Genomic DNA, 115,343 nt, shown 5'->3' on the forward strand with positions numbered 1-115,343 from the left:
CCAAAACCGGCTTTAGGAGTCGTTACGAGGCAGCGTTAGTTTTTAGCTAACGGCCATGATTCGGCGAGACTAACCGGGGATAAAGTCATACGAATTCGCGGTGCGATATGGCTGCACCCCTCGCTCGGCACCTTGGACTGATTTGAATACCGAGTTAGGGTCGGCGCGAAACGATAGCGGTGACCTATGGCAGCAAAGACGACTCTCAACGCGAAAAACCTGGAAGCTCTCGGTGCACAACGTCTCGCCGAACTGCTGATCGAAATCAGCACCGGCAGCGCCGCCCATAAACGGCGGCTTCGCATGGAACTGGCCGGCAATCAGGGCAGCACCGAGGTCGCGCGTGAGATCCGCAAGCGCCTCGGCAGCATCGCACGAGCGCAGAGCGTCATCGAATGGCACAAAGTAAAAGCCGTCAACGCGGACCTCGAAACGCAGCGATCCGCGATCGTCACCGTCGTGGCCGCCAATGATCCGAAGGAAGCGTTCGATCTCATCTGGCAATTCCTTGCCGTTGCCGATTCGATTTTCCACCGATCCAACAGCAGCGACATCGCCTTCACGGAGACGTTCCATCAGGCATGCGCCGATGCCGGCATCATCGCCAGGTCCGCGGGAATCGGTATCGATGTCCTTGCCGATAAGGTCTTCACGGCATTGCAGGATAACGACCACGGCCAATATGACCCGCTGATCGCCGAGATGGTTCCGGCGCTGGGCAAGGATGGCCTTGAACGTTTGAAGGGCCTCCTGGTGCAATGGTTGCACGAAGCGGAGGAGGAGCCTGCCGGTGCCGACCGGAAAATTCTCGGCTGGGGCGGCAGCGAAGCGAGCTACCTGAACGAGATCTACGCCAAGCATCGGCAACAGGCGGCGCGCATCGCTCTGCAGGACATTGCCGATGCCCAGGATGATGTCGATGCCTTCATCGCTCAGCAGCCGGAAGAGACCTTAAGGATGCCGATGGTCGCGATCGCAATTTCCGACCGCTTGCTCTTGGCTGGACGCGCCGAGGAAGCATTGAGGATTTTGGACGGCGTCGACCACCGGTTCGAAATGCCTTTTGAATGGCAGGAAGCCCGCGCGGAGACGCTCGAAGCGCTCGAACCGGGGGAGGAAGCGCAGGCTTATCGATGGCAATGCTTCGAGCAGTCGCTGAACGGGGAGCACCTTCGCGCTTTCCTGCGAAAGCTCGCCGACTTCGACGATATCGAGGCCGAGGAGAAGGCATTCGCCTTCGCGCACGGCTTTACGGATGTTCATCGAGCCCTTGCCTTTTTCCTCGCCTGGCCCGCACACGCCGAGGCCGCGAAACTCGTCTCCAGGCGTCAGTCGGAACTGGACGGCGACCTCTACGAGCTGATGACATCGGGCGCCGAAATGCTGCGGGAGAAACATCCACTCGCGGCAACCATGCTGCTACGGTCGATGATCGGCTTCGCCCTCGATAACGGCCGATCCAGCCGTTACAAGCATGCCGCGCGTCATCTGGCGGAATGCGCCTCGCTCGCGCCTCACATCGACGATTTCGGCAGCGCCCGGCCTCACGACGCCTATGTCGCCGAGCTGAAGCGTCAACACGGAAACAAGCATGGCTTCTGGAGCCTGCTGCGTTAGGCCGAATAGCCAACCTGCTCAACGAAAAGGACATCGCAATGACCGGAACCGCGTGGCGTGCCGATCCGCTGACCTGGGGCAATGGCCCGCGCATCTTCGAGATCTTTCTCGAGCCGACCTGCCCTTACTCCGTCAGGGCGTTCGGCAAACTTGATGCGTTGCTCAGCCAAGCCGGCGAAGATAAGGTCACTGTAAAAATCCGTCTGCAATCGCAGCCCTGGCACATGTATTCCGGCGTGATCGTCCGCTGCATCATCGCGGCCTCGACGCTGGAAGGCGGCAAGGAGACGGCAAAGAAGGTCATGGCCGCCATCGCCGCACATCGAGAGGAATTCGAATTCGAGCGTCATGCCGGCGGCCCGAATATGGATGTGACGCCGAACCAGATCATCGAGCGCCTGGAAGCCTACAGCGGCATCAAGCTGAAAGAAGCCTTCGCCATCCCGGATCTCGACCGGGAGATCAAATGGCACTGCAAATATGCCCGCCAGAACGGCATCCACGTCTCGCCGACCTTCATGATCGACGGGCTGGTGCAAGCCGACATGAGTAGCGGCGATGAGGTCGGCGTCTGGGTGAAGAAGGTGCTGGGCTGACGCTGGCTGCGCGAGGAGTTAGCGTATTCGCAAAACCCTGCTCCGTTCACGGCCTTGTGTCAGCAGGGTTCATTCGGTAGGATCGAGGCTGGAAATCTACAGCGGCGCGTTCGAGTATTTAGGTTATTGGGAGCTCGATCCCGGTGGCGCACTGAAATCCGCTCGTAGTGCCTGCGGACAAGTTGATCATGACTGGCGTCGACGATCGGCTTCTCGAAAGCAAGATGATCCAGATCGAGCAGGCTCGATCCTGGAGCCCACGCGTGATCTCTAAGTTCGAAGCGCTGATCAGGGACGGCAACGACCTCTCCCTTTATCGTGTCAATCCGCTGGCGTTTGCACGTGACCGCGCGATAACTGACACGGAATCCATTGACCTGTTCCTCCATGCCGCCCGATGCGGCTTGTTCGAAATGACCTGGGATGTGCTTTGCCCCCAATCTGGAATGGTGCTCGACAGCTTTGGCGCCTTGCGCACGCTCAAGACCCATTATGTCTGTGGCTTGTGCGACGTATCGGGCGAGACCGACCTCGATGACTTCATCGAAGTTACATTCTCCGTATCACCACATCTTCGGCGGCTGCCGTTTCATGATCCCGACTCGCTCTCGGTCGAAGACTTCCACTGGAAGCTTCGCTTCGCCAATGACGGGAGGCTGCCCGGCCAGCAAGCTCGGTTTCTCGACTACCTGCGCGGATTGGTCCGCGGCCTCACCTACCTGCCGCCGAGCTCGAGCGTCACGCTCCGGGCGGAGCTCGGTCCTGGTGTTCTCTCCGGCGTGAATGTCCAAACGCAAGCCGCCTTCATGACGCCGATATCAGGTGAGCCGGCCACGGCGCCCACGCTGCTACGGGTCAGGTATGATGGGCAACGCTTTTCCCCGGCCTTGGCCGTTTTACCGCCGGGGCCGTGTATTATCGAGGTGGAAAATACCGGACCCGTTCGTGGCTCGCTGCTTTTGATAAATTGGCCGCCCGAGGTGGCAGCCCTGACAATCAAGCCGCAGCTCGAATTCGAGCCGTATATCTCCGGCGGGATGTTGCTGGCAAGGCAGACCTTCAGGCGCCTGTTCCGATCCGAGCGCGTCGACGAGCGGGAAGGGCTCGGCATTCGCCAGGTGACTTTCCTCTTCACAGACCTAAAAGGTTCGACGGCTCTGTATGAGCGCCTGGGCGACCTGAACGCCTACGCGTTGGTGAGGGAGCATTTTGCTCTTCTCGAATTGACGGCACAGCAACATTCCGGCGCCATCGTCAAGACGATCGGCGACGCGGTAATGGCCGTCTTCTCTCGTCCAACCGACGCGGTTTCGGCGGCATTGCAGATATTGAAGGAAATCGAGCGCTTCAATCTCGAACATGGTGAGCCGGGCATCATCCTCAAAATCGGAGCACACTGCGGGCCATCGATTGCTGTCACACTAAACGATAATCTCGATTATTTTGGTCAGACCGTAAATGTTGCCGCACGCGTGCAATCTCTGGCGGATGCGGGCGAGATTTGTATCTCGGAAGCGCTCTATACGGCGCCAGGTGTCATTCATCTCCTGGCCGACCACCATGTTGTGGAGTTTGGCTCCTCGCTCCACGGAGTTGAGGGCAATGCTTCTGTGTATCGGATCGTCAACGGACCGTAACCACCTGCGTCGACCTCAAGGGGACAGGTTGCTTCAGCCGCGCCGCAGATGTGGTCGTGCAATCAAATGTGACGCACGTTAAAACCGCACGTGCACCATCATATGACAATTATGTTTGATGGCGGAGAGGGTGGGATTTGAACCCACGATACCCTTGCAGGTATGCCGCATTTCGAGTGCGGTGCATTCGACCACTCTGCCACCTCTCCGCGGTCTGGTCGGCGCTTGTTCGGCGCGGGCGTTCTCATAACGGGCAAATGACAGGCTGGCAAGCCGAAAAGTCGAAGCATTCCATCCTTTTGCCTTGACAGCTTTTTGTCCCTCGGCTATCTCGGCTGCGCAATAGGTTTGGAGAAATCCGCGCCTAGCTGGTCCTGCGCTTGCGCGGGGCTTCACCGGCAGGACGAGTTCGAGGATTAGACCTCTGAAATCCCTGCTTAACTTCGACTGATAAAAAGACGGCCACCTTGCTCAGTCAGCGAGGAGAGCTGGAACGAACATGAAAGGATAAAAAATGTTCGCAGTCATCAAGACCGGCGGTAAGCAGTACCGTGTGGCAGCCAACGACGTGCTGACCATCGAAAAACTGGAAGCTACCGCTGGCGACTCCATTGAATTCACCGAAGTGCTCGTGATCGGCGAAGGCGCCGACGCTGCGATCGGTGCGCCCTTCGTAACCGGCGCCTCTGTCAAGGCAGAAGTCGTCGAACAGAACCGCGGCAAGAAGGTCATCGCCTTCAAGAAGCGCCGCCGTCAGAATTCGAAGCGTTCGCGCGGCCATCGTCAGCATCACACGGTCGTCCGTATCACGGACATCGTGGCTGCCAAGTAAGATCAACGGGACAAGGTTTTAAAGGAGAACTCCAATGGCACACAAAAAAGCTGGCGGTTCATCGCGCAACGGTCGCGATTCTCAGTCCAAGCGCCTTGGCGTGAAGAAGTTCGGCGGCGAAGCCGTCATCGCAGGCAACATCATCGTGCGTCAGCGCGGTACTGAGTGGCATCCGGGTTCCAACGTCGGCCTCGGCAAGGATCACACGATTTTTGCGCTTACCGCCGGCAATGTGAACTACCGAACGAAGGCCAACGGTCGCGTCTACGTGTCTGTCATGCCGAAAGCGGAAGCAGCGGAATAAGCCGGTAGCGCTCAAAAACAGCCGGCGTCTCATCGACCCGGCTGGCCGTATCAGGTTCAGTCTAGAAAACAGGGGAGATGGGGCGCCATCTCCCCTTTTTCTTTACCCCTCAAGGAGGACTGAACCATGCAAGGCGAATTGTTAAGGGCAGACCAATCACGGTCTCCCCGGGAAGACCAGCGGTCTTCCGAAGAACGGCTGAGGCCGGAACGGTTAAGGACCGATTGCCCTGTCTTGTTATCGGAAAGGCTCGTCATGCGCGCGCCCCACGAAGAAGACATCGACGCCCTTGCCCATCTCGCCAACAACGCCAAAGTCGCCACCATGGTATCGCGTATGCCGCACCCTTATACCGCCGATGATGCTGCTGACTTCGTGCGTCGCACGAAAAATGGCGATATTGGCAAGTGCGTCTATGCGATCACCAAGGCCGAAAACGGCGCCTTTATCGGCTGCTGCGGCGTCGAGCCGCATGCGGACGGCAGAACCGTCGAGATCGGCTACTGGCTGGGCGAGCCCTATTGGAACAAGGGTTATACCACCGAGGCCTGCCATGCCCTGGTCGATATGGTGTTCAGGACCCGTCAGGACGTCGATCAGATCGACGCTCGTTGCCGGGTCATGAACGTCGCCTCGCGCCGCGTCATCCAGAAGTGCGGCTTCCAGTTCCAGGGTTCGGGGCTCGCCGCCTCGCTGGCGCTCGGCAGCAACGTGCCGGTCGAATGGTACAGGCTCGACCGCAAGACCTGGATGTCCCTCCGAAGCTGGGGGAACATCGCATGAGCACGACTGCGCTGCAAAGGCCGGAGGCCAAGCCGATGATGCCCGGCCCCGCGCCTGTTATCTCGACCGCCCGGCTGACGCTCCGCCCCCACAGGCTGAGCGATGCGCCTGCGATCGCGGAATCGCTCTCCGATTTCGCGGTCACGCGCATGCTGTCCCGTGTACCCGCGCCGTTCGACCGGCAGGATGCGCTGGACTGGCTGATCCCGGTCACCTCGGGCACCCTGCCCGACTGGCCGTTGGCGATCACCGATAAGGACGATGTCCATATCGGCAACGTCTCGATCGAGCTGCGCCACGGTCGCTGGCACCTCGGCTACTGGCTGAACCGCTACTACTGGCGGCGCGGCTATATGAGCGAGGCGGTGGCGGCCATCATCGAGCGTTTCTCGCGCCGCATGCCGGAGACGCCGGTTCATTCCGGCGTTTTCGCCGACAACCCGGCTTCGCTGCGACTGCAGGAGAAGCTCGGTTTCCGCATGACGGGTTGCGGCGAAATCTATTGTTTCGCCCGCAACACCATGGTGTCGCACATCGAAACCGTGCTGCAGTCAGGTATGTTGCAGCCGCCGCGAAAGATGGCGTGATTAAACCCGAGACGTCGCCGCACCGGCGGCGTCTCCATCAATTCCATCAATCGCCGATCTCGACCCATACGGGGAAATGATCGGAACCGACGGACAGCGTATCGATCCGGGCGGATTTCAACCGGCTCTGCAGGCCGCAACTGACGAAGCAGTAATCGAGATGCATGCGTTTGCCGTGATCTTCGGGATCCATCCAGCTGTAGCTCCCCGGAGAGTAAGCCTCCAGCGCCGCAAAGGCGTCGACCGGCGTGCCGATCCTCGCCACACGGCCATAATATCCGCCGCCAGCACCGGCGAGCGCGCAATATTCCGGCGATTCCGGCTCCATGTTGAAATCGCCCATGATCAGGTAATCCTCCGGCAGCGGCGGCTCCGGCAGATCGAATTCGCCGCCCCCCCGTCAGCGACCCACCCTCCTGGACGAAGGCATTGAGATGCGTGTTCAAGAATTCCAATTGGCGGATGCGCTCGTCGGCGGAGACATGGTCGAGATGCACGCAGTAGACGCGGATCGCACCGCCGGGTGCTGCGATCACCGCCTCGGTCGCGCCGCGCTGCGGGTTGATCTTGCCGATCGTCCGGCTGCGCGGCAGAAGCAGCGTTCGGGTCGAGACGATCGGCCAACGCGACAGCACCATGTTGCCGAACTGAAAACGGGTGCCGGGCACCGGCTGCAGCCCGCCTTCGACCGGCTCGATATGCATGTCGCAGGCCGGCCCATACACCCAGAAATGGTCGGGAAAGAAGCCTGCAATATCGGCCGCCATGTCGGCAAAACCGTTGCGGGAGAAGCCGCGGGTCACCTCCTGCAGCGCGATGACATCGGCTCCCTCGAGGCTCCGGGCAATGCGCGCCAGATCGTACCTGCCGTCGAGACCGAAGCCGTACTGTATGTTATAGCTCGCGAAATTCACGATAATCTTTGACCTCCGTCGGAACCGCCTATATCGAATGGGCCAAGACGGGCCGTCCAACTGCCACTGAGTATTGGAAGTAAAATGAAATTTCTCGACGAAGCAAAGGTCTATATCAAGTCCGGGGACGGCGGCGGCGGCAGCGTTTCCTTCCGGCGCGAGAAATTCATTGAGTTCGGCGGCCCGGATGGCGGTGATGGCGGACGCGGCGGCGACGTCTGGGTCGAGGCCGTCAACGGCCTGAACACGCTGATCGATTTCCGCTATCAGCAGCATTTCAAGGCGACGATCGGCACCCATGGCATGGGCAGGAACCGCACCGGCGCCAACGGCAGCGACGTGACGCTCAAGGTTCCCGTGGGCACCCAGATCTTCGAGGAAGATCAGGAAACGCTGATCTGCGACCTGACTGTCGAAGGCCAGCGTTACTGTCTCGCCCATGGCGGCAATGGCGGCTTCGGCAACGCCCATTTCAAAACCTCGACCAATCAGGCGCCGGATTGGGCCAATCCCGGTTTGCCCGGCGAGGAAAAGACTATCTGGCTGCACCTGAAGCTGATTGCCGATGCCGGCCTCGTCGGCCTGCCCAATGCCGGCAAATCGACCTTCCTGGCTGCCGTCACCCGTGCCCGGCCGAAAATCGCCAACTATCCCTTCACCACGCTGCATCCCAATCTCGGCGTCGCCACCATCGATGAGCGCGAATTCATCCTGGCCGACATTCCGGGCCTGGTCGAAGGCGCCCATGAAGGCGTCGGCATTGGCGATCGTTTCCTCGGCCATGTCGAGCGCACCCGCGTGCTGCTCCACCTCATCTCCGCCCAGGAAGAAAAGGTCGGCAAGGCCTATAAGACGGTCAAACACGAACTCGAAGCCTACGGAAACGAGCTGACGGACAAGGCCGAGATCGTGGCGCTGTCGCAGATCGACGTGCTCGACGACGCCGAACTGAAGAAGAAGACCAAGGAATTGGCCAAGGCCTGCGGCAAGACGCCGTTCCAGATTTCGGCCGTCACCGGCAAAGGCATGACCGAGGTGCTGCGTGCGCTGCGCGACATCATCGTCGAAGCCAATACCGAAGAGAGGCCGGCCAAGGTGCCGAAGCTGCGCCATCGCGACATGGTCGTCACCGATGAGGGCCGGGACAAGGACGAGGACGATGACCAGCCGTAAGCCGCTTGGCCGCTACCGCCGCATCGTCATCAAGATCGGATCCGCGCTTCTGGTCGATCGCAAGGCCGGGCTGAAGAAGGCCTGGCTCGACGCCATGTGTGCCGATATCTCTAGCCTGAAGGCCAAGGGCATCGATGTGCTCGTCGTCTCCTCGGGCGCAATCGCGCTCGGCCGCTCGGTGCTCGACCTGCCCTCGGGCGCGCTGAAGCTGGAGGAAAGCCAGGCGGCGGCGGCCGTCGGCCAGATCGCGCTGGCGCGCGCCTGGTCGGAAAGCCTGTCGCGCGATGAGATCGTCGCCGGCCAGATCCTGCTGACGCTCGGTGACACCGAGGAGCGCCGCCGCTATCTCAATGCCCGCGCCACCATCAATCAGCTCCTGAAGATCGGCGCCGTGCCGATCATCAATGAAAACGACACGGTCGCCACCAGCGAGATCCGCTATGGCGACAACGACCGCCTGGCCGCCCGCGTCGCGACGATGACCGGCGCCGATCTGCTCATTCTTCTCTCCGATATCGACGGCCTCTACACCGCGCCGCCGCATCTCGATCCGAATGCGACGTTCCTGGAGACGATTGCTGAAATTACCCCCGAGATCGAGGCGATGGCCGGCGGAGCCGCTTCGGAGCTTTCGCGCGGCGGCATGCGCACCAAGATCGATGCCGGCAAGATTGCAACGGCATCCGGCTGCGCGATGATCATCGCCTCCGGCAAGACCGACAATCCTCTGTCGGCGATCGAAAACGGCGCGCGTTCCTCCTGGTTCGCGCCATCGGGCACACCCGTGACCGCCCGCAAGACCTGGATTGCCGGGCAGTTGCAGCCGGCCGGCGAACTGCATGTCGATGACGGCGCCGTCGTAGCCCTCGGCGCCGGCAAGAGCCTGCTTCCCGCCGGCCTGCGCAGCGTTTCCGGCCTCTTCAGCCGCGGCGATACGGTGGCGATCATCGGCCCGGCCGGCCGCGAGATCGCCCGCGGCCTGGTAAGCTACGATGCCGACGACGCCCGTCGGATTGCCGGCCGCAAGTCGGCGGAGATCGAGGCCATCCTCGGTTATGCCGGGCGCGCCGCCATGGTCCATCGCGACGACATGGTGATGACCGGGCAGATCGGCTCGAAATCGGAAAGGCAGAAGAAGGACGCGAGCTATGCTTGATACCGTTGCGCCGGGCCCTGACATTGACGTGCTGATGAACGACATCGGCCGCAAGGCAAAGGCTGCCGCACGACCGCTGGGCTTTGCGTCCACCGAGGCGAAGAACAGCGCGCTGGATGCCATGGCCGATGCGATCCTGGCGAACAAGGCACATATTCTTGCCGAGAACGCCAAGGACCTGAAGGACATCGAAGGCACCGAGATGCTCGCTTCCTTCGTCGACCGGCTGACGCTGAACGACAAGCGCATCGCCGAGATGGCCGAGGGAATCCGCGCCATCGCCGCCCTTGCCGATCCGGTCGGTGAAGTCATTGCTGCCTGGGACCGGCCGAACGGCCTGAAGATCGAGCGCGTCCGCACGCCGCTCGGCGTCATCGGCGTGATCTTCGAAAGCCGGCCGAACGTCACGGCGGATGCCGGCGCCCTCTGCGTCAAGGCGGGCAATGCCGTCATCCTGCGTTGCGGCTCGGATTCGCGCCGTTCATCGCAGGCTATCCATGCCTGCCTGGTCGAGGGCCTGAAGGCGGCAGGGCTTCCAGAGCATGCTATCCAGCTCGTTCCGGTCACCGACCGCGCCGCCGTCGGCGCCATGCTGCGCGGCCTCGACGGGGCGATCGACGTCATCGTGCCGCGCGGCGGCAAGAGCCTGGTTGCCCGCGTGCAGAGCGAGGCGCGTGTGCCGGTCTTTGCCCATCTCGAAGGCCTTTGCCACATCTATGTCGATGCCTCGGCCGATATCGAGATGGCCAAGAGGATCATCGTCAACGCCAAGATGCGCCGCACCGGCATCTGCGGCGCAGCCGAAACCCTGCTCGTCGACGGCGCCGCGATCGGCACGCATCTGACACCGCTGCTCGATGCTCTCGCGGAGGCCGGCTGCGAGATCCGCGCTTCGCCAACAGTGCTGAAGGTCGCCCCCGGCATGAAGCCCGCGACCGAAGAGGACTGGTCGACCGAATATCTCGACGCGATTATTTCGGTTGCCGTCGTCGACGGCATTTCGGGCGCCATCGCCCATATCCAGACCTATTCCTCGAACCACACCGAGTCTGTTATCGCCGAGGATCCTGACGTCGTCGCGCGTTTCTTCACCGAGGTCGATTCGGCGATCCTGCTGCACAATGCCTCGACGCAGTTTGCCGATGGCGGCGAGTTCGGCATGGGTGCGGAAATCGGCATCGCCACCGGCAAGATGCACGCCCGTGGCCCCGTCGGCGTCGAACAGCTCACTTCTTTCAAATATCGGGTGCACGGCGCCGGACAAACGCGGCCCTGACGTGACGATCGACAATGTGGACCGGCACTATCTCCGCATGCCGCACAGCGAGCGCGGCATGGTCGTCGGTCTGTTCGGCGGTTCATTCAATCCGCCGCATCAAGGCCACGCGCTCGTCGCCGAGATCGCCCTCAAGCGGCTCGGCCTCGACCAGCTCTGGTGGATGGTCACACCCGGCAATCCGCTGAAAAGCCGCAACCAGCTCGCACCACTCGCCGAGCGCATTGCCGAAAGCGAGCGTGTTGCACCCGATCCACGCATCAAGGTCACCGCCTTCGAACAGACGCTCGGCACCAGCTACACCGCCAACACGCTTGCCCGCGTCAAGGCGCGCAATCCGCATGTTCATTTCATCTGGATCATGGGCGCAGACAGCCTGCAGACCTTTCACAAATGGCAGAAGTGGCAGGAGATTGCCCGCACCTTCCCGATCGCGGTGATCGATCGGCCGGGTGCAACGCTTTCCTTCCTGTCCTCGAAAATGGCCAGGACCTTCGATTTCGCCCGTGTCGATGAGGATGATGCCCGTATTCTCTGGAAGAAACGTGCCCCGGCCTGGACCTTTATCCACGGGCCGCGCTCCGGCCTGAGTTCGACGGCAATCCGCAACGGCTCGTCGCACGGCGACGCCGAATAGAGCGCCGAGCGCCCGGCAAGACGCATGCGCCAGCCTGATTTCAGAAGATCCAGAAAACGAGAAAGCCCGACGGGGGAGGAGATCCGTCGGGCTTATAAACTCGATCGACAACTGGGAGGAGGAGTGTTGTCGACCCTATCGAACGGCTATGGGAGGAGGAGAAGCCGTGTCGATAAGTATGTTTTATCATATTCGACAAAAAGGTGAATACCGATTGGTGCATTGCAGCAATGCATCTGATGCAAATCTCGAGGTGAATTTTGCTTCCCCATTGCTGTTTTTATTAGCAAACATTAACGAACCAGTCCCGGTCGCCGGGAGTCCTTGCGCCTTGTAAAGCCGACTCCCAGGAATTTTCGCCCTGCTGATCTCACTTTCGGCGGAAGCCATGCACCTGACGAATGCGTGAACATTGCGCCGCTGCGAACGCGAGCCTCGATACGGTTATATTTTCCTGGATATATCCCTAGCCAAAAAGCCTCGACCGTTATATTCCTCGCAATATTTCGAACTTCGGGGAATGAATTATGCAGAACCGCCGCCGATGGATGAAACTGGCAATCGCCGCGATCGCAGCCCTCTGGCTTGGCGCGACAGTGCTTTCGGCGCCGGCAGCCGCAGCCGAAAAGCTCACCGTCTTTGCTGCGGCGAGCCTCAAGGATGCGCTCGACGCCGCCAATGCCGCCTGGACGAAGGAAAGCGGCAAGGAAGCCGTCGCCTCCTATGCGGCGAGCGGGGCGCTGGCCAAGCAGATCGAAAACGCGGCCCCTGCCGATGTCTTCATCTCGGCCGATCTCGACTGGATGGATTATCTCGCCAAAAAGAGCCTGATCAAGGCCGACACCCGCTCCAACCTGCTCGGCAACAAGATCGTGCTCGTTGCGGAAAAGGACAAGGCAAAACCGGTTGAGATCAAGCAAGGCTTCGATCTCGCCGGGCTTCTGGGCGACGGCAAGCTTGCCATGGGTGAGCCGAAATCGGTTCCGGCCGGCAAATACGGCATGGCCGCGCTCGAAAAGCTCGGCGTCTGGAAATCGGTCGAAACCAAGGTCGCCGGCGCCGAAAGCGTGCGCGCCGCCCTTGCCCTCGTCTCGCGCGGCGAAGCGCCCTTTGGCATCGTCTACCAGACGGATGCCGCAGCCGATAAGGGTGTCGCCATCGTCGGCACATTCCCCGCCGATTCCCACCCGCCGATCATCTATCCGATCGCAATCCTTGCCGAGAGCAAGAACCCGGATGCGACAGCCTATCTCGACTTCCTGAAATCCGACAAGGCCGCCGCCTTCTTCGCGGCGCAGGGTTTTACCGTTCTCAAGTGATTGAGGGGCGAAATGATTGCGGAATCAACAGTGACGGCCTAGCGTGAAGCTGCCCCTCACCCTAACCCTCTCCCCGTAAACGGGGCGAGGGGACGTGCCCTGCGAAAGGTTTGAGAGGAACCGAGAGGGTGCGGCTATTCCCCTTCGCCCCGCAAGCGGGGGTCCGAAGGACGGGTCGAGACCCGTGGCTCGACCCCGGTTGGTGCCGGCAGGCGGATGAGGGGCAGGCACTGGGTGACACCGAATTTCCAGGGAGACAACTGCATTTGGACACCTTCGGCTTGAGCGATGAGGAATGGACGGCGATCCTGCTCAGCCTGCGCGTCTCGATCGTCGCCATGCTGGCGAGCCTGCCCTTCGGCATCCTCGTCGCCTTGTTGCTTGCCCGTGGCCGCTTCTGGGGTAAGTCGATACTGAACGGTGTCGTTCATCTGCCGCTGATCCTGCCTCCGGTCGTCACCGGTTTTCTTCTCCTCATCCTGTTCGGCCGCCGCGGTCCGATCGGCAGCCTGCTCGACCAGTATTTCGGCATCGTCTTGTCTTTCCGCTGGACGGGTGCTGCGCTGGCCTGCGCCGTCATGGCCTTTCCGCTGATGGTGCGCAGCATCCGCCTGTCGATCGAGGCGGTCGACCGCAAGCTGGAAGAGGCGGCCGGAACGCTCGGCGCCGGCCCCGTCTGGATCTTCCTGACGATCACCCTGCCGCTGACCCTGCCCGGCATCATCGTCGGCATGATCCTCTCTTTTGCCAAGGCGATGGGCGAATTCGGCGCGACGATCACCTTCGTTTCCAACATTCCCGGCGAAACCCAGACGCTGTCGTCGGCGATCTACACCTTCACCCAGGTGCCGGGCGGCGATGCCGGCGCGCTCCGCCTGACGCTCGTCGCCGTCGTCATATCAATGGCCGCCCTGCTCGCCTCCGAATTCCTCGCTCGTCTCGCCGGCCGGAGGATCGACCCGGAATGACGCTGATCGTCGAGGCAAAACAGAGGCTCGGCGCCTTTTCGCTCAATGCCGCCTTCACCTCCGAGCGTGGCGTCACCGCGCTGTTCGGCCGCTCCGGCTCCGGCAAGACCTCGATGATCCGCATCATCGCCGGTCTCGCCCGCCCGGACGAAGGCCGCGTCATCCTCGACGGCGAAGTCTTGACCGAAACCGCAACCGGCATCTTCGTGCAGAGACATCGTCGCCGCTTCGGTTATGTCTTCCAGGAGGCCCGACTTTTCCCGCATCTCAGCATTCGCGCCAATCTCACCTATGGCCGCTGGTTCGCGCCGAGACCGGCACAGGGCGAGAGCTTCGATCACATCGTCGACCTGCTCGGCATCGAGACGCTGCTGGAGCGCAGCCCATCAAAACTTTCCGGCGGCGAGAAGCAGCGCGTTGCCATCGGCCGCGCACTTCTCTCCTCGCCCCGCCTGCTGTTGATGGACGAGCCGCTCGCCGCCCTCGATGATGCGCGCAAGGCCGAGATTCTGCCTTATCTGGAACGATTGCGCGACGAGACCGACATACCGATCGTCTATGTCAGCCATTCGATCGCTGAGGTGGCGCGGCTGGCAAACCAGGTCATCGTCATGCGTGACGGCAAGGTGGAAGCGACAGGCCCTGCCATCGACATATTGAGCCGCCCCTCCACCGCCTCCGACCGGCGGGAAGCGGGCGCACTGCTGGAAGGCACGGTCGAAAGCTTCGATGCGCGGCACCGTCTATCGACGGTCGCGCTGAAATCCTGTCAACTCCATATTCCGGGAGCCGCCCTTGCGCCCGGCAAATCGGTTCGCATCCGCATCCCCTCCCGCGATGTCATGCTGGCGACCGCAAGGCCAGAGGGGCTCAGCGCGCTGAATATCCTGGAAGCAAGGATAGACGGGATGTCGTCGACCGAGGACGGAACGGTGGAAATCCGGCTCGATTGCGGCGGCGATATCATTCTTTCCCGGATCACGACATTGTCCTGCGAGCGTCTGGATCTTCGACAGGGAAGGGCGGTCTTCGCCGTCATCAAGACAGTTGCCCTGGAGGCCTGATCAGCCGCGTTCGCCTTGCTGCAGGTTGCGCTTGCCCTCAAGCCAGGCGAGATCGTCGGCAAGGCTGGTGCGCATCGTCCTTTCCATCCGGCGGAAACGCTCGAGCAATTCCTCACCGAACGGCGTCAGCGCCGCGCCGCCGCCCTTCTGCCCGCCGCGCTGCGATTCCACCACCTGTTCGTTAAACATCCGGTTCATCTCGCTGACCAGCAGCCATGCCCGCCGATAGGACATGTCCATCGCCCGCCCGGCCGCCGAGATCGATCCGGTCTGGCGGATATGTTCCAGCAGTTCCATCTTGCCATGGCCGAGACGATCCTCATCCGGGAAGCTGATTCGCAGGACGGGCACGAGTGTTTTTGCGGCTGAGTCGGTCATTGAATCGGAAGATCGTGGAATTTGCCGCACTTTACGCTGCGGCATGGAAACTGTACACCGCCCGCACGAGGCCGCCCCGAGCAGCCAAATGCTTCAATTCGAACGGCAGATCGGGTTTTCGGCCGTTCCGTACCTTAGCATGTCTTGAAACATTAATGGTTTGATGCCTATCTTAACCATATCCGGTCGCGATCGGATCTGTGTTGTGCATGGTTTGTCATTCCAGGAAAGGGAAAGCACTGACAACAGTACACGCCAAGGGAAAAACGTTTGCCGTTATCCCGAAGAGTGCGGAACGTGGCGCCGATGCCGCCGCCCGCGCCCTAGAAACCGTCCTCGCCAGCCTCGAGGGCTCCAAAGCTGAAGATATCGTTACCATCGACATTGCCGGAAAATCGGCCCTGGGAGACTACATGATCGTCGTCTCCGGCCGCTCGAACAGGCATGTCATGGCGATCTCGGATCACCTGCTCACCGACCTTAAGGACGACGGCCTCGGTACGGCCCGCGTCGAAGGTCAGGAAGGCGGCGATTGGGTCCTGATCGACACCGGTGACATTATCGTGCATGTGTTCCGTCCCGAAATCCGCGAGTTCTACAACATCGAAAAGATGTGGGCGGCTCCGGATATGGATGAAGAAACACGGCACTGACGGGCGAGCCGGCATTCTGTCCGGCGCCTGAGACGTGGCATTGGCTGGCCGGCAAACATCACAAGCCGGCCGCTGGTGCAGTGTGCGCCCGAAGTGTCGCATGAGCGGGAGCCGATGAATGCGAATAGGTCTTTTTGCGGTGGGACGGCTGAAGCCCGGCCCGGAAAAGGATCTTGCCGCCCGTTATTTCGATCGTTTCGCCAAGGCCGGCCCTGCCGTCGGCCTCGAACTGACCCGTGTTGCCGAAGTCGCCGAAAGCCGTGCCTCCAATGCGGAGACCCGCAAGCGCGAAGAGGCGGCGATGCTTCTGAAATCGCTTGCAGATGGCAGTATCCTCATTCTTCTCGATGAACGCGGTAAGGCGCTCGACAGCGAAGCCTTCGCAAACCTGCTCGGCTCCTATCGCGACCAGGGCAAACGCGAACTGACCATCGCGATCGGCGGCGCCGACGGACTCGATCCCTCCCTGTACGATCGTGCCGACGCCACGCTGTGCCTTGGCAAGATGACCTGGCCGCACCAACTCGTGCGCACGCTGATCGCCGAACAGCTCTATCGCGCCGTTACCATCCTGTCCGGCCACCCCTATCACCGCGTCTGATGCCGTGTCGGCCTGATTCGTCGGCCCGATACCCCGGCAATGCGTCGCAATGTCACGCAGCCGTGTTTGCCTGGCCACCCGTTCTCCTTCGAACTTTCTGGCAAAGTGCACCAAATCAGCTTAGTCTCCGCGCGATTTGAGAAAGTGCCCCAACACGCATGACGAGAGCATCCATCAGGCGACACCGCATGATCCTACCGGCTATCGCGGCCGGCGCCGCTGTGGCGGTGATCGTCGTGTCTGCAGATCCGTTCATCGTCCGGGCGCAAGATGCCGCGCCCGAGGCGACACAATCTGCACCGCAGCCGGCAGCCGGGCTGGCGCCACCCGATCCAGCCGCCGAACTTGCCGCCAAACGTGATCAGACTCGTGCCGAACTCGAAACCCTGTCGAAGACGATCAGCCTTTCCACCGACAAGGTGAGCGCGCTTCAGCAGAGCATCGCCGATCTCGAAAAGAGCACGGAAAGCATCCGCCAGGCACTGATCGATTCCGCCGCCCGCCGCAAGGCACTCGAAAAGCAGCTCCTCGAAAGCGAGAACAAGCTTGCCGATCTCGGTGTCAAGGAAGATGGCATCCGCCGTTCTCTGCACGAGCGGCGCGGCCTGCTGGCCGAGGTGCTGGCAGCGCTCCAGCGCATGGGCCGCAACCCGCCGCCCGCTTTGCTCGTTACCCCCGACGATGCGCTTGCCTCCGTGCGCAGCGCCATTCTGCTCGGCGCCGTCGTGCCCGGCATCCGCAAGGAGACCGACAAGCTTGCTGCAGACCTCGCAAGCCTCGCCGCATTGCAGACCGCAAGCGCCGCCGAGAAGACATCGCTGACGGCGACGATGACCAACGGCATCGAGGAAGAGCGGCGCATGGATCTGCTGCTTGCCGAAAACGACAAGCTCAGCCGCAGCAACGCTGCCGAGCTCGGGGCCGAAAGGAAGCATTCCGAGGAACTGGCAGGCAAGGCGACCAGCCTCGAAGGCCTCGTCGCCTCGATGGAATCCGAGATCGCTTCGGTGCGGGATGCCGCCGCTGCCGCCCGCCAGGCGGAGGAGAACCGCAAGCTGCTGACGGACGAGCAGCGCGCCCAGGCCAAGGCACTCGCCGACAGCGGCGTGCCCGATAAAAACCGCATTGCGCCCGCATATCCCTTCGGAGAATTGAAGGCGAAATTGGAGGTGCCCGTTACGGGCGATATCCTGCGCCAGTTCGGCGATGCCGATGGCACCGGGCATGAAGCCATGGGAATGACGGTCGCCACCAATCCAGAGACGGTGGTGACGGCGCCTGCGGATGGTCTGGTGGTTTTCGCCGGCGCATTCCGCAGTTACGGCCAGATGATCATCCTCGACGCGGGCGATGGATACCATCTGGTTCTCTCGGGAATGGATACGATCAATACCCGCCAGGGAAAATTCGTTTTCTCCGGCGAGCCACTTGCCGTGATGGGCGCGAAAAGAGTGGCAAGCGCAACTGCATTGGCGCTGGAAACGAACCGGCCAACGCTTTACATTGAATTTCGAAAGGACGGTAAACCGGTCGATTCCCGGCCGTGGTGGACCGCCAAAGACACTGGAAAGGCACGCAATGATTCGTAGGGCTTCTCTTGTTCTGGTCGGCGCATTGATGGGTGCGACCGCAATGAGCGTCATTTACTCGGCGGGTGTGCCGGCAGAAGCGGCCGGATCCTCGACTTACAAGGAACTTTCGGTTTTCGGAGATGTCTTCGAACGTGTGCGTGCGCAATATGTGACGCCGCCTGCGGAAGACAAGCTGATCGAGAACGCCATCAACGGCATGCTCTCCTCGCTCGATCCGCATTCGAGTTACATGAATTCGAAGGACGCCGAGGACATGCGCACCCAGACCAAGGGTGAGTTCGGCGGCCTCGGCATCGAAGTCACGATGGAAGACGAACTCGTCAAGGTCATCACCCCGATCGACGACACGCCCGCCGCCAAGGCCGGCGTTCTTGCCGGCGACTATATCTCCGAAATCGACGGCCAGTCCGTGCGCGGCCTGAAGCTGGAAGACGCCGTCGAGAAGATGCGTGGCGCCGTCAACACGCCGATCAAGCTGACGCTGATCCGCAAGGGTGCCGACAAGCCGATCGAGCTGACGATCGTCCGTGACGTCGTTGCCGTCCAGGCAGTCAAGTCGCGTGTCGAGGACGATGTCGGTTATCTCCGCATCATCTCCTTCACCGAGAAGACCTATCCTGACATGGAAAAGGCGATCAAGAAGATCAAGGAAACCGTTCCGGCCGACAAGCTGAAGGGTTATGTTCTCGACCTGCGCCTCAATCCGGGCGGTTTGCTCGACCAGGCGATCAACGTCTCCGATGCCCTGCTGCAGCGCGGCGAAGTTGTTTCGACCCGTGGCCGCAACCCGGATGAAACACGCCGCTTCAATGCCGGCCCGGGCGACCTGACGGATGGCAAGCCGGTGATCGTGCTGATCAACGGCGGTTCGGCTTCCGCATCGGAAATCGTCGCCGGCGCTCTTCAGGATCTGCGCCGTGCCACCGTTCTCGGCACGCGCTCCTTCGGCAAGGGTTCCGTCCAGACGATCATCCCGCTCGGCGAAAACGGCGCGCTGCGCCTGACCACGGCGCTCTATTACACGCCGTCGGGCCGCTCGATCCAGGGTACCGGCATCACTCCCGACATCAAGGTCGAGGAGCCGCTGCCGCAGGAACTGCAGGGCAAGATGGTGACCGAAGGTGAATCCAGCCTGCGCGGCCACATCAAGGGCCAGAGCGAAACCGACGAAGGTTCGGGCTCCATTGCCTACGTACCGCCGGATCCGAAGGACGACGTTCAGCTGAACTACGCGCTCGACCTTCTGCGCGGTAAGAAGACCGATCCGGCCTTCCCGCCGAACCCAGACAAGGCCGTCGTCGCCAAGTAATCGATCGCTCAAGGCCGGGCACCTCGCCCGGCCTTGAGCCTTTCTGCTGTTTCCCGGTTTTGGAGCGGGCGAAAAATTGGGAACGGACCTGCATACGCCTCTGGGCCGCAACCGCAAAACCGGCCGCAAGCGTCCGGGTGTTCTGCGCCTGGGCCGCATCGCCGCCAGTCTTTGCCTTTTCGCCATAGGCGGCTTTTCCCTCTATACGGCGTTTCGCGGCAATGAGCTCGAACGCATCAAGCCACCGGCGGCCGAACAAGCCGCAACGGCCCCTTCCAATAGCCCTCAGCCGCCGATGGCCACCGCGGACAAAGCGGGCGACGGTATGCCCCGCGCCGACCCGCGCTCGGGCGCCAATGTCGAGCAGATGGTCACGGGCGACGGCTCGGTTGTCACCAAATTCAGCCCCCGCCCGCGCGACGGCGGCGGGCCGGTGCTGGTCGACGCCATGCAGATCGGCCAGGATCCGCGCATCGCGACCCAGCCCAATGAAGCGCTGCTCGAAGAGACGCCTTTTGGCAGGCTGCCGATCGTCGGCCCCGATGGCCGGCGGCCGATGGATCAATATGCGCGTCCCTCGTCCGGCGCGCGCGGCGTCCGTATCGCCATCGTCGTCAGTGGCCTCGGGCTCAGCCAGACCGGAACGCAGCGCGCCATCGCGCAGCTGCCGGAGGAGATCACCTTCGCTTTTGCCGCAAGCGGCAACAGCCTGCAGCGCTGGATGCAGGAAGCCCGCCGCGGCGGTCACGAGATCCTTCTGCAGGTGCCGCTCGAACCCTTTGATTATCCGGCAAACGATCCGGGCCCCGAAACGCTGTTGACTACGAAATCGGCCGCCCGCAACATCGAAAACCTGCACAAGGCGATGGGTGAGATCACCAATTATACCGGCGTCATGAATTATCTCGGCGGCCGTTTCCTGTCTGATCCCGCCGCCATGGAACCTGTCATGCGAGACATCGGCAAGCGCGGGTTGCTGTTTCTCGACGACGGCACCTCGGCACAGTCGAAGACGGCGGCGATCGCCAAGGGAACCGAACTGCCCTATGCCTTCGCCGACCTGCAGCTCGACGGCCAGCTTGATATCAACGCCGTCCTGAAGAAGCTTGACGAGCTCGAGCGCATCGCCCGCAAGAATGGCCAGGCGATCGGCATCGCCTCGGCTTTCGATGAGAGCGTTGACGCCATCGCCAAATGGAGCGAGGAGGCGGCGATGCGCGGCGTCGAGATCGTCGGCGTTGCCGCCCTTTCCAACGACCCCCGGAAACCTTGAGAGCTTCCCTGAGAAGAATCCCAAAACGGAGAAGAAGATGAACAAGGCGAGCGTGAAAGCCGAGGATCTGCCCTACCGCCCCTGCGTCGGGGTGATGATCCTGAACCGCGATGGCCTCGTCTGGGCCGGGCGGCGCATCCCCGATGGCAATTCCGAATATGACGGCTCGCCGCAGCTCTGGCAGATGCCGCAGGGGGGCATCGACAAGGGCGAGGATCCATTGGACGCCGCCTACCGCGAACTCTACGAAGAGACCGGCATGAGGACGGTGACCCTGCTTGCCGAAGCGAGAGACTGGATCAATTATGATCTGCCACCGGCACTGATCGGCATCGGGCTCAGGGGGAAATTTCGCGGCCAGACGCAGCGCTGGTTCGCCTTCCGCTTCGACGGCGACGACAGCGAGATCGCCATCAACCCGCCGCCTGGCGGCCATGAACCGGAATTCGATGCTTGGGAATGGAAGCCGATGCAGCAACTGCCGGCGCTGATCGTGCCCTTCAAGCGCGCCGTCTACGACCAGGTGGTGGCCGAGTTCCAGCATTTGGAAACACTTCAATCGGAAGACTGATCACGGCGGGGTGACTGCCGCCGTATGCGCGCGGCGGCGGGAATAGGATCTCCGGCCGCCATGAGCGGCCGGCATCCCGTTCGAACCTTATTCGGCTTCGTTGGCGGAATCGGCGTTGAGCTGGCCGTATTTGCTCTCGCCGATTTTCTCGAGCAGGTCGATCTGTGTTTCGAGGAAGTCGATATGACCTTCCTCGTCCGCCAGCAGCTCCTCGAAAAGTTTCATGGAAACGTAGTCGCCGGCGTCATGACAGATATCGCGCGACTTCTTGTAGGCCGTGCGGGCGTCGTACTCGCCGGCAAGATCGGCTTCCAGAACTTCCTTGACGTTTTGGCCGATGCGTAGAGGTGCAAGGGTCTGCAGATTGGGATGGCCTTCAAGGAAAATGATGCGGGCGACAAGCCTATCGGCGTGATGCATCTCTTCGATGGATTCGGCGCGCTCCTTCTTGGCGAGCTTGGTGTAACCCCAGTCCTCAAGAAGACGATAGTGAACCCAATATTGGTTGACTGCCCCGAGCTCGAGGAACAACGCCTCGTTAAGCCGCTCGATGACCTTTTTGTCGCCTTTCAATGTCCGCTCTCCTGTTTTCCTCATGGAATTGTTTCAAGCGGGACATGAAATCAAATATTTCGGTCTCCGTCGAGTGACGACGGGCGTGATATTCCTCGGTCGTCTGGATAATGATGTCGACGACGTTGGGAAAACAGCCGCAGCAGCGGCCGCGTTTTTCCATGGCGTGGTAGACCTTCGCAGGCACAATAAGCTGCCAACAATCTTCATCGAGAAGGTTGGTGATAACCTCCCGGATTTCCTTATCGGTTATATAATTGCAGCTGCAGACAAGCACGTCTTCATTCCAAACATGACACTGACTATCGTGTTTTCTGCTAAAGAAGATGGTGGCTGTCAAGAAAAAATTTGAGTCGCGTGTCATTCAGTCGGGCGGCCGAAGGGCACTCCGGAGGCGGATAGCTTTTGAAGAATTGGCCTGAAATCCGAATTTCTATCTAGATCAAAGGCATACAGCACAACGTCGTCCGAAAGCGCGTGGCGTTTTTTAGCATCACTCTTTAATGGAAATTCCGTCCCCGCGGCATGACTTGGGCTGTTTCCGCCACAACCGCATGGCCGCTTGCGGCAGCCATCCGCTTTTCCAACTCCGCCCTCTCTCGTACCTGCGCGAGCTTTCTCTGCCGCTGATCGATACCCGGCTTCAGTACCTCGTCCGATCGCTCGCAGACGCCGAAACGCCGGGCCTCGCGTTGCAGGATACCGAGCGCCGGCGTCATATCCTCGATATGCTCGACGACGGTATGGATCACCCCGCTCTGGCTTTGCACCCTGCCGCGGATTTTCACCAGCCGGGCACCCATGACGATCGCCCGGTATTTATCGAATACTTTGCTCCAGACGATGGCATTGGCGACCCCGGTTTCGTCCTCCAGCGTCATGAAGATCACCCCTTTGGCCGAACCTGGACGCTGCCGCACCAGCACCAATCCAGCAACTGTCACCCTCTTTCCGTTCGGTACTGTCAGAAGATCGACATTGCGCGTGATGCCCATTTTCTGAAGTTCCTCCCGCAGGAAGGAAACCGGATGCGCCTTGAGCGACAGGGAGAGATAACGGTAATCCTCGATCACCTGTTCGCCCGGCAGCATGTCCGGCAGCTTCGTCGCAGGCTCGGCCTGGAGATCGACATGACGGACCTGCTCGAAAAGCGGCAGCTCCTCGGTCGCGCTTTTCACATCCAGCGCCCGCACCGCCCAGAGTGCGTCGCGTCGTGACAGTTTGAGGGACTGGAACGCATCGGCATCCGCCAGTCGCTCGATGACGGATTTTTGCAGGCCGGACCGCAGCCAGAGATCGCGCACCGAACTGTAGCCTTTGCCTCGATTGTCGACGAGCCGTTCCATATCGTCTGTCGAGAGACCCTTGATCTGCCGGAAGCCCAGCCGCACCGCATGCCGGGTCTTGATGATCTCGCGCATCTTGTCATGCCGGAAATCGATGGCATTCCGATCGAAGGCAGCCTCTTCCAGACCGCACTCCCAGTTCGATGCATTGATGTCGACCGGCAGGATCTTTACCCCGTGCTCGCGTGCATCCCGCACCAGCTGCGCCGGCGCATAAAAGCCCATCGGTTGGGAATTCAGCATCGCCGCGCAGAAGACGTCGGGATAATAGGCCTTGAGCCATGAGGAGGCATAGACGAGCAGCGCAAAGGAGGCGGCATGGCTTTCCGGAAAACCGTATTCACCGAAGCCTTTGATCTGGTTGAAACACTGTTGCGCGAACTCCGGATCATAGTCCTTTGCGACCATTCCCTCGATGAACCGCTTTTCGAAGTTACCGATCGTACCTGTTCTTTTGAATGTTGCCATCGCTCTGCGAAGCTTATCGGCTTCCGCCGGTTTGAAGCCTGCGGCGGTAATGGCGATCTGCATGGCCTGTTCCTGGAACAAGGGCACGCCGAGGGTTCTTTCCAGAACCGTTTCCAGCTCTTTGCTCGGATATTTGATCGGAATGTTCTTGGCCCGCTGCTCCCGGCGTTTCAGATAGGGATGCACCATGTCGCCCTGGATCGGACCTGGCCGCACGATCGCCACCTCGATGACGAGATCGTAGAACACCTTCGGCTTAAGACGCGGCAGCATGCTCATCTGCGCCCGGCTTTCGATCTGGAAGACGCCGAGCGTGTCGGCTCGCCCCATCATCTCGTAGACCGGCTCACCTTCGTCCCCGTGCTCCTTGTGGCCAAGGTCTGCGAGCGTCTTCTTCACATCGTAATGCAGCTCCAGCAGCGAAAAGGCCTTCCGCAGGCAGGTCAACATGCCGAGCGCCAGCACATCCACCTTGAGGATCTTGACGTTGTCGAGATCGTCCTTGTCCCATTCGATCATGTAGCGATCCGGCATCGCCGTCTTCATGATCGGCACCACCTCGTCGAGCCGGTCCCGCGTAATGACGAAGCCGCCGACATGCTGGGTGAGGTGGCGCGGGAAGCCGAGAAGCTCGGAGGCATATTTCAGCACGTTCTGGGTCACCGGATCCTTGACGTCGAGACCCGCCGCCTTGGCGTCGCGTTCAGAGAGATTGTCCTCCGACCACCCCCAGACGAGGCTGCTGATCGCCGACTGGACATCCTCCGACAGCCCGAAGGCCTTGGCGACCTCGCGGCCGGCCGAACGGGTGCGGTAGGTGGTCACCCCCGCCGTCAGTCCGGCATGTTCTCTTTTGTATTTTTTGTAGATGAACTGAATGACCTCTTCGCGTCGGTCATGCTCGAAATCGACATCGATATCCGGCGGTTCGTCGCGATCCATCGAAATGAAGCGATCGAACAGCAGCGTGCTCTTTTCGGGATCGACCTCCGTTATCTCAAGACAATAGCAGATGACCGAATTTGCCGCCGATCCGCGCCCTTGGCACAAGACCTTGAGTTCATAGCGGGCGTGCTGGATGATCCTGTGCACCGTCAGGAAATAAGAGGCGTAATTCTTATCACTGATAAGCTTCAGTTCGTAATCGATCTGCTTTGCAACTTTCTCAGGAATGCCATCAGGATAACGTTTTGTCGCTCCTGCTCTCGTCAGCCTTTCGAGAGTTTCCTGCGGTGTTTCGCCGGGATCGTTTTCAGGCGGATAATTGTGCTCCAGTTCCTTCAGCGAAAAGGTCAGCCTGTCGAAAAATACCTGCGCATTTTCGATCGCATCGGGATAGTCCCGGAAGATCCGGACCATTTCACGTGAATCCTTGAGGTAGCGTTCGGCATTCGGCGCCAGCAGGAATCCGGCTTGCGCTATCTGCACATGCTCCCGGATCGCGATCACGACATCCGAAAGCGGCCGGCGTTCGGGATGGTGGTAAAGTGGTTGGTTGGTCGCAATCAGCGGCACGCGATTTCCGGCAGCAAGCATGGCAATCACCGCAAAGACCTGCCTGTCGCGACCGTCATAGGCTGGCGCCAGCGCCATAAAAAAAGCCTTGCGGAAGCGTCTGCGAAACCGTTCCAGATAATCTTCCAGCGTCGACTGACCCGCCTGATGACCGACAAGGGTGCGATCGGGAACGAGGGCAAGCATCATCTCGTCCCCCCATTTCATGAGCTCCGCTTCCGTCAGAATGCAGCTTCCCTTGATCGCCTCCTCCTTCAGATTGCCGGCGCTGAGAAGGCGGCAAAGGTTCGCCCAGCCTCGCCGGCTGCGGGGATAGGCGAGGATATCAGGCGTTCCGTCGGAAAAGACGAGACGGGCGCCCGGTTGAACCCGGATAGGATCGAGGATGACCTCCATTTTTCCTTCCTTCTCAGCCTGGACCAGAATCTCATCCCTGTTCTTGTATCTCTCCTCAAGCTGCTCCGCCTGGGCATGCGCCCGCACGACGCCTGCAACCGAATTCCGGTCCGCAATCCCGAGGCCGCCGAGTTTCAGGTAAGCGGCCTGCACGACCATCTCTTCCGGGCTGGAGGCGCCTTCAAGAAACGAGAAATTTGTCCTTGTGCCGATCTCAAAGAATGCGCGCGTGGTTGTCATGCGAACACACCATGCATGAACCAGCGAGGATCAAGCTCCTGACCATAGAAGCCGCGCCGATAGATCCAGAAGCGATGTCCGGTCTCATCCTCGATGCGGAAATAGTCACGCGCCTCGGCGTCATTTCCATCGATCCACCATTCCATGGCAATCCGTTCCGGCCCTTCGCTTCTTGCCACCTGATGCTGCATACGCCGCCAGCGAAAGATCTGCGGCGGACCGTCGGGCACTTCGGCAAGTATGGTCTCGACGGGCTCCGGCGTTGCAAACAGCCGCAGCGGACGCTCTTCGCGGAAAGGAAGCTGGATGTCCTGCTCCGCCTTCCGCCTGGGAAGGCTCTCCATCACAGGAATCGTGATGACGGCGCGTTCCGGAACATGGCTCTCGCGAAGCTGGAAGCTTTGCAGGCAATCCGCACCCAGCCGGGCCGAGACCCGGTCGACGAAGGCCGAAAGCGAGATCTCTCCCTGCCGGTCGCCTTCGAAATCACCCTGCGCCTCGCTGAAGGGATCATGCCGCAACACATTCAACCGCAGGATCTCGAAGCCATAGCCGGCATCGAGATCATCATAGACCGCCTGCAATCGCTCGGAAAAAAGCCCGGCGATGAACTTTGGTTCGCGAAGCGGCTGCGAAGCGCCGACGGAGATGCGAAAGACCCTGCCGTCGACGCGGAACAGGACCAGTTCGAACACCCGCCCGCCAGCCCCCCGCGCCTCCAGCGACGGCTGCAGCAATAGGGCGACCTGCCTGGTGACGGCAAGGATCTGCTCTTCCGTCCCGATGGGCTCGATCAGGCGGCTTTCGGCCGAGAGGCTGGCAACAGGACGCCGGGGCGAGACCGGCTCCTCTTCACGTCCCAGCGCCTGGTCGAGACGCAGAAGCAGCTCCGGGCCGAACCGGCGGGTCAGCGGCGCGCGCGGTGCATCGATGACGTCGCCGATATATTTCAGACCGATCTTGTTCAGGGCAGCGACGGTTTGTCCTTCCAGCCGCAAGGCTGCGACCGGCAAGGACATCAGCACATGTTCCGCCTCCTCGTCCCCGATCACGCCGCCTTGCCCGAAGCGGGACGCGGCCCAGGAAAGGCCTGATGACGATGAAACCGCGCCGCGGGCATCGAATCCCATATGGAAAAGCCGCGACAGCACATCCTTGAGAAGCGCCTTTTCACCGCCGAAGAGATGGGCGCAGCCGCTAATGTCGAGAAACAGACCGTCCTTGCCGTCGAACGCCACCAGCGGCGTATAGCGGTCGCACCAGTCGGCAATGGCCTCCAGCAACCGGCGGTCGGCCGCCAGATCCTCTTCCGCCACCTCGAGCATGGGGTACATGGCGCGCGCTTCGGCAACGCCCAGCTCCTTCCTCAGCCCCAACCTTTCGGCCAACTCGTCCAGTGCCGTCAGCCGCATGGCATTGTTGAGCTTGCCGGAACAGACGATAGGCGGCGTTTCAGGACGCCCTTTCGAACGCCAGGAGAGCCCCCATCGCTTGCGGGCGATCCGGTCCGTTGGCAGATGCGGGAAGCTGAGCGCCAGAATGCGCTGACTGTTCGCCTGGAGGACGAACGAGGTTTGGTTCGGCGACAGGGAGAAATTGGCGGTCATGGGGATTCCACTCCAGAAGAAAGGAGAGCGGGGCCGGATTGCGGCTCTTCTCCAGCGTAAGACGGAAAATCGGATTGCCGATGCTGCCGGAAAGTTTCGATCCATCCGGCAACGGCCGCAGACCGGACGGGGCTGGTTCAACATGCAGACGGATGGCCGCACTGCTTGCCTCCTCTGCTCCGGCCTGGCGGACAAGGAATAGCGGACGGCGGGCAGCATGCGCCCTGAGACTGAGCCTGCGGCTTTCGGTCAGGCCAAAATGGGCGGGATTGCCTCGCACTTCGAAGATGACGGCCGAGAAGGCAGCGCTTTCCACCGCCACCTCCGCCAGCCAGAGCGCCTCATCCAGCTTGCGCGGCGCGGCATGGAGAAACCGCTCCGGGCTCAACCCGAAATCCCGAAGCCCTGGTGCATAGGGACGACCGGCCTCCAGCGTGCCGACGGCATCGCCGATCCAGAGCAACGGCATAAGCCTGCCGGCATCCGCTTCCTGTTTCTGCAGCCGCGCGGCAACAGCCATCGCCAGCCCGCTTGCCGCACCGGCATCGCGAGACAGAGCCGAGCGGAATTCGGTGATCGCATCGAGCGGCAACCCGCCTTCCAGCGCGCTGTCGAGAAATTCAACCCCAAACGCCAAGGGCGGCAGAATGCGTCTCCTGGGTGTCTGACCTCCTGCCGCCAAGGCTTCCTGCTCCGCCGCGGCAAGCGCCGGCGCGAGCCTTCCCTCCAGTCTGGCGATGGTTTCGCGGAGCGCAAAAAGCCGCTCGCGCGCCAGGGCGTGCTGCGCCATGGCGTTCTCCAATTCGTCTTGTTCCTGTTATGTTCTTATAGATTCCAGAGAGCTAATGAAGAGTCAACGGCCATTTTCTATGAATTTATTCCTGCCTTTGATTCCGCACTCGAAAATCGGCGATAAAGGTTCTATATGGGCCCGCAAAGGAAGGAATATTCATGGCCCGCATAGACCAGAGCGATGATTGGCGGGACCGCCATGCGCCGACGATCAGCACCTTCGAGTCGCTGGCGATGGAGGCCTATAGCCATTTGCCGGATGAATTTCGCCAGCTGACGACCAACCTCACGATCGAGATTGAAGATTTCCCCGATGACGACGTTTTCGAGGACATGGCGCTGGAAACCCCTTTCGATCTGCTCGGCCTTTTCGAGGGCAGGGGCATTTCCGAACGTTTCACGCTGGAAACCGGCGAGATGCCGAACCGCATCCGCCTCTACCGCCGCCCCATCCTCGACTACTGGGCTGAGAACGACGAGACGCTCGGCGATATCATCACCCACGTCCTGATCCACGAGATCGGTCACCATTTCGGCCTAAGCGACGATGACATGGAGCGCATCGAGGCAAGCGCCGAGGAAGCCGCCGAACGATAGAGCGCCGCGCGTCCAAGGACGTGCTAAGGGCGCTCTATCACTTTCAATCACGCATAATCCTGTCCAAAAATCGATTACGATTTTCGGGGTTATGCGCTAAAACCTCACTGCTCTGAGAGCTTCATCTCAGGATCGTAATCCTTGCCTTCGACATGCTTGACGACGGCCTGGCCGCATTGCATCGCGCCGGTCGCGGCATTGAAAGCATAGGTCGGCGAGCCCTCCAGCGACCAGCCCTTGTTGAGGACGGCGGTGACCTTGTGGCAAAAGGAAGCATCGTCGGGACCGGTCAGGAAGCGGTAAAGTTTCATTACATCATCTTTCGTGCTGCAATCTGGCGGGCTGCGATCAGGCGGGCTTTATGGACCAGACTTTCCGCTTGGGCAAGATGCAGCCGCTCGATCATCCGCCCGCCTGCATTGATGACGTTCAGCCCATCGGAAGCGGGGTCGGCAAAGGCTGATATGATCGCCTCCGCTTCTGCAATCGCCGCCGGATCGGGGCCGAAATGGCGGTTGGCGGGCTCGATCTGCGCCGGATGGATCAGCATCTTGCCGGCAAAACCCATGGCCCGGCCCTGCAGGCATTCGGCATCGAAACCCTGTTCGTCCCTGAAATCGTTGAAGACGCTGTCGATCGCATCGAGCCCATAGGCGCTGACCGCAAGGACGACCTGCATCAGCCACGGCACGAGATAGCTCCTCCCCGGTTGTGGAAGCACACCGGTTTCCTTGCGTAGGTCGTTGAGCCCGACAACGAGACAATCGAGCCGCGAGCCCGGCGTGCGTCCGGCTTCGGCGATAACAGCCGCATTCAGGATGCCACGCGGTGTCTCGATCATCGCCCAGATGCGCAGATCTTCCGGTGCTTCGGCCTCGGAGAGAAGGTCACTGAGCGCCATGACATCCTGCGGTTGGTCGACCTTCGGCAGCAGCACGGCGTCGGGATTGAGCGCGATTGCCAGTTCCATGTCCGCCAGACCGAAATTGGTCGACAGGTCATTGATGCGGATGATCCGTTCCTTGCCTTCCAGCGGCCGAGCCGAAAAGAAATTCCTCAGATTTTCCCGCGCTTCCGCCTTTCTTTCCGGCGCCACGGAATCCTCGAGATCGAAGATCACGGCATCGCAATCGACCGCATGAGTTTTTTCGAGGGCGCGGGGATTGATGGCAGGCACACTCAACACCGAACGGCGCAGGCGGGCGGAGCGGGTCGTGGGGTTTCGGCTCATGGCGAATTAGTGCCAAGCTTTGAAAGCCGAAGCAAGCAGCCCACCCCAGAACATCGAGCAGAACAACAAAAAGCCATGCTTGCCTTGCAGAGAGGAAAAAGAAGGACCACATTCCTTTCCGAAGAAAGGTCTCTAACCATGCAGAACATTCGCTCCATCTTCCTCATGCTTGCCGGCGCCACTGTGTTTGTGGCCATGCTGCTTCTCACCTTTTCGGTGACGCTCGCCGTCGGCGGCATCCTGACCGTGCTCATGGTCGGACGTGCGCTTTCGATGAAGATGAAGCCCGCTCCGGTTCGTGCCAAGGCAAATAACGGCCATCGCGAAATGCGGGTGTGGAACGACGGCCGCGGCACGATCATCGATCTCTGATCATCTTTTCGCTGAAAATTTGGCCGACACTGTCGCATCGCGCGTCCATGTTACGTCTTTGAAGCAGCCAGGCATTCAGCCGGCGCTTTAGAAACGAATGGAGGACAAGCATGGATACGACGACAGAGAGCAACCCGACCAAGATGCCACCGGTCAAGAATGGCCTGCTGCCCTATCTGACGATCGACGGCGCAGTGAAAGCTGCGGAATTCTACAAGAAGGCCTTCGGCGCCGAAGAGGCCTATCTCGTGCCGGTCGACGAAAGCGGCCGAACGATGCATGTGCATCTTTACATCAACGGCAGCTCCCTTATGCTGTCGGATGCCTATCCCGAACACGGTCATCCCTTCAAAGGCCATGAAGGCTTCGCCATTCAGCTGGTGGTCGACGATATCGATTTCTGGTGGAACCGTGCCGTGGCTGCCGGCGCCGAAATCGTCATGCCGGTCGAACTGATGTTCTGGGGCGACCGCTACGGCCAGCTTCGTGATCCGTTCGGCGTCCTCTGGGGCCTGAATGCGCCGTCCAAATAAGGGACAGGCTCAATCGGCGGATCGCGCGAAACGTCGCGTGGCCGCCGTCTGTGAAAAGATTCTCCTTCATTTCGGCGAAAAACTGGACTAGATGCAAATTCAGAAAGTAGATTTGCTGAAATGGAGCATGGATCATGGATAAATTCGTGAAGCTCACGGGCGTTGCAGCGCCGCTGCCGGTCGTCAACGTCGACACCGACATGATCATTCCGAAGGATTATCTGAAGACGATCAAGCGCACCGGCCTCGGCACCGGCCTCTTCGCGGAAGCCCGCTACAATGAGGACGGCTCAGAAAACCCGGATTTCGTGCTGAACAAGCCGGCCTACCGCGATGCCAAGATCCTCGTTGCCGGCGACAATTTCGGCTGCGGCTCCTCGCGCGAGCACGCCCCCTGGGCGCTGCTCGATTTCGGCATCCGCTGCGTCATCTCGACCAGCTTCGCCGACATCTTCTACAACAACTGTTTCAAGAACGGCATTCTGCCGATCAAGGTCAGCCAGGAAGATCTCGACAAGCTGATGGACGACGCCTCGCGCGGCTCCAACGCCATCCTCACCGTCGACCTCGAAAACCTCGAGATCACCGGTCCCGATGGTGGCTTGATCAAGTTCGATCTCGACGAATTCAAGCGCCACTGCCTGCTGAACGGTCTCGACGATATCGGCCTGACGCTGGAAAAAGGCAAGGCGATCGACAACTTCGAAAAGAAGAATGCCGCTTCGCACCCCTGGGCAGCCTGAGCCCAATCCAATCGATTACCGATCAAGCCGGGCATTTGCCCGGCTTTTTCTTTGGTGTGGGTCAAAGAAATTTTTCTTTCCAGCCCCTGAGTTTTTCGAGCGACACACCGATGCCGCCGCAGACTTCGATAAGCGGATGGTCGAAGCGCTGAAGCAGTCCGGCATGCACATCGGCAACGGCAAGGGCCGCGCCGCAAGCCGGCTCGACCAGAATGCGCTGCGCATCGGCAAATTTCAGGCAGGCGGCAACGGCATCGGCGTCGCTGACGACAACACTTTCAATCGGATGCTGCTTCGGCAGGTCGAAGACATGCTGCGCCACTTGCCGCGCGCCGAGCGAATTGGCAATCGAAGTAATGGCGGGAAGGGTGATGCGCTCATTCGCCCTGAGACTGGCGTTCAGCGAAGCCGCCCCTTCCGTTTCGACGGCGATAACAGGCACATCGAAAAGCCCGTTTCGCTTCAAGCCCTCGACAATGCCGGCAAGCAGCCCGCCACCGCCGACGCTGGTGACGACGCAATCGAATTTTGCCCCCTTCGCCACCACCTCGTCGATTAGCGTGGCATGGCCATCCCACAGAAGCGGATGGTCGAAGGGGTGCACATAGGTTGCCTTGCGGCTTCGGGCGAGTTCGACTGCATGGGCATTGGCCTCGTCGAAAACCGAACCATGAACGAGGACATTGGCGCCCGTTGCGGCAATCGTCTGGCGTACATCGGCCGCCGTCGTCTCCGGCACGACGATCGTGACCGGCACATCGAGCGCCCGGCCGGCATAAGCCGCCGCAATGCCGGCATTACCGCCAGAAGCACAGAAGATCTCGCGCGCGCCATTTTCCACCTCGTACTGGCAAAGCCGGCCGACACCGCGCAGCTTGAAGCTGCCGGAAGGCTGCAGCGCATCAAGCTTCAGCCAGAGCGGTTTGCCGCTGGCGCTATGGCCAGGTGCTGTCTGAACCAAGGGCGTGTCGAGATGGAGAGGTACGAAAGGCATGGGGAACCATCCAGGGAAATAAAGGTGGAGCCGCCTTTCTAATCCGTTTGCGGGCGCAGGAGCAATCATCGCTGCTCAGAGCGATGCGTACCGATTCACCGCTTCTGTCGCTTGAAATGCCCATTTCCGGGGTCTAAGAAACCGCAACTTGTTTTTCCCAGGAGGGTTTCATGACAGCGCGCAATCTTTTCCTGCTGCCGGGTGACGGCATCGGTCCCGAGGCCATGGGCGAGGTTCGCAAGATCATCGCCTATATGAACGAGGCGATGAATGCCGGTTTCGTCACCGACGAAGGCCTTGTCGGCGGCTGCGCCTATGATGCGCATGGTGCGGCGATCTCGGAAGCCGACATGCGGAAGGCGCTTGCCGCCGATGCCGTTCTCTTCGGCGCCGTCGGTGGCCCGAAATGGGATAGCGTGCCTTACGAAGTGCGCCCGGAAGCTGGCCTGCTGCGCCTGCGCAAGGATCTGCAGCTCTTCGCAAACCTGCGCCCCGCCATCTGCTATCCGGCCCTTGCTGCGGCCTCGTCGCTGAAGCCGGAGCTGGTCGAAGGTCTTGACATTCTGATCATCCGCGAGCTGACCGGCGGCGTCTATTTCGGCGAGCCGAAGGAGATCATCGACCTCGGCAACGGCCAGAAGCGCGGCATCGACACGCAGGTTTACGATACCTACGAGATCGAGCGCATCGCCGGCGTCGCCTTCGAAATGGCCCGCACGCGGCAGAATCGCGTCTGCTCCATGGAAAAGCGCAACGTCATGAAGTCGGGCGTGCTCTGGAACCAGGTGGTGACCGAGACGCACAAGGCAAAATATTCCGACGTCCAGCTCGAACACATGCTGGCCGATGCCGGCGGCATGCAGCTGGTGCGCCAGCCGAAGCAGTTCGACGTCATCGTCACCGACAACCTCTTCGGTGACATGCTCTCCGACGTCGCCGCCATGCTGACCGGCTCGCTCGGCATGCTGCCGTCGGCCTCGCTCGGCGCGCCTGACGGCAAGACCGGCAAGCGCAAGGCGCTCTACGAGCCGGTGCATGGCTCGGCCCCCGACATTGCCGGCAAGGGCATCGCCAATCCGATCGCCATGATCGCCTCATTCGCCATGTGCCTGCGTTACTCCTTCAATCTGGTGAAGGAAGCCGACGATCTGGAAAAGGCGATCGCCAACGTGCTCGACAAGGGCATCCGCACCGGCGACATCATGGCCGACGGCGCAAGACAGGTCGGCACCGTCGAGATGGGCGATACGATCCTCGCCGAATTCAAGACGCTTTCTGCCTGATATTTCACGTGAAACAGTTCCGGCCCTTCGCAGCATTCTTGCGGAGGGCTTTTTTCTCAAGGCCGCGAACCGCATCGGCTTGGTCGAATTATCCCAAACCGACTATCCTCGGCCACAATCTCGTGTATTTTTGCGCCGGATTTTAACGGGCGCATAACCTCGGCATTGGAAGCGATCTTCCAATGGATTATGCGCCAATTCAAAATAATAGAGCGTCCTTAGCGCGTCGTGGCACTTTAGGGCAAATTCGAACGGACGACGGAATGCGGGCATTTTGGGCTTCCCTGAACAGGCGCTGGCGCCGGAGCAGTGCCGGCATGCCGCCTTTGCGCTGGCAGGCCTGCCTCTTCCTCACGCTCAATGCCGTGATCCTTTCCATGCTGCTCTTCGACGCGCCGATCGGCGCCAGCGAGGCTCCTGCACCGGTGAAGCACCTCGGCGAGATGCTGACCGGCTTCGGTGATTCCGCCTGGCTGATCTACATCAGCATCCTGCTGTTCTTTCAGGGTCGGGCAGGCTACAAGCTTGTCAAGACGGCGCGCTCCAAGGCGCAGGCGCTGTATGTCAGCTGGATCGGCGCCTATCTCTTCACCACGGTCGTCTTCTCAGGCCTGCTCGCCAATCTGCTGAAGCGGGCGATCGGCAGGGCGCGTCCCGACCATTTCCACGACTACGGCATCTTTTCCTTCACGCCCTTCTCAGGCCATGCCGCTTTCGAAAGTTTCCCGTCCGGCCATTCCACCACGGTCGGCGCCTTCTTCGCCGCCTTCGCACTGCTGTTTCCACGCTATCGCGTTGCCTTCATCGTCTGCGCGATCTGGCTCGGCATGACACGTGTCATGGTCGGCGCCCATTATCCGAGCGACGTCATCGCCGGCCTTGCCTTCGGCGCCTGGTTCTCGCTGCTGACGGCGATCGTCTTTGCGCGCTGTGGCCTGCTCTTCAAGCTGGCGCCGGATGGCTGGCCGCTCGCCAAGCGCCTTTTCCCGACGCGAAAAAACCCGGCGCCTTGTGAGCGCCGGGCTTCTTTTCTTGAGCGCTGAGCGCCTCTCAATCCATTGCGTGGATATCCCTGTTCTTCGTTTCCGGCAGGAAGATCAGGCCGATCACCAGCGTGATCGTCGCAAAAACAATCGGGTACCAGAGACCGTAGTAGATATCGCCTGCGGCAGCGCTCATCGCGAAGGCCGTCGCCGGCAGCAGGCCGCCGAACCAGCCATTGCCGATGTGATAGGGCAGCGACATGCCGGTATAGCGGATGCGGGTCGGGAAGAGCTCGACCAGCAGAGCGGCGATCGGGCCGTAGACCATCGTCACATAGAGGACGAGGACGAACAGCACGGCAATCGTGCCGACCCAGTTGACGCGGTTGGGATCGGCGACCATGGCGAAGCTACCGCCGTTGGCGATGTTATAGACCGCCATGTCGGTGACGCCATTGGCCTCATCCGCGGTCAGCAGCTTGGTCTCGACCAGCTTGGCCGCCGGCACGGTTTCCTTCTCGCCGGCGCGCACGGCATCGGCATTGAGCGACAGTTCCGGATTGGCTGCGATAAAGGCATCGAGCTTGGCATCCGGCACTTTGACGGCGCCGCGGTTCAGCGGGTAGCCGGCATCGTGGAGCGCGATGTTGACACCCTTTTCGAAGGCGGCGGTCATGCTCTTGGCCTTGTCGCCGGCAGCGACGACGTCGAAGCTTGGGATCGTCGCGTTGCCGACCTTCACCGTTGCCGGCTGCCCGGCGGTACCGGGCACGACATCGTAAGGCACCGAATTTTTCGTCAGGAACGCCGTTGCCACGTCGCAGGAGCTGGTGAACTTGGCCGTACCGGTCGGGTTGAACTGGAACCGGCAATCGGCCGGATCAGCCGTCACCGTTGCCCGAATCGAAGCCTGCGCTTCGGCAAGCGCCGGGTTCGCCGTCCAGGTCATCGCCTTGAACAGCGGATTATAGGTCACCGCCGCGATGAGAAGACCTGCCATGATGATCGGCTTGCGGCCGATCTTGTCGGAGAGGCCGCCGAAGATGACGAAGAACGGCGTGCCGAGGAGAAGTGCGATGGCGACCATGACATTGGCCGAGAACAGATCCACCTTCAGCACGTTCTGCAGGAAGAACAACGCATAGAACTGGCCGCCGTACCAGACGACTGCCTGGCCCATGGTGGCGCCGAGCAGCGCGATGATCGCGATCTTGGCATTTTTCCACGTCCCGAAGGCCTCGGTCAGCGGCGCCTTGGAGCCTTTGCCTTCCGCCTTCATCCGCTGGAACGCCGGCGATTCGTTCATCTTCAAGCGGATCCAGACCGAAACGCCGAGCAGGACGACCGAGACCAGGAACGGAATGCGCCAGCCCCAGGCGGCAAACTGAGCCGCACCCATCAGATATTGCACAAAGACGATGACGATCAGCGACAGGAACAGGCCAAGCGTCGCCGTTGTCTGGATCCACGAGGTGAAGTAGCCGCGGCGCCCGTTCGGCGCATGTTCGGCGACATAGGTCGCCGCACCGCCATATTCACCACCCAGCGCCAGACCCTGGAGCAGGCGCAGCCCAATCAGGATGATCGGGGCGGCGATGCCGATCGTGGCGGCGCCCGGCAGGACGCCGACGAGGAAGGTCGACAGACCCATGATCATGATCGTCACCAGGAAGGTGTATTTGCGCCCGACGAGATCGCCGAGACGGCCAAACACCAGCGCGCCGAAGGGGCGTACCAGGAAGCCGGCGGCAAAGGCAAGCAGCGTGAAGATGTTGCGCGTTGCCTCAGGATATTGGGTGAAATAGGTCGCGCCGATATAGGTGGCGAGCGAACCATAGAGATAGAAATCGTACCATTCGAAAACGGTGCCGAGCGAAGATGCGAAGATGACCTTCTTCTCCTCGCCGGTCATCGGACCGGCCTTCGCGCCGTCGACGCTTGCGACATTTGCCATTGTCTGTCCTCCACAGAGTGATGAGCACGCGCGCGGCCTACTTTCCTCAAAGCATACCCCTGGCCACGACACGCCTGACGAGAGTGTGCCAGAAACCACAGATCAAAAAGAGAGATGCTTTGGGATTATGACTTTAGTCTAATGGCGCCACGCTTTGTCATGCGCATCAAGCTCGCCACCGCCGTGACGCCGCGGATTGTGATGTGGACCGTTACGCTCTCAACGCCTGCGCCGGCGATTGCCGGTAGGCGAGCACTGCCGGCAGCGCGGCAAGAATTGTGGCAAAGGCAAGCAGCACTGCCGCAAGCCAGGCGTCTTCCCGCGCGAAGCCGACCGGCATGGCGACCCCACTCGTTTGTGAGAGCATGCCGGACAAGATGAGGGCCGCGGCATAACCGAGCGCGAATCCGAGTGCGATGCCAATTGCCACCAGGAAGAAGAATTCCAGCCAGACGATGCCGAAAATCGCGCCGCGCGGGGCGCCGAAGGCCCTCAGCGCGCCAATCTGACGGCGGCGCTGGCCGATATGGATGACCGTGACCAGCACCAGCGAGGCTGCGACGAGAGCTTGCGCGCCGGAGGCGACCGCGACGAGGATCTGTTTGGCGTCGCCGAGCGTGGCATAGAGATTGGTCAGCACCTCGCCGGGAAAGACGGCGACGGTATTGCCGCTGCGATAGTCCTGCCGCAGCTTGTAGGCATCGGCGATCGTCTTCGGCTTGACGAGAATGGCGGGAAGGCCGGGAGCTTCCGCAGTCCAGCTCTCATCAAGCGCGGCATCGGGATCGGCTTTCCCGTGATGCCCATGCCCATGATCGGCGCTGGCTTCCTCATGCTCATGATCATGTAGATCCTCGGCGCCATTCTCCGCATGCTCCTTCGCCTCCATGCCATGGATGTGCCAGACGGCCTGGATCGGAACGAGAATCGCTCGGTCCCAGGTGGTGCCGGTCGGCCGCAAACGGCCGGCGATATGATAGACGAGCTCGGTATGGGTCTCGCCGCCCTCTTCCAGCGATCCGTGCATCGGCTTGATCTCGCCGCCGAGCGGCAGCTTGACGGCCGAGCCGATCACCGCCTCGCCCTCGCGCGCAAAAATCTTGCCTTCTGCTAAACCGCCGGACAGGTTCTGCGCCAGCATGGTCGTTGTGCCGACGATCGGATAGCCGGAGAAGGAATCGCCAAAGCCGATCGGGGCTGCCCAATCGACCCGTGGATCCGCGGCAAGCTTGCCCAGGACCTCGCCCGGCATCAGCGGCAGCGGCGAGGGCTGCAGGAAGACGGAGGACAGTACGAGCTGCGTCTCGCTGCCGCCGGCGCCGATCACAAGATCGAACTTGTCGGCAGCGCGGGCGCTGCCGAGGCGAAGCGCCCGCTCTTGCAGGACGACGGAAACGCCAAGCGCGGTCGCAAGCGCCACGAGCAGCACGACCACCAGCGACCCCGCCCAGAGGCGACGAAGATCGGAAAGGATGAAGCGGATCATGCAGCCTCTCCCGCCGTCGTCGCGGAATCTTCGCTGATCCGACCGGAACCGAAGGTGATGCGCCGGTCGAGGCGGTTGGCCAAGCGATGGTCGTGTGAAACGACAATCAGCGTGCTGCCCTCGGCAATGGCCAGATCGAGGATGAGATCGCCGACCGCCTCGCCGCTTTCGGCATCGAGGCTTGCGGTCGGCTCGTCGGCGATGATGACGCCAGGCTTGCGCAGCAGTGCTCGGCCGATCGCCACGCGCTGCATCTCGCCGCGTGACATGGTTTCGATTTTCTGGCCGGGGCGGGAAAGACCGACCGTCCTCAAAAGTGCATGCGCCCGCTCGATGACATCACCTGTCGCAGCGTCGGCGAGCCGCGCCGGCAGCAGCACGTTTTCCACCGCCGACAGGCCGGGAAAGAGATGGAACTCCTGCATGACCAGGCCGATATTTGCAGCACGGAACCGGTCGCGCCGGCTTTCTGAAAAAGCCGCGATATCCTCGCCGTTCCAGCGGATGCGGCCTTGCCGTGTCCGCTCCAGCCCGGCAACGATATTGACGAAGGTGCTCTTGCCGGAGCCTGACGCGCCTGTAATGGCGACCCTGCTGCCTGCATCGATCGACAGCCGGCCGATCGCCAGTGCCGGCGAGGACAGGCCCGGGAAGGTGACGGTCAGGTTTTCGATATCGAGAGCGAGCATATTGGTTCAGACGGCGAAATATTCGGCCTGGCGGATTCGCAGCAGGCTGACAAAGCCGGTGTCCGGATCCGTCCACGAACCATATTCCAGCGTGCCGCGCACTTCGATCGTCTGGCGCGACTGCACGAAGGTCTGTTTCTCCAAGAGATAGACGACCACGATATTATCAGGCCAGTCCGCATCCGAGGAACAAAAGGGGCAGAGCGACATCGGCACTTCGGTCAGCACGAAGAACTGGGCCTCGGCCTTCAATGGCGGCGCCATGAAGCCCTTCATACTGATGTCCTGACCGGCAAGGCGCTTCACCTTGTCTGAGAATTCAAGGCCGAGCACGCCGAACTTGCCGTAGAGCTCACCGAACGCAAGCGAAGAATCGGCAGCGCGAACGAGGGAAGCGGTGAGGGGAAGCATAATGGCGGCGCCGATCAGCCGGCGGCGGCTGAGATGCAACGAAGAAACTGTTTCCATGGCGACCTCCAAGAAGCAAATCCCGGCCGCTGAACGGCCGGGACCATGATCGATGAAAGAGGCAAGGCCGGCAAGCGGCCTTGCCAGATCAGTTGGTCTGCTTGGCGCCGAGAGCGAAGGCGTCGGCGAGCACGCGATAGACGTCGCTCTGTTCCAGGTAGCCGTGGAAGCCTTCAGCGCCCGGACCAGCCGACTGCAGAACGACGTCGTCGACCGCATGGACGCCGCTCTCGCTGCTTTTGGGAAGATTGCCCTGAACGAAGACTGCGCCGGGAACATCCTTATACTGTTCGTTGGCGACATATTCCTTCTTTTCGTTCTGGACAGCCGGAACGAAGGGACCATCAAGCTTCGGACGGAAGGTCTCGTAGTGGTCAGGGCCGTTGTTGGCGCTGAGAAACAGTCGGCGGCTGACGTCGATCTTATCGGGATAGCCGTCGCCGTTTTCGTCCTTGTAGTTCGGGAAGCCGGCTTCGGCATAGGTCCCGACCTTTTCGCGCATTTCCGTGCCGGGCTTTTCATCATCGACGGTGCCGATGATGGATACGCCATGCGTGTGGTCGCCGGTGACGACGATCAGCGTGTCCGGATGCGCCTTCTGGAAGTCGCGGGCAACGCCGATCGCCTGGTCGAATTCGATGGTTTCGATAACGGCGCGATCCCAATCGAGCGGATGGGACATTTTGTCGATCGAGGAGCCTTCGACCATCAGGTAGAAGCCATCAGGATTCTTGGAAAGGCGGTCGAGCGCAACCTTGGTCATGGCGACGAGACCCGGCTGGTTCGGGAACTTGTCGACGGTGCCCTTCTTCAGGAACTCGCGATCAAGCGTGACGTCCATATTGCCGGTGTGGAACAGGCCAAGGAGATTGCCTTCAGCCGATGCATTGGCTGCGAGCTCGTTCTTGTCGGTCGCTAGCTTGTAGCCAGCATCCTGGAAAAGCTTGATGTAATCTTGATTGTCCTTGCGCTTGGAACCGGGAACTTCTTTGCCGAGGAAATAGGCCGAGCCGCCGCCAAGCAGGACTTCCGGCTTGACGTCCAGCAGCATGCCGACGATGTCGGCCTTGTCGCCGCGGTTGCGGGTGTGGGATACGACCGCAGCCGGCGTGGCGTCTTCGACCTCCGCCGTTGCAACGATGCCGATCGCCTTCTTGGTCAGGCGGCGAACGGCTTCCGCGAAGGTTTCAACGCGCGGGTCATCGAGAGAGGCCGGCGTACGGTCCGCATAGACGCCGATCGCGTTGACGGCCGTCTTGTGGCCCGTCATGTAGGCGGACATGGTGTTGGCCGAGTCCGTGGCAACGGCGTTCGTCGCCGACGTGCCGATAAAAGCCATGCGATCGAGATCGTCCATATTCAGGCGGCCATTCGCCTTACCTTCGGTCATGCCCTTGGACATGATGCGGGCAGCGGTGCGATGTGCAACGGAAAGCCCGTCGCCGAGCAGGAAGATGATGTTCTTGGCCTTCGGCTGGGCTGCCGTTTCGTAAACGTTCCAGGTGACGGACTTCGTTTCGTCTCCGGCCGCGACTTCGATCTTGTAGTCGCCCGGCGCGGAAATCTTCAGGCCACGCAGCAGGATAGCGGAGCCGAGAGCCTTGTCGTCCTTGCCTTTTTCCAGTTCGACGAACTGCGCCTCGCCCCCGAGAACGGTCTTGTAGTCCTGGCCATTGACGGTGATCTTCACGTCTTCGGGCTTGACCTGCTTGTTGAGCTCAACCTTGAAATCGAACGGCGAACCGGCAAGGATCGTCGCGCGATCAAGCGGATAGACCGTCGTCGCCTGAGCGGCGCCCGCAAGGATGGTGGTGGCCGCAAAGGCGGCGAGAAGCGTACGCATGGAAAACCCCCGTTTTCGTTGCAGACATTAACAACCCGGCCGGGATACCTCCCGAGGATGACATCGGCATGACAAAATGTCGCAGGATTGCGGCCGCCGCTTTCACCTGCAGGCTCTGAGCGCAAAAACCTTGACTCCTGTGGAAAACCTTCTAAGAGCAACACCGGAAAAGGAATCTCCATGGTTCGCGACGAACACGCCATTGCCGAATGCAATGACCGGGCACGGGTTGCCGGGGTGGATATTGCCGTTCCGGTTTCTGCCAAAACCAAGGCCAAAACGACGACGAAAACCGTCTGACGTCTCTGGCCTGCCGCTCTCTCCCCGGCTCGGCTGGGGACAGGAAGACGCGATTGATCGCGCCTTTCCCCTCACCGGACAAGAGGAGAGAAGAGAAAGAGAGCTTGAGAAATGGGTTTCAAAGTAGCAGTTGCGGGAGCGACCGGAAATGTTGGCCGGGAGATGCTCAACATCCTCTCGGAGCGTGGCTTCCCCGCCGATGAGGTCGTGGCACTCGCATCCTCGCGTTCGCAGGGCACCGAGGTTTCCTTCGGTGACCGGACGCTGAAGGTCTCCAATCTGGAGAATTACGATTTCTCCGATACCGACATCTGCCTGATGTCGGCCGGCGGCGAGATTTCCAAGAAGTTCTCCCCGAAGATTGGCCAGCAGGGCTGCATTGTCATCGACAATTCCTCGGCTTGGCGCTACGACGCCGACGTGCCGCTGATCGTGCCGGAAGTGAACCCGGATGCCATCAGCCAGTTCACCAAGCGCAACATCATCGCCAATCCGAACTGCTCGACCGCCCAGCTGGTGGTGGCGCTGAAGCCGCTGCATGACTTCGCCAAGATCAAGCGCGTAGTCATCTCGACCTACCAGTCGGTCTCCGGCGCCGGCAAAGACGGCATGGACGAGCTCTTCAATCAGACGCGCGCCGTCTTCGTCGCCGATCCGATCGAGAACAAGAAGTTCACGAAGCGTATCGCCTTCAATGTCATCCCGCACATCGACGTCTTCATGGAGGACGGCTACACCAAGGAAGAATGGAAGGTGCTGGCCGAGACGAAGAAGATGCTCGACCCGAAGATCAAGGTGACCTGCACGGCGGTGCGCGTGCCGGTTTTCATCGGTCATTCGGAATCGGTCAACATCGAATTCGAAAACGAGATCACTGCCGATCAGGCCCGCGACATCCTGCGCGATGCACCGGGCTGCCTCGTCATCGACAAGCGCGAGGATGGCGGCTACATCACGCCATATGAATCCGCCGGCGAGGATGCGACCTACATCTCTCGCATCCGCGAGGACGCAACGGTCGAAAACGGCCTCAACATCTGGGTGGTCTCCGACAATCTGCGTAAGGGTGCTGCGTTGAACGCCATCCAGATCGCCGAGCTGCTCGTCAATCGTGGTCTCGTCAAGCCGCGAAAGCAGGCCGCCTGATACCATTTGTAAACCATAATGTGCTAAAGCCCTGCTGATGATGAAGGCAGGGCTTTTTGCCGATTTGTGGACGCTTCTGTCCATAAGCGCTTGCTGAAAAAGGCGGTCGTGACAACATCGCCTTCGGCTGGCATTCTGCCCGGCATCAAGCCAAAGCATGCCGTCCAAAACCGTGCAGCGGTTCGGGACAGCGACATGAACAGAACGAAGACTTTGAGCGCGTCGCATGGCCCCGATCGGCCGCGGCGCGCTTCAGTAGATCGGAAGCGGGGTTTCTCATGCGCATGACAACATTCTTTCTGGCGGCGTTTACGGCGGCGGGCGTCCTGCACGCGCTGCCGGCGGCGGCCCAGGGCGCTCAATGCGGCAATAATAGCAGCGGTTTCGGTGCATGGGTCGCCGACTTCAAGCAGGAAGCGGCGGCAAACGGCGTCAGCCGCTCGGTCCTCGACCGCGCCTTCGCCAACGTCAATTACAACAGGCCGACAATTGCCGCCGACCGAGGCCAGAAGAGCTTCAAGCTCTCCTTCGACGCTTTCATGCAGAAGCGCGGCGGGGCCGCCGTCATCTCCCGCGGCCGCAGCATGAAGGCCGCCAACCAGGCACTTTTTGCCTCGATCGAGCGCCGTTTCGGCGTTCCGGCCGGCCCGCTGATCGCGATCTGGGGCATGGAGACCGGTTTCGGCAGCTATATGGGCAACCAGCATACGCTGTCGGCTGTTTCGACCCTTGCCTATGACTGCCGTCGTTCGGACTATTTCACCGACCAGCTCTATGCAGCACTCCAGCTCGTCTCCGAGGGCTATCTGAGCCCGCAGGCCAAGGGTGCCGCCCATGGTGAAATCGGCCAGACGCAGTTTCTGCCGCGCAATGTCGTGCGCTTCGGCGCCGATGGCGACGGCGACGGCCGCGTCGACATGGTCGGTTCCCGCGCCGATGCCCTGGCCTCGACCGCGAATTTCCTCAAGGGCCACGGCTGGCGCGCCGGCGCCGGCTATCAGCCCGGAGAGCCGAATTTCGTCGCCATCCAAGGCTGGAACGCCGCCAGCGTCTACCAGCAGGCGATCGCCTATATCGGTCAGCAGATCGACGGCAGATAGGCTCTCATCGATAAGAATACTCGAAACGCCGCTGCGATATGCGGCGTTTTTCATACGCGGGAATCAAAGCCGCCGCCGGACAATCGCCACGCTGATCAAAACGTCGGTCGTGCGCGACCAATTGACGGCGAGCTTAGCAACAATCCTTAAAAAACCGATAAACCGGCATGTCCCTAGATTTCGGGACGAATGAAGTCGCGTGTCTCGGCGTCCATGACCCAGAGTTCACCGGTCGAAATGTCGAACCAGGCGCCGTGGAGATGAAGGCTTCCCGCTTCCTCGAGAGCCTTGATGTCGGGGAAGCTTCTGAGATTGTTGATCGAATTGCGGATGGAGACACGCTCAAGCGCCGTCTGCCGCTCGGCCGCCGTCATCACGTCGTTGCTCTGGATCTGCTCGGCGGCCGGTCTGACCAGCGACATCCAACGGCCGATGAAATCGCCAGGCGACAGCGGTTCGGCATTCGGGTCGAGCGCTGCGCGGATGCCGCCGCAGCGTCCATGGCCCATCACGACGATATCCGAGACCTTCAGCGCCTGTACCGCAAATTCGAGCGCGGCCGAGGTCGAGTGGAAATGGCCGTCCGGCTCGTAGGGCGGCACCATGTTGGCGACGTTGCGAATGACGAAGAGCTCGCCCGGGCCGGCATCGAAGATCAGCTCCGGTGCCGCGCGGGAATCCGAACAGGCAATGACAAGCGTATGGGGGTCCTGACCGTTTTCGGCAAGCTGCCGATACCTGTCGCGGGCGTCGGCATAACGCCCGTTCATGAAGTTGCGATAGCCGTCCAGAAGAGGTGTTGGAAAACGCTGCATGCTTTCTGGATTAGCGCGCGCGGAAGACAAGATCAACTGCTGCACTGCAAAATGAACATATCGGCAAATGCGTCATTTTTTCCGCCGCTGCGCCGGGTGCATGAGCCGGCGCATCTGCACCATGGCCATCGGCGTCGAAAGGCTGGAAGCATCGCTTGCCAGCATCAACTCGTTGCTGCCGCGCTTGACGGCACGCGCAAGAACCTCGAAGACGCTGGCGGTGGCAAGCTGCAGCGCCTTTTCGTCCTCGAGCCCGGAAAGCAGGCGCGACAGGAAGACGGCGGCCAGCAGGTCGCCGAGACCATTCGGCGGGTTTTCGACGACGCGGTGCTCGGCAAGAAGCGCGTGGCGACCGGAAAGATAAAGATTGCCGGTACCGCCCGCCATCATCGGCACGGCTGAAGTGACGAGCATGCGCGATGGTCCGAGCGCGAGCGCCGCCTCCATGATCGTGCCGTTGTCTTCGAGGGCCGCCCCCGAAAGCCATGCGAGCTCGTAGCGGTTCGGCGTCGCCAGCGAGGCGAGCGGAATGAGATGATCGCGAATGGCCTCTGCGGTCGCTTCCGGCACATAAAGTCCGCCGAGATCGCCCATGACAGGATCGCAGACATAAAGCAGCTCAGGATTGTTTTGCCTGAGCGCACCGATCAGCCGGGCGACGGAGCGCGCCTGGGCGGCATTGCCGAAATAGCCTGAAAGCACTGCCTTGACTTCGCCGATCCAGGGCGCGCGGATCAGATCGTCGATCGCCGCGTCGAAATCCGCTTCGGCGAAAGTCAGCCGTGTCGAGCGGCCGTGGCCGGGATGCCAAGGCAGCACGATGGTCGGCAGCGCCCAGACCGGATGACCGAGCGTCTCCAATGCAAACACCGCCGCCCGATTGCCAACCGAGCCCCGGACCACATGGCTCGAAATGACGATGACTGCGCCCGCTGCATTTTCCGACATGATACCCAAGATCCGAATGATGACCGCGTTTGATGATCTTTTTGACGCCACGCTGTCAACCATTCTTCACGCGAGCATGGAAATGTCCGGCGGAACGAAAAACCGGAAGACGCGACTTTCGCTTTCGTTTGGCAAAGAAATCGGAAAATTTCTTACAAACTCTCGTTTCCAGCGCCAATAAAGCGTCAAAACATTCCTTCGGACCTCTCTTTTAGAGATTTTTTCGAAGAATCTTCTGCTAGCTTGCAAAAAATCAGACATTGAGGGAGGCGATCCATGGCTGCCAGAAACAATCCGAAACGGGAAAAGCAGATCGAAAGCGCGCGCAAGATCGCCAAGGCGACAGGCGAGGCGCATCTCGATCCGGCAATTCTCTTCGGCCGGGCAAGCAATGACGATCTCGAACTCTATACGCCGGAAATGCTGGCACTCTCCGCCGTGCATTCGGCAAAGGAACTCGCCGCCTGGAACGGCAAGGCGCCCCGCGTCAGCATCGACACGATTGCCGATGTGACGCCTGGTGGCATCGCGGTCTCGGTGCTGTCAGTCACCGACCAGAATATGCCTTTTCTGTTTGAATCGGTCATGGGCGAAGTGACGAGCACCTATCGCGACCTGTTCATGGCCGTGCATCCCATCCTGGTCATGGAGAAGGGCAAGGCGCCGGCGCTTTATTCTGCCGATCACCCGAGCGATCCGGCCAACCGCGTCAGCCATATCCAGCTTCATGTTGCGCCGCTCAATTCCGCCCAGGCGGCCGATCTCGTCAAACGCATCGAAAAAGTGCTCGAACAGGTCCGCCTGTCGGTGTCCGACTGGAAGCCGATGCTTGCCAAGCTCGACGGGGTGATCGCCGAGCTTTCGGCGAATGCCGCCGGCCGTAGGAAGGCCGAACATGCCGAGGCGGTGGCCTTCCTGACCTGGCTGCGCGACGAGAATTTTACGTTTCTCGGCATGCGCGAATATGTCTATTCGGGCAAAGGCGCTGACGCCAAGGTTGAGCGCGACAAGGGTGCTGGCCTCGGCATCCTCTCCAATCCCGATGTTCTGGTGCTGCGCACGGGCAAGGACGCTGTGACCACCACGCCTGAGATCCTCGCCTTCCTCGACGGCCCCGACTTTTTGATCGTCACCAAGGCCAATGTGAAATCGATCGTCCATCGCCGCGCCTATATGGATTATGTCGGCGTCAAACGTTTCGACGCCGAGGGCAACGTCACCGGCGAACTGCGCGTCGTCGGCCTTTTCACCTCGACGGCCTATACGTCGCTTGCCTCCGAAATCCCGCTGCTGCGGTCCAAGATCGAGAAGGTGAAGGAACATTTCGGCTTCGATCCGATGAGCCATTCGGGCCGCATGCTCGACAACACGCTGGAATCCTATCCGCGCGACGACCTTTTCCAGATCGACACGACGCTGCTCGCAAGTTTTGCCGAGCAGATCAACGACCTGGCCGATCGGCCGCGCGTGCGCGTCCTGCCGCGCATCGACCATTTCGACCGCTTCGTCTCGGTGATCGTCTACGTGCCGCGCGAGGAATATGACTCGATCGTCCGCGAACGGATCGGCACCTATCTGAAGACTGTCTATGACGGCCGTGTCTCTGCCTATTACCCGGCTTTCCCGGAAGGGGGCGTGGCGCGCGTGCATTTCATCATCGGCCGCTCCGGCGGTAAGACGCCACGCATTCCGCAGGCAAAGCTCGAGCAGGTGATCCGCGAGATCACCGCCCGCTGGGACGACCGTTTCGAGGCGCTGGCCGGGGCCAAGGCGCCGAAGATATCGGTCGACCAAGCCTTCCAGGATTCCTTCACTCCGGAGGAAACCGTGGCAGACCTCGCCGATATCGGCGCCTGCGCCGCCGGCGAGCCGCTGCGCATCCAGTTCTACCATCGTCAGGAAGAACAGGGCCGCGTCCTTTCGCTGAAGATCTTTCACGCCGGCGGCCAGCTGGCGCTGTCGCGCCGCGTGCCGCTTCTCGAGAATCTCGGCTTCAATGTCGTCAGCGAACGCACCTTCGACATCGGGGTACCGGCCGCCGATGGAGAAAAGAAACTCGTCGTGCTGCACGATATGGAACTCGAGGCCCGCAATGGCGGAGAGATCGATCTGCAGCGTTACGGCGCCGCCCTCGAGGAAGGCTTCGTCGCCGCCTTCGCCGGGACGATCGACAATGACAGCTTCAACCGGCTGATCCTTTCAGCCGGTCTCTCCGCGCGCGAGACGAACGTTCTGCGCGCCTATGCGCGTTATCTCCGCCAGGCCGGCATCGCCTATTCGCAGGATTATATCGCAACGACCCTCGACAAATATCCTGGTGTCGCCGCTGCTATCTTTCGTCTCTTCCATGACACGCTCGACACCACGCTTTCGGAAAAGGCTCGCGTCAAGAAGCTTGCCGAACTGCACCAGGCGATCGAAGCCGAGCTTGCCGACGTGCCGAGCCTCGACGACGATCGTATCCTGCGCCGTTACGTCAATATCGTCGATGCGACGCTGCGCACCAATTATTTCCAGAAGAACCCGGATGGCTCGCCGAAGCCGATGCTGGCCTTCAAGCTCGATCCGCATCTGGTGGACGGGCTGCCGCAGCCGAAACCCTTCCGCGAGATTTTCGTCTACGGCGTCGAAGTAGAAGGCGTGCACCTGCGCTTCGGCAAGGTGGCGCGCGGCGGCCTGCGCTGGTCGGATCGCGCAGAGGATTACCGCACCGAAGTGCTCGGCCTCGTCAAGGCCCAGCAGGTCAAGAACGCGGTCATCGTGCCGGTCGGCGCCAAGGGCGGTTTCTATCCGAAAAAGCTTCCCGTCGGCGGCAGCCGCGACGAGATCTTCAATGCCGGCCGCGAGGCTTACAAGACCTATATCCGTACGCTGCTTTCGATCACCGACAATATATCGGGCGCCGATATCGTGCCGCCGAAGGATACGGTCAGGCTCGATGGCGACGATCCCTATTTCGTCGTCGCCGCCGACAAGGGCACCGCGACCTTCTCCGACACCGCCAATGCACTGGCACAGGAAGCCGGCTTCTGGCTGGACGATGCCTTTGCCTCCGGCGGCTCGGCCGGTTACGATCATAAGAAGATGGGCATCACTGCCCGCGGCGCCTGGGAAACCGTGAAACGCCATTTCCGGGAAATGGACATCGATATCCAGGCGACGCCCTTCACCGTCGCCGGCGTCGGCGACATGTCGGGCGACGTCTTTGGCAACGGCATGCTGCTCTCTCCCAAGATCCGGCTCATTGCCGCCTTCGATCACCGCGACATCATCATCGATCCGGACCCCGATATGGAAAAGACGCTGGCCGAACGCCAACGGCTCTTCGACCTGCCGCGTTCAAGCTGGCAGGATTTCGACAGAAACGTGCTGTCGAGGGGTGCGATGATCATCTCCCGCGCGGCGAAATCGGTCACGCTGACGCCGGAAGCGGTTGCCGCGATCGGCATCGACAAGGCCGTGGCGACGCCCTTCGAGATCATGATGGCGATCCTGAAGAGCCCGGTCGACCTGCTCTGGTTCGGCGGCATCGGCACCTATGTGAAAGCGCCGTCCGAAACCGACACCGATGTCGGCGACCGCGCCAACGACCCGATCCGCATCACCGCGGTGGAGGTGCGCGCCAAGGTGATCGGCGAGGGCGCAAACCTCGGCGTTACCCAGAAAGGCCGCATCGCCTACGGACTGAAGGGCGGGCGCTGCAATTCCGACGCCATCGACAACTCGGCCGGCGTCAACACATCGGACGTCGAGGTCAATATCAAGATCGCGCTGGCAGCCGCCATGCATGACGGACGCCTGACGCGCGCAAAACGCGACCAGCTTCTTTCCTCGATGACGGGCGAGGTAGCGACCCTGGTGCTGCGCAACAACTACCTGCAGTCGCTGGCAATCTCCCTGACGGAACGCAAGGGCACGGCAAACGGTCTGCAGCTTGGCCGCTTTATGAGCGTGCTCGAGGGCGCTGGCCAGCTGAACCGCAAGGTCGAGACGTTGCCGGACGACCAAACGCTGGCCGAACGTTATACGGCCGGCAAGCCGCTGACCCGGCCGGAAATCGGCGTGCTGGTGTCTTATGCCAAGATCGTGCTCTTCGATGCGCTGGCCGCAAGCGACCTACCTGACGATCCCTATTTCATCGCAACGCTTATGAATTATTTCCCCGTGAAGATGCAGAAGTCGAACGCCGGTGATATCGCCAGCCACCGCCTGAAGCGCGAGATCGTCGCGACCGTACTTGCCAACGAAGCGATCAACCGCGGCGGGCCGAGCTTCATCGTCGCCATGATGGACGCGACGGCGGCTTCGGCTCCAGAAGTGGTGCGCGCCGCGATCGTTGCCCGCGACGGTTTCGACCTGACCCGGCTCTGGGCCGAAACGGATGCTCTCGACGGCAAGGTTTCCGGTGATATGCAGAACCGTATCTATGAGGAGATCAGCCATAGCTTTACCGTATTGACGCGCCTGCTCCTGAAGACCGGGATGACCAAGGCGGATATGGCAGAAGTGATTAGCCGGCTGCAGGTTGCCTTGAAGAAGCTGAAGCCTGCCTTCGCCGAACAGGCGGGCGGCGATGTTGCAGCCCGCCAGGCGGAATACAGTCAGGCCGGCGTGCCCGAAAAACTTGGCGCCGAGATCGCCGGCCTCCAGGGCTTCGCGCTGGTGCCTGAGATCATGCAGATCGCCGAGCGTACAGGCGAGCCCCTGGTGCGCGCCGCCGAAAACTACTTCGCGGTGTCGCAGACCTTCCGTATCGGCAGATTGCTGGCGGCGGGCGGGCGGATCCTCACCTCCGACCATTATGAGAATCTGGCGCTTGCCCGCAGCATCGATCAGATCGCCAGCGCAAGACGCGACATCGTCATCTCGGCTCTTTCCGATCACGGCAAGGAAAAGCTTCCCGTACAAGCCTGGCATGCCCAGGATCGCATCCGCATCAACCGTATCCTCGAGGAGCTTTCAAGCCTCAGCGACGGCGGCGATCCCAATCTCGCGCGCATTACCGTTGCTGCAGGTATCCTCACCGATCTTGCGCGCGACCGGGCGAGGTGAGACAGTCCGCGTCAAAACAAGGAGCGGATGTTGAATCGCATTGACTGGACAGGAACGCAGCCGCCGAAGGCCACCGAGAAGGGCATCTGGGGGTGGATGTTCTTCGACTGGGCAGCACAGCCCTTCTTTACCGTGGTCACAACCTTCATCTTCGGACCCTATTTCGTTTCCCGCCTGACCGATGACCCGGTTTCCGCCCAGACGACGTGGAGCAACATGGCGACGATCTCCTCGGTGATCATCGCCCTGCTCTCACCCGTCCTCGGCTCGATCGCCGACCAGTCCGGCGCGCGCAAACCCTGGATCGGCTTCTTCGCGATCATCAAGATCGCCAGCCTCTTCTGCCTCTGGTTCGCAGCCCCCGGTTCGCCTGTTGTCTATCCCGTCATTTTCATGATCCTCGCCTCGATCTCGGCCGAGTTTTCGATCGTCTTCAACGATTCGATGATGCCGCACCTGGTCGGCAAGCACGAGGTCGGCAAGCTCTCCAACACCGCCTGGGGGCTCGGTTATCTCGGCGGCATCATCGTGCTCATTGCCGTCGTGACGCTTTTGGCGGCGAGCCCTGAGACCGGCAAGACCATCCTCGGCCTCGATCCGCTATTCGGCCTCGATCCTCAGACCGGTCAGGATGCACGCATCACCGGGCCGATCTCGGCCGTCTGGTATCTGATCTTCATCCTGCCGATGTTCTTCTTCACGCCGGATGTCGGCAGGGGTCTTCCCTTCGGCACCGCCGTCCGCTCCGGCTTGCGGGAACTCAGAAACACGCTCAGCGAACTCCGGGAGCGCCGCGGCATCCTGACATTCCTCATCGCCCGCATGATCTATCAGGACGGCGTCAACGGCCTGCTGATCCTTGGCGGTATCTTCGCAGCCGGCATGTTTGGCTGGGCAACGATCGAGATCGGTATCTACGGCATCATCCTGAATATTGTCGCGATCTTCGGCTGCCTGATCGCCGGCCGCGTCGACAAGGGCGTCGGTTCGAAGGTAACCGTCGTCATCAGCCTCACCATGCTGCTTCTCGCCACCATCGGCATCATCTCGACAGGACCGGGTTACACCCTGTTCGGACTGATGCCGCTGCCGACGGCCGATTCCGGCGGCCTTTTCGGCACTTCGGCGGAAAAGGCCTATATCCTCTATGGTCTGCTGATCGGGCTCGCCTTCGGGCCGGTGCAGGCCTCGTCGCGCTCTTATCTTGCCCGCAGCGTCAGTCCGGAGGAAGCCGGCCGCTACTTCGGCATCTACGCGCTTTCGGGCCGTGCCACGAGTTTCATGGCGACGCTGCTCTTCTCGCTGGTGACCTATATGAGCGGATCACCGCGGCTCGGGATGGCAACGCTGATCCTGTTTCTTGCCGGCGGACTGGTGCTCTTGTTCCGTACACCCTATCCGGCCGACCGGGCATAGCAATCAGCTCTGCCCTGGCCGACGGCGGCGTACAATCACTCAGTGCCGGAAATGGCGCATGCCGGTAAAGACCATTGCGACGCCGTGTTCGTTAGCGGCATCAATGACCTCCTGGTCGCGCATCGATCCGCCCGGCTGGATAACCGCCGTCGCCCCTGCCGCGATCATCGACAAAAGACCGTCGGCAAAAGGCAGGAAGGCTTCGGAGGCAACCGCCGACCCGTGCGTCATCGGCACTGCAAGGCCAAGCGCCTTGGCGGCCTCTTCGGCCTTCAGCGCGGCGATGCGGGCGGAATCGACCCGGCTCATTTGGCCTGCGCCGATACCGGCGGTCTGGCCGTCCTTGGCATAGACCACGGCATTCGATTTCACATGTTTGCCAACCTTGAAGGCGAACTTCATGTCATCAAGTTCCCGTGCCGTCGGCGCGCGCTTGGTGACGACCTTGAGTTCCAGATCCTCGACCATGCCGTTGTCGCGGCTTTGGACCAGCAGGCCGCCGGAAACGGTCTTTGCCGTCAGGCCCGCGGCACGCGGATCAGGCAGCCCGCCGGCGGACAGCAGCCGCAGGTTCGGCTTACGGGCGACGATCGCCTTTGCCTCCTCCGTGACATCGGGCGCGATGATCACTTCGGTGAAGAGCTTGACGATCTCCTCAGCCGTTTCGGCATCCAGCGTCCGGTTGAGGGCGATGATGCCGCCGAAGGCGGAAACGGAATCGCAGGCGAGCGCCCGCCGATAGGCCTCGACCAGGCTGGATCCGGTGGCGACGCCGCAGGGATTGGCATGTTTGATGATCGCGCAGGCCGGCGCCTTCTCAGGCAGGAACTCGGCGACCAGTTCGTAGGCGGCATCCGTATCGTTGATGTTGTTGTAGGAGAGCTGCTTGCCCTGGAGAAGAGCGGCCGTCGAAACACCCGGGCGCTTCTCGCCGGTGACATAGAAGGCGGCCTTCTGATGCGGGTTTTCGCCGTAGCGCATCTCTTCCTTCAGCGCGCCGCCGATGACCCGGTGGCGCGGCGTGTCGATCGACAGCGCCTCGGCGAACCAGTTGGAGATCATTGCATCATAGGCGGCGGTGCGGGCATAGGCCTTGGCGGCCATCCGCTGGCGGAAGGCATAGGCGGTCTTGCCGTCATCTGCGGAAAGCTGCTCCAGCAGTTCGGCATAATCGGCCGGATCTGTCAGGGTCGTCACATAGGCATGGTTCTTGGCCGAGGCGCGGATCATCGCCGGACCGCCGATATCGATATTCTCGACGGTCGTCGGATAGTCGCCGCCGGCCGCACGCACCTCCTCGAAGGGATAGAGGTTGATGACGGCGAGGTCGATGCCCTCGATGCCGTGCTTTTTCATCGCCTCCTGGTGTTCACCGTCGTCACGGACCGCCAGCAGGCCGCCATGCACCATCGGATGCAGCGTCTTGACCCGTCCGTCCATGATCTCGGGAAAACCAGTGATTTCGGAGACATCGGTGACGGCAAGACCGGCAGCAGTAATCGCTTTATAGGTGCCGCCGGTCGAAAGCAGCCGCACACCTCTGGCAGACAAGGCGTGGGCGAGGTCGACGATGCCGGTCTTGTCGAAGACGGAGATGAGCGCGGTCTTGATTTCGACCTTGTCGGGGGCGGGGATCTTTTTGGAAATGACGGCCATGAAACCTTCTCCGTTCGGGCTTCGGGAGGACATCCGCAAGGGACGTTCGCATGCTGGCGCCGCGTTAGCACAGGTTTGCCGCCACGCAAACAGGCGTCAGAGCAGATGTCGAAAAGCACGAGCTATTTTTGGATAGCATCATACCTTACTTTTTTGGTGTGGGTGCGATCCCAATCTTCGGCCACTCGGCTGAAATCATCCGCCTCTAGCTTTTACGAGATAGGAACCAGCGGATTTCTGTCTTCTCGGCAAGATCGAAGTCGATTTCGATCTGGTCCGAACCGCAGATGCCGGAGCTGTCGGCGAAGAAAATATCCTCGGCGATCAGCACTTCATTGCCGGGCGCCGAAAACAGCCAGCTTTCGCCGTCCGGCGCCGTCAGCAGCACGGACTCTCCGTCACTCTGATGCAGGACGATCGAGGGATGGATATGAAAACGGGCGACGGCCTTCAGAGGCTCGTCATGCTCATGTCCTTCGCGGACGACGAGCCGGTCGCGGCCTGTCACGATCGAGCCTGCGGCATTGAGCGTCAGCTCACGCTCGTGCAGCACCCCGAACACCCTGAGATAACCGTCATGGCTGAGCTTGATGCCGTCGCGTCCGTCCTCGGTTTCGGCACGTTCGACAGTGATTGTTCTCACCGGTTCGGTAATCGCGTGACTGAGGAAGGGTGAGGGCGAAAAACGGCTGGATGAGGTGTCGTTGAGGATGACGGTCGAATGTGCCGCCGTCGTGCGCGCCATCTGGACATAGCGGTGCCCGGCAAATTTCGGCGAACCGGAATTGACGATGAAGCGATGGCGGCCGGACGACATCTCGAAGGAGAGGCTGCCCGCGTGCGCGGTCCGAAGCGCGCCTCCCGAAGGCGGCGTGCCGGTATCGGCAATGATCACCGTCTTGCCCCCCGAAAGCCGCTGATAACGCGAATGCGGCAAAGCCTTGAACGGCTGGCCGGCTGTCTCGTCATATCGCAGCACGGACATCAGCTCGTTTGCGAGCGTCGACGTCGCCCCGTTGAAGAGCGCCAGATCCCCGTCCTGATGGCGAAAAAACCGCAGTGCCGGATAGATGCGGTCTATGCCGGAGATCAGCTTCTGCGGCAGGTCATGGCCGAGATTGACATAGGTCTGCCGGAGCGGCAGCAGATCGAGCAGCAATTCCAGCCCAACGCGCGGATTGCGCGACACATGGCCGCCATCCGGTAGAATCTGGCTGTCGAATTCGCGGTCGAGCGCCTGCGCCGCCCTTCTCAGTGTAGAGGCGCGCGCCGGCATGGCGACGGAGGCCATGGCGAGCGCGATACGCAGCCGAAACAGCTCCAAGCCACCGAGAGTAAACGGCGCCATCCGGTGCAGGAACCTTACCTGGAACGCCAGCGATTTCATGAAGCGACGATAGAAGCCGCGGTCGGCGTTCTGCAGCACCACCGGCGAATGCGACAGCCAGGCGATAACGCGTTGGGCGGTGACGTCGGTCTCCCAGGCAATCCCCTCCATACGTCCGGCATGGATGGAAAGCCAGCTGTCGACGATCGCGCGGGCGGCAGCCGAACTGCGCTCCGTCTTGTTCGCCCGCATATGCCGCAGCCAGCCGAAGCTATGAAGACGGATCGCGAAGGGGCGCGAGGGCAGGGTGAAGGTGAAGGGCGACTTCTCGCTGGTTTCCAGCATGCGCCCGGCCAGGAGAAAACGTCCGTTGAGAATCTCGTCGGCCACATGCGGATCGATGCTGCGCAGATCGGTCGGCGCGACGATCAGGCGCTCGGGCACCTTGATCGAATGACGAAAGAGCTTCAGGCGCAGCAACGCGACGCGGCGCAAGGCGCGCCGCCAAGCCTCCCGAACATACATGCTCGCAAAACGTCGACCGGACTGCATATTCTATTGTCTATTGACCCTCGTGGTTAAGAATAGGTGAAAAGTGGCCGATTTCATCGTCCGCAATGAATTAATTCGTGACAAGGTTCGAATATACGCACATTAACGCGTTTCACCTGAAATCATGCGGGGGTTTTGGAGAGCGGCATGCGTGAAACGAGGCGATGAAACGCCTCGTATAGCCCAGGCTCACCGCCAGCGCTCAAGCCTTGCGATCAGGCCACGCGCCGCAGCACGGCCGCATAGAAGCCGTCGAGGCCGGAGGCAATGCCGTCAGGCATTTTCGCCATCGTGGGAAGCGTGCGGAATTCGCCGAGCGGCGTGATCGCTGCCTCAAGGTCGGGCCAGTCCCCGGCGCCGATCGGAACGCGCTCAATCGCATCCGTGTCGGAAAGTACGCGGGCGACGACGTCCTCACCCTCGACAGGATCGAGCGAACAATTCGAAAAAACCAGCGTGCCGCCCGGCTTCAGCAATGTCAGCGCATGCCGCAGCAGCCGTTCCTGCAGTGCCGCCAGCCTGGCGATATCCTCAGGCCCCTTGGTCCACAACACGTCAGGGTGCCGGCGTGTCGTGCCGGTAGAAGAGCAGGGAGCATCGAGCAGAATCGCGTCGAAACGCTCCGCCGGCTCGAATGTCGTCAAATCTGCCTGGATCGTCTCCGCCTCAAGGCCGAGCCGGTCGAGATTCGACCGCAGCCGTCTCAGCCGATTTTCCGACTGGTCGAGTGCGGTGACTGCGCCGCCGGCAAGGATGAGCTGCGCCGTCTTGCCGCCAGGCGCGGCACAGAGATCGGCGGTGCGTTTGCCCGAGAGATCACCGAAAAGCTTCGCCGGGATACTTGCCGCCGCATCCTGAACCCACCAGGCGCCGTCGTCGAAGCCTTCGAGCGAAGGGATGCCGCCGTCGAAAGCCGCGAGCCGCACGCCGCCGGTGGGCAGGACGACGCCGTTCAACCGCTTCGCCCAGCCTTCGGGGTCGGACTTGACGGTCAGATCGATTGCAGCCGGTTCGAGCTGGGATTCCGAAATCGCCAGCGCCGCATCCCGGCCATAGGCCTTTTCCAGCCTGGCGATGAACCAGGCCGGCATCGGCGCGACCTTGCCGATCTCATCAAGCACCTGCTCCTTCTCGCGGCCAAGCCGGCGGAGGATGGCATTGACCAGCTTGGCGAAACGGCGATTGCGCGGATCCTGATTGGCCTGCTCGACGGCAAGATCGACGGCCGAATGATCCGGCACGTCGAGATAGAGGATCTGCGCCGCCCCGATTGCAAGCACGTGATGCAGCGCCCTTGCGCCCTCCGGCAGCGGCGAATCCAGCAGCCCGGCAATCGCGGCATCGATACGCGGCAAATGGCGCAGCGTCGTGTTCAGGATGGCGCGGACGAGCGCCCGGTCGCTTTCGCCGAGCGCCCTATAGGCCGGATTGCCGTGTTCATGATCGAGAGCGCCGTCGAGCGGCAGCTTGCGATCAACGACGGCAGCAAGAATTTTTGCCGCCGCAGCCCGGGCCTGCAGGCCAGGCTTATCAGGCGCAGAGCGCTCGGTGGAGGGCTTATGCTTGCGGAATGGCTTCTTCGTGCCGTCTGAATTCAAGACCACGGACCTTTTGGCGGTTGCGAACCACCGCGACCAAGACCCGTATCCGGAACAGAGCGCGATTTGCGCGACGGATTAGCAGCACGAGCCGGCTGCGTCGAGACATTCATGCCGCCTTGCGCCATGTCCTGCAACGCGGCGATACGGTTTTCCGTGTTCGGATGCGTGGAAAACAGATTGTCCATGCGCTCGCCGGAGAGCGGATTGATGATGAACATATGCGCCGTCGCCGGGTTGCGCTCGGCATCCGCGTTCGGCACGTGGGCAGCACCACGCGCGATCTTGCCAAGCGCCGAAGCGAGCCAGAGAGGATTGCCGCAGATTTCGGCGCCGCGGCGGTCGGCCGAATATTCGCGCGTGCGGCTGATCGCCATCTGCACCAGCATGGCGGCGAGCGGTGCGACGATCATCGCGACGAGGACGCCGACGATACCGAGCGGATTATTGTTGTTGTCGCGATTGCCGCCGAAGAAGAAGGCGAAGTTGCCGAGCATCGAGATCGCGCCGGCAAGCGTTGCCGTGATCGTCATGGTCAGCGTGTCGCGGTTCTGGATATGGGCGAGCTCATGCGCCATAACGCCTGCGACCTCCTCGGGAGACAAGGCAGCGAGCAGGCCGGTCGAGGCGGCGACGGCGGCATTGTCGGGATTGCGGCCGGTGGCAAAGGCATTCGGCTGCGGGCTGTCATAGAGATAGACCTTCGGCATCGGCAGACCGGCATTGCGGGCGAGATCGCGCACGATCCGGAAGAATTCCGGCGCATTGCGCTCATCGATCTCCTGAGCGCGATAGGCCGCAAGCACCATGCGGTCGGAATTCCAGTAGGAGAAGAAATTCATGCCGGCGGCAATGACGAACGCGATCATCATGCCGGCCCGACCACCGATCAGGAAGCCGACAAACATGAAAAGCGCCGTCATGAAGGCAAGCAACATGGCAGTGCGAACGAGGTTCATTGCGGATCTCCATCTCCGATTTCGGCGTCACAAGCTTTCAATCCCGGCACCGGCGCATTATGATTTGGTTATTCACCAGCCATTTTCAATATTTTCCGGCAGGAGACGGCCATGCAGGACGCCGATAACGACAATAGCGAAACGCCGACGGCCGAAGGAACGGAGCCGCCGCGCAATATACTGTCCCCGGCTGCCAGACGCGCCCTTGCCGAAGCCGAAGAGCGGCGAGAGAAACAGAAACCGCTGGAGTTGCCGCCTGAGATCGGCGGCCGCGGCGGAGCCGAGCCAGCACGCTTCGGCGATTACGAAATCAATGGCCGAGCGATCGATTTCTAAGTCAATATTCCTATTGGCTCCCTCGTCATGGCCGAGAATCCGGCTAACGAAATTTAGGTGACGGGTATTTGACCGCATTCTGGCGGGTGTCACCTCGCCGGCAATCTTCTCTCCGGGGGCTTCGTATATGCCGGAGGCCGCAAACCACGCAGGAACAATGCGCAAGCAAAGTGAGCCGCCCCGGAAAGCCCGAACGGGCTGGAGCGGCTCGATCCGATCAGGCGGTCGCCTTGTTCTGCCGGTTGGCGATCAGATCGTCGACGACTGCCGGATCGGCAAGCGTCGATGTGTCGCCGAGAGCACCGAAATCGTCTTCGGCAATCTTGCGCAGGATGCGGCGCATGATCTTGCCGGAACGCGTCTTCGGCAGGCCCGGCGCAAACTGGATCTTGTCGGGCGAAGCGATCGGGCCGATTTCGGCCCGCACATGCTTTACCAGTTCCTGGCGAAGCGTATCCGATCCCTCGTGACCGGCCATCAGCGTCACGTAGCAATAGATGCCCTGGCCCTTGATCGGATGCGGATAACCGACGACCGCGGCTTCCGAAACCTGATTGTGCGAGACGAGCGCGGATTCCACCTCCGCCGTGCCGAGCCGGTGGCCGGAGACGTTCAGCACGTCGTCGACGCGGCCGGTGATCCAGTAATAACCGTCCGCATCGCGCCGGCAGCCGTCGCCGGTGAAATACTTGCCCTTGTAGGTGGCGAAATAGGTCTGGATGAAGCGCTCGTGGTCACCATAGACGGTACGCATCTGGCCCGGCCAGCTGTCGGTGATGCAGAGATTGCCGTCGGCAGGGCCTTCCAACACCTTGCCCTCATTGTCGACCAGCTCAGGCTTGACGCCGAAGAACGGCGTCGCCGCCGAACCGGGCTTCAGATCGGTGGCGCCGGGCAGCGGCGTGATCATATGGCCGCCGGTTTCCGTCTGCCACCACGTATCGATGACAGGGCAGCGCTTGTCGCCGACGACATTGTAATACCACTCCCAAGCCTCCGGATTGATCGGTTCGCCGACCGTGCCGAGCAGCCGCAGCGAAGAGCGCGAGGAGCGCGTGACGAAGTCGTCGCCGGCACCCATCAGCGAGCGGATTGCCGTCGGCGCCGTATAGAAGATGTTGACCTTGTGCTTGTCGATGACTTCCCAGAAACGGCCCTGGTCCGGGAAATTCGGCACGCCCTCGAACATCAGCGTCGTCGCGCAATTCGCAAGCGGCCCATAGACGATATAGGAGTGGCCGGTGACCCAGCCGACATCGGCCGTACACCAGTAGACGTCGCCGTGGTGATAATCGAAGACATATTCATGCGTCATCGCGGCATAGACGAGGTAACCGCCGGTCGTATGCAGCACGCCCTTCGGCTTGCCGGTCGAGCCTGACGTATAAAGTATGAAGAGCGGATCCTCCGCCTTCATCTTCACCGGCGGGCATTCCGCCTTCACCGTGGCAATCTCCTGGTGATACCAGAGATCGCGGCCGGGCGCCCAACCGGTCTTGCCGCCGGTGCGGCGAACGACCAGCACCTTGCTGACATTGACATGCTGGCGGGCGGCGATATGGATCGCGGTATCGGTATTGTCCTTCAGCGGCACCGGCTTGCCGCCACGCAGGCCTTCGTCGCAGGTAATGACGAAGGTGGATTCGCAGTCGACGATGCGCCCGGCCAGCGCCTCGGGCGAGAAACCGCCGAAGACGACCGAATGCACCGCGCCGATGCGGGCGCAGGCGAGCATCGCATAGGCCGCTTCCGGGATCATCGGCATATAGATGGTGACGCGATCACCCTTCTTGACGCCGTGCTTCTTCAACACGTTCGCCATCCGGCAGACGTGCTCGTAGAGCTCGTTGTAGGTGACCTTCTTGTCGATATAGGGGTTGTCGCCCTCCCAGATGATCGCCACCTGGTCGCCATTCGTTTTCAGATGACGGTCGATGCAGTTGTAGGAGACGTTTGTCTGACCGTCCTCGAACCACTTGATCGACACCTTGCCGGTAAAGGAAGTGTTCTTGACCTTGGTATAGGGCTTGAACCAGTCGATCCGCTTGCCGTGCTTGCCCCAGAACTTGTCCGGGTTCTCGACGCTTTCCTCGTACCATTTCAGGTACTTTTCCTTATCGATCAGGGCGCGCGCCTTCACCGGCTTCGTGACCGGATAGATCTTCTCCGACATGCAACTCCTCCTCATGAGACATGCGACGGGCCGCGTGAGCTAGCAGGGCCCGGACTTGAAATCACGGCAATTCATAGCAGTTCGCACCGCCACGGCAATTAGACGAAGGTCATTTCATTTCGGAAGAATTGCAATTCTGCGACAGTGCGGTTATATAGCGGCATATTTCCCGGACATTGTGGTGACAATCCACGGACCGCGACCGGCGCGGACGATAGAAGGACTATATCCATGGCTCAAACACTGCTCATGCCGAAGGCGACCGCCATCTGGCTCGTTGACAATACGGCACTGTCTTTCGATCAGATTGCGCAGTTCTGCAAACTGCATCCGCTCGAAGTCAAGGCGATCGCCGATGGCGAAGCGGCGCAGGGCATCAAGGGCCTCGACCCGATCTCGACTGGACAGCTTTCCCGCGACGAGATTGCCCGCGCCGAGGCCAATCCGAACCACAAGCTGAAGCTTTCCGAACCGAAGGTGCGGGTGCCGGAATCCAAGCGCCGCGGTCCGCGTTATACGCCGGTTTCCAAGCGTCAGGACCGCCCGAACGCCATTCTCTGGCTCGTTCGCAACCATCCGGAACTGAAGGACGCGCAGATTTCCCGCCTCGTCGGCACGACGAAGTCGACCATCGAGCAGATCCGCGAGCGCACCCACTGGAACTCCGCCAACTTGGCGCCGATGGATCCGGTCACGCTCGGCCTCTGCAGCCAGATCGATCTCGACATGGAAGTGGAAAAGGCCTCCAAGGGCCGTCCGCTGCCGACCGCTGCCGAGCTGGGCGCAACGCTGCAATCGGCACAGGAAACCGAGCGCCTGACCCCGAGCTACGAGCGCGAGGAGGAAAAGGAAAAGGAAATCGACGCCGACGCCGTCTTCCGCAAGCTGAGCTCGCTGCGCTCGGCCCCGAAGGACGAGGACGACGATCAGTACTGATTATCAGTAATTTCATGAAAACCCCGCCGGTATGAGCTGACCGGCGGGGTTTTTTGTTGCGGATGGCCTATTTCGAATTAGCTGCGGAACAGGGTGAGAATGTTCTGCGCCGAACTGTTGGCGATCGAGAGCGACTGGGTAGCAGGCCGGTAATGGCGACCGCATCATGCGTAACCTGCCGTCACATCGGCAGGGAGCCTAAACCACGCCCGCGCAGCGCCTCGGCAATTTCCTCCAAAATCGTTGGATCATCGATGGTTGCAGGCATTTTCCAGGGTATGCCGTCGGCGATCTTCTGCATCGTGCCGCGCAGGATTTTGCCGGAGCGCGTCTTCGGCAAGCGGTTAACGGTGATGGCCGTCTTGAAGGCGGCGACAGGTCCGATCGAATCACGAATCATCGCCACGACCTCCGATTCGATCGCCGTCGCGTCACGGGAAACATGTCGTTTCAGCACCAGGAAACCGCAGGGCGCCTGGCCCTTCAACGCATCGATGACGCCGATAACAGCGCATTCGGCGACATCGGGATGACGCGCACAGACCTCCTCCATCGCCCCTGTCGAGAGCCGATGACCGGCGCAATTGATGATGTCGTCGGTGCGCGACATGATGAAGAGATAGCCGTCTTCGTCGACATAACCGGCGTCGGCCGTCTTGTAGTAGCCGGGAAACTCATCGAGATAGGCCGAGCGGAAACGCTCGTCCGCGTTCCAGAGAGTCGGTAGACAGCCGGGCGGCAAGGGCAGCTTCACGACGATATTGCCGAGCGTTCCCGCCTCGATCGGATGACCGGCATCGTCGAGCACCGCAATATCATAGCCGGGCATCGGCAGCGCCGGCGAACCGTGCTTGATGGGAAGGACGCCGAGGCCGAGCGGATTTGCCGCGATCGGCCAGCCGGTCTCCGTCTGCCACCAATGATCGATGACGGGTATGCCAAGCATGCGCTCGGCCCATTTCAACGTCTCCGGATCCGCCCTCTCGCCGGCAAGAAACAGTGCCCGTAGATCCGGCATGGGATACTGGCGCATCAGTTCACCGTCACCGTCCTCCCGCCGGATGGCGCGGAATGCCGTCGGCGCCGTGAACAGCACCCGCACTCGATACTCTGAAACAATGCGCCAGAATGTGCCCGCATCCGGAGTGCCGACTGGCTTCCCTTCAAAGATCAGAGTGGTTACGCCTGATAGCAGCGGGGCATAGACGATATAGGAATGTCCGACGACCCAGCCGATATCCGAAGCCGTCCAGAAGACCTCGCCCGGCTTCAAGCCGTAGATATTCCGCATCGACCAGTTGAGCGCGACCATATGGCCGCCATTGTCGCGCACAACGCCCTTCGGCTGGCCCGTCGTGCCCGAGGTATAGAGGATGTAGAGCGGATCGGTCGCCTTGACGGGGACACAGGCGATCTCGGCGCCACGATGCTGCGCCACCGCCACCTCGAAATCCTGATCGCGGCCGCTGGCGAGATCTGCCCGAAGCTCCGGCCGCTGCAGCACCAGGCAGTACTCCGGCTTCGAACGCGCGATCTCGATTGCCTGATCGACCAGGGGCTTGTAGGCGACGATGCGACCAGGCTCGAGCCCGCAGCTCGCGGTGATCACCAGCTTCGCACCGCAATCGTCGATGCGTGCCGCAAGTTCGCTGGCGGCAAACCCGCCGAAAACGACGGAGTGAACCGCACCGATGCGGGCGCAGGCGAGCATGGAAAAGACCGCCTGCGGCACCATCGGCATATATAGGATGACGCGATCGCCTTTGCCGATGCCGCGCTCGACCAACGCTGCTGCGATGGCCATCACCTCGCAAAGCACCTCATCATAGGTGAAACGGCGCTTCTCGCCGTTCATTGCGCTGTCGAAGATGACCGCAGTCTCGCCGCCGCGGCCGGCAGCCACATGCCGGTCCACGCAATTGTGGCATGTATTGGTTTCCGCTCCAGAGAACCAGCGGCCATAGACGCCCTCACTGGGCGAAAAAATCCGCTCCGGCGGCTTGAACCAGTCGATGCCGACGGCTGCTTCGCGCCAGAAGGCTTCGGGATCGCGTTTCCAGGCCGCATAGGCCTGATGATAGCCGTTCTGCATTTGCTCCTCCCCAGGACATGCAACCTCGATCTTAAATCTAGACGGGGTGAAGCGAGACAGGAAGCCCGACCAAAGCCGCGTATCAGCGCGCGCCGAAAATCGCCGATCCGACGCGGACGCTTGTGGCGCCGAAGGCGACCGCCGTCTCGTAGTCACCCGACATGCCCATGGACAGCTTTTCGACGCCGCATTTGAGCGCGAGCTTTGCCAGCAAAGCGAAATGCGGCCCGGGATTTTCCTCGGCCGGCGGAATGCACATCAATCCTTCGATGGAAAGGCCAAGCTCGTCGCGGCAGAAGGCGACGAAGGCCGACGTCTCTTCCGGAGCGATGCCGGCCTTCTGCGGTTCGAGCCCGGTATTGACCTGGACGTAAAGCCGCAGCACCTTGCCTTGCCGCTTCATCTCCTCGGCAAGCGCGCGGGCGATCTTTTCCCGGTCCACCGTCTCGATGACGTCGAAAAGCGCTACGGCATCCGCCGCCTTGTTCGATTGCAGCGGTCCGATCAGATGCAGCTCGATATCGGGCCGCTCAGCTTTCAGCGTCGGCCACTTTCCCTGGCTTTCCTGCACCCGGTTTTCGCCGAAGACACGCTGCCCGGCTTCGATGGCCGGTCGGATCGCCTCCGCCTCGAAGGTCTTCGAGACAGCGACGAGCTGAACGGAACCCGCCGGACGACCTGCTTCGCGTTCCGCGGCGGCAATCCGCGACCGCACGTCGTTCAATCGCTCTCGAAGTTCCATCGTTCTGCCTCAACATATCTGGATGAAATGATTGGAATGAACTAGCCAGCCATTCTATGCTTGCCAAGTCCCGTCTCGGCGAAATCGCCTGGTCACGATCAAGATCGGACGCTTGCAGCACCTGCAAAACTTGACGCTGTAGTGGTTTCATGGTGAAGGTCTCGACCAACTCCCCTGATTTTCCGGAAATACGAATACCATGGCCACCGAACGTTATAATCCGCGCGACGCCGAGCCCCGCTGGCAGCAGAAATGGAATGAAGACAAGGTCTTCGAGACCGACAATGCCGATCCGCGCGAAAAATATTACGTCCTCGAAATGTTCCCCTATCCGTCGGGGCGCATCCATATGGGCCATGTCCGCAATTACGCCATGGGCGATGTCGTCGCCCGTTACAAGCGCGCCCGCGGCTACAACGTGCTGCATCCAATGGGCTGGGACGCCTTCGGCATGCCGGCGGAGAATGCCGCCATGGAGCGTGGCGTTCACCCCGCCTCCTGGACCTACCAGAATATCGCCTCGATGAAGGCGCAGCTGAAGGCCATGGGGCTTTCGCTGGACTGGAGCCGCGAATTCGCCACCTGCGACGTCGAATATTACCAGCACCAGCAGCATCTCTTCGTGGATTTCCTGGAGAAGGGCCTGGTCTATCGCAAGCAGTCCAAGGTCAACTGGGATCCTGTCGATAATACCGTGCTCGCCAACGAACAGGTAATCGACGGACGCGGCTGGCGTTCCGGTGCGCTCGTCGAACAGCGCGAATTGACGCAATGGTTCTTCAAGATCACCGACTTCAGCCAGGATCTGCTGGACGCGCTGGATACGCTCGACCAGTGGCCGGAAAAAGTCCGCCTGATGCAGAAGAACTGGATCGGCCGTTCGGAGGGCCTGACGATCCGCTGGGAGATCGTGCCGGAAACGGCACCTGCCGGCGAGAGCGAAGTCACGGTCTATACGACCCGGCCGGACACGCTCTTCGGCGCCTCTTTCCTGGCGATCGCCGCCGATCATCCGCTGGCGAAGGATGCCGCCGCGAAGAACCCTGATATCGACGCCTTCTGCGAGGAGTGCCGTCGCGCCGGCACGTCGCTCGCAGCGCTCGAGACCGCCGAAAAGAAGGGCATGGATACCGGTATCCGCGTCCGGCATCCGCTGGATCCCTCTTGGGAGCTGCCCGTCTATATCGCCAACTTCGTCCTGATGGATTATGGCACGGGCGCGATCTTCGGCTGCCCGTCGGGCGACCAGCGTGACCTTGATTTTGCCCGCAAATATGGCCTGCCGGTCGTGGCCGTCGTCATGCCGAGGGATGGCGACGCAACAAGCTTTTCCGTCGGCGACACCGCTTATGACGGCGATGGCGTGATGATCAATTCACGCTTCCTCGACGGCAAGACCACGGAAGAAGCCTTCAATATCGTCGCCGATCGACTGTCTGCCGCTTCGCTCGGCAATGCGCCGCAGGGCGAGCGCAAGGTCAATTTCCGTCTGCGCGACTGGGGTATTTCCCGCCAGCGTTATTGGGGCTGCCCGATCCCGGTCATCCATTGCGATGATTGCGGTGTCGTGGCGGTGCCGAAGGTGGACCTGCCGGTCAAGCTGCCTGACGACGTCGCTTTCGACCAGCCCGGCAATCCGCTCGACCGTCATCCGACCTGGCGTCATGTCTCTTGCCCGAACTGCGGCAAGGATGCACGCCGCGAGACGGATACAATGGATACCTTCGTCGATTCGAGCTGGTATTTCACCCGCTTCACCGCGCCCTGGGAAGGCAAGCCGACCGATCCGGAAGCGGCAAACCGCTGGCTGCCGGTCGACCAGTATATCGGCGGCATCGAGCACGCGATCCTGCACCTGCTCTATTCTCGCTTCTTCACCCGCGCCATGCGCGAGACCGGTCACGTCGCCGCCACCGAACCTTTCAAGGGTCTCTTCACCCAAGGCATGGTGGTCCACGAAACCTATAGCCGCGGCGCCGGCGCCGGCCGCGAATGGGTGGCACCCGCCGATATCCGCATCGACGAACTCGACGGCAAACGCCGGGCTTTCCTGCTGACGAACAACGAGGAAGTCGCGATCGGCTCGATCGAGAAAATGTCGAAATCGAAGAAGAACGTCGTCGATCCTGACGATATCATTGCCTCCTACGGCGCCGATACCGCCCGTTTCTTCGTTCTGTCCGACTCCCCGCCGGAGCGCGATGTCATCTGGTCCGAGGCGGGCGTCGAAGGTGCTCATCGCTTTACCCAGCGTCTGTGGCGCCTGATTTCCGAAGCTGCGGACGCGCTCTCTACCGTCGCACCTGCGCCGGCAACCGATGGGGAAGCGCTGTCAATCTCGCAGGCTGCCCACAAGACGCTGAAGGCCGTGCAGAACGACTACGACAAGCTCTGGTTCAACAAGGCCGTTGCCCGAATTTATGAACTCGTCAACGCGCTGGCCGCACCGATGACGAAGGTTGCGGCAGGCGAGGGTGATGCCACCTATCGCGCAGCGGTACGCGATGCCGCAGAGATCCTGATTCAGCTCGTCTCTCCGATGACGCCGCACCTGGCTGAGGAATGCTGGGCCGCACTCGGCAACGAAGGGCTGCTTGCCCGGGCAAGCTGGCCGCAGTACGACGAAACACTCGTTATCGAAAATGATGTCGTCCTGCCGGTACAGATCAATGGCAAGAAACGCGCTGAATTGACAATTTCTCGCGATGCAGATCAGAATGCCGTAACCGACGCCGTGCTGGATCTGGATGCGGTGAAAAACGCCTTGAACGGACAGGCACCGAAAAAGATCATCGTGGTTCCCCAAAGGATTGTAAACATTGTCGTCTGATATCGCTTGCAAGCTGGCCCGCAATGCCGGCATCGCCATGATCCTTGCCTCCGCGGCATTTCTCTCCGCCTGCCAGGTTCGTCCGCTCTACTCCGAGAGTTCCGGTGTTACTGAAAAGCTTTCCTCGGTCGGCTTTTCCCCAGCAGGTAGCCGCGTCGAACAACAGGTTCGTAACCACTTGATTTTCCTATCGTCACGTGGAGCCGGCGAGCCGGAAAAACCGGAATATCTCGTCGAAATGCACGCCTCCTCGACCGTTGCCGACACGTTGCTGAGGGAATCCGGCGACACGTCGCGAGCCGGTCGTGTGACCGTCAGCGTCACCTACACGCTACGCGCGGCGACCGACAATCATGTCATCAAGGCCGGCAGCCGCGCGACCACGGCGCTGGTGGATTTCCCTGACCAGGAATTCGCCAAGCAGCGCGCAATCCGTGATGCCCAAAATCGTGCGGCAGATCAGGTAGCGGAATTCGTCGGGGCCGATATAGCCGCTGCCCTCAGCCGCTGAGGGCGGAGATGTGGCCGAGATAAAATCCCACGAATTCGAGACCTTCCTGCAGAAATCGGCACGGAACTATCGTATTTTCGTCATCTACGGGCCGGATCGCGGCCTTGTTTCCGAACGAGCAGGCTTGCTCGCCGGCAAGAGCGGTGTCGCGCTCGATGATCCCTTCTCGCTGACGAAACTCGATGTCGGCGACCTGCAGAAGGATCCCGGGCGATTGGTCGACGAGGTCCAGTCGATCGGCTTGTTCGGCGGTGAGAAACTGATCTGGATCCGCGGCGCCGCCAACGAGAAATACCTGGTCGAGTCCCTGGCACTGCTGGCCGAAAAACCACTCGAAGCCGCCTATCTGATCGTCGAGGCCGGCGACCTGAAGAAGGGCTCGCCGCTGCGCAAGACCGCGGAAGCCGCGCGATCTGTCATGACGATCCCCTCCTACGCCGACGACAGCCGCGCCTTGAATGCCTTGATCGATACGGAGCTCGGCGCAGAGAAGCTCGGCATTACGCCGGCCGCGCGCCAGGCGCTGATCGCGTTGATCGGTGGCGATCGGATCGCTTCGCGAAACGAGGTACGCAAGCTCGCGCTTTACTGCCGCGGCTTCGATACGGTCGAAGAACATCACGTTACCGAAATAATCGGCGACGCCAGCGCCATTTCGGTCGACGATGCCGTCGACGCCATTCTCGGCGGTGATCTCAGTGCATTTCTACATGCTATGCAAAAGATCAGCAGCTCGAAAACCGCGATCTTTCTGGTTCTGCAGGCATGCCTGAAACAATTCCAGCTTCTGGATTCGATGCGCGCCGAAATGGATGAAAGACGGCTGCAGCCGCCTCAAATCATGCAGACGATGGGGCGGCATTTGCATTTCCGCCGCAAGCCGATCATCGAACAGGCGCTGCGACAATGGACCGCCGAAAGCATCGCTCGAGAATCCAACCGGCTGCAGGCAGCTATTTTGCAAAGCAGGCGGCGACAAGTGCTGGAGGACAGCGTTGCAATGCAAACGCTCCTATCCACCACCCTTCAATCCGGCCGGAAATCCGCCTGACTAGCAAAGAGTGAGAGCGTCCTTTGTGTACCTATAGGGACGCACGACGCTTTAACGCCTCTCGAGCAAGCGGCAGACTTCCTCGAGCTGCTCCAGTGACTTATAGGAAATTTTGATCTGACCGCCGCTTGATTTGTGATTGATCGCAACATCAAGGCCGAGTGCATCGGAAAGTGTCCGTTCCAGCGCCAGCGTGTCGGAATCCTTCTGATCTCGCCGCAAGGCCGGCTGCTGTGGTTCCGATTGGGCCTTGATATTGTTTTGTGCGAGCTTTTCCGCATCACGCACCGACATGCCCTTGGCAACAATCGTACGGGCAAGACCTGCTGGGTCAGATGTCGAAACCAATGCGCGCGCGTGCCCGGCCGATAGGCTGCCGGCGGCAAGCAGATCGCGAACCGGATCCGGCAGCTTCAGCAAGCGCAAGGAATTGGCAACGTGGCTGCGGCTTTTACCAATGATTTCCCCAAGGTCGTTCTGAGTGTAACCATATTCCGCAATAAGCTGCTCATAACCCAACGCCTCTTCGAGGGCATTGAGATCCGCGCGCTGCACGTTTTCGACAATGGCGATTTCCAGCGCCGTCTTGTCATCCACATCACGGACAATGACAGGAATCTCGATCAGCCCGGCAAGCTGAGCTGCGCGCCAACGTCGCTCGCCGGCGATGATTTCATATCGATCCCGCGACATCGTCCGCACAACAATCGGCTGAACGATACCATGTTGACGAATCGAACTTGCGAGATCGTGGAGCTCTGTGTCATCGAAGAAACGACGAGGGTTACGAGGGTTACGGCTGACGAACTCGATCGGGATCATTCTGTCGGCACTGATAGTCCGCTCGGCTTCCACCGGGACAGGCTGATCCATCTCACCAATCAGCGCCGCAAGGCCGCGGCCCAATCGCCTCTTCGATACATCGTCATTCATGATCTACACTCACCTACACCCCTAAAATGATATTACGCGGCCAGTCTTTGCCGCTCCCGTTGGATGACCTCGGAGGCCAGCTGCAGGTAGGCTTGGCTGCCCGCGCACTTCAAATCATAGAGAATAGCCGGCTTGCCGTAGGACGGCGCCTCGGAAACCCGGACGTTGCGCGGAATCAACGTGTGGTAAACCTTTTCTCCGAGATGCGTGCGCACGTCATTGACCACCTGCTGGGCAAGATTGTTGCGCGCATCGAACATCGTCAAGACGATCCCTTGAATATCCAGACGCGGATTAACCGTTCGCCGGACCTGGCTGACGGTCTCAAGCAGCTGGCTCAATCCCTCCAGCGCAAAGAATTCACATTGCAATGGCACCAAAACCGAATGCGCCGCCGCCATGGCATTCATCGTCAGCAGATTGAACGACGGTGGGCAGTCCAGAAGAATATAGGAAAATGCCATGGCTTCGGGCGAAGACAAGGCTTTCCGCAATTTGAAGACCCGATCGCTTTGCTGCGAGATCTCCATCTCGATGCCAAGCAAATCCATCGTCGACGGGACGATAAAGAGATTCGGAACCGCCGTCTCGAGAGTCACTTCGGGGATGCCCCGATCTCCAACCATCAGATCGTAGGAGGAGAGTTTGCGATCACGACGATCGATACCAAGGCCGGTGCTGGCATTACCCTGCGGGTCGAGATCGACGATCAAGACGCGCTCGCCAATGGCAGCAAGCGCTGTTGCCAGATTGATTGCTGTGGTCGTCTTGCCAACGCCACCCTTCTGATTTGCGATGGTGATAATCCGATGTCGTTCGCCAGCCATTGCCGCAATATCCGATCTGTTAAACCAAGCGCCGGAGATTTGATACTTCTAAAATAACAGATTCCTGCCCGACGGCGCTCTTATGTTCTACCAGATCGAATTCCCACCGACCACGTGCTTTGACGATTTCCTTCCGGTAATCCCGGCCTTTATGAAAAAAGCCACGACAATATTCCTTGCCAAGCATCCAAGGGGCCGAATATCCGATGAGCCCATCAAGATCGGTAAGCGCACGCGCTGAAATCGCACCGCATTCGCCAACCACCGGATAAGCATCTTCGATTCGAATGCTATGCACGCTGCCGCGCGCATTTGTCTCCCGCAGCGCCGTGCGCAGAAACGCTGCCTTCTTATGGCTGCTTTCGACCAGATGGACCCATCCACCTTGCAGCTCGGCCAGAAGAATTGCGGTAATAACGCCGGGAAAGCCACCTCCGCTACCGAGGTCAACCCAGGTAACAGGCTGCGGATGAATCTGAAAGATTTGGCTGCTATCGGCGATGTGCCGGTGCCAAAGGTCATCGAGTGTCGACGGCGCCACCAGATTAATTGCTTTCGCCCACTTCTGAAACAGCGCGGCAAAGTGTTGCAGCCGTTCCTGTGTTTCACGTGAAACACGCAAACCGTTTAATTCCATTCCGAAAGACTCTCAAATCTTGTAATCAGGCGCTATGGCGGGGGCGGGTAGGCGACGCAAGTGCACAAGCAGCAATGCGATTGCTGCGGGCGTCATCCCTTCAACAATTGCGGCCTGGGCGATGCTGAAAGGTCGAGCAGCGCTGAGTTTTGCCTTGAGTTCGTTCGAAAGACCGGAGAGTACGTCATAATTGAAATCTAGCGGTATCTGCCGGTCTTCGTCGCGCTGCTGATCGGCAATCCCCGCGGCTTGCCGATCCAGATAAACCGAATACCCGGCCTCGATTTCCAACGCTTCCGCGACTTTCGGCCGGATCGCGTCAAGCGCCTCCGGCCAAACATGCCGGAGCGCGGCCAGATCGTAATTCGGATAGGACAACAAATCATAGGCAGTTCGGCGCTGCCCATCGAGATTAATATTCAAGCCAGCACGGCGGGCCTCGTTCGGCGTAACCGCCAGCGACCGCAGCAGCGCTCGGCCATTTTCGATTTCTGCCTGATAGCACGTGAATCGCTGTACGCGCTCGCCGCTCACGCATCCAAGCCGCATGGCCAAGGGCGTCAAGCGCATATCGGCATTGTCAGCCCGTAACGTCAGTCGATATTCCGCACGGGATGTAAACATTCGATACGGTTCCGTAACGCCACGCGAGGTGAGATCGTCAATCATGACACCGATATAGGAGCTTGTTCGGCTAAAATGAAACCGTTCCGAATCGCTGCTTCGCAACGCAGCATTCAGCCCGGCTGCCAGGCCTTGGGCGGCTGCTTCTTCATATCCGGTGGTCCCATTGATCTGACCGGCGAGAAACAGGCCCCTCAACCGTTTGACCTCCAACGATGGCGTCAGCTCCCTCGGATCGACATGATCATATTCGATCGCATAGCCCGGTTGCAGAATTCTTGCCACTTCAAGCCCCGGAATCGTTTTGATGAAGTCTGACTGCACCTCCGCCGGCAAGGAGGTCGAAATCCCGTTCGGATAGACCGTGTCATCGTCCAGTCCCTCGGGCTCGAGAAAGACCTGATGTCCATCCCGCTCTCCGAATTTCACTAGCTTGTCTTCGATAGACGGACAATAACGAGGCCCGACGCCTTCGATCTGCCCGGAATACATTGCCGAGCGCATAATATTGTCGACAATGATGCGATGGGTCGCTTCCGTCGTCCTGGTGAACCCGCATTCGATCTGTGGCGTGGTAATCGCGTCGGTCATGAAAGAGAAGGGAACAAGCTCCGCGTCAGCCCCTTGTCGGCCGATGGATTGCCAGTCGATCGTCTTTCCATCCAGTCGGGCGGGTGTTCCGGTCTTCAGACGTCCCAACCGCAATCCCAGGCGGGCGAGGGTCGCAGACAATCCGATTGACGGCGCTTCGCCAACACGCCCGGCTGGTGTCTTTTCCGAACCGATATGAATAAGGCCCCGCAGAAAGGTTCCAGTGGTCAAAACCACCGACGGCGCTTTCAGGGTTCGACCATCCTTCATAATCACGCCGGCGACCTGGCCATCGACAACATCCAGATCAAATGCATCGCCTTCGATGATATCCAGGCCTGGCGTTGCTTCGATCGCCGCCAGCATTGCCAGGCGATAAAGCTTTCGATCGGCCTGCGTCCGCGGACCGCGGACCGCCGCGCCCTTCTTCTTGTTCAGCATCCTGAACTGAATGCCCGCGACGTCGGCAATACGACCCATCAGGCCGTCCATCGCGTCGATCTCCCGAACCAGATGGCCCTTGCCAAGCCCACCGATTGCCGGATTACATGACATGACGCCAATCGTGTCTCGTCTATGCGTAATCAGTGCGGTTTTCGCCCCGAGGCGCGCAGCTGCGCTGGCAGCCTCCGAGCCTGCATGGCCGCCACCTATCACAATCACATCGAAGGCATCATTCGTCATTCAAGACTCCACATCCGGCAGACGTTTCACGTGAAACCAGCGCAAGCTGGCGCCCAGGGTTTCACGTGAATCATTTGCCGATACAAAACTCCGAGAAGATCACCTCGAGTAGCTGTTCGACGTCCACTCTTCCAGTAATTCTGCCCAAATACTCAGCGGCAATTCGCAGCTGCTCGGTCCGCAGTTCGAGATTCACATCCGTCTGCGATATTGCCGCATCGAGCGCCGTTAAACATTTCGTTAGCGAATCTTTATGCCGTTGCCGACTGGGGATTGCCATAGACAGGCCGGCAAAACGTTTGTCGACAATATTGCCGATCAACCGGCGTAGTTCCGTCAGACCCTCACCCGTCGCCGTCGAAATCTGCAGATCATACCAATCCGCTGCGATATCGATGAGATCCTTCTTTGTCCCGACAGTAACATGTGGAGATGCTTGCTCCAAGTCGTCAGGAATCTGGGGATCCGTCATGTCAACCAGCATCAGGACGAGATCGGCATCGCCAAGCGCAATACGCGCGCGCCGCACGCCTTCCATTTCGACCCTGTCGTCCGCCTCACGAAGTCCCGCCGTGTCATAGAGCTTGATCAGAAAACCATCAATATCGAGATCAACCTGCAGGACATCGCGCGTGGTTCCGGCAATCTCCGTCACGATTGCCACATCACGACGAGCCAAAGCATTCAACAGGCTCGATTTTCCAGCGTTCGGAGCGCCGGCGATGACCACCTTGAAGCCGTCCCTGATAATCTCGCCGGCCGAAGCTGCCGCCAGGTGATGCTCCATATCAACGCGAAGCTTCCCCATATCGGCCCAGACCATATCCGACACCGACCCCGGAACGTCATCCTCGTCGGGGAAATCAAGTTCCGCCTCGATCAACGCTCGGGCGCGCGTTAATCGTTCCGCCCACGAATCGTAAAGTGTGGAAAGACCGCCTGCGCTGTGTTCGACCGCAAGGCGTCGCTGCATTTCAGTCTCGGCGCTGATGAGGTCGGCCAGTCCTTCGACCTCGACCAGATCAAGTTTGCCGTTTTCAAAGGCGCGGCGGGAGAACTCGCCCTCGACTGCCATTCGAACACCTGGAATATCGCCAAGTGCGTGAAACAGCGCCGCCAGCACCGCTCTGCTGCCGTGGATTTGCAGCTCGGCAACATCCTCGCCGGTAAACGAATTCGGCGCAGGAAAAAATAGCACCAGCCCGCTATCGATCGGCTGATCGTTACGAGCCCGAATCGTCCGGTAAGATGCCTTCCGGGCTGTCGGCACGGATCCGATCAGCCTCACCAATATATCTTTGGTCAGGGGACCGCTGATCCGAATGACTGAAACCCCCGAAGGCAGGGCGCCGCTCGATAGCGCATATATGGTATCATTCAACATGGCCATATCGCTTGGTCCATTGGAATCGAAATCGATTCCCCTCAAATAGAAAAGCTGGCGACATCATCACAATGCCTCCAGCTCTTATAGGGTGAATCCGGCTAAGGATTAAGTGTTCATCGAGTCGAAGAAGTCGGAATTATTCTTCGTCTGCTTCAGCTTGTCGATAAGGAATTCGATCGCGTCGGTCGTGCCCATCGGAGCAAGGATGCGGCGGAGCACGAAGATCTTCTGCAGATCCTGGCGTGGAACGAGAAGATCCTCCTTGCGCGTGCCGGACTTCAGGATGTCCATCGCCGGGAAGATGCGCTTGTCGGCGACCTTGCGGTCGAGGACGATTTCCGAGTTGCCGGTACCCTTGAACTCTTCGAAGATCACTTCGTCCATGCGGCTGCCGGTATCGATCAGCGCGGTTGCAATGATCGTCAAGGAGCCGCCTTCCTCGATGTTACGCGCGGCGCCGAAGAAGCGCTTCGGCCGCTGCAGAGCGTTGGCGTCCACACCGCCGGTCAGGACCTTGCCTGACGAGGGAACGACCGTGTTATAGGCACGGCCCAGGCGCGTGATCGAATCGAGCAGGATGACGACGTCGCGTCCGTGTTCGACAAGGCGCTTGGCTTTCTCGATGACCATCTCGGCCACCTGCACGTGACGCACAGCCGGTTCGTCGAAGGTCGAGGAGATAACCTCGCCGCGAACCGAGCGCTGCATGTCGGTCACTTCTTCCGGGCGTTCATCGATCAGCAGGACGATCAGATAGCACTCCGGATGGTTGGCGGTGATCGAATGCGCGATGTTCTGCAACAGCACGGTCTTGCCGGTGCGCGGCGGCGCGACGATCAATCCACGCTGGCCCTTGCCGAGCGGCGCCACCAGGTCGATCACACGCGGCGACAGATCCTTGGTGGTGGGAATATCCAGTTCCATCTTGAACCGCTCGTTCGGATAGAGCGGCGTCAGATTGTCGAAATGAACCTTGTGACGGATCTTTTCCGGATCGTCGAAATTGATGGTGTTGACTTTGAGCAGGGCGAAATAGCGCTCGCCTTCCTTCGGCCCGCGGATCGGACCCTCGACGGTATCGCCGGTTTTCAGCGAAAAACGGCGGATCTGCGACGGGGAGATATAAATATCGTCCGGGCCCGGCAGGTAGTTTGCATTGGCCGAACGCAGGAAGCCGAAACCGTCCTGCAGCACTTCGACGACGCCTTCGCCGATGATTTCGACATCCTGGCTGGCAAGCATCTTGAGGATCGCAAACATCAGCTCCTGCTTGCGCATCGTGCTTGCATTCTCGACCTCGAGCGATTCGGCAAATGCCAGCAGATCCGTCGGGGATTTACTCTTAAGTTCCTGAAGCTTCATTTCAGCCATGAAGTGACCAATACTCTTTTCAATTTCAAAGGGGAAAGGCGATGTTGGGTCGTATTCGGTACCGCGAAAGGGCTCGCAGACGACTGAACTCTACACACATGCCACGTAGATGAGATGCGCGGAAAATAGCGACTCGCAATCGCTGCCGCAAGAGGGCTGCTTAAAATGAAGCAAATTTAACCTGAGGACGATTTTCCTCAGAACGGCTTCACCACGGCGAGGATGACGATCACGACCATCAGCACCGTCGGCGCCTCGTTCATGAACCGCCAATAACGCGCCGAGCGGCGATTTTCATCCCGCTCGAACGCTCTGACGGCGCGGCTGAAGAACATATGAACGCCGGTCAGCAACACGACGAGACCGATCTTGGCATGCAGCCAGCCGCCGTGGAATCCATAGACCGACCAGGCGAGATAGAGGCCGAAAATCCACGTCATCATCATTGCCGGCGTCATGATGATTCGAAGCAGCCGACGCTCCATCAGCTTGAAGGTTTCCGATTGCACCGAGCCGGGCTCCGCATCGGTGTGATAGATGAACAGCCGCGGCATATAGAACAGTCCGGCCATCCAGGAAATGACCGCGATGATGTGCAGCGCCTTGATCCAGAGGTAGAGATTATCGGGGTTCCACGCAAAAAGCCCGACCGCCATCAGCGCGAAGAAGGCCAGCGCAAAATGAGCCCGGCGCCTGGCGTAGGCGCCAGACCTCCGATCGGTCTGTTTTTCCATCGTCACGCCCCACCTCGCACGCGCCCGCCTCGCACCTGATCGACCAGCAGCCGCACATGCTCGGGGTCAGCCTGCGGCGTAATGCCGTGACCGAGATTGAAGATCAGCGGTCCATTGCCGAGATGCTGCAATATATCGTCGACGCCCTCTTCCAGCGCCCGGCCGCCGGCAACGACGCGCATCGGATCGAGATTGCCCTGAACCGGTCCGTCTTTCTGAAGTTCGGCGGCAAACGCCAGCGGGACCGACCAGTCGAGGCCGATCGCATCAGCACCCGTCTTCTGACGATAGGTTTTCAGCTGGTAGCCGGCGCCCTTGGCAAAAGCGATGATGCGAGCATGCGGCCGGCGCGACTTGACCGAAGCAATCATCCGCGCAACCGGCCTGATCGCAAACGCCTCGAACTCCTTTTCGCCGAGAACGCCAGCCCAGGAATCGAAAATCTGCACGGCATCGGCGCCGGCATCGATCTGGGCGACGAGATAATCGGCCGATACGTCGGCAAGCAGCATCAGCAGATGCTCGAACGCGCGGGGGTGCCCGTAGGCGAAGAGGCGCGCAGGGGCCTGATCCGGCGTGCCGTGCCCGGCAATCATGTAGGTCGCAACCGTCCAGGGCGCGCCGCAGAAGCCGAGCAGCGTCGTCTCGACTGGCAACTCCTCCCGCAGCCGCCGCACCGTCTCCAGAACCGGTCTGAGATAATCGACAACCTCTTCGCCATTCAATCTGCCGATCCCGGCTTCATCGATCGGATCCATCTCCGGGCCATGGCCCTCGGTGAACCGGACATTCCGTTTCATTGCATCGGGAATGACCAGGATATCGGAAAACAGTATGGCCGCATCAAAGCCATAGCGGCGGATCGGCTGCAATGTCACTTCGACGGCGTGCTCAGGCGTGTAGCAGAGATCGAGAAAACTCCCTGCCTTTGCCCGAGTCTCCCGATATTCCGGGAGATAACGTCCTGCCTGTCTCATCAGCCAGAGAGGAGGAGGGGAGAGGCTCTCGCCACTCAAAACCCTCATGATCTTTCGGCGCGTATCGCTCAAGCGCTTCTTCCCTATAAAAAATCAAAGATATTTTAAAAGGTTTCTATTTCTTAGAGTCGGTGACTATCAAGGATTAAAATCCATCCACTGCCGTCGCCATTTGTCGCGCGCCTGCAAAACAACATCGGAAAGATTTGTCCTTCTCGACCGAATCTCGGGGAGAAGCCAAATCTAAAAATGATTTCAAATCCTTCCGGGTCGGCAATTTTTCCTATAGCTGTGGATAGGCTGTGGACCGGCTTTCGAGAAATAGATCTCTTCCCCATCGTCCACAGGGCCAATCAAAACCGACCCGCAAAATCCGAAATGTGGATAAGGAGGCATGTTTTCCCTTGCCGGAGACTGCCTCGCCGCCGTAGCTCTGTTTCATCCAGTCTTTTCAACAGGCAGCGGAAAATAGCGTGGAGAACAGAACGAACTTCTTCCATCTGCATCTGATTTCTGACTCAACGGGAGAGACTCTGATCTCGGCCGGGCGCGCCGCGTCGGCGCAATTCAGATCAGCGCAGCCGATCGAACATGTCTATCCGTTGATCCGCAATCGCAAGCAGCTGCTGCCGGTTCTGCAGGCGATCGATGACGCCCCTGGCATCGTGCTCTACACCATTGTCGACCGGGAGCTTGCAAGCCTGATCGATGAGCGTTGCATCGAGATGGGCGTCGCCTCGGTGAATGTGCTGGAGCCGGTGATGAATGCCTTCCAGATCTATCTCGGCGCTCCGTCGCGCCGTCGGGTTGGGGCCCAGCATGTGATGAATGCCGGCTACTTCGCGCGCATCGAAGCGCTGAATTTCACCATGGATCACGACGACGGCCAGATGCCCGACGATTACAACGACGCCGATGTCGTGATCATCGGCATCAGCCGCACGTCGAAAACACCGACCAGCATTTACCTCGCCAACCGAGGCATCAAGACGGCGAACATTCCGATCGTCTATGGTGTGCCATTGCCGGAGAGCCTCTTCGTCGCGAGCAAACCGCTGATCGTCTGCCTGATCGCCACCACCGACCGTATTTCCCAGGTGCGGGAAAATCGTGTGCTCGGCGTGACACAGGGCTTCGATCGCGAACATTATACCGACCGTGCCGCGATTTCGGAGGAGTTGAAATATGCCCGCTCGCTTTGCGCCCGCCATAACTGGCCGCTGATCGACGTCACCCGCCGCTCAATCGAGGAAACGGCCGCGGCAATCGTTGCCCTGCGGCCGAAGCTGCGCTAAGCGCTGACGGAAAGCCGGCACGCCGAGGAACCCATGACGCCGAAACTCATCCTTGCATCGTCGAGTCCCTTTCGCCGGATGCTGATGGAAAATGCCGGTCTGGCCTTCGAGGCACATGCCGCAAGGATCGATGAACGGGCCGTCGAAGCGCCGCTGGAAAAAGCCGGCGCTAAGCCTGACGCCGTGGCCCTCGTCCTGGCCAGGGCCAAGGCCGAGGAAGTCAGCAGCCGTTTTCGCGATACCCTGGTCATCGGCTCGGATCAAACGATGTCGCTCGGCGACAGCGTCTTCCATAAGCCGAAGGACCTGGCCGACGCGGCCAGTCATCTTCAAGCCCTTTCGGGCGTAAGCCACCGGTTGAACAGCGCCGTCGCCATCGTCAGCGATGGCGTGGTCTTGTGGGAACATCTCGCCCATGCCGAGCTAACGATGCGGCCGCTGACGGCGGAATTCATCGCCAGACATCTGGCCCGGGTTGGCGAACGCGCGCTTTCCAGTGTCGGCGCCTATCAATTGGAGGGGGAGGGCATCCAGCTCTTCGAGAAAATCGAGGGTGATTATTTCACCATTCTCGGCCTGCCGATGCTGCCGCTCCTAAAAAAACTGCGAGAACTGGGAGCGATCGATGGGTGATTCACGTGAAACATTCGGGCCGGAAGCATTTGTCACGGGCTTTCCCATCAAGCATTCGCGCTCGCCATTGATCCACGGATATTGGCTGAAGACGCTCGGCCTGCCAGGCAGTTATCGCGCTCATGAAGTGGCACCCGGGGCCTTTCCCGATTTCATTCACTCGTTGAAGGATGGCAGTTCCGGCTTTACCGGAGGCAATGTCACCATTCCCCACAAGGAATTGGCGTTCCGGCTCGCCGACAAGCCGGATGCGCTATCGCAAGAACTCGGTGCCTCGAATACGCTCTGGCTGGAGGATGGCGCCCTGCATGCGACGAATACCGACGGTCGCGGCTTCATCGCCAATCTCGACGAACGCCATCCGGGCTGGGACCGCCATGACACGGCCGTCGTCTTCGGTGCCGGCGGCGCCAGCCGGGCGATCATCCAGGCGGTCCGTGATCGCGGTTTTAAGGAGATCCAGGTCGTCAATCGCACCGTCGAACGCGCGCGCGAACTCGCGGATCGTTTTGGCCCGCGTGTTCGGGCCCATCCGGCCGGTGCGCTTGCCGAAGTGATGAAAGGCGCCGGCCTCTTCATCAATACCACCTCGCTCGGCATGGACGGCGAGGCGGCGCCGCAACTCGATTTCTCGCCTCTTGCAGCCGATGCCGTCGTCACCGATATCGTTTATGTGCCGTTGAAGACGCCGATCCTGGCACAGGCGGAAGAGCAAGGATTTCCAATCGTCGATGGTCTCGGCATGCTCTTGCACCAGGCCGTGCCCGGATTCGAGAAATGGTTCGGCCAGCGTCCCATCGTCGACGCGGCGCTACGCGCGCTCATCATCGCGGATATGGAAGCGCACTGATGCTGAAGATTGGTCTCACCGGCTCCATCGGAATGGGAAAATCGACGGCGGCAAAGCTCTTTGCCGATGCAGGAATCCCGGCGAATGATTCGGATGCCGTGGTCCATGATCTCTATGCCGGCGAGGCTGCACCCCTGGTGAATGCTGCCTTCCCCGGCACGATGAAGGATGGAGCAGTCGACCGGCATGAACTCGGCCGCCAGCTCGCTCTTGATCCCGCCGGCTTCAAACGCCTGGAAGCGATCGTCCACCCGCTGGTTCGCAAACGCGAGACGGAATTTCTGGAGCGGCAACGCGCCGCCGGCGCCGACATGGTATTGCTCGATATTCCATTACTTTTCGAAACCGGCGCCGAGGTAAGAGTGGATGTAATCGTCGTCGTCAGCACTGATCCACAGATTCAGCGCCAAAGGGTGCTTGCGCGCGAAGACATGACCGAGGAAAAATTCGAGATGATTCTCTCCCGCCAGACGCCGGACGCCGAAAAACGGCGGCGGGCCGATTATCTGGTCGATACCAGTCACAGTATCGCGACGACGAGGGAACGAGTGCTTGAAATCGTCGCCGACCTGAAAACGCGGATTGCCAAGGGAGATTTCCGGAATGCGTGAGATCATCTTCGATACGGAAACAACCGGCCTCGACAACCGCGCCGACCGCATCATCGAAATCGGCGGCATCGAACTCTTCAATCATTTCCCCACAGGCAATACGATCCATATCTTCATCAATCCTGGAGATCAGAAAGTTCATCCGGATGCGCTCGCCGTGCACGGCATCACCGATGAATTCCTGAAGGACAAGCAGCCTTTCGCCGACGTGGCCGAACAAATCCTCACCTTCTTCGGCGATGCGAAGTGGATCGCCCACAACGCCACCTTCGATATGGGCTTCATCAACGCGGAACTCGCGCGGATCGGTTTGCCGCCGATCCTGCCGGAACGGGTGCTCGATACCCTGTCGATGGCGCGGCGCAAACATCCGATGGGGCCAAATTCGCTGGATGCGCTTTGCCGGCGCTACGGCATTGATAATTCGCACCGCACCAAACACGGCGCGCTGCTCGACTCCGAACTGCTTGCCGAAGTTTATATCGAGATGATCGGCGGCAGACAGGCAGCCCTCGGCCTCGGCATGGTCGGCAAATCCAACCGGGCAGATCGCGGTGACATGGCGATGGAAGACGATGTGGTAATTGCCGCCGTGCTCGAGCGGCCCCGGCCGCTCGCCCTGCGCCTCAGCCAAACCGAGGAGCAGGCGCATGAGGCGCTCGTCGCCAAGCTCGGTGAAAAAAGCATCTGGGCGAAATACGCCAACCTCGATTAAGCCGGCCCTCAATTGAAAATGCCCGGGACCAGCCCGGGCATCCGCATTTCAGCCAGGAAGGATCCGGTCAGTTCGGAACGGCCTGAACCTTGGCGCGGGCCTGTTCTTCGGCAACGCGCTGAGCGAACATCTGCGTGAAGTCGATCGGGTCGATCATCAGCGGCGGGAAACCGCCGTTGCGGGTGACGTCGGCGATGATCTGACGAGCGAAGGGGAAGAGCATCCGCGGGCACTCGATGAAGAGAACCGGCAGCATGTGTTCCTGCGGGAAACCGGCAACGCGGAAAACGCCGCCATAGGTGAGTTCGGCATGGAAAACCGTCTTGTCGCCGTCCTTGGCTTCGGCATTCAGCGACAGCACGACATCGAAATCCGTATCGGAAAGCGGGTTGGCGTTGACGTTCACATTGATGTTGATCGTAGGCGCCTTGTCGCGGGCCTGCAGCGAACGCGGCGCACCCGGATTTTCGAAGGACAGATCCTTGGTATATTGCGCAAGGATCGAAAGGGTGGGGCTGGCCGCACCGTTGCTGTTGTTATCGTCTGCCATTGGCTTTTCCTCGAGGGGCATGGGAATGGTGCCGCCATCTAACATTTCAGGGAAGGGCTTACAACCCTGGGCGATTGGCGCGGTTGATCAGCCGCAGTGCCTCAGTCGCCGATATGCTTGCCGGACCACGGCGAGTTGCGATCCGGCTCCCTATGATAGTCCTCCTCGTCGAGATCGACCACCTTGGAGTTCGGCTTGCGGTCGCGGAAATCGGGCTGCGGGCCAGAGGAAGAGCCGCCCTTGGCATTAACGACGACGAAGCGTTTGGCGATCGCCCGCCAGACGAGATCGCGCACCGGCGGAATGAGAATGAGGATCGCGATGACATCTGTGAGGAAGCCGGGAATGATCAGGAGCAGCGAGGCAATGACGTTCATCGCCGGCCGCAGCAGCTCGCGGCCCGGCATCACCCCATTTCGTCCTTCGCTCGACATTTGGCGCAAAATGCCAATGCCCTGCCGGCGCAGCAGAACCACGCCGAGAGCGAAACCCAGCATGACGAGCGCGAGCGTCAGCCACAATCCGATCGCCCGGCCGACGACGACGAAACCGGCAATTTCGGCGAGCGGCAACAGCAGAATGAAAGCTGGCAGGATCGAAAAACGCATGTCGGTCATGTCCCGGGCTCACCGGTCTCCTCTTGGCGCCGGCGAAGATGCCAGCCATCATTTGAATCATCTGTATAGGCAGACTATATGGGAGTACAAATCAGAGATGTTAACGGCGGCTGCGATACGATATGAGTTCGAACGACTTCATCACATTGTTTTTCCTGGTGGCGGCTGTGCTGATTTTCTTTCAGCTCCGCTCCGTGCTCGGACGCCGCACAGGAAATGAGAAGCCGCCGCGCGATCTCTATACGCCGCGGGATGCGGCTCCGGCCGAAGCCGCCGATGCCGGCAAGGTCGTGACGCTGCCGCGTCGCGATGCGACGACGGAGGATGAGGATCGCTTCGCTGCCATCGATGCTATCGCCGCACCCGGAACGCCGCTCAACGAATCGCTACGCGCGCTGAACAAGGCTGATCCCGCCTTCAGCCCGAAGGAGTTTCTGAACGGCGCCCGCATGGCTTACGAGATGATCGTCATGGCCTATGCCGATGGCGACCGGAAAACGCTGAAGAACTTGCTGTCGCGCGAAGTCTATGACGGCTTCGATGCGGCGATTGGCGAGCGCGATGCCCGGGGCGAGAAGGTGAAGTCCACCTTCGTCGGCATCGATAAGGCCGAAATCACCCATGCGGAGACGAAGGGCAGCGAAGCGCAGATCACCGTGCGCATCGTCAGCCAGCTGATATCGGCCACCTACGACAAGACGGATGTGCTGATTGAAGGCGACGCCGAAAACGTCGCCGAGGTCAACGACCTCTGGACTTTTGCCCGCGACACCCGCTCGCGCGATCCGAACTGGAAACTCGTGGCGACCGAATCGGAACATGAGTGACCACGCATTGGACTTCGTCCTGCAGGCCATAAGCTTCGACACTCTGGAAGGCTGGAAGGATGACGATCCCTCCGGCCTTTTTAAAGTCATGCGAAGCTGCCGACGGCAGATCACCGATGTCAAACCATACCGCACCGGATCGCTGGGCCTGAGTTCGGAAGACCTGCTTCCGCTTCTCGCTGCCGCCGAAGATTTCACGCCGTCATCTCCGGCGTCGGCGCGAAGTTTTTTCGAGACGCATTGTCGGCCCTTTCTGATCCGCCGCAAGGACGGCAATTCCGGCTTCGTCACCGCTTTCTACGAACCCGATATCGACGTGTCGGACCGGCCGGACGAAATTTTCCGTTTTCCTTTCTATCGGCGTCCGGACGATCTGATCGATCTCGACGATGCCAATCGCCCCGCCGAGCTCGACAAGGCCTACGCTTTCGGCCGTCTGCATGAGGGCCACGTCACTGCTTATCCGGACCGCCGCGCCATCGATCAGGGGTTTCTCGAAGGCCGTGGCCTCGAAATCGCCTGGGCGAAGTCGAAGGTCGATGTCTTCTTCGTGCATGTGCAAGGTGCCGCCCGCTTGCGTTATGAGGATGGTCGTATCGGCCGCATCACCTATGCGGCGAAAGCCGGCCATCCCTTCTCGGCGATCGGCAAGCTGCTGATCGAGCGCGGCGAGATCGATCGGGCGGAGATTTCGATGCAGGCGATCCGTGCCTGGCTGGCGCGCAATCCCGAGCGCGTCGACGAAGTGTTATGGCATAACCACTCTTATGTTTTCTTCCGTGATGCGCCGGTGGCCGATCCGCAGGCAGGTCCGATCGCGGCCGCCAAGGTGCCGCTTCTCGCCGGGCGCGCGCTTGCTGTCGACCGAATGATCCATACCTTCGGCTTTCCCTTTTTCATTCGCGCCGAAAGCCTCACCCATCTCGACCAAGGCCGGCCGTTCCGCCGGCTGATGCTGGCGCTCGATACCGGCTCGGCGATCGTCGGGCCGGCGCGGGGTGATATCTTCACCGGCTCGGGGGACATGGCCGGGGAACGTGCCGGCACCGTCCGCAACGACGCCGATTTCGCCATTCTCATTCCCAATGCCGCCGCCGGAAGATTCGACTGATGGCCAGGGATCGCAAGCTGAGCGCGGATGAGAGGATCCTCTGGGGAAAGGTCGCCCGCAGCACGCGGCCGATGCCCGGCAAGGCGGGGGCGTTGACCGAACTCGATGCCTTTCTTGCCGAAGCCGAAGCGGCGGCCGAACGGGAACAGGAAAAGCAGACGCCCGCCACGCCAACACCGCTGCAGCCGCCAGCACCGTCGACGGCCAAGCCATCGGCCCGGGTACATCATCCGCTGGAAAAACCGGTCAAGCGTAAAATCGCCAAGGGCCGGCTGGCGCTCGAAGCGCGGATCGACCTGCACGGGCTGGTGCAGAGTGAGGCCCATGCCATCCTTCTCGATTTCCTGATCCGCGCCCATGAGCGCGGCATGCGACATGTGCTGGTCATTACGGGCAAGGGCAGCTCAATGGGCAGCGAGGGCGCGCTGAAGCGGGCCGTGCCTCTCTGGTTTTCCAAGCCGGAATTCCGCTACCTGATCTCCTCCTATGAGCCGGCCGCACAGCATCATGGCGGTGAGGGAGCGCTCTACATTCGCCTGTCGCGGCGGCATGGGGAAAGACCATGACACCCTTCGGAGAGGCGGTTCGCAGGCTGAGAGCGCGCAAGGGCGTCTCGCAGAAGGAGATGGCGGAAGCCCTGAATGTCTCTCCTGCCTATCTCTCGGCGCTCGAACATGGAAAGCGTGGGCTGCCGACGTTCGATCTGCTGCAGCGCATCGCCGGTTATTTCAACATCATCTGGGATGAGGCCGAGGAACTATTCCTGCTCGCCCGTTCTTCGGACCCGCGCGTCGTGATCGACACCTCCGGCCTGCCCCCCGAATATACCGAATTTGCCAACCGGTTGGCGCGCCGAATCCGCAGCCTTGACAGCGCCGAGATAGGCCGGCTATCGGCTCTTCTCGAAAATAGCGGCAAAGGCGACGGAAAAGCGTCATAATCCCCTGTTTTATGCCTTGTTTTGGGGGGTTGCCATTGGGAAGTGGGTTCAAAAAACCTATATACGAGAGTGAAGAAAGCCGGTGATTCGCAAGGCGCGCCGCAGCTTTACGACAACAGGGAAAATCTCGACAGAATGAGCGATACATCCGCGACGGAAAACGGCGTAAGCACCGAATATGGCGCAGATTCCATCAAGGTTCTGAAGGGCCTCGATGCCGTGCGCAAACGCCCCGGCATGTATATCGGCGATACCGACGACGGCTCCGGCCTTCATCACATGGTTTATGAAGTCGTCGACAACGCGATCGACGAAGCGCTTGCCGGTCATGCCGACATCGTCACCGTCACCCTCAATCCGGATGGCTCGGTGACCGTCACCGACAATGGACGCGGCATCCCGACGGACATTCACACCGGCGAAGGCGTGTCGGCGGCCGAAGTCATCATGACGCAGCTTCATGCCGGCGGTAAGTTCGATCAGAATTCCTACAAGGTTTCGGGCGGCCTGCACGGCGTCGGCGTCTCCGTCGTCAACGCGCTGTCCGTCTGGCTGAAGCTGAAGATCCGCCGTCACGACAAGATCCATGAAATGAGCTTCACCCATGGCGTGGCCGATGCTCCGCTGAAGGTCACGGGCGACGCGCCGAATGAGACCGGTACGGAAGTGAGCTTCATGCCGAGCACCGACACCTTCACCATGACCGAGTTCGACTACGGCACGCTGGAGCATCGCCTTCGCGAACTCGCCTTCCTGAATTCAGGCGTCCGCATCCTGCTGACCGACAAGCGCCACTCCGATATCAAGCAGGAAGAACTGCGTTATGACGGTGGCCTCGAGGCTTTCGTCGCTTATCTGGACCGCGCCAAGAAGTCGCTCGTCGACAAGCCGGTTGCCATCCACGGCGAAAAGGACGGCATCACCGTCGAAGTCGCGATGTGGTGGAACGACAGCTATCATGAGAATGTGCTCTGCTTCACCAACAACATTCCCCAGCGCGACGGCGGCACGCATATGGCCGGCTTCCGCGCGGCGCTGACGCGCCAGGTCGTTTCCTATGCCGACAGTTCCGGCATCACCAAAAGGGAAAAGGTAACGCTGCAGGGCGAAGATTGCCGCGAAGGCCTGACGGCGGTTCTGTCGGTCAAGGTGCCGGATCCGAAATTCTCCTCGCAGACCAAGGATAAGCTCGTTTCCTCGGAAGTCCGTCCTGTTGTCGAAAGTCTCGTTAACGAGGCGCTGAACACCTGGTTCGAAGAACATCCGAGCGAAGCCAAGATTCTCGTCGGCAAGGTCGTCGAGGCCGCCGCAGCACGTGAAGCGGCCCGCAAGGCCCGCGAGTTGACCCGCCGCAAGGGCGCACTCGATATCGCTTCGCTGCCGGGCAAGCTCGCCGACTGCTCCGAGCGTGATCCGACAAAATCCGAAGTCTTCCTCGTCGAGGGCGATTCTGCCGGCGGCTCGGCCAAGCAGGGCCGCTCGCGCGAGAACCAGGCGATCCTGCCGCTGCGCGGCAAGATCCTGAACGTCGAACGCGCCCGTTTCGACAAGATGCTGTCGAGTCAGGAAATCGGCACATTGATCACCGCGCTCGGCACCGGGATCGGCAAGGACGAGTTCAACGTCGAAAAGCTGCGCTACCATAAGATCATCATCATGACGGACGCCGATGTCGACGGCGCCCATATTCGCACCCTGCTGCTCACCTTCTTCTTCCGCCAGATGCCGCAACTGATCGAGCGCGGTCATCTCTATATCGCCCAGCCGCCGCTCTATAAGGTCTCGCGCGGCAAGTCGGTGCAGTATCTGAAGGATGAGAAGGCGCTCGAAGAATATCTCATCAGCCAGGGTCTGGAAGATGCGTCGCTGAGGCTCGGTAGCGGTGAAGTTCGCGCCGGCCAGGATCTGCGCGAGGTCATCCTCGATGCCCTGCGCATGCGAGCGCTTCTCGACAATCTCCATTCGCGCTATAATCGTTCCGCCGTCGAACAAGCGGCGATTGCCGGAGCACTCAATGCCGAGCTCGCCAGCGACCCGGCGAGAGCGTTGGCGCTGGCAAACGAAGTGGCAGGGCGCCTCGACATCATTGCCGAGGAAACCGAGCGCGGCTGGCAGGGCGATGTGACGACCGATGGCGGTCTGCGCCTTGAGCGCATGGTCCGCGGCGTCAGGGAGATCGTCGTGCTCGACATGGCGCTGATCGGTTCCTCGGATGCTCGTCACATCGACCAGCTGACGGCACGCCTCAAGGAGATCTATCAGACGCCGCCGTCGCTGCATCGCCGCGAGGGCGACGTCGAAATCTCTGGCCCCCGCGCCCTGCTCGACGCGATCTTCGCAAGCGGCCGCAAGGGCCTCACCATGCAGCGCTATAAGGGCCTTGGCGAGATGAATGCCGAGCAGCTCTGGGAAACGACGCTCGATCCGAACGTGCGCTCGCTGCTGCAGGTCAGGGTCAACGACGCCACCGACGCCGATGGTCTCTTCGCCCGCCTGATGGGGGACGAAGTCGAGCCGCGGCGCGAATTCATCCAGGACAATGCGCTAAGCGTCGCAAACCTTGATATCTAATTGATTTTTCGAACGAAAGCCCAGCCGTCTCTGGACGGCGGGGCTTTCGTTCGCCTGGCTACGGCTCAATTCGCAACGAAGCGCCCGTTGAAGGCGACCTCTGAGAGCGGCTTGCGCTGGCTGGGGAATTCGCGCGCCTGATTGCGTTCGGAAAGAACGCTCTTGTCGGCCAGACGACCGACCGCAACGCCAGCTTCGACGCGGTAACCCTCCGGAATATTGAAAGCCTGCCTGATCTCCTCATGCTTGATGCCGCCCATGCCATGGGCATAAAAACCGGAAAGGCGCGCCTGCAGCGCCAAGTACCCCCAGGCCGCGCCGGCATCGAAGGAGTGGGTGTAGCTCGGCTTTTCCTCAGCTGAGCCGGCGGCCCCGGTGAAGGCGCGCGACACGACGAAGATCAGCGCCGATGCGTTTTTTGCCCATTCCTGATTGGCGTCGACGAGCAACGCGACGAATTTCTCCCAATGCTCCGAGCCCTTGAGGGCATAGACGAAGCGCCAGGGCTGCTGGTTGGAAGAGGACGGCGCCCAATGGGCGGCGTCGAGCAGACTGAGCAACTGTGCTTCCTCGATGATTTCGCCGGTGAAGGCGCGCGGCGACCAGCGATCGAGAAACATCGGATCGATCGGATAGTCGGATTCGCGGTTATTGCTCTTCGTCATGCTTGTTCCAGGGTTCGGGGCAAAAAGTTTGGATTGGCGATGGGCTTAGTCCGTCCAGACGATGTCGAGTTCTTCGCGGAAGGCGAAGCGCTTCAGATGATCGTCGATGACATCCTGCATCCTTTCCCGTTGCGAGGGATCGGCGACGGAAAGTGTCATGGTCAGCGCCGCCTCGTCGGCCGCAAAGGTCACCTCGGCGGTATCGCTGAACGGCACCCAGCCCTTCAGAGGATCGAATTCGACGCTGAACTTGTGGCTCCAGTGTTTGCAGAGCTGCTGCAGGTAGCGGCTTGCATGTTCGGTCCGCACGACGGCCTTCGAGAGATGCATTTCGAACTCCACGTCATTTTGTATAGCAGAGACATATTTCCTGCTTCACCGGCTTGGCAAGCGCAGCATCGTTGCAGTTGGGGTGTACAGACTGTCTTCAAAAACGCGGCCTCACGCCGGCGTCGAAGCAGGGTAATGAACCATTTAGTCGATCGATCGGGGAGTTGCGCATGCTGGTGAACGGAAAGTGGACGGAAGACTGGCAGCCCGTTCAGGCAAAGGACGAAAAGGGCGGCTTCGTCCGCCAGACGTCGAGTTTCCGCAATTGGGTGACCCCGGATGGCAGCGCCGGGCCGACCGGCGAAACCGGCTTTGCAGCCAAGGCCGGCCGTTACCATCTCTACGTCGCCTATATCTGCCCCTGGGCCTCGCGCACCCTGATCGGCCGCAAGCTCAAGGGCCTGGAAGACGTCATCTCCGTCTCGGTCGTCGAACCGCTGCTGAGCAAGCAGGGCTGGCGCTTTGGTGATTATCCCGGCGCGACGGAGGATCACGTCAACGGCGCAACCTATATGCATGAAATCTATACCAGGGCGGCGCCGGATTTCACCGGTCGGGCCACCGTGCCGGTTCTCTGGGACAAGCAGAGAAAGACCATCGTCAACAATGAATCCGCCGATATTCTGCGTATGCTGAACAGCGGCTTCGGCGGTCTGGCAAAAAATCCGATCGATCTTTACCCGGCGGAGAGACGTACCGAGATCGATGCTTTCAACGATCGCATCTATCCTGATCTGAACAACGGCGTCTACCGTGCCGGTTTCGCCACTACGCAGATCGCCTACGAAGAAGCCTTTGCCGATGTGTTTTCCTGCCTCGACTGGGTCGAGCAGCAGTTCGAGGGCCGGTCTTTTCTTTTCGCTCACCATCCCACCGAGAGCGATATCCGGCTTTTTGTAACGTTGGTCCGCTTCGACGTCGCCTATCACGGCATCTTCAAATGCAATATGCGCCGGCTTTCCGATTATGCCAACCTGCGCGCCTTCTGCCGTCGCATGCTGGATTGGCCGGGCATCGGTGAAACGGTGAACCTCGATCATATCAAGCGCGGCTACTATTCGATCGAAAGCCTCAACCCGACGAAGATCATTCCTGTCGGCCCTGATCTGGCGGAAATTTTTAGAGTGTAATGCCGACAGGTACGGGCGATTTTCGGCAGAAAATCATCCGAATCGCCGAAAAGCCGTACTGCTTCGCGGTAAAGCCGTAATGACACCGATGAATAATTCGTTCATAGGTGGCGGCAGATCCGTTTTCGATGAGGAGGAATTCCATGAAGCTGATGCGTGTTGGCGAAGCGGGCAGTGAAAAACCCGCACTTCTCGATGCCGATGGCAAGATCCGTGATCTCTCCGGTCATGTCGCCGATATCGGCGGTGAAGCGATCACACCGGCAGGCCTTGCAAAGATAGCGGCGATCGATCCGAAGAGCCTTCCGGAAATCGCACCCGGCCGCATTGGTGCCTGCGTCGCGGGCACTGGCAAATTCATCTGCATCGGCTTGAATTATTCGGATCATGCTGCCGAAACCGGCGCGACCGTGCCGCCCGAGCCGATCATCTTCATGAAAGCAACATCCGCAATCGTCGGGCCGAACGACAATGTCGTCATTCCCCGCGGTTCGGAAAAGACCGATTGGGAAGTCGAACTCGGCGTCGTCATCGGCAAAACTGCCAAATATGTGACGGAAGCCGAAGCGCTGGATTATGTCGCCGGTTATTGCGTCTCCAACGACGTTTCCGAGCGCGCCTTCCAGACCGAGCGGTCCGGTCAATGGACCAAGGGCAAATCCTGCGACACCTTTGGCCCGATCGGCCCCTGGCTCGTAACCAAGGATGAAATTCCGCAACCGCAGAACCTCGGCATGTGGCTGACGGTCAACGGCCAGAAGATGCAGAACGGCTCATCGAAGACGATGGTTTACGGGGTTGCCTTCCTCGTCTCCTACCTCAGCCAGTTCATGTCGCTGCATCCCGGCGACGTGATCTCGACCGGTACGCCTCCGGGCGTCGGCATGGGCCTCAAGCCGCCGCGCTATCTCAAGAACGGCGACGTGGTCGAACTCGAAATCGAAGGTCTCGGCACGCAGAAACAGACTTTTGTAGCGGATCGTTAACGACGCTTCCTGTTGAGAAACTTAAGTTTTCAGGTCGATTGTGATGCCGGAGATCAATTCTCCGGCATTTCTTGTGTATGTCTGGTTCGCCAATGTTGCTGTGCAACAAAAACCTGTTAGGCTGCGCGACGTGCCCGCGTTACGAAAAGGTCCGATGCCTCTCAATCGGTGTCATCTTTTCGATAGAGAAAGGTGGCGCCTTCCATGTTTTATCAGCTTTATGAATTGAACCATGCCGCCATGGCGCCGTTTCGCGCCGCGGCCGATATCATGCGATTTGCCTATGCCAATCCGCTGAACCCCTTCTCCCACACGCCATTCGGCCGGACGATGGCGGCAAGCCTCGAAATGTTCGAACGGACGACGCGCCGCTACGGCAAACCGGAATTCGGTCTGAAGCAGACGACGATCGGTGAAAAGACGGTTTCCGTCCGCGAAGAAGTCGTCTGGTCGCGACCCTTCTGCAATCTCCTGCATTTCGCCCGCAGTGTTCCAGCTGCCCGCGGCAATGATCCGCGCATTCTGATCGTCGCGCCGATGTCCGGCCACTATGCCACGCTGCTGCGCGGCACGGTCGAGGCGCTGCTGCCGAGCGCCGATATCTACATCACCGACTGGATCGACGCCCGCATGGTGCCGATGACGGAAGGCACGTTCGATTTCGATGATTACGTCGACTACGTCATCGAGATGCTGCATTTCCTCGGTCACGACACGCATGTCATCGCCGTCTGTCAGCCTTCCGTTCCGGTGCTGGCAGCTGCTGCGGTGATGGAGGAAGCCAGAGATCCGCTTTCGCCGGCGTCGATGACGCTGATGGGCGGCCCGATCGACACGCGCATCAACCCGACAGCGGTCAACAAGCTCGCCCAGGAACGGTCGCTGCAGTGGTTCTCCGACAACGTCATCATGAACGTGCCCTGGCCGCAGCCGGGGTTCATGCGCCCGGTCTATCCAGGGTTTCTGCAGCTTTCGGGCTTCATGTCGATGAACCTTGATCGCCACCTCGTCGCGCACAAGGAATTCTTCATGCATCTCGTGAAGAACGACGGCGAGCCGGAAAGACATCGCGATTTCTACGACGAATATCTCGCCGTCATGGATCTGACCGCCGAATTCTATCTGCAGACGGTGGAGGAGGTCTTCATCAAGCATTCGCTGCCGAAGGGCGAACTGATGCATCGCGGCAAACGCGTCGATCCGGCGGCAATTCGCAATGTGGCGCTGCTGACCGTCGAAGGTGAGAATGACGATATCTCAGGGGTCGGCCAGACAATGGCGGCGCAGACCATCTGCGTGAACATTCCCGAAGACATGCGCATGCATTATCTTCAGCCGGATGTCGGCCATTATGGTGTTTTCAACGGCTCGCGCTTCCGCCGCGAGATCGCGCCGCGCATCATCGATTTCGTCCGCCAGCATTCCCGTTCTGCCGTCAAGCCTCCGCTCCCGCGTGTCATCAAGGGCGGCCGGGCGGGCTGAATCAGGGATAGCTGAATTAGCAAAACGGATTCAAGGTGTTGTCCGATTTCGCGGGCAATCGTCTTGAAGGCGGTTATTGCGGTAACCACATCGATTTCAGCGTTCGGTATTCTGCCGGGCGCGGAAAGCGAGGGATACCCGCACGATGAACCAGTCAGCATTGCTTCGACCGGATTGGACTCCGGCTACCATTGCCCTGATGATTCTCGGCTTCATGGTTTTCTGGCCTCTGGGTCTTGCCATGCTTGCCTACATCATCTTCGGCGACCGTCTGCGCGGCTTCAAGCGTGACGTCAACCAGGCGACCGATGGCTTCTTTGCCTCCTGCCGCCGCCCGCATGGCCGTCACCGCCCGCATTTTTCGACCGGCAACGTCGCCTTTGACGACTGGCGCAAGGCCGAACTCGACCGGATCGAGGAAGAGCGCCGCAAGCTTGACGAAATGCGCGAGGAATTCGACTCCTATCTGCGCGAACTCCGCCGCGCCAAGGATCAGGAAGAGTTCGACCGCTTCATGCGCGACCGCAGGAACGCCAAGCGCGATGACAACGGCCCGGTCGCTGAATATCAGACGCCGTAAACGCCTGAACGATGAATTGATGACCGGCATCTCGCGATGCCGGTTTTTCCATGACTGCCCTTTCGCGATCATTTAGATTTGCCGGCGAATCGTATAGAAAACACACATGTTCTCGCTTCTGAAAACAAGGTCGAAGGCGCGAAAGCCGGCTCCCCCCGAAATGCGGACGCTCGACGTCGCCGGCCGGCTCATGCCGCTGACGATCAAGCAGCATGACCGGGCGACACGCATCACGCTGCGCATCGAACCGGGTGGCCGCGCCTTGAAGATGACGGTGCCGAAAGGCCTTGCGGCGCGTGAGGTCAATGCCTTCCTCGATCGTCATCAGGGGTGGCTGCTCACCAAGCTTGCCAGGTTTTCGACCGATGCCGGCCTGCGTGACGGCGGCGAGATCCTCCTTCGCGGCGTTTCCCATCGCATCCAGCATAGCGGCAGCTTGCGCGGGCTGACGGAGGCGGTTTCCATGGACGGCAGGCCGGTGCTGCGCGTCAGCGGCATGCCGGAACATGTCGGACGGCGCATTGCGGCCTTTCTCAAGAAAGAGGCGCGTGCCGACCTCGCAAGATTGGCGACGATGCATGCCGCAACGATCCGGGCGCCGATCCGCTCGATCTCGATGAAGGATACCCGCAGCCGCTGGGGCTCGTGTTCGTCGGAAGGAAATCTGAGCTTTTCCTGGCGTATCGTCATGGCGCCGCCTTCGGTGATCGATTATCTCGCTGCCCATGAGGTCGCCCACCTCAAGGAAATGAACCACGGTCCGCGCTTCTGGGCGCTCTGTGGCAAACTTTGCCCGGGCATGGACGAGGCGAAATCCTGGCTCAAGCGGCATGGCAGCCAGTTGCATGCCATTGATTTCGACTAGCGCATAACCCCGAAAATCGGAATCGATCTTTCGGAAAGGATTATGCGCAGATTTAAAGTGCCAGAGCGTCCTTAGCGCGTCCGTTGGACGCGCGGCGCTCCAGCCGAGAGCCGCGCTAAATTCAATGTCCGTCGCAAATTGGCTCGACTCTTTCCGCATTTCGTGTCACTTCGCTGCCATGAGACCGGATATCAAGATCTGTGGCTTGAAGACGCCTGAGGCTGTCGATCGCGCGCTGAAGCGCGGCGCGACCCATATCGGTTTTATCTTCTTCGAAAAGAGCCCACGCTACATCGAGCCGGACCTGGCGGCAAAACTGGCCGAACCGGCGCGTGGCAAGGCCAAAATCGTCGCCGTCGTCGTCGATCCGACCAATGACGAACTCGATGAGATCGTATCGTTGTTGAAGCCGGATATGCTCCAGCTTCACGGCAATGAGAGCCCCGAACATGTGCTGACGATAAAGGCGCTCTATGGTCTGCCCGTGATGAAGGCCTTTTCGGTACGCACGGCAGACGACCTGAAGCGCGTCGAGGCCTATATCGGCATCGCCGACCGTTTCCTCTTCGACGCCAAAGCGCCGAAGGGTTCGGAACTGCCCGGCGGTAACGGTATTTCCTTCGATTGGAGCCTTCTCGGCTGGCTTGACGGCAGCGTCGACTACATGCTTTCCGGCGGACTGAACAAGGACAATGTCGCGGAAGCGCTTTTCATCACCAAGGCACCGGGTATCGACGTCTCCTCGGGAGTCGAAACTGCGCCTGGCGTGAAGAGCGTCGCGAAGATCGATGAATTTTTTGACGCGGTCGAAAAGGCGAATGCGCCTGTCATGGCCTCAGGGAGTTGAGAGTGAACGAGACGCCTAAACCCAATTCCTTCCGTTCCGGCCCCGATGAAGATGGCCGTTTCGGCATTTATGGCGGTCGTTTCGTTGCCGAAACGCTGATGCCGCTGATCCTCGACCTGCAGGACGAATGGAACAGGGCGAAGATCGATCCGAAATTCCAGGCCGAATTGAAGCATCTCGGCACGCATTATATCGGCCGCCCGAGCCCGCTCTATTTCGCCGAGCGGCTGACGGCCGAACTCGGTGGCGCCAAGATCTATTTCAAGCGCGAAGAGCTGAACCACACCGGCTCGCACAAGATCAACAACTGCATCGGCCAGATCCTGCTCGCCAAGCGCATGGGCAAGACCCGCATCATCGCCGAAACCGGTGCCGGCCAGCACGGCGTCGCCTCCGCGACCGTGGCCGCCCGCTTTGGCCTTCCCTGCGTCGTCTACATGGGCGCCACCGACGTCGAGCGTCAGGCGCCGAACGTTTTCCGCATGAAGCTGCTCGGCGCGGAAGTCAAACCGGTCACGGCAGGCAGCGGCACGCTGAAGGACGCCATGAACGAGGCGCTTCGCGACTGGGTCACCAATGTCGAGGATACCTATTACCTGATCGGAACGGCAGCCGGTCCGCATCCCTATCCGGAAATGGTCCGCGATTTCCAGTCGGTGATCGGCATCGAAGCGAAGGAGCAGATGCTGGCGGCCGAAGGCCGTCTTCCGGATCTCGTCATCGCTGCCGTTGGCGGCGGCTCGAACGCCATCGGCATTTTCCATCCTTTCCTGGATGATCCCTCTGTCAAGATGGTCGGCGTCGAAGCCGGCGGCAAGGGTCTACAGGGCGACGAACATTGCGCCTCGATCACCGCCGGTTCGCCGGGCGTGCTGCACGGCAACCGCACCTACCTGCTGCAGGACGGCGACGGTCAGATCAAGGAAGGCCATTCGATTTCCGCCGGTCTTGATTATCCCGGCATCGGCCCCGAACATTCCTGGCTGAACGATACCGGCCGCGTCGACTATGTGCCGATCATGGATCACGAAGCGCTCGAGGCTTTCCAGATGCTGACCCGCCTCGAAGGCATCATCCCGGCGCTCGAGCCATCGCATGCGATTGCCGAGGTGATCAAACGCGCACCGACGATGGGCAAGGACGAGATCATCCTGATGAACCTCTCCGGCCGCGGCGACAAGGATATCTTCACCGTCGGCAAGATTCTGGGAATGGGACTGTAAGACATGACCGCACGCATGGACAAACGCTTTGCCGAGCTGAAGGCCGAGGGCCGTCCGGCGCTTGTGACCTATTTCATGGGCGGCGATCCTGACTACGACACCTCGCTCGGCATCATGAAGGCGCTGCCGGAAGCGGGCTCCGACATCGTCGAACTCGGCATGCCCTTTTCCGACCCGATGGCCGACGGCCCAGCGATCCAGCTCGCCGGCCAGCGGGCGCTCAAAGGCGGCCAGACGCTGAAGAAGACGCTGCAGCTGGCAGCCGATTTCCGCAAGACCAACGATGCGACGCCGATCGTGATGATGGGTTACTACAACCCGATCTATATTTACGGCGTCGAGAAATTTCTCGACGACGCGCTCGTCGCCGGTATCGACGGCCTGATCGTCGTCGATCTGCCGCCGGAGATGGATGACGAACTCTGCATTCCGGCGATCCGCAAAGGCATCAATTTCATCCGGCTGGCGACGCCGACGACGGATGAGAAGCGCCTGCCGAAGGTACTGAAGAACACCTCCGGCTTCGTCTACTACGTCTCGATGAACGGCATCACTGGTTCGGCGTTGCCCGATCCGTCGCTGGTGTCGGGCGCGGTCCAGCGCATCAAGCAGCATACCAAGCTGCCCGTCTGCGTCGGCTTCGGCGTCAAGACGGCGGAACATGCAAAGGTCATCGGCGGTTCGGCCGACGGCGTCGTCGTCGGCACCGCGATCGTCAATCAGGTCGCGACCAGCTTGACGCATGACGGAAAGGCAACGGCGGACACCGTTCAGGCGGTTGCCGCGCTGGTGCGCGGCCTTTCCACGGGAACACGTTCGGCGCGCCTTGTTGCTGCCGAATAGTTTGCCCACATTGGCAATAAAGCATGTCGTGCAAAAGCGTGCAGCGGTTTTGCGGCAACGATATGCGGAAACCAGAACCTACGGCGTGGCAGCGAAAGAACGCGACGCCCTTTAGACTATCAGGAGTATTCGAGTTGAACTGGATCACCAACTACGTTCGCCCGCGGATCAATTCCATGCTGGGCCGTCGCGAAGTGCCGGAGAACCTCTGGATCAAGTGCCCGGAAACGGGCGAGATGGTCTTCCACAAGGACCTGGAAGGCAACAAATGGGTCATTCCGGCGTCCGGTTATCATATGAAGATGCCGGCCAAGGCCCGCCTGACCGATCTTTTCGACAATGGCGAGTTCGAATCGCTGCCGCAGCCGAAGGTCGCGCAGGATCCGCTGAAGTTCCGCGATTCGAAGAAATATAGCGATCGCTTGCGCGACAGCCGCCTGAAGACCGAACAGGAGGATACGATCCTTGCCGGCGTCGGAAAGGTGCAGGGACTGAAACTCGTGGCCGTCGTGCACGAATTCAACTTTATCGGCGGTTCGCTCGGCATGGCCGCCGGCGAGGCGATCGTCAAGGCTTTCGAGCGTGCGACATCTGAAAAGTGCCCGCTGGTGATGTTCCCCGCTTCCGGCGGTGCGCGCATGCAGGAAGGCATCCTGTCGCTGATGCAGCTGCCGCGCACGACGGTTGCCGTCGACATGCTGAAGGAATCCGGGCAGCCCTATATCGTCGTGCTGACCAACCCGACGACCGGTGGCGTCACGGCCTCCTATGCCATGCTTGGCGATATTCACCTGGCTGAGCCCGGCGCCGAAATCGGCTTTGCCGGCAAACGTGTGATCGAACAGACGCTGCGAGAAAAACTGCCCGAAGGCTTCCAGACCGCCGAATATCTGCTGGAGCATGGTATGGTCGATATGGTCGTCAAACGTCACGATATTCCGGAAACGCTGGCGCGCCTCTTGAAGATCCTGACGAAGAAGCCTGTTACTGCGGCGAACGACATGAATAGCGGCGCGATTGCTCTGGCGGCGAGCGCCTGATAACCGACAAGCAGGCGGGGTGCCGAATTGATACCCAGAGGCCAAACCGCGGTGAGCGAGGCAGCACAGGAGATCGACAAGCTCATGGGATTGCATCCCAAGGGCTTTGATCTGTCTCTCGATCGCATCACCCGTCTTCTCGATATGCTCGGCAATCCGCACAGGAAACTGCCGCCGGTGATCCATGTCGCCGGCACCAACGGCAAGGGGTCGGTCACCGCCTTCTGCCGCGCTTTGCTCGAAGCCGGCGGCTACAGCGCTCATGTCCACACCTCGCCGCATCTCGTCAATTGGCACGAACGGTACCGCATCGGCGTCAAGGGCGGACGCGGACAGCTTGTCGACGACGCTGTCTTTGCCGAGGCCGTGCGTCGGGTAGCCGATGCCAATGCAGGACAGCACATCACCGTCTTTGAAATCCTGACGGCGGTTACTTTCATCCTGTTTTCCGAACATCCGGCCGATGCCGCGATCATCGAAGTCGGTCTCGGCGGCCGCTTCGACGCCACCAATGTCATCTCCGATCCGGCCGTCTCGGTGATCATGCCGATCTCGCTGGATCACCAGCCCTATCTCGGCGACAGGGTCGAGTTGATCGCGGCCGAAAAGGCCGGCATCATGAAGCCGGGCTTTCCCGTTGTCATCGGTCATCAGGATTATGACGCAGCACTTGACGTACTGATGTCGACGGCCGAACGGCTGCATTGCCCGAGCGCCGTCTTCGGGCAGGATTTCATGGCGCATGAGGAATATGGCCGGCTTGTTTACCAGGACGAATTCGGTCTTGCCGACCTGCCGCTGCCGCGCCTTCCTGGCCGGCATCAGTATGCCAATGCCGCCGCCGCCATTCGCGCCGTCAAGGCGGCGGGATTCATCGTCACCGAAACGATGATGGAAAAAGCGATGAGTTCGGTCGAATGGCCGGGCCGGCTGCAGCGTCTGAGCGAGGGCCGGCTGCTGTCGCATGCGCCCGCCGGCGCCGAGATCTGGATCGATGGCGGACATAATCCGGGGGCCGGCGAAGTGATCGCCGAAGCCATGGCCAATTTCGAGGAGCGCCAGTCTCGGCCGCTTTTCCTGGTTACCGGCATGATCAATACGAAGGATCCGGTCGGCTATTTCAAGGCCTTTACCGGCTTGGTCGAGAAGGTTTTCTGCGTGCCGATCCGCGGCAGCGAAGCGATGATCGACCCGGTGATATTGTCGAATGCCGCTTATGATGCCGGCCTGGTTGCCGAACCGATGTCGACGGTCGGCGATGCACTGGAAGCGATAAAAGCCGTCGTCGATCCGGAGGCATTGCCGCCGCGCATCCTGGTCGGCGGCTCTCTCTATCTTGTCGGCGACGTGCTTGCCGACAACGGCACGCCCCCGAAATGAAGGCTGCAAAATGAAAAAAGCCCGGTCGAAGCCGGGCTTTTTCGTCAATGTGCTATGAATTAAGCGAATATCAATCAGGCAGCGCTCGAAATCCAGTTCGAAAGAGCCGTCTTTGGCTTTGCGCCGACCGAGATATCGGCAACTTCGCCGCCCTTGAAGATTGCAAGGGTCGGAATGGAGCGCACACCGAACTGTGCGGCGAGTTCCGGGTTCTCATCGATATTCAGCTTGGCGACCTTGACCTTGCCTTCCATCTCGACAGCGATTTCTTCAAGGCTCGGAGCAATCATCTTGCACGGGCCGCACCATTCGGCCCAGAAATCGACGACGACGGGTTCTGCGGATTCCAGAACTTCCGACTGGAAGTTATTGATATCGACTTTCACGGTAGCCACGGGCTGCTCCTTTAACGGAATTGGGTGTTGAACCACATGTGATGGTGCGGTGCCGAATTTTCAATGTCCGGTATTTCACTTTGTCTTGACCGCTGCAAGCGCCAAACCGAGCGCCTCTTCGCTCAACGTGAAGAGCGAGGCGTTCTCGGTATAGACAAGCATGCAGTCGATGGACTTATCTGGATAGAGCGGCGCCAAGATCTCCCGATAGATCGCCAGCTGCGCCCGGTGTGCGAAGGGGATGGCTTCCTCTGTCGCCGGCGGCACCCGATTGGTCTTGTAGTCGAGGATGACGACGCGATCGGCAAGAACGGCAAGCCGGTCGATGCGGCCGGAGACGGCATAGCGCCGGTCTTCGAGCGTCAATGTTCCCATGATCGAGACCTCTGGCTGGGCCTGCGCACCGAGGACGGACTGAAGACCTTCCTCGTCCAATAGTTTCAGAACCGAATCGACAAGCTTGCGCCGTTCGGCGTCCGGCCAGAATCGAGCCGCTCGTTCAGCATAACGGCTCGCCGCATCAGGTCGTTCGCCAGGTGGAATTTCGGGAAGCGCCTGCAGCATGCGATGGATCAGCCTGCCTTTCTCCAGTGAACGATCGCTGCGCTCCTTCTCGCCGAACAGCGGCGAAACGACCAGCAGGCCGCCTTCGTCCTCATCGATGATCGTCCCGGCGCCGGAGGGGCTGAGCGGCCGCGGCAGCTCAGCCTGCGGCGGCAATGGCCGCAAAAGGCCATCCGGCAAGGTCTCCTCGCTGCCGCGCTCCTCGCTGCGGTCGATACGCTCGAAGCTTCGTTCCACCCGCGGCACGCGCCATTTGATGCCCGGCCATTCCCCATCGGGACCGGAGAACGTGGTCGCCTCCACATGCGGATGGTCGTCGCGCAGCGCCGTCGAAATCATCATATGCCAGGTGTCATTGTTCACACGTACGCCACGATAGCCGCAGACGACCAGCTGGTCGGCGGCGCGCGTCATGGCGACATAGAGCAACCGGCGATATTCCTCTTCCGCCAGCATCTGGATACGCGTCGCATCGTCCTGGCTCAGCGAGTTGGCGAGATCGGAGACAGGGACCCAGACGGGCATCGGCGGCTCGTCGGGACCGGTCTCGAGCAGGCGAAGCTTCGGCAGATGCGTATGCGTAAAGGCCTTCGAACCGCCGTCGACCAGGAAAACGATCGGCGCTTCAAGACCCTTGGAGGCATGCACCGTCATGATGCGCACCTCGTTGCGTCCCTTGTCCTGCTCGCGTTTCACTACGGGCGCCTCGAGCTCCAGCGTCGAGATGAAGGATTGCAGCCCGGGAAGACCGGAGCTTTCGTGGTCGAGTGTGAAGGTCAAGAATTCGTCGAGGATATCGCTGACTTCGGTGCCGAGACGGGCAAGGAATTGCCGCCGACCGCCATGACTGCCCAGCACACGCGCATAGAAATCATGAACCGACAGCCGCCTGGACTGCCGGAGAAACAGCTCCAGCCTCTCGACGGCTGCACGGAAACGTTCGGTGCCGTCGGCGGCGAAGCTTTTCAGATGGCTCCAAACGCTCTCATTGTCGCTGCGTAGCGCGGCAACCGCAAAGATGTCGTCCTCGGAGAGATCGAAAAGCGGGCTCCTGAGCACGGCGGCGAGCGAAAGGTCGTCTTCCGGCAGAAGCAGGAAACGGCCGAGCGCCAGCAGATCCTGCACGGCGATATGGCTGGTCAGCACCAGCCTGTCCGCGCCGGCGACCGGAATATCGCCGCGGCGTTTCAACGCCCTTGTCAACGCATTGACGAAGGCGTCGCGCTTGCGCACCAGCACCAGGATGTCGCCGGCCTCGATCAGGCGTTCCTTGCCTTTTTCGACGATCGTCTCGCGGCCAACAAGCGTGCCGATCGAATGGGCGATCCGCCGCGCGAGGATTGCGGCCGGCGCGCTTTCCGGCGTCGCGTCGAAGGGCGCCGTCCAGTCTTCTTCCTTCACCACCGCTTCCGGCGCAACCATCTCCCAGAGATCGACGGCGCCGGGATGTCCGATGCGGCTGGAGCGATGCACGACCGGTTCGCCAAGCGCGCTGAGGCCGCGCGCGTTCTCGGGCGCCTTGAAAATAAGGTCGACGGCCTCGAGCACATCGGCGGTCGAACGAAACGACAGCGGTAGCCGCACGGAGGAAAAGCTCTGCCCGCTATCGGAAACTCGCCGCCGCGTTCGGTCGCTTTCCTCGGAAAAACGCTCTGGCCGCGCGCCCTGGAAAGAATAGATCGACTGCTTTTCGTCGCCGACGGCAAAGAGCGTGCGCACGATCGGCCGGGCACTTTCGCCGGAGAAGAAATCCTCGGCGAGCGACTGGATGACACTCCACTGGATCGGGCTGGTATCCTGCGCCTCGTCGACGAGGATATGGTCGATGCCGCGATCGAGCTTGTAGTGGATCCAGGGACCGACGCCACTTTTCATGAGCAGGTCGGCGGTGCGGGTGATCAGATCCTCGAAATCGAGCTGGCTGCGCTGCTTCTTCAACTCCTCATAGTCGTGGTTCAGCCTATCGGCGAGCACGAGTGCTGCCTGCGTGGCGCCGTACATCCGCATCAGTTTCAGCCGGTCGCGGCTTGCTGCGACATGCGCGCGGGCAATGGCGATGGCGTCCGCCAGCTGCGGTGCCTCGGCAAGCATGGCCTTGACGAAGAATTGCGAGTCCGCCTTGGGCTCGCCCTTCATTGTCAGAAAAATTTTCTCGAGGAACTCAGCCCGCCTTGCGTCATCGCGCTCCCGCCCGGTGAGCCTGAGGCCGTAGGCAACCTCTTGCGCCTTCGTGCCACCCTTCTGGTCGGCCAGCGAGAGATAAAGCTCCAGCGTGCCGCCCGAAAGCGCAGGCAAAGGCCAATATTGCGCCGCGATCCGGCTTTCCGTGTCGCCGGCTGCAAGGCCAAGCCTTTTGCGCAGGACCTTCTCCACACCGCCCTGCTGTTCGGCCGTCGCGGTAAAACGACGAATGGCGTTGCGGTTGGCAACGATGTCGCCGAGCAGGTTTTCCAGTCCGGATTCGTCGCCGAGGTTGAGCACGTAGGTGAATGCCTCGGCAAGGGTGCTGTCTCCCTCCGGCGCGGTTGCGGTCAGCAGCGCCCGGCGCGCATCGGAAAGCAGCGCCACCGCCGCGCGATCGTCGAGAACCGAGAAATGCCCGGCAACGTTGGCCTCCAGCGGGAACTGATGCAGCAGCGCCTCGCAAAAGGCATGAATCGTCTGGATCTTCAGTCCGCCGGGCGTCTCCAGCGCCTTGGCAAACAACCGGCGGGCCTCGGCAAGCTTCAGTCCGTCGGGAGCCGTACCCTCGATCTGCGCGATCCGCCGGCTAAGCTCTTCATCATCGAGCACCACCCACTCCGCCAGCCGTTCGAAAACGCGGTTCGACATCTCGGAGGCCGCAGCCTTGGTATAGGTGAGGCATAAAATGGCGGAAGGCCGCGCGCCCGCAAGCAGCAGCCGGATAACGCGCTGTGTCAGCACATGCGTCTTGCCGGACCCGGCATTGGCCGAGACCCATGCCGAACGCAACGGATCGGAGGCAATCGCCTGCTGAATTGTCGTCCAGCCGATCCAGGCACCCGGATCGTCGTCGTTGGGCAGGGCGGTCACATCACTCATCACCGCCCTCTTCCGTTTCGGCCGTCGACCATTCGGAGACGCGGGCAAGATGACCGTAGTCGCCGCCGAAATCGAATTGCTGAGCCGGGATCAGCCGCGAGGTAAAGCCCCTTTCGTTGGATTGCAGCAATCCTACGAATTTGACCAGCTGGTCGATCGATTCAGCGGCGAGATCCATCGCCGATTTCGCCTTGTCGCTGCGGGCCGAGCTCTCGTTGTTGACGGTATCGACCTGGAAGCGGCTCCCGGGTCGCAGACGCACATAGAGAAGGTCCTGCGGCACGAGGCTGCCGGCATCGCGGAAGGCGCCGGCACTCAAGGCCGCCGCTTCGAGCGCAAGCTGCGGATCGAGAAGCACGCGTGCCTGCGCCGGCGACGGATTGTAGCCAGTTTTGTAGTCGATGATGTCTGCCGAGTTTGGTCCTGTCATGTCAATCCGGTCTGCGACGCCGGTGAGCCGGATATTGATCGGCTCCAGCTCCATGCCGCCCCGTACCTCCGTCAGCGTTTTCAGGATGCCATGCCGGCGTCCAGCCTCCCATTCGAGAAAGGCGCGGGCCACTTCGCGAAAGCGCGGTCGCCACACGGCATCGATATGCGGCGGCAGTTTTTCCATGTCGAAAAGCTCGGAAAGGATACGCTCCATCGCCGCTGCCGCATCAGGCGTCCCGGCGATGTGAGCCTCGCGGATGAAGCGGTCGACGATCTTGTGGTAGAGCGTTCCGCGTTCGGCCGCTCCTGGATCGCGGTTGAACGCATCGACCGGGTCAAGCCGCAGGACACGGCGGGCATAGATGGCATAGGGATCACGGCGCAGCCGGCCGACTTCGCTGAAGGAATAGGATTTCGGCTGCAGTGCGAGCGGCGGTTTCGGCGAGGGTCGTTGCGCCGGCGCTTGGGCCTCGCCCCGATCGATGAGTGCGGCCCATTGCAGAAACCGATCACCGCGAGCCCTCAATTCCGCTTCGAACGCCTCTCCGCCGAGCGCCAGCAGCCGCTGCAGCCAACGCGAGGCAACGGTCGGCGTCGAGCCCTGGCGCAGCGCGCGCGAATAGATCAGATGGCGTGTGCCGTTTGCCATCTCGAAATCATGTGCCAGCTGGCCGATGCGCCGCTCCGGCGGCTCGAGACCGATTTCCGTCTTCATCATTCGCGGAATGAAGGGATTGTTGGCGGTCTGTCCCGGCCAGGTGCCTTCGTTCAGTCCGCCGAGGATCAGCGTATCGACGCTCTGCAGGCGGGCTTCCAGCGTGCCGAAGATGAAAAGCCTGGGATGGCTGAGCGCCCGTGGCTTCACCGCATGACCGGCGGCAAGGGCTGCCATGATGTCGATCCATTGCGGTCCGTCGGCCTCCATCTGGCCGTCCGTATCGATCACTTCACCGAGCAGGGTGGCGAGGGCATCTCCCGCTTCGTTCGACCAGAGATCGGCGAGATTGCCGTGCGGATCGACCGCGACCGCTTCAAGCGAACGGCCGGTGCGCTCCGCCCATGCGGACAATGTGAAGCGCACTGTTCTTCCGCGATCTTCCGGCCGGTGCCGGATCAGCGCCGAAGCCAGAGGCGCGGTCGCTTGTGCGACCCGCCGGGCAAGGTCGTATGCGGCGTCGGCGGCATCGGGCGAAAGCGCTTTTCGCCATTGCGGCGCGTGCCTGTCGAGGGCCTGTTCGGCAAGTTGGTGCGTGAGCAGCGGTTCGAGCGTACTGATATCCACCTCTGCCACGCCGCCGCGCAGTGCCAGCAGCTCGAGCGCCTCAGTAGCGGAAATCAATGCACCGCGCTCGAGGCCGAATCGGGCAAGCGGATGTTTGAGCAGCGAGATGATCGCCACCGGATCGCCCGGCCGCAGCGCTGCCTCCAGCAGCAATTGCAGCAAAGTGCCCTGCGGCATGGCCGAAAGCGGTGTGCCCGCCGAATCATCGGCGAGGATGCCGAAGCGGGAAATCTCGGCCATCACCCGCCGCGCGAGATTGCGGTCCGGAGTGATGAGTGCTGCCCGGCTCTCGCCGTCCTGTCCCGGCCTCTCCAGTGCAAGCCGGAGCGCGATGGCAATCGCGGTGGCTTCCTCGCGCTCATTGGCGGCTTCGATTAGCGAGATATCAGAGAAGGCCGAAGTCAGTGCGCCAGTCGGGAGGTCGCTCTTCCACGCCCCCCAGTCGCTGGTCGCCTCCGCCGGGGCAAGGGCCCGCGAGAGGATTTCGGCGCGCCGCTCAAGATCAGCCTCCGGTCTGTCGAGAAGCGTGACATCGGCGCGTGTCAGCTTCAGCCGCTTGAGCAGCACCGACAGGCCATATTGCGGATGGCTCCGGCTTGCGGGATTGGCGTGTTGGCCGGGCGCCGGTTCCGGCGTGACCATCTGCCAGTGCCTTTCGGGCATGGAGAGATCGAGACCTGGAAGCACGATCACACCTTCCGGCAGATGGGCGACGGCGGCAATGAGATCGGCGGTGGCGGGAACGGAACCCGTCGAACCCGCGATGATGATCGGTCCAACGGGTTTCATCGCCGAAAGCCGACTTGCCTCCGCCCTGAGAATGGCGTTTCTGTGCCGCGCCGGCGAGGATTTGCCGAGTTCGGACAGCCGCCCGGGCCAGAAGGCGCTGGCGATCTGCAGGAACTCCGCCGTCAGCTGCCACCAGGCGGCATAATCGCCGGTATCGAGTTTTGACAGCTCCGACCAGTCGAGATCCTCGGTTTCGATGGAATCGATCAGCTCCGCAAGGTTGCGGGCGAGCCAGATCGCATCCGCCGGACTTGCGGGCGCAACCAGCGGTGAGTCTGAATGAATGTGGCGGACGATCTCCGGCAGCTTGTTTCGCCAAGCGAGGATCAGGCGCGCAAGCTCCAGCAGACGGGCGGTATTCGACAGCGGCTGGGCGAGATCAATCGTTGCCGGCAGTGCCTCGTCGAAATAGCCGCTATCGTCATCGGTTTCGCCGAGAGGACGGATAACCGGCAGGATCGCCGATCGGCCGCCGAGCAGATCGACGAATTCGGACCGCAGCACACGCACGGCGCGCCGGGTCGGCAGGTAGATCGTCACCCTGGCGAGCGATAGCGGATCATCGGCGTCGTGCCGGAAAAACGGCGTCAATCGGCCGTCGCAAAGTGTCGTCGCCAGCGTTTTCAGGAAAGGGAGACCTGCCGGGATCGTCAGGATGCGTGGCTGGTGCCGCTCCGCCATGGCTCACGCAAACGTCCGCAATCGCCGGATCGTTTCCTCCGCCTCGCCAACCGCGTCGGGCGTTCCCACAGTCAGCCAGTGACCTTCGAGCACGATGCCGAAAAGCCGTCCGCGCGCGATCGCCTTGTCGAAATAGATATTGAGGTTGAAAGCATCCTTCGGTGCATCGTCGAGCAACGACGGGTTCATGACGATCGCTCCGGCATAGACGACGGGATTGGACGGATCGTCACGATAACGCGTCAGCCGGCCATCGGCTGCGAGACTGAAGTCATTTTTGCCGTTGTGACCCGTCGTATCCTCGCTCCCAACACAAAGCAGCGCCATATCCATGCGTTCGGCATCGAAGAATCCGGCTAAGCGCTGCAGGTTCGTCGGCCGGCCCGGCTGTTCGCCGATCCAGAAGAGATCGGCATTCATGACGAAGATATTGTCGCGGTCAAGCAGCCTCAGCCCCTTCGCCAGGCCGCCGCCGGAATTCATCAGCGCGTCCCGCTCGTCTGATATGAGGATGTCGAGGCCGTGATAATTCCCGAGATGTTCGAGCATCTGGTCGGCGTGGTGGTGAACGTTGACAACGGCGCGTTCGATGCCGGCCGCCACCAGGCAATCCAGCGCGTAGTCGATCATCGGCTTGCCGTCGATCTTCACCAGCGGCTTCGGGATCGTGTCGGTGATCGGGCGCATGCGGGTTCCGAGACCCGCGGCCAGTACCATGGCTTGTCTGATGGTCATTCTGATCCGAAACTTATGATTCGCTCCGGCCTATTCCAGCCCTTGCGCACCAATCGCGCAAGGGGGCAAGCGTTTCATGCTCGAGCGCGACGTTCAGATAGGAAAGCGTGCGTGGCATATGTTTCAGATAGCCCGGCTTGCCGTCGCGCTGCAACAGGCGCACCCAAAGACCGGCAAGCTTGCAGTTGCGCTGCGCCGACATGATCGCCCAGGCCTTCATAAATCCGGCTTCGTCGAAACCGCGCTCCGCACGGCGAAGCGTCAGATAATCATCCATCAACTGCCGGAAGAGATCCGGCTCGATCGTCACACGCGCATCCTGGACGATCGAGGCAAGGTCATAGGCCGTGGGACCGATCATCGCGTCCTGGAAATCGATCAGGCCGATCTTGCGAACACCGCTTTCATGTTCGCGCCAGATGATATTCGGCGAGTGGAAGTCGCGCAGCAGCAGGTTCTTCTCGGCCGTAGCAAGCTCGTCGATGAGCGCATCCCAGATCGCCAGATATTCCGTCCGCTCTGTTTCCATTGCAGGAGCGCCTTGGCGCTTCCATGGCAGGTGCCAGTCGAGCACCAACTGCACCTCCATCTTCATCGCCGTGCGGTCGAAATCAGGAATATGGTGGATATGGCTCTTTCCAACCGGGATGTCCTGCGGAAATTTCAAGGCGTGCAGCCTGGCCAGGCAGGCAACGCTTTCGCGATAGCGTTCGATAATAGGCCGTCCCCGGGCATCCAGCACGCCCTCGCTGCCGAGATCTTCGATCAGCAGGATACCCTTGTTATAATCCACCTTGTAGACTTCGGGCGCCGCAAAACCGTCCTTGCGCAGCGCATCGGCGATCGCCACGAAGGGATAGGCGTTTTCGGCAAGATGAGCGACTTTGGGATAGGGTTTGCCGTCGAAAACCGGCGGGCCTTCAGCAAGCGGCGGCCAGTCCATCAGGATGATGCGTCGGTTCCCAGGTTGCGGATAGATCGCCTCATAGGCGCGCAGCGAGGCATCGCCGGTCAGGAATCGGCGTTTCGCTGCGGGGTAACCGGCGGTATCGAGGAACTCACGGATCGCCAGGACCCGGCGGATGCGTGAATTTTGCGCGCCAGCGGCTTCGATCGTCGCCCGCCGGCCGCTGCCTTCATGCGCCAGCGTCAGGGTGATGCGCTCCGCGGGCAGCTCGCTCTCCGCCATCTCAGGCCATTCGACGAGACAGATACCGTTCTGGAGGGCCTCGTCGAAGCCGAGTTCAGTCAATTCGGCAGGGTCGCCGAGCCGGTAGAGATCGAAATGTGAAACGGGGATGCGCAGATCGTAGGATTGTACCAGCGTGAAGGTCGGGCTCGGGACTTCAAGCCCCTCGTCATCGGCCATGGCCCGCAGGATCGCCCGAGCGAGCGAGGATTTCCCTGCGCCGAGATCGCCGGAAAGGGCGAGGCAATCGCCGGCTTTCAAGGCCAGCGCCAGGTCCTCGCCGAGGCGGATGGTAGCCGCTTCGTCCTTCAGGAACAGCGAAATCGTATCATTGGTCGTCATTCGGCAGCGGCGGAATGCGGTACATTGACCGAGGGGATACGGCAGACGACCGTCGTGCCCTTGCCCGGCTCGCTGTCGATCGTCACGTCGCCATGATGCAGACTGACAAAGCTGTCGACGATTGAGAGGCCGAGGCCGGCGCCGCCGCGTTTGCCGCTTTTCGCCCCCGTGGCAAAACGGTCGAAGACGGTGGCGATCATGTCAGGTGAGATGCCGGGGCCGCGATCGCTGACGGAGAAAACGAAATCCGTGCCTTCGCGATGGCATTCCAGCGAGATCGAAGTGCCTTCGGGCGAGAAATTCGCCGCATTGGAGAGAAGCTTCAGAAGGATCTGCTTCAGCCGCTGCGGATCGGCAACGATCGAGCCGAGATAGGCGGGTGCGGTGATTTCAAGCGCCACGCCGCTTTCGTGGAGGCGATCGGCGATCTGCATCGAGACGTCGTCGAGCAGGTCGTTGAGATCGATATCCGCATAATTGAGGCGCATGATGCCGGCATCGACGGTCGCAAGATCGAGAATATCGTTGACGAGCGTCAACAGAACCGAGGACGAGGTCGAGATATGGTCGATATATTCAGCCTGCCGTTCGCTCAAGGGGCCGACGCCCGGCGTACGCAGGAGATCGGTGAAGCCGATAATGTTGGTCAGTGGCGAACGCAGTTCATAGGAAACATGCTGGACGAAGTCGTTCTTCAGCTCGTCGGCCTTGCGCAGCGCTTCGTTCTTCTCGGTCAGCGCGCGCTCGGCACGCACACTGTCGGTCATGTTGACGAAGGTCAGCATAGTCTGGGCGTTCGGCAGCGGAATGACGGCGTAGTCAAGCACGAGGCCGGAGAAGAGTTCCAGCGTTCCCTGACCCGAGCGGCGTTCGTCGTCGAAGCTGGTGATCAGTTCCGCGAAGGTCTTCCAGCCATCCGGCCGGTCATAGGACGGGGTGCAGGCCTCGCCCAGCGCGCGGATATGGGTGCCGGGCTTGGCTTCGGTTTCGGTGATCCCCCAGAGCGCGCGGAAGGCCGGGTTGGAAAGTCGGATGCGCCCGTCGGGGCCGAACACCGCCACACCTTCGGAAAGATGGTCGATCGTTTCGCCCTGCACCTTGACCAGCGTGTTGTAGCGCGTTTCAAGATCGACCTGCTCGGTCAGATTTTCGAACACCCAGGTGGCGCCACCCTGCGGATGCGCGGTCGCAAAGACCCGCAGCGTCTGCCCGTTCGGCAGGTGCCAGAGATCCGTTTGCGTGTCGAGCGCGCGATAGACGGAAAGGGCTGATTCCTTCCAGCTTTTCCAGTTGAGTTGGTCCGGCAACTTTTTGGCTGCGCGCAGCCGCTCGAGCAACTCGCTATTATCGGGCCGGCCTTCGAGGAAGGCGATATCAAGCTCCCAGAGTGCGACGAAGGCCTGGTTGTAGAATTGCAGCCGGCGGTCGCCGTCGAAGATGGCGACGGGCGTGGCGAGATGATCGAGCGTTTCGGCATGGCTCTTCAGCGTCCGTTCCAGCTCGGCGCGCACCGCCTCTATGTCGGACACGTCGATGGCGATGCCGGCCGAGCCGCCGGGAACCCTGACGTCGACGACGTCGAAGAATGTGCGGTTGCCGTGGACGACCGTGGAGATCTTGTCGTGGAAGGGCGATTCCGGCGTCGTCGTGGCGCGAATGCGTTCGCGCGCCACGGTCGTCAGCATCTCACGGCCTTCATTGATCGCCTGCTGCGGCGATCGCGCCTCGACAGCCTCGCCATAGGCCTGGTTGACCCAGGTGAGGCGGCCCGCCGGGTCGCGCTGCCAGGCCGGCATGTCGATCGCGTCCAGCATGGTCTGGAAGGCCGAGATGGAGGTCATCAGCCGGTCGCGCTCAATCCTGAGCTCGGCGAGCTCGGCGCGCAGATTGTTGAGCGCCACGAAACGGACAAAGGCGCGCCCGCCGGAAACCCGGCCCTGTGCCTCGAGGATTTCGTCGCGGATGGTTTCGACCACCATGTCGAAGCTCTGCGCCTCGTCGCGCAGCCGGTCGATCGCCTTTTCCAGCTCGGAAGCCGAGCGTGATTTCAGCCATAGGCCGAAGGCCAGGAATTCGCCGTCCTGCGGCGCGCCGGTTTCAGGCGGAAGCTGGCCGAGCAGTTCGGGACGCGCATTGCCGTCCCAGATGACGATCCGCCGGTTTTTGTCGGCGATCAGAGCCTGGTATTGCGAAATGCGCTGCTGGGCATCGGAAAGTGCCGAGCGGATTTCCCGGCTCTCGTTTTCCAGGTTGCCGCGCTGGCGCACGAGCCACAGCGTCGACAGCAGAGCTGCCGATATGACGCCGATGACGACGGAAACACCGATCACTTGCGAGGATGTGAAGAGGTGAGCCGTGGCCGCCGCCTGCTGCTCCGCCTGTGCCAGGGCCGGCCGCGCCAGCGAGGCGAGCGCCGTGCCGGCCGCGCAGCTTTTCAGGAAGCGCGCCAATGGTCCGTGCTCTTGCTTTACGGCCTCGTGTGCCGTTGCAGATTTATATCCTTGGCCTGCCATCAGCGGGCGGCGATCGGCGCAAGCGCCATCATCCGCCTGACCGGGCAGGCTGCTTTTCATTTCCGACATCCGCGGTATGTCTCCGTCCTTCAATGTGCCGCATTACGACAAGACATCCCATTTTCGCGACGGCCGGACAGGGTCCGGCGCCACGAATCAAGTCTTAAAACAATACTTCGGAAGGGAATCGGCGGGAAGGGAGCGCCCAAAAAATAAGCCGCGGCATTTGTCAATGCCGCGGCTTCTACATCTTGTGGATATTAACTATCGGATCAATATCTGTAGTGGTCGGACTTGAACGGGCCCTTCGGCGAGACGCCGATATAGGCAGCCTGTTCCGCGGAAAGCTCGGTCAGCTTCACGCCGAGCTTGTCGAGATGCAGGCGTGCGACCTTTTCATCGAGATGCTTCGGCAGGATATAGACCTGGTTGGAATACTGGTCGGGCTTGGTGAAGAGCTCGATCTGCGCCAGCGTCTGGTTGGTGAACGAAGCCGACATCACGAAGGACGGATGGCCGGTGGCGTTGCCGAGGTTGAGCAGGCGGCCCTCGGAAAGAAGAATGATGCGGTTGCCCTTGGGGAATTCGATCAGGTCCACCTGCGGCTTGACGTTGGTCCACTTGAGATTGCGCAATGCTGCGACTTCGATTTCGTTGTCGAAGTGACCGATATTGCCGACGATCGCCATATCCTTCATCGCGCGCATGTGGTCGATGCGGATGACGTCCTTGTTGCCGGTCGTGGTGATGAAGATATCGGCCGAGGAAACGACGTCCTCGAGCAGGACGACTTCATAACCGTCCATCGCAGCCTGCAATGCGCAGATCGGATCGGCTTCGGTCACCTTGACGCGGGCGCCGGCGCCGGAGAGCGAAGCGGCAGAACCCTTGCCGACGTCGCCATAGCCGCAGACGACGGCAACCTTGCCGGCCATCATGACGTCGGTGCCGCGGCGGATGCCATCGACCAGCGATTCCTTGCAGCCATATTTGTTGTCGAACTTCGACTTGGTGACCGAGTCGTTGACGTTGATCGCCGGGAAGGGCAGCAGGCCCTTCTGGCTAAGCTGGTAAAGGCGGTTTACGCCGGTCGTCGTTTCTTCGGTGACGCCCTTGATCGCATCGCGCTGTTTGGTGAACCAGCCAGGCGAAGCGGCAAGGCGCTTGTTGATCTGCGCGAAGAGGATTTCCTCTTCTTCGGAATGCGGATGAGACAGCACGTCCTCGCCGGCTTCGGCGCGGGCGCCAAGCAGGATGTACATGGTGGCGTCGCCGCCGTCATCGAGGATCATGTTGGAAAGGCCGCCGTCAGCCCACTGGAAGATCTTGTCGGTGTAGACCCAGTAATCTTGGAGCGACTCGCCCTTGATGGCGAAGACAGGCACGCCGGAAGCGGCGATCGCGGCAGCGGCATGATCTTGCGTCGAGAAGATGTTGCACGAGGCCCAGCGGACTTCGGCGCCGAGCGCGACCAGCGTTTCGATGAGCACGGCCGTCTGGATGGTCATGTGCAGCGAGCCGGTGATGCGCGCGCCCTTCAACGGCTTTGTCTGGCCGAATTCGGCGCGGCAGGACATCAGCCCCGGCATTTCGGTTTCGGCGATCGTAATTTCCTTGCGGCCGAAATCCGCAAGCCCGATATCGGCGACGACATAATCTTTTTCAGTGCTCATAGAGGCCTCCAGGCTGAAAAACGTCTCAAAATTGGCGCAGGCGCGAAGGATGACCCACGTGCAAGCGCACGGCATGTCCGCCGTTTAGCAGGCTTCGCCGGTGAAGGCAATAAGGATATAAAGAAGTCTTTATATGTTTATATGAACTCGATCGGAGCTCACATCTCCTCGCCGAACCTGTTCTGGATCAGCTGGTCCAGCGCCTCCAGCGCTTCCTCGGCCTGGCTGCCGCTTGCCGAGACGACGACGCTCGAGCCGGGGCTTGCCGCAAGCATCATCAGGCCCATGATGGAGGTACCGCCGACCGTCATTCCGTCCTTGGAAACGGTGATGGCGGCATCGAAGGTCTCGACCATCTGCACGAATTTGGCGGAAGCGCGCGCGTGAAGACCGCGCTTGTTGATGATAAGGAGTTCCCGGGAGAGCGATGTCATGAATGCCCGTTATTTTCCGCTGAGCACGCGGCTCGCGACATTGATATATTTCCGCCCGGCTTCGGAGGCCTCCACCAGCGCCTTCTCCATGTTGTTCTCGCCGCGCACCCCGGCAAGCTTGATCAACATCGGCAGGTTGACGCCGGCAATGACTTCGGTATGGCCGCTGCTCATGACTGATATGGCAAGATTGGACGGCGTGCCGCCGAACATGTCGGTCAGGATGACGACGCCGTGGCCATCATCGGCACCGGAAACGGCTTCCAGAATGTCCTGCCGTCTCTGGTCCATGTCGTCTTCGGGGCCAATGCAGACCGTCTCGATGAATTTCTGAGGACCGACGACGTGCTCGACAGCATGACGAAACTCTTCAGCCAGCTTGCCATGAGTGACAAGCACAAGTCCGATCATGATATTACTGCTCCCATATACAAACGGTGGCCCCAATATCGCAATGCAGCAATTACGTCCACCGGTGGGGGCACATCTTGGCTATGAAAAGCCGAAGTGCAAGATAAAAATGCGAATATATAAGGCAGATTGACCAATCCGGAAGGCCTCAGCGCCCGATATCCGGCACTTTTGCCATCAGGATCGCAAGGGGTGAGGAAACGCCTGTGAGCAACCGCAATGCGGGAAGCGAAAAACCGGCGGCAAGGCTCACCATTTCGCCCTCGGGAGGCACCCGGTTTTCACCGGTAGCGCTGCCGGGAAGCACGGCATAATGCATGGCCGCCCTGGGAATATGGTCCTGACGAACAATGCCGGTGCCGCGAAGTTCGATCAGCCCGGCGATCGACGGCGGGCATGCGGCGATTACCGCGCCGGCCTCTCTTGAGAGAAGAACCTGGTCGTCGGCGACCAGCGCCGTGAAAAGACCGAGCCGGCGCGCCTCGGTCATGCAGGTGAAGGCCAGCATCGATTTTCCCCAGCCGGAGGGGCCGCTGAATAGCAGCCCCGTCTTGCCAACGACGATCGCCGTCGCATGGACGTTGAAAGCTGCCTCGGTCATGCTGCGGCGCCGATTGGCAAAGAGAGGATGAAGCGCGCGCCGAGTATATGCCCGCTCTCGGCATCGGTGATGTTTTCGGCTCTCAGCGAACCGCCATGCGCTTCGGCGATCTGCCGGCTGATCGACAGGCCGAGCCCCGAATTCTGGCCGAAGCCTTCCGCCTCCGGCCGGTCCGTATAAAAGCGCTCGAAGATACGGTCGATATTTTCCGCCTGGATGCCGGGACCGTTGTCCTCGATCGTGGTGACGCAGCGCGAACGTGTCCGCACCAGCCGCACGGTAATCTTGCCGCCTTGCTCGGGTACGAACGAGCGGGCATTCTCGATCAGGTTGGCGATGATCTGGCCGATGCGCAGATCGTGGCCGTTGACGACAAAGCGCGTCTTGACGTTCGGTTTGCGTTCGACGGCATATTCGATCTGCACTTGCTTCTTGCTGCTCCTGACCTGGCGTGACACCTCGATGAGGTCGCGCAGCAGCACCTCCATGT

Annotated in this window: 102 protein-coding genes, 1 tRNA gene and 1 pseudogene (1 of these 104 only partly in view); 56 read left to right on the forward strand and 48 right to left on the reverse strand. The window is 60.7% G+C overall.

The annotated features are described in order from the left end of the window. Positions 1-186: 186 nt before the first annotated feature. The 3 genes from N1937_RS21640 to N1937_RS21650 all read left to right on the forward strand — a co-directional run bounded on the left by N1937_RS21640 (position 187) and on the right by N1937_RS21650 (position 3,850). Entirely contained in the window at positions 187-1,617 is a 1,431-nt protein-coding gene (locus tag N1937_RS21640; RefSeq protein ID WP_222292672.1) for a DUF6880 family protein, read from the forward strand. 38 nt (positions 1,618-1,655) lie between these two features. Beyond that, on the forward strand, positions 1,656-2,213 hold the full coding sequence (locus tag N1937_RS21645) for a DsbA family protein (protein WP_222292670.1): 558 nt from the start codon (positions 1,656-1,658) through the stop codon (positions 2,211-2,213). Positions 2,214-2,401: 188 nt separating this feature from the next. Continuing rightward, a complete protein-coding gene (locus tag N1937_RS21650; RefSeq protein WP_260056935.1) occupies positions 2,402-3,850 on the forward strand; it encodes an adenylate/guanylate cyclase domain-containing protein in 1,449 nt (482 codons plus the stop codon). A gap of 119 nt (positions 3,851-3,969) precedes the next feature. On the opposite strand, the gene N1937_RS21655 is transcribed toward N1937_RS21650, so the two are convergent. After that, a tRNA-Ser gene (locus N1937_RS21655) sits at positions 3,970-4,059 on the reverse strand. Positions 4,060-4,364: 305 nt separating this feature from the next. Here N1937_RS21655 and rplU point away from each other — a divergent pair. The 4 genes from rplU (at position 4,365) to N1937_RS21675 (ending at position 6,356) form a co-directional block, all read left to right on the forward strand. Continuing rightward, positions 4,365-4,682, forward strand: a complete 318-nt coding sequence (rplU, locus tag N1937_RS21660) for a 50S ribosomal protein L21 (RefSeq protein ID WP_003543907.1) — start codon at positions 4,365-4,367, stop codon at positions 4,680-4,682. Positions 4,683-4,716: 34 nt separating this feature from the next. Next, positions 4,717-4,986 carry a 50S ribosomal protein L27 gene (gene rpmA, locus N1937_RS21665; RefSeq protein WP_003543909.1) on the forward strand — a complete coding sequence of 90 codons (270 nt, stop codon included), beginning with the start codon at positions 4,717-4,719 and terminating at the stop codon, positions 4,984-4,986. 126 nt (positions 4,987-5,112) lie between these two features. After that, the gene (locus N1937_RS21670) at positions 5,113-5,769 is read left to right on the forward strand and encodes a GNAT family N-acetyltransferase (protein ID WP_017966066.1); all 657 of its coding nucleotides are present in this window, start codon (positions 5,113-5,115) and stop codon (positions 5,767-5,769) included. After that, complete coding sequence (locus N1937_RS21675) at positions 5,766-6,356, forward strand: GNAT family N-acetyltransferase (protein WP_170279958.1); 591 nt, start codon at positions 5,766-5,768, stop codon at positions 6,354-6,356. Before N1937_RS21670 ends, N1937_RS21675 begins: the two co-directional genes overlap by 4 nt. Before the next feature lie 46 nt (positions 6,357-6,402). Here N1937_RS21675 and N1937_RS21680 read toward each other — a convergent pair. Further along, a pseudogene (locus N1937_RS21680) lies at positions 6,403-7,270 on the reverse strand (endonuclease/exonuclease/phosphatase family protein). An 84-nt stretch (positions 7,271-7,354) separates the two neighbouring features. On the opposite strand from N1937_RS21680, the gene obgE reads away from it, so the two are divergent. From obgE to modC, 7 genes are all read left to right on the forward strand, one after another. Beyond that, on the forward strand, positions 7,355-8,443 hold the full coding sequence (gene obgE, locus N1937_RS21685; RefSeq protein WP_260056936.1) for a GTPase ObgE: 1,089 nt from the start codon (positions 7,355-7,357) through the stop codon (positions 8,441-8,443). Then, positions 8,430-9,599 carry a glutamate 5-kinase gene (proB, locus tag N1937_RS21690; RefSeq protein ID WP_260056937.1) on the forward strand — a complete coding sequence of 390 codons (1,170 nt, stop codon included), beginning with the start codon at positions 8,430-8,432 and terminating at the stop codon, positions 9,597-9,599. The genes obgE and proB overlap by 14 nt, the downstream gene beginning before the upstream one ends. Beyond that, positions 9,592-10,875, forward strand: coding sequence for a glutamate-5-semialdehyde dehydrogenase (locus N1937_RS21695; protein ID WP_260056938.1), 1,284 nt, complete (start codon positions 9,592-9,594; stop codon positions 10,873-10,875). Before proB ends, N1937_RS21695 begins: the two co-directional genes overlap by 8 nt. A 37-nt stretch (positions 10,876-10,912) precedes the next feature. Continuing rightward, positions 10,913-11,512 carry a nicotinate-nucleotide adenylyltransferase gene (locus N1937_RS21700; protein ID WP_260059004.1) on the forward strand — a complete coding sequence of 200 codons (600 nt, stop codon included), beginning with the start codon at positions 10,913-10,915 and terminating at the stop codon, positions 11,510-11,512. 527 nt (positions 11,513-12,039) lie between these two features. After that, complete coding sequence (modA, locus tag N1937_RS21705) at positions 12,040-12,831, forward strand: molybdate ABC transporter substrate-binding protein (protein ID WP_260056939.1); 792 nt, start codon at positions 12,040-12,042, stop codon at positions 12,829-12,831. A gap of 266 nt (positions 12,832-13,097) precedes the next feature. Beyond that, a complete protein-coding gene (gene modB, locus N1937_RS21710) occupies positions 13,098-13,799 on the forward strand; it encodes a molybdate ABC transporter permease subunit (protein WP_260056940.1) in 702 nt (233 codons plus the stop codon). Next, the gene (gene modC, locus N1937_RS21715) at positions 13,796-14,863 is read left to right on the forward strand and encodes a molybdenum ABC transporter ATP-binding protein (RefSeq protein WP_260056941.1); all 1,068 of its coding nucleotides are present in this window, start codon (positions 13,796-13,798) and stop codon (positions 14,861-14,863) included. Before modB ends, modC begins: the two co-directional genes overlap by 4 nt. Here modC and N1937_RS21720 read toward each other — a convergent pair whose 3' ends face one another. Then, positions 14,864-15,241 carry a winged helix-turn-helix domain-containing protein gene (locus N1937_RS21720; RefSeq protein ID WP_162114994.1) on the reverse strand — a complete coding sequence of 126 codons (378 nt, stop codon included), beginning with the start codon at positions 15,239-15,241 and terminating at the stop codon, positions 14,864-14,866. A 209-nt stretch (positions 15,242-15,450) separates the two neighbouring features. On the opposite strand from N1937_RS21720, the gene rsfS reads away from it, so the two are divergent. From rsfS to N1937_RS21750, 6 genes are all read left to right on the forward strand, one after another. Further along, positions 15,451-15,894, forward strand: a complete 444-nt coding sequence (rsfS, locus tag N1937_RS21725) for a ribosome silencing factor (RefSeq protein ID WP_260056942.1) — start codon at positions 15,451-15,453, stop codon at positions 15,892-15,894. Positions 15,895-16,012: 118 nt separating this feature from the next. Beyond that, positions 16,013-16,495: a 23S rRNA (pseudouridine(1915)-N(3))-methyltransferase RlmH gene (gene rlmH, locus N1937_RS21730; protein WP_260056943.1), complete on the forward strand. Its 483-nt coding sequence runs from the start codon at positions 16,013-16,015 to the stop codon at positions 16,493-16,495. 188 nt (positions 16,496-16,683) lie between these two features. Then, complete coding sequence (locus N1937_RS21735) at positions 16,684-18,084, forward strand: murein hydrolase activator EnvC family protein (protein WP_170279949.1); 1,401 nt, start codon at positions 16,684-16,686, stop codon at positions 18,082-18,084. Beyond that, complete coding sequence (locus N1937_RS21740; RefSeq protein ID WP_017966053.1) at positions 18,074-19,396, forward strand: S41 family peptidase; 1,323 nt, start codon at positions 18,074-18,076, stop codon at positions 19,394-19,396. Before N1937_RS21735 ends, N1937_RS21740 begins: the two co-directional genes overlap by 11 nt. A gap of 76 nt (positions 19,397-19,472) precedes the next feature. Further along, positions 19,473-20,669: a divergent polysaccharide deacetylase family protein gene (locus N1937_RS21745; protein ID WP_260056944.1), complete on the forward strand. Its 1,197-nt coding sequence runs from the start codon at positions 19,473-19,475 to the stop codon at positions 20,667-20,669. A gap of 37 nt (positions 20,670-20,706) precedes the next feature. Further along, a complete protein-coding gene (locus N1937_RS21750) occupies positions 20,707-21,240 on the forward strand; it encodes an RNA pyrophosphohydrolase (protein ID WP_260056945.1) in 534 nt (177 codons plus the stop codon). A gap of 87 nt (positions 21,241-21,327) precedes the next feature. Here N1937_RS21750 and bfr read toward each other — a convergent pair whose 3' ends face one another. The 5 genes from bfr to N1937_RS21775 form a co-directional block, all read right to left on the reverse strand. Beyond that, complete coding sequence (gene bfr, locus N1937_RS21755; RefSeq protein ID WP_017966050.1) at positions 21,328-21,813, reverse strand: bacterioferritin; 486 nt, start codon at positions 21,811-21,813, stop codon at positions 21,328-21,330. After that, on the reverse strand, positions 21,779-22,177 hold the full coding sequence (locus N1937_RS21760) for a (2Fe-2S)-binding protein (RefSeq protein WP_260056946.1): 399 nt from the start codon (positions 22,175-22,177) through the stop codon (positions 21,779-21,781). The genes bfr and N1937_RS21760 overlap by 35 nt, the downstream gene beginning before the upstream one ends. A 136-nt stretch (positions 22,178-22,313) precedes the next feature. Continuing rightward, complete coding sequence (locus N1937_RS21765; protein ID WP_260056947.1) at positions 22,314-25,778, reverse strand: error-prone DNA polymerase; 3,465 nt, start codon at positions 25,776-25,778, stop codon at positions 22,314-22,316. Then, a complete protein-coding gene (locus tag N1937_RS21770) occupies positions 25,775-27,190 on the reverse strand; it encodes a Y-family DNA polymerase (protein WP_260059005.1) in 1,416 nt (471 codons plus the stop codon). Before N1937_RS21770 ends, N1937_RS21765 begins: the two co-directional genes overlap by 4 nt. A gap of 40 nt (positions 27,191-27,230) precedes the next feature. Continuing rightward, positions 27,231-28,175 carry an ImuA family protein gene (locus tag N1937_RS21775; protein WP_017966046.1) on the reverse strand — a complete coding sequence of 315 codons (945 nt, stop codon included), beginning with the start codon at positions 28,173-28,175 and terminating at the stop codon, positions 27,231-27,233. A gap of 161 nt (positions 28,176-28,336) precedes the next feature. Between N1937_RS21775 and N1937_RS21780 the strand changes: the two genes are divergently transcribed. After that, the gene (locus tag N1937_RS21780; protein ID WP_003589582.1) at positions 28,337-28,774 is read left to right on the forward strand and encodes a metallopeptidase family protein; all 438 of its coding nucleotides are present in this window, start codon (positions 28,337-28,339) and stop codon (positions 28,772-28,774) included. Between the two features lie 104 nt (positions 28,775-28,878). Here the strand turns inward: N1937_RS21780 and N1937_RS21785 are convergent, their stop codons facing one another. Continuing rightward, positions 28,879-29,085 (reverse strand): DUF1737 domain-containing protein, encoded by a 207-nt coding sequence (locus tag N1937_RS21785; RefSeq protein ID WP_017966045.1) that lies wholly within the window; start codon positions 29,083-29,085, stop codon positions 28,879-28,881. Then, complete coding sequence (locus tag N1937_RS21790; protein WP_260056948.1) at positions 29,085-30,005, reverse strand: HpcH/HpaI aldolase/citrate lyase family protein; 921 nt, start codon at positions 30,003-30,005, stop codon at positions 29,085-29,087. Before N1937_RS21790 ends, N1937_RS21785 begins: the two co-directional genes overlap by 1 nt. A 138-nt stretch (positions 30,006-30,143) precedes the next feature. Here N1937_RS21790 and N1937_RS21795 point away from each other — a divergent pair, with 138 nt between their 5' ends. The 3 genes from N1937_RS21795 (at position 30,144) to leuD (ending at position 31,653) form a co-directional block, all read left to right on the forward strand. After that, on the forward strand, positions 30,144-30,377 hold the full coding sequence (locus N1937_RS21795) for a hypothetical protein (protein ID WP_162114985.1): 234 nt from the start codon (positions 30,144-30,146) through the stop codon (positions 30,375-30,377). Between the two features lie 110 nt (positions 30,378-30,487). Beyond that, positions 30,488-30,910: a VOC family protein gene (locus tag N1937_RS21800; protein ID WP_260056949.1), complete on the forward strand. Its 423-nt coding sequence runs from the start codon at positions 30,488-30,490 to the stop codon at positions 30,908-30,910. Between the two features lie 134 nt (positions 30,911-31,044). Continuing rightward, complete coding sequence (gene leuD, locus N1937_RS21805; RefSeq protein ID WP_130675953.1) at positions 31,045-31,653, forward strand: 3-isopropylmalate dehydratase small subunit; 609 nt, start codon at positions 31,045-31,047, stop codon at positions 31,651-31,653. A 61-nt stretch (positions 31,654-31,714) separates the two neighbouring features. Here the strand turns inward: leuD and N1937_RS21810 are convergent, their stop codons facing one another. Next, positions 31,715-32,647 carry a pyridoxal-phosphate dependent enzyme gene (locus N1937_RS21810; RefSeq protein ID WP_260056950.1) on the reverse strand — a complete coding sequence of 311 codons (933 nt, stop codon included), beginning with the start codon at positions 32,645-32,647 and terminating at the stop codon, positions 31,715-31,717. Between the two features lie 170 nt (positions 32,648-32,817). Between N1937_RS21810 and leuB the strand changes: the two genes are divergently transcribed. Both leuB and lpxE read left to right on the forward strand, forming a co-directional pair. Further along, the gene (gene leuB, locus N1937_RS21815) at positions 32,818-33,930 is read left to right on the forward strand and encodes a 3-isopropylmalate dehydrogenase (protein WP_162114982.1); all 1,113 of its coding nucleotides are present in this window, start codon (positions 32,818-32,820) and stop codon (positions 33,928-33,930) included. Between the two features lie 263 nt (positions 33,931-34,193). Continuing rightward, positions 34,194-34,973: a lipid A 1-phosphatase LpxE gene (gene lpxE, locus N1937_RS21820; protein ID WP_260056951.1), complete on the forward strand. Its 780-nt coding sequence runs from the start codon at positions 34,194-34,196 to the stop codon at positions 34,971-34,973. A 7-nt stretch (positions 34,974-34,980) separates the two neighbouring features. Here the strand turns inward: lpxE and N1937_RS21825 are convergent, their stop codons facing one another. The 5 genes from N1937_RS21825 to N1937_RS21845 all read right to left on the reverse strand — a co-directional run bounded on the left by N1937_RS21825 (position 34,981) and on the right by N1937_RS21845 (position 41,353). Further along, positions 34,981-36,867 (reverse strand): MFS transporter, encoded by a 1,887-nt coding sequence (locus N1937_RS21825; protein WP_162114980.1) that lies wholly within the window; start codon positions 36,865-36,867, stop codon positions 34,981-34,983. A gap of 211 nt (positions 36,868-37,078) precedes the next feature. Then, entirely contained in the window at positions 37,079-38,353 is a 1,275-nt protein-coding gene (locus N1937_RS21830; RefSeq protein WP_260056952.1) for an FtsX-like permease family protein, read from the reverse strand. Next, positions 38,350-39,042, reverse strand: a complete 693-nt coding sequence (locus tag N1937_RS21835; RefSeq protein ID WP_260056953.1) for an ABC transporter ATP-binding protein — start codon at positions 39,040-39,042, stop codon at positions 38,350-38,352. The genes N1937_RS21830 and N1937_RS21835 overlap by 4 nt, the downstream gene beginning before the upstream one ends. A 6-nt stretch (positions 39,043-39,048) precedes the next feature. Then, entirely contained in the window at positions 39,049-39,510 is a 462-nt protein-coding gene (locus tag N1937_RS21840) for a hypothetical protein (protein ID WP_017966035.1), read from the reverse strand. An 88-nt stretch (positions 39,511-39,598) separates the two neighbouring features. Beyond that, positions 39,599-41,353, reverse strand: coding sequence for an alkaline phosphatase (locus N1937_RS21845; RefSeq protein WP_260056954.1), 1,755 nt, complete (start codon positions 41,351-41,353; stop codon positions 39,599-39,601). Positions 41,354-41,440: 87 nt separating this feature from the next. Between N1937_RS21845 and N1937_RS31435 the strand changes: the two genes are divergently transcribed. The 3 genes from N1937_RS31435 to N1937_RS21855 all read left to right on the forward strand — a co-directional run bounded on the left by N1937_RS31435 (position 41,441) and on the right by N1937_RS21855 (position 43,899). Continuing rightward, positions 41,441-41,653 carry a hypothetical protein gene (locus tag N1937_RS31435; protein WP_017966033.1) on the forward strand — a complete coding sequence of 71 codons (213 nt, stop codon included), beginning with the start codon at positions 41,441-41,443 and terminating at the stop codon, positions 41,651-41,653. 111 nt (positions 41,654-41,764) lie between these two features. Then, complete coding sequence (locus N1937_RS21850; protein ID WP_017966032.1) at positions 41,765-42,799, forward strand: aspartate-semialdehyde dehydrogenase; 1,035 nt, start codon at positions 41,765-41,767, stop codon at positions 42,797-42,799. A 278-nt stretch (positions 42,800-43,077) separates the two neighbouring features. After that, positions 43,078-43,899, forward strand: a complete 822-nt coding sequence (locus tag N1937_RS21855; protein ID WP_162114974.1) for a lytic murein transglycosylase — start codon at positions 43,078-43,080, stop codon at positions 43,897-43,899. 173 nt (positions 43,900-44,072) lie between these two features. Here the strand turns inward: N1937_RS21855 and N1937_RS21860 are convergent, their stop codons facing one another. Further along, positions 44,073-44,714 carry a carbonic anhydrase gene (locus tag N1937_RS21860; protein WP_020486152.1) on the reverse strand — a complete coding sequence of 214 codons (642 nt, stop codon included), beginning with the start codon at positions 44,712-44,714 and terminating at the stop codon, positions 44,073-44,075. Positions 44,715-44,786: 72 nt separating this feature from the next. Beyond that, positions 44,787-45,662, reverse strand: coding sequence for a pyridoxal kinase PdxY (pdxY, locus tag N1937_RS21865; RefSeq protein ID WP_162114972.1), 876 nt, complete (start codon positions 45,660-45,662; stop codon positions 44,787-44,789). 276 nt (positions 45,663-45,938) lie between these two features. Between pdxY and N1937_RS21870 the strand changes: the two genes are divergently transcribed. Then, positions 45,939-50,714 carry an NAD-glutamate dehydrogenase gene (locus N1937_RS21870; protein ID WP_260056955.1) on the forward strand — a complete coding sequence of 1,592 codons (4,776 nt, stop codon included), beginning with the start codon at positions 45,939-45,941 and terminating at the stop codon, positions 50,712-50,714. Positions 50,715-50,741: 27 nt separating this feature from the next. After that, the gene (locus N1937_RS21875; RefSeq protein WP_260056956.1) at positions 50,742-52,130 is read left to right on the forward strand and encodes an MFS transporter; all 1,389 of its coding nucleotides are present in this window, start codon (positions 50,742-50,744) and stop codon (positions 52,128-52,130) included. A gap of 39 nt (positions 52,131-52,169) precedes the next feature. Here the strand turns inward: N1937_RS21875 and purH are convergent, their stop codons facing one another. The 4 genes from purH to htpX form a co-directional block, all read right to left on the reverse strand. Next, a complete protein-coding gene (purH, locus tag N1937_RS21880) occupies positions 52,170-53,786 on the reverse strand; it encodes a bifunctional phosphoribosylaminoimidazolecarboxamide formyltransferase/IMP cyclohydrolase (protein WP_260056957.1) in 1,617 nt (538 codons plus the stop codon). 205 nt (positions 53,787-53,991) lie between these two features. Continuing rightward, positions 53,992-55,665 (reverse strand): heparinase II/III family protein, encoded by a 1,674-nt coding sequence (locus N1937_RS21885; protein ID WP_260056958.1) that lies wholly within the window; start codon positions 55,663-55,665, stop codon positions 53,992-53,994. A 215-nt stretch (positions 55,666-55,880) separates the two neighbouring features. Further along, a complete protein-coding gene (locus N1937_RS21890; protein ID WP_260056959.1) occupies positions 55,881-57,269 on the reverse strand; it encodes an RsmB/NOP family class I SAM-dependent RNA methyltransferase in 1,389 nt (462 codons plus the stop codon). Continuing rightward, positions 57,260-58,222 carry a zinc metalloprotease HtpX gene (gene htpX, locus N1937_RS21895; RefSeq protein ID WP_260056960.1) on the reverse strand — a complete coding sequence of 321 codons (963 nt, stop codon included), beginning with the start codon at positions 58,220-58,222 and terminating at the stop codon, positions 57,260-57,262. Before htpX ends, N1937_RS21890 begins: the two co-directional genes overlap by 10 nt. Before the next feature lie 111 nt (positions 58,223-58,333). On the opposite strand from htpX, the gene N1937_RS21900 reads away from it, so the two are divergent. Further along, complete coding sequence (locus N1937_RS21900) at positions 58,334-58,558, forward strand: DUF1674 domain-containing protein (RefSeq protein WP_170277843.1); 225 nt, start codon at positions 58,334-58,336, stop codon at positions 58,556-58,558. A gap of 217 nt (positions 58,559-58,775) precedes the next feature. Here the strand turns inward: N1937_RS21900 and acs are convergent, their stop codons facing one another. Continuing rightward, on the reverse strand, positions 58,776-60,731 hold the full coding sequence (acs, locus tag N1937_RS21905; protein ID WP_017966021.1) for an acetate--CoA ligase: 1,956 nt from the start codon (positions 60,729-60,731) through the stop codon (positions 58,776-58,778). 231 nt (positions 60,732-60,962) lie between these two features. Here acs and N1937_RS21910 point away from each other — a divergent pair, with 231 nt between their 5' ends. After that, positions 60,963-61,667, forward strand: coding sequence for a DUF1013 domain-containing protein (locus tag N1937_RS21910; protein WP_007632151.1), 705 nt, complete (start codon positions 60,963-60,965; stop codon positions 61,665-61,667). 181 nt (positions 61,668-61,848) lie between these two features. Here the strand turns inward: N1937_RS21910 and N1937_RS21915 are convergent, their stop codons facing one another. Together N1937_RS21915 and N1937_RS21920 are read right to left on the reverse strand one after the other, a co-directional pair. After that, positions 61,849-63,759, reverse strand: a complete 1,911-nt coding sequence (locus N1937_RS21915; RefSeq protein ID WP_162114963.1) for a propionyl-CoA synthetase — start codon at positions 63,757-63,759, stop codon at positions 61,849-61,851. An 82-nt stretch (positions 63,760-63,841) separates the two neighbouring features. After that, positions 63,842-64,501, reverse strand: a complete 660-nt coding sequence (locus tag N1937_RS21920; protein WP_170260840.1) for a YggS family pyridoxal phosphate-dependent enzyme — start codon at positions 64,499-64,501, stop codon at positions 63,842-63,844. Between the two features lie 199 nt (positions 64,502-64,700). On the opposite strand from N1937_RS21920, the gene leuS reads away from it, so the two are divergent. From leuS to holA, 3 genes are read left to right on the forward strand one after another with little or no spacing between them, the layout of a single operon-like run. Continuing rightward, positions 64,701-67,331: a leucine--tRNA ligase gene (gene leuS, locus N1937_RS21925; RefSeq protein ID WP_260056961.1), complete on the forward strand. Its 2,631-nt coding sequence runs from the start codon at positions 64,701-64,703 to the stop codon at positions 67,329-67,331. Further along, positions 67,321-67,842 (forward strand): LPS assembly lipoprotein LptE, encoded by a 522-nt coding sequence (gene lptE / locus N1937_RS21930; RefSeq protein WP_017966017.1) that lies wholly within the window; start codon positions 67,321-67,323, stop codon positions 67,840-67,842. Before leuS ends, lptE begins: the two co-directional genes overlap by 11 nt. Positions 67,843-67,852: 10 nt before the next feature. Beyond that, a complete protein-coding gene (gene holA / locus N1937_RS21935; protein ID WP_260056962.1) occupies positions 67,853-68,893 on the forward strand; it encodes a DNA polymerase III subunit delta in 1,041 nt (346 codons plus the stop codon). A gap of 51 nt (positions 68,894-68,944) precedes the next feature. Here holA and N1937_RS21940 read toward each other — a convergent pair whose 3' ends face one another. The 8 genes from N1937_RS21940 to hemE all read right to left on the reverse strand — a co-directional run bounded on the left by N1937_RS21940 (position 68,945) and on the right by hemE (position 77,730). Beyond that, the gene (locus N1937_RS21940) at positions 68,945-69,826 is read right to left on the reverse strand and encodes a ParB/RepB/Spo0J family partition protein (RefSeq protein WP_260056963.1); all 882 of its coding nucleotides are present in this window, start codon (positions 69,824-69,826) and stop codon (positions 68,945-68,947) included. A gap of 32 nt (positions 69,827-69,858) precedes the next feature. Further along, positions 69,859-70,653: a ParA family protein gene (locus tag N1937_RS21945; RefSeq protein ID WP_017966014.1), complete on the reverse strand. Its 795-nt coding sequence runs from the start codon at positions 70,651-70,653 to the stop codon at positions 69,859-69,861. Between the two features lie 19 nt (positions 70,654-70,672). Further along, entirely contained in the window at positions 70,673-71,290 is a 618-nt protein-coding gene (locus tag N1937_RS21950) for a 16S rRNA (guanine(527)-N(7))-methyltransferase RsmG (protein ID WP_260056964.1), read from the reverse strand. A gap of 12 nt (positions 71,291-71,302) precedes the next feature. Further along, positions 71,303-73,189 carry a tRNA uridine-5-carboxymethylaminomethyl(34) synthesis enzyme MnmG gene (mnmG, locus tag N1937_RS21955; protein ID WP_260056965.1) on the reverse strand — a complete coding sequence of 629 codons (1,887 nt, stop codon included), beginning with the start codon at positions 73,187-73,189 and terminating at the stop codon, positions 71,303-71,305. 70 nt (positions 73,190-73,259) lie between these two features. Then, a complete protein-coding gene (gene mnmE / locus N1937_RS21960; protein ID WP_260056966.1) occupies positions 73,260-74,579 on the reverse strand; it encodes a tRNA uridine-5-carboxymethylaminomethyl(34) synthesis GTPase MnmE in 1,320 nt (439 codons plus the stop codon). Between the two features lie 102 nt (positions 74,580-74,681). After that, positions 74,682-75,947 carry a transcription termination factor Rho gene (rho, locus tag N1937_RS21965; protein WP_011654069.1) on the reverse strand — a complete coding sequence of 422 codons (1,266 nt, stop codon included), beginning with the start codon at positions 75,945-75,947 and terminating at the stop codon, positions 74,682-74,684. Positions 75,948-76,144: 197 nt separating this feature from the next. Further along, positions 76,145-76,681, reverse strand: a complete 537-nt coding sequence (hemJ, locus tag N1937_RS21970; protein ID WP_260056967.1) for a protoporphyrinogen oxidase HemJ — start codon at positions 76,679-76,681, stop codon at positions 76,145-76,147. A 2-nt stretch (positions 76,682-76,683) separates the two neighbouring features. After that, positions 76,684-77,730, reverse strand: coding sequence for a uroporphyrinogen decarboxylase (gene hemE, locus N1937_RS21975; RefSeq protein ID WP_260056968.1), 1,047 nt, complete (start codon positions 77,728-77,730; stop codon positions 76,684-76,686). 401 nt (positions 77,731-78,131) lie between these two features. On the opposite strand from hemE, the gene N1937_RS21980 reads away from it, so the two are divergent. From N1937_RS21980 to dnaQ, 5 genes are read left to right on the forward strand one after another with little or no spacing between them, the layout of a single operon-like run. Next, the gene (locus N1937_RS21980; protein WP_011649834.1) at positions 78,132-78,953 is read left to right on the forward strand and encodes a pyruvate, water dikinase regulatory protein; all 822 of its coding nucleotides are present in this window, start codon (positions 78,132-78,134) and stop codon (positions 78,951-78,953) included. A 33-nt stretch (positions 78,954-78,986) separates the two neighbouring features. After that, a complete protein-coding gene (locus N1937_RS21985) occupies positions 78,987-79,586 on the forward strand; it encodes a Maf-like protein (protein ID WP_170277851.1) in 600 nt (199 codons plus the stop codon). Further along, complete coding sequence (locus tag N1937_RS21990) at positions 79,579-80,436, forward strand: shikimate dehydrogenase (RefSeq protein ID WP_162114953.1); 858 nt, start codon at positions 79,579-79,581, stop codon at positions 80,434-80,436. The genes N1937_RS21985 and N1937_RS21990 overlap by 8 nt, the downstream gene beginning before the upstream one ends. Continuing rightward, positions 80,436-81,047, forward strand: a complete 612-nt coding sequence (gene coaE / locus N1937_RS21995) for a dephospho-CoA kinase (RefSeq protein WP_260056969.1) — start codon at positions 80,436-80,438, stop codon at positions 81,045-81,047. Before N1937_RS21990 ends, coaE begins: the two co-directional genes overlap by 1 nt. Continuing rightward, positions 81,040-81,762 (forward strand): DNA polymerase III subunit epsilon, encoded by a 723-nt coding sequence (dnaQ, locus tag N1937_RS22000; protein ID WP_260056970.1) that lies wholly within the window; start codon positions 81,040-81,042, stop codon positions 81,760-81,762. The genes coaE and dnaQ overlap by 8 nt, the downstream gene beginning before the upstream one ends. Positions 81,763-81,829: 67 nt before the next feature. Here dnaQ and secB read toward each other — a convergent pair whose 3' ends face one another. Together secB and N1937_RS22010 are read right to left on the reverse strand one after the other, a co-directional pair. After that, positions 81,830-82,312: a protein-export chaperone SecB gene (gene secB, locus N1937_RS22005; protein WP_049732659.1), complete on the reverse strand. Its 483-nt coding sequence runs from the start codon at positions 82,310-82,312 to the stop codon at positions 81,830-81,832. A gap of 101 nt (positions 82,313-82,413) precedes the next feature. Further along, a complete protein-coding gene (locus N1937_RS22010; RefSeq protein ID WP_311202849.1) occupies positions 82,414-82,920 on the reverse strand; it encodes an FxsA family protein in 507 nt (168 codons plus the stop codon). A 131-nt stretch (positions 82,921-83,051) separates the two neighbouring features. Here N1937_RS22010 and N1937_RS22015 point away from each other — a divergent pair, with 131 nt between their 5' ends. The 5 genes from N1937_RS22015 to gyrB all read left to right on the forward strand — a co-directional run bounded on the left by N1937_RS22015 (position 83,052) and on the right by gyrB (position 88,378). Further along, positions 83,052-83,756 carry a Tim44/TimA family putative adaptor protein gene (locus tag N1937_RS22015; RefSeq protein ID WP_017966003.1) on the forward strand — a complete coding sequence of 235 codons (705 nt, stop codon included), beginning with the start codon at positions 83,052-83,054 and terminating at the stop codon, positions 83,754-83,756. Further along, positions 83,749-84,867 carry a murein transglycosylase A gene (gene mltA, locus N1937_RS22020; protein ID WP_260056971.1) on the forward strand — a complete coding sequence of 373 codons (1,119 nt, stop codon included), beginning with the start codon at positions 83,749-83,751 and terminating at the stop codon, positions 84,865-84,867. Before N1937_RS22015 ends, mltA begins: the two co-directional genes overlap by 8 nt. Next, positions 84,867-85,433 (forward strand): Smr/MutS family protein, encoded by a 567-nt coding sequence (locus N1937_RS22025; protein WP_017966001.1) that lies wholly within the window; start codon positions 84,867-84,869, stop codon positions 85,431-85,433. The genes mltA and N1937_RS22025 overlap by 1 nt, the downstream gene beginning before the upstream one ends. Beyond that, entirely contained in the window at positions 85,430-85,807 is a 378-nt protein-coding gene (locus N1937_RS22030; protein WP_017966000.1) for a helix-turn-helix domain-containing protein, read from the forward strand. Before N1937_RS22025 ends, N1937_RS22030 begins: the two co-directional genes overlap by 4 nt. A 135-nt stretch (positions 85,808-85,942) precedes the next feature. Then, positions 85,943-88,378 carry a DNA topoisomerase (ATP-hydrolyzing) subunit B gene (gene gyrB / locus N1937_RS22035; RefSeq protein WP_260056972.1) on the forward strand — a complete coding sequence of 812 codons (2,436 nt, stop codon included), beginning with the start codon at positions 85,943-85,945 and terminating at the stop codon, positions 88,376-88,378. A 65-nt stretch (positions 88,379-88,443) separates the two neighbouring features. Here the strand turns inward: gyrB and N1937_RS22040 are convergent, their stop codons facing one another. Then, entirely contained in the window at positions 88,444-89,043 is a 600-nt protein-coding gene (locus N1937_RS22040; protein ID WP_017965998.1) for a nitroreductase family protein, read from the reverse strand. A gap of 45 nt (positions 89,044-89,088) precedes the next feature. Beyond that, positions 89,089-89,373 (reverse strand): DUF2218 domain-containing protein, encoded by a 285-nt coding sequence (locus tag N1937_RS22045; protein WP_260056973.1) that lies wholly within the window; start codon positions 89,371-89,373, stop codon positions 89,089-89,091. 170 nt (positions 89,374-89,543) lie between these two features. Here N1937_RS22045 and N1937_RS22050 point away from each other — a divergent pair, with 170 nt between their 5' ends. The 10 genes from N1937_RS22050 to N1937_RS22095 all read left to right on the forward strand — a co-directional run bounded on the left by N1937_RS22050 (position 89,544) and on the right by N1937_RS22095 (position 99,749). Then, complete coding sequence (locus N1937_RS22050; protein WP_260056974.1) at positions 89,544-90,503, forward strand: glutathione S-transferase family protein; 960 nt, start codon at positions 89,544-89,546, stop codon at positions 90,501-90,503. A gap of 143 nt (positions 90,504-90,646) precedes the next feature. Further along, entirely contained in the window at positions 90,647-91,489 is an 843-nt protein-coding gene (locus N1937_RS22055; RefSeq protein WP_170258030.1) for a fumarylacetoacetate hydrolase family protein, read from the forward strand. A gap of 204 nt (positions 91,490-91,693) precedes the next feature. After that, complete coding sequence (locus N1937_RS22060) at positions 91,694-92,971, forward strand: polyhydroxyalkanoate depolymerase (protein WP_017965994.1); 1,278 nt, start codon at positions 91,694-91,696, stop codon at positions 92,969-92,971. 145 nt (positions 92,972-93,116) lie between these two features. Continuing rightward, entirely contained in the window at positions 93,117-93,551 is a 435-nt protein-coding gene (locus tag N1937_RS22065) for a DUF2852 domain-containing protein (RefSeq protein WP_017965993.1), read from the forward strand. A gap of 106 nt (positions 93,552-93,657) precedes the next feature. Further along, complete coding sequence (locus N1937_RS22070) at positions 93,658-94,416, forward strand: M48 family metallopeptidase (RefSeq protein WP_170260855.1); 759 nt, start codon at positions 93,658-93,660, stop codon at positions 94,414-94,416. A 178-nt stretch (positions 94,417-94,594) separates the two neighbouring features. Further along, positions 94,595-95,263, forward strand: coding sequence for a phosphoribosylanthranilate isomerase (locus N1937_RS22075; protein ID WP_017965991.1), 669 nt, complete (start codon positions 94,595-94,597; stop codon positions 95,261-95,263). Positions 95,264-95,265: 2 nt separating this feature from the next. After that, entirely contained in the window at positions 95,266-96,486 is a 1,221-nt protein-coding gene (gene trpB, locus N1937_RS22080) for a tryptophan synthase subunit beta (protein ID WP_260056975.1), read from the forward strand. Positions 96,487-96,489: 3 nt separating this feature from the next. Continuing rightward, entirely contained in the window at positions 96,490-97,329 is an 840-nt protein-coding gene (gene trpA / locus N1937_RS22085) for a tryptophan synthase subunit alpha (RefSeq protein ID WP_260056976.1), read from the forward strand. 134 nt (positions 97,330-97,463) lie between these two features. Beyond that, on the forward strand, positions 97,464-98,369 hold the full coding sequence (gene accD, locus N1937_RS22090) for an acetyl-CoA carboxylase, carboxyltransferase subunit beta (RefSeq protein WP_162114941.1): 906 nt from the start codon (positions 97,464-97,466) through the stop codon (positions 98,367-98,369). Positions 98,370-98,396: 27 nt separating this feature from the next. Beyond that, the gene (locus N1937_RS22095; protein WP_260056977.1) at positions 98,397-99,749 is read left to right on the forward strand and encodes a bifunctional folylpolyglutamate synthase/dihydrofolate synthase; all 1,353 of its coding nucleotides are present in this window, start codon (positions 98,397-98,399) and stop codon (positions 99,747-99,749) included. Between the two features lie 74 nt (positions 99,750-99,823). On the opposite strand, the gene trxA is transcribed toward N1937_RS22095, so the two are convergent. The 11 genes from trxA to N1937_RS22150 form a co-directional block, all read right to left on the reverse strand. Continuing rightward, on the reverse strand, positions 99,824-100,144 hold the full coding sequence (gene trxA, locus N1937_RS22100) for a thioredoxin (protein ID WP_003544118.1): 321 nt from the start codon (positions 100,142-100,144) through the stop codon (positions 99,824-99,826). Between the two features lie 75 nt (positions 100,145-100,219). After that, complete coding sequence (gene addA, locus N1937_RS22105) at positions 100,220-103,771, reverse strand: double-strand break repair helicase AddA (RefSeq protein WP_260056978.1); 3,552 nt, start codon at positions 103,769-103,771, stop codon at positions 100,220-100,222. Next, positions 103,764-106,955 carry a double-strand break repair protein AddB gene (gene addB / locus N1937_RS22110; RefSeq protein WP_260056979.1) on the reverse strand — a complete coding sequence of 1,064 codons (3,192 nt, stop codon included), beginning with the start codon at positions 106,953-106,955 and terminating at the stop codon, positions 103,764-103,766. The genes addA and addB overlap by 8 nt, the downstream gene beginning before the upstream one ends. 3 nt (positions 106,956-106,958) lie before the next feature. Beyond that, on the reverse strand, positions 106,959-107,690 hold the full coding sequence (locus N1937_RS22115; protein WP_260056980.1) for a nucleotidyltransferase family protein: 732 nt from the start codon (positions 107,688-107,690) through the stop codon (positions 106,959-106,961). Between the two features lie 13 nt (positions 107,691-107,703). Then, entirely contained in the window at positions 107,704-109,221 is a 1,518-nt protein-coding gene (tsaE, locus tag N1937_RS22120; RefSeq protein WP_260056981.1) for a tRNA (adenosine(37)-N6)-threonylcarbamoyltransferase complex ATPase subunit type 1 TsaE, read from the reverse strand. Further along, a complete protein-coding gene (locus N1937_RS22125) occupies positions 109,218-111,803 on the reverse strand; it encodes a sensor histidine kinase (RefSeq protein WP_260056982.1) in 2,586 nt (861 codons plus the stop codon). Before N1937_RS22125 ends, tsaE begins: the two co-directional genes overlap by 4 nt. A 203-nt stretch (positions 111,804-112,006) precedes the next feature. Further along, positions 112,007-113,407, reverse strand: coding sequence for an adenosylhomocysteinase (gene ahcY / locus N1937_RS22130; RefSeq protein ID WP_260056983.1), 1,401 nt, complete (start codon positions 113,405-113,407; stop codon positions 112,007-112,009). Between the two features lie 158 nt (positions 113,408-113,565). Further along, positions 113,566-113,841, reverse strand: coding sequence for an HPr family phosphocarrier protein (locus N1937_RS22135; RefSeq protein ID WP_003544133.1), 276 nt, complete (start codon positions 113,839-113,841; stop codon positions 113,566-113,568). A gap of 9 nt (positions 113,842-113,850) precedes the next feature. After that, the gene (locus N1937_RS22140) at positions 113,851-114,252 is read right to left on the reverse strand and encodes a PTS sugar transporter subunit IIA (RefSeq protein WP_003544139.1); all 402 of its coding nucleotides are present in this window, start codon (positions 114,250-114,252) and stop codon (positions 113,851-113,853) included. A 148-nt stretch (positions 114,253-114,400) separates the two neighbouring features. Beyond that, a complete protein-coding gene (locus N1937_RS22145; protein ID WP_260056984.1) occupies positions 114,401-114,853 on the reverse strand; it encodes an HPr kinase/phosphorylase in 453 nt (150 codons plus the stop codon). Further along, positions 114,850-115,343 carry the end of a sensor histidine kinase gene (locus tag N1937_RS22150; RefSeq protein WP_026154337.1) on the reverse strand. 1,297 nt of this gene lie beyond the right edge of the window, so only the last 494 of its 1,791 coding nucleotides appear in the window; its start codon lies off the right edge, out of view; it ends in the stop codon at positions 114,850-114,852. The genes N1937_RS22145 and N1937_RS22150 overlap by 4 nt, the downstream gene beginning before the upstream one ends.

This window comes from Rhizobium sp. WSM4643 (genome assembly GCF_025152745.1).
Taxonomy (GTDB): Bacteria; Pseudomonadota; Alphaproteobacteria; order Rhizobiales; family Rhizobiaceae; genus Rhizobium; species Rhizobium leguminosarum_I.

What these genes read in the sequence shown, in the direction of transcription:
- ahcY (WP_260056983.1), bottom strand. Translation starts at nt 113,407, where the DNA reads ATGAGCACTGAAAAAGATTATGTCGTCGCCGATATCGGGCTTGCGGAT.
- N1937_RS22145 (WP_260056984.1), bottom strand. Translation starts at nt 114,853, where the DNA reads ATGACCGAGGCAGCTTTCAACGTCCATGCGACGGCGATCGTCGTTGGC.
- N1937_RS22010 (WP_311202849.1), bottom strand. Translation starts at nt 82,920, where the DNA reads ATGCGTTTTTCGATCCTGCCAGCTTTCATTCTGCTGTTGCCGCTCGCC.
- rsfS (WP_260056942.1), top strand. Translation starts at nt 15,451, where the DNA reads ATGGTTTGTCATTCCAGGAAAGGGAAAGCACTGACAACAGTACACGCC.
- gyrB (WP_260056972.1), top strand. Translation starts at nt 85,943, where the DNA reads ATGAGCGATACATCCGCGACGGAAAACGGCGTAAGCACCGAATATGGC.
- N1937_RS22050 (WP_260056974.1), top strand. Translation starts at nt 89,544, where the DNA reads ATGCTGGTGAACGGAAAGTGGACGGAAGACTGGCAGCCCGTTCAGGCA.
- leuS (WP_260056961.1), top strand. Translation starts at nt 64,701, where the DNA reads ATGGCCACCGAACGTTATAATCCGCGCGACGCCGAGCCCCGCTGGCAG.
- hemJ (WP_260056967.1), bottom strand. Translation starts at nt 76,681, where the DNA reads ATGGAAAAACAGACCGATCGGAGGTCTGGCGCCTACGCCAGGCGCCGG.
- N1937_RS22125 (WP_260056982.1), bottom strand. Translation starts at nt 111,803, where the DNA reads ATGTCGGAAATGAAAAGCAGCCTGCCCGGTCAGGCGGATGATGGCGCT.
- N1937_RS21915 (WP_162114963.1), bottom strand. Translation starts at nt 63,759, where the DNA reads ATGCAGAACGGCTATCATCAGGCCTATGCGGCCTGGAAACGCGATCCC.
- N1937_RS21885 (WP_260056958.1), bottom strand. Translation starts at nt 55,665, where the DNA reads ATGCAGTCCGGTCGACGTTTTGCGAGCATGTATGTTCGGGAGGCTTGG.
- N1937_RS22040 (WP_017965998.1), bottom strand. Translation starts at nt 89,043, where the DNA reads ATGACGAAGAGCAATAACCGCGAATCCGACTATCCGATCGATCCGATG.
- N1937_RS21950 (WP_260056964.1), bottom strand. Translation starts at nt 71,290, where the DNA reads ATGGAATTAAACGGTTTGCGTGTTTCACGTGAAACACAGGAACGGCTG.
- N1937_RS22045 (WP_260056973.1), bottom strand. Translation starts at nt 89,373, where the DNA reads ATGCATCTCTCGAAGGCCGTCGTGCGGACCGAACATGCAAGCCGCTAC.
- tsaE (WP_260056981.1), bottom strand. Translation starts at nt 109,221, where the DNA reads ATGACGACCAATGATACGATTTCGCTGTTCCTGAAGGACGAAGCGGCT.
- N1937_RS21740 (WP_017966053.1), top strand. Translation starts at nt 18,074, where the DNA reads ATGATTCGTAGGGCTTCTCTTGTTCTGGTCGGCGCATTGATGGGTGCG.
- modA (WP_260056939.1), top strand. Translation starts at nt 12,040, where the DNA reads ATGCAGAACCGCCGCCGATGGATGAAACTGGCAATCGCCGCGATCGCA.
- N1937_RS21985 (WP_170277851.1), top strand. Translation starts at nt 78,987, where the DNA reads ATGACGCCGAAACTCATCCTTGCATCGTCGAGTCCCTTTCGCCGGATG.
- N1937_RS21810 (WP_260056950.1), bottom strand. Translation starts at nt 32,647, where the DNA reads ATGCCTTTCGTACCTCTCCATCTCGACACGCCCTTGGTTCAGACAGCA.
- N1937_RS21825 (WP_162114980.1), bottom strand. Translation starts at nt 36,867, where the DNA reads ATGGCAAATGTCGCAAGCGTCGACGGCGCGAAGGCCGGTCCGATGACC.
- N1937_RS22025 (WP_017966001.1), top strand. Translation starts at nt 84,867, where the DNA reads ATGGCCAGGGATCGCAAGCTGAGCGCGGATGAGAGGATCCTCTGGGGA.
- N1937_RS22070 (WP_170260855.1), top strand. Translation starts at nt 93,658, where the DNA reads ATGTTCTCGCTTCTGAAAACAAGGTCGAAGGCGCGAAAGCCGGCTCCC.
- N1937_RS21750 (WP_260056945.1), top strand. Translation starts at nt 20,707, where the DNA reads ATGAACAAGGCGAGCGTGAAAGCCGAGGATCTGCCCTACCGCCCCTGC.
- mnmG (WP_260056965.1), bottom strand. Translation starts at nt 73,189, where the DNA reads ATGACGAATGATGCCTTCGATGTGATTGTGATAGGTGGCGGCCATGCA.
- N1937_RS21695 (WP_260056938.1), top strand. Translation starts at nt 9,592, where the DNA reads ATGCTTGATACCGTTGCGCCGGGCCCTGACATTGACGTGCTGATGAAC.
- N1937_RS21650 (WP_260056935.1), top strand. Translation starts at nt 2,402, where the DNA reads ATGACTGGCGTCGACGATCGGCTTCTCGAAAGCAAGATGATCCAGATC.
- N1937_RS21870 (WP_260056955.1), top strand. Translation starts at nt 45,939, where the DNA reads ATGGCTGCCAGAAACAATCCGAAACGGGAAAAGCAGATCGAAAGCGCG.
- N1937_RS22075 (WP_017965991.1), top strand. Translation starts at nt 94,595, where the DNA reads ATGAGACCGGATATCAAGATCTGTGGCTTGAAGACGCCTGAGGCTGTC.
- N1937_RS21840 (WP_017966035.1), bottom strand. Translation starts at nt 39,510, where the DNA reads ATGGAAACAGTTTCTTCGTTGCATCTCAGCCGCCGCCGGCTGATCGGC.
- N1937_RS21850 (WP_017966032.1), top strand. Translation starts at nt 41,765, where the DNA reads ATGGGTTTCAAAGTAGCAGTTGCGGGAGCGACCGGAAATGTTGGCCGG.
- N1937_RS21775 (WP_017966046.1), bottom strand. Translation starts at nt 28,175, where the DNA reads ATGGCGCAGCACGCCCTGGCGCGCGAGCGGCTTTTTGCGCTCCGCGAA.
- N1937_RS21835 (WP_260056953.1), bottom strand. Translation starts at nt 39,042, where the DNA reads ATGCTCGCTCTCGATATCGAAAACCTGACCGTCACCTTCCCGGGCCTG.
- coaE (WP_260056969.1), top strand. Translation starts at nt 80,436, where the DNA reads ATGCTGAAGATTGGTCTCACCGGCTCCATCGGAATGGGAAAATCGACG.
- addA (WP_260056978.1), bottom strand. Translation starts at nt 103,771, where the DNA reads ATGAGTGATGTGACCGCCCTGCCCAACGACGACGATCCGGGTGCCTGG.
- N1937_RS21645 (WP_222292670.1), top strand. Translation starts at nt 1,656, where the DNA reads ATGACCGGAACCGCGTGGCGTGCCGATCCGCTGACCTGGGGCAATGGC.
- N1937_RS21920 (WP_170260840.1), bottom strand. Translation starts at nt 64,501, where the DNA reads ATGGAACTTCGAGAGCGATTGAACGACGTGCGGTCGCGGATTGCCGCC.
- rpmA (WP_003543909.1), top strand. Translation starts at nt 4,717, where the DNA reads ATGGCACACAAAAAAGCTGGCGGTTCATCGCGCAACGGTCGCGATTCT.
- N1937_RS22055 (WP_170258030.1), top strand. Translation starts at nt 90,647, where the DNA reads ATGAAGCTGATGCGTGTTGGCGAAGCGGGCAGTGAAAAACCCGCACTT.
- addB (WP_260056979.1), bottom strand. Translation starts at nt 106,955, where the DNA reads ATGGCGGAGCGGCACCAGCCACGCATCCTGACGATCCCGGCAGGTCTC.
- N1937_RS21640 (WP_222292672.1), top strand. Translation starts at nt 187, where the DNA reads ATGGCAGCAAAGACGACTCTCAACGCGAAAAACCTGGAAGCTCTCGGT.
- N1937_RS21900 (WP_170277843.1), top strand. Translation starts at nt 58,334, where the DNA reads ATGCAGGACGCCGATAACGACAATAGCGAAACGCCGACGGCCGAAGGA.
- N1937_RS21770 (WP_260059005.1), bottom strand. Translation starts at nt 27,190, where the DNA reads ATGCGGCTGACGGCACTGGACGAGTTGGCCGAAAGGTTGGGGCTGAGG.
- leuB (WP_162114982.1), top strand. Translation starts at nt 32,818, where the DNA reads ATGACAGCGCGCAATCTTTTCCTGCTGCCGGGTGACGGCATCGGTCCC.
- N1937_RS21845 (WP_260056954.1), bottom strand. Translation starts at nt 41,353, where the DNA reads ATGCGTACGCTTCTCGCCGCCTTTGCGGCCACCACCATCCTTGCGGGC.
- N1937_RS21760 (WP_260056946.1), bottom strand. Translation starts at nt 22,177, where the DNA reads ATGACACGCGACTCAAATTTTTTCTTGACAGCCACCATCTTCTTTAGC.
- pdxY (WP_162114972.1), bottom strand. Translation starts at nt 45,662, where the DNA reads ATGTCGGAAAATGCAGCGGGCGCAGTCATCGTCATTTCGAGCCATGTG.
- N1937_RS22015 (WP_017966003.1), top strand. Translation starts at nt 83,052, where the DNA reads ATGAGTTCGAACGACTTCATCACATTGTTTTTCCTGGTGGCGGCTGTG.
- N1937_RS21990 (WP_162114953.1), top strand. Translation starts at nt 79,579, where the DNA reads ATGGGTGATTCACGTGAAACATTCGGGCCGGAAGCATTTGTCACGGGC.
- N1937_RS21860 (WP_020486152.1), bottom strand. Translation starts at nt 44,714, where the DNA reads ATGCAGCGTTTTCCAACACCTCTTCTGGACGGCTATCGCAACTTCATG.
- trpA (WP_260056976.1), top strand. Translation starts at nt 96,490, where the DNA reads ATGACCGCACGCATGGACAAACGCTTTGCCGAGCTGAAGGCCGAGGGC.
- N1937_RS21780 (WP_003589582.1), top strand. Translation starts at nt 28,337, where the DNA reads ATGGCCCGCATAGACCAGAGCGATGATTGGCGGGACCGCCATGCGCCG.
- purH (WP_260056957.1), bottom strand. Translation starts at nt 53,786, where the DNA reads ATGGCCGTCATTTCCAAAAAGATCCCCGCCCCCGACAAGGTCGAAATC.
- N1937_RS21875 (WP_260056956.1), top strand. Translation starts at nt 50,742, where the DNA reads ATGTTGAATCGCATTGACTGGACAGGAACGCAGCCGCCGAAGGCCACC.
- N1937_RS21790 (WP_260056948.1), bottom strand. Translation starts at nt 30,005, where the DNA reads ATGAGCCGAAACCCCACGACCCGCTCCGCCCGCCTGCGCCGTTCGGTG.
- N1937_RS21795 (WP_162114985.1), top strand. Translation starts at nt 30,144, where the DNA reads ATGCAGAACATTCGCTCCATCTTCCTCATGCTTGCCGGCGCCACTGTG.
- N1937_RS22140 (WP_003544139.1), bottom strand. Translation starts at nt 114,252, where the DNA reads ATGATCGGACTTGTGCTTGTCACTCATGGCAAGCTGGCTGAAGAGTTT.
- N1937_RS21765 (WP_260056947.1), bottom strand. Translation starts at nt 25,778, where the DNA reads ATGACAACCACGCGCGCATTCTTTGAGATCGGCACAAGGACAAATTTC.
- modC (WP_260056941.1), top strand. Translation starts at nt 13,796, where the DNA reads ATGACGCTGATCGTCGAGGCAAAACAGAGGCTCGGCGCCTTTTCGCTC.
- N1937_RS22060 (WP_017965994.1), top strand. Translation starts at nt 91,694, where the DNA reads ATGTTTTATCAGCTTTATGAATTGAACCATGCCGCCATGGCGCCGTTT.
- leuD (WP_130675953.1), top strand. Translation starts at nt 31,045, where the DNA reads ATGGATAAATTCGTGAAGCTCACGGGCGTTGCAGCGCCGCTGCCGGTC.
- rplU (WP_003543907.1), top strand. Translation starts at nt 4,365, where the DNA reads ATGTTCGCAGTCATCAAGACCGGCGGTAAGCAGTACCGTGTGGCAGCC.
- secB (WP_049732659.1), bottom strand. Translation starts at nt 82,312, where the DNA reads ATGGCAGACGATAACAACAGCAACGGTGCGGCCAGCCCCACCCTTTCG.
- N1937_RS22065 (WP_017965993.1), top strand. Translation starts at nt 93,117, where the DNA reads ATGAACCAGTCAGCATTGCTTCGACCGGATTGGACTCCGGCTACCATT.
- dnaQ (WP_260056970.1), top strand. Translation starts at nt 81,040, where the DNA reads ATGCGTGAGATCATCTTCGATACGGAAACAACCGGCCTCGACAACCGC.
- N1937_RS21830 (WP_260056952.1), bottom strand. Translation starts at nt 38,353, where the DNA reads ATGATCCGCTTCATCCTTTCCGATCTTCGTCGCCTCTGGGCGGGGTCG.
- N1937_RS22135 (WP_003544133.1), bottom strand. Translation starts at nt 113,841, where the DNA reads ATGACATCGCTCTCCCGGGAACTCCTTATCATCAACAAGCGCGGTCTT.
- mltA (WP_260056971.1), top strand. Translation starts at nt 83,749, where the DNA reads ATGAGTGACCACGCATTGGACTTCGTCCTGCAGGCCATAAGCTTCGAC.
- acs (WP_017966021.1), bottom strand. Translation starts at nt 60,731, where the DNA reads ATGTCGGAGAAGATCTATCCGGTCACGAAGCCGGTGAAGGCGCGCGCC.
- N1937_RS21720 (WP_162114994.1), bottom strand. Translation starts at nt 15,241, where the DNA reads ATGACCGACTCAGCCGCAAAAACACTCGTGCCCGTCCTGCGAATCAGC.
- N1937_RS22115 (WP_260056980.1), bottom strand. Translation starts at nt 107,690, where the DNA reads ATGACCATCAGACAAGCCATGGTACTGGCCGCGGGTCTCGGAACCCGC.
- N1937_RS21735 (WP_170279949.1), top strand. Translation starts at nt 16,684, where the DNA reads ATGATCCTACCGGCTATCGCGGCCGGCGCCGCTGTGGCGGTGATCGTC.
- rho (WP_011654069.1), bottom strand. Translation starts at nt 75,947, where the DNA reads ATGGCTGAAATGAAGCTTCAGGAACTTAAGAGTAAATCCCCGACGGAT.
- N1937_RS21700 (WP_260059004.1), top strand. Translation starts at nt 10,913, where the DNA reads ATGCCGCACAGCGAGCGCGGCATGGTCGTCGGTCTGTTCGGCGGTTCA.
- proB (WP_260056937.1), top strand. Translation starts at nt 8,430, where the DNA reads ATGACCAGCCGTAAGCCGCTTGGCCGCTACCGCCGCATCGTCATCAAG.
- N1937_RS21800 (WP_260056949.1), top strand. Translation starts at nt 30,488, where the DNA reads ATGGATACGACGACAGAGAGCAACCCGACCAAGATGCCACCGGTCAAG.
- N1937_RS21945 (WP_017966014.1), bottom strand. Translation starts at nt 70,653, where the DNA reads ATGGCTGGCGAACGACATCGGATTATCACCATCGCAAATCAGAAGGGT.
- N1937_RS21855 (WP_162114974.1), top strand. Translation starts at nt 43,078, where the DNA reads ATGCGCATGACAACATTCTTTCTGGCGGCGTTTACGGCGGCGGGCGTC.
- N1937_RS21675 (WP_170279958.1), top strand. Translation starts at nt 5,766, where the DNA reads ATGAGCACGACTGCGCTGCAAAGGCCGGAGGCCAAGCCGATGATGCCC.
- N1937_RS21785 (WP_017966045.1), bottom strand. Translation starts at nt 29,085, where the DNA reads ATGAAACTTTACCGCTTCCTGACCGGTCCCGACGATGCTTCCTTTTGC.
- N1937_RS21670 (WP_017966066.1), top strand. Translation starts at nt 5,113, where the DNA reads ATGCAAGGCGAATTGTTAAGGGCAGACCAATCACGGTCTCCCCGGGAA.
- obgE (WP_260056936.1), top strand. Translation starts at nt 7,355, where the DNA reads ATGAAATTTCTCGACGAAGCAAAGGTCTATATCAAGTCCGGGGACGGC.
- N1937_RS21910 (WP_007632151.1), top strand. Translation starts at nt 60,963, where the DNA reads ATGGCTCAAACACTGCTCATGCCGAAGGCGACCGCCATCTGGCTCGTT.
- htpX (WP_260056960.1), bottom strand. Translation starts at nt 58,222, where the DNA reads ATGAACCTCGTTCGCACTGCCATGTTGCTTGCCTTCATGACGGCGCTT.
- N1937_RS22030 (WP_017966000.1), top strand. Translation starts at nt 85,430, where the DNA reads ATGACACCCTTCGGAGAGGCGGTTCGCAGGCTGAGAGCGCGCAAGGGC.
- mnmE (WP_260056966.1), bottom strand. Translation starts at nt 74,579, where the DNA reads ATGGCCATGTTGAATGATACCATATATGCGCTATCGAGCGGCGCCCTG.
- rlmH (WP_260056943.1), top strand. Translation starts at nt 16,013, where the DNA reads ATGCGAATAGGTCTTTTTGCGGTGGGACGGCTGAAGCCCGGCCCGGAA.
- N1937_RS21940 (WP_260056963.1), bottom strand. Translation starts at nt 69,826, where the DNA reads ATGAATGACGATGTATCGAAGAGGCGATTGGGCCGCGGCCTTGCGGCG.
- lpxE (WP_260056951.1), top strand. Translation starts at nt 34,194, where the DNA reads ATGCGGGCATTTTGGGCTTCCCTGAACAGGCGCTGGCGCCGGAGCAGT.